Here is a 111,921-nt window from a genome sequence, read left to right on the forward strand (position 1 = left end):
CCCAAAATCTGAAGGACAAAAGATTGGGTAATGACGTAATCTTTTATACGATATGTTTCCAGCATATCCGTTCTTTTAAAGAATATACCCCGGCTGACCCTGACGACTTCCGGGGTGATGAGGTAAATGCTTTTCCGGATATACAGCAAGCGGTACCAGCCCGCAGCCAGTGTCCCGATGCTGAAAAAAACAAACAAGGGGGAAAGGTACCAGGCAAGCAGTAAAAAGATGAGGGCTAAAAAGATAATTGGCATAATCTTGAGAACGGCAAAGCTCATTGCCGGTTTTAGTAAAATTTCATTGTTTTCCATGGTGTTTTAATTGATCTAAAAAGGTGTCAAACTGGCGAGGCTTATGTGTGCGGACCCCGGAGCGGATACCGAAGGCTTTCTCAAAAACATGCAGCGAGATACTATCCGCTGCAAATTCATGATGGCTGTTTTCGGTTTCTATGCGAATATTGGGGGTATTCAGGAACAGCCGGATATGGCGTCCAGCCAATCCGGCAGCTACCTTAATGTCGGCTAATCTTCCTAAAAGGTCGTTACCGAATACAAGTGTAAATTTTTTTTTCAGCCAGGCGGAGCGCATCCATTGTAATTGGCTGTCGTGGGGGAGGTTGCCGACGGCAACAAATGTTAGGGTGTCAATCCGGGAATAGCGGTGGCGGTTCAATGTTAAATAGGCGATTGCCTCCATTGCGCTATAGGTAATGACTACCTCATGGGTGAGGTCATTACCTGCTATCCATAAATTTGAAGTAGCGGGAACCCGGTGAAATTCATTATAGAAGCATTCCATTTCGTTTCCATAATGGAACACGAGGTCGGTTACCTGAAAAAAAGCCTGGAGTTCTTCGGAAACTCCAAGCTCATTTAAAATTGGATTCATTACCGCGAAACACGGCTTTTACTATCAAATCGGATGTGATCGTTGGTCACCACAGGCCGCTCATCTTCCATATCAGCTACGGCGTTGTAATATCCCGGACTTAAAGAACCGGCTTCCTTCGCGTCATGGTTCTCACCGAAGAGTGCATTCAGCCCTTTATAAACCATATAAGAAAGCCCGCCGTCAATGACGATAGAAGCGATCAGGGCCAGCTTGTTGGACCGGATGCCATTCAGGTCCGTGCCGGAATAATTGAATTTAGACCTGTCGGCCAGTTCGACCTCCTTGCCTTTGCGGTACTTTTCTTTCTGGGCAAGGGTGAGGAATTCATTATTTACCATATCAGGTGCCATGATCTTTTCGGTGTCGGAAACGATAAACTCGCGGGTTTCCGAATCATATTCTACCAGGATCTCCTTTTTGTTGCCTTTATTATCCGTCGTTGTTTTCAAGAAGTTCTCGACCTCTCCTTTTTCCAGTTGCTGCGCTTCGTTATCATCCAAAAAATCAGGTGTGTCCGGTTTTCTATAGATAGGGTGGATCAACAGATCTATTTTACCCTGGTCGTTTTGCCGGAGGGATACTTTAGCATCAATGGCCTTGATCTGTATGCCTTCTGCTTCCAGGTTTTCCAAGTGCATCAAACCCGTCCTGCGTCCTGAAAGCAGGGCTTTCAGGTCATTCACGTTCAATAAAAGCTGGCCGCCTGCTGCCAGTCCGATGGTCTCCAATTCCCGGAAAGGGAGATCATTTTCTTTAAAGCTGATCAGGTTCATATTATCTTCCTATGCTATGTGAAACTTCGTCTTCCTGCACCATGAGCTGTTGCTCCGCAGGATTATTTTTTGCCTGTACCAACGATTTGAAAAGGCCGTCGGTGGGGCTGACCTTGGTTTTACCGCCTTCCATATCTTCTACCGTGAAGGTCTTGCCTTTTTTATCCAGCACTTTGTACACGTTATTATTATAAGCGATCTCGTCGCCCTTTTTTAGGGTTTGGTTCTGTGGCCGTTCCTCCTTCAGTGCTATTTTCTGCCCGATATCCAACACATAATCAAATATTTTCTGGGCATCCGCAGAAGCACGGAAAAGTTCAAAAGGCTCATCTTTCAGGATCTTTATCCAGTTATTTACATAAGCCGCGTGCTGTCCGAAATTGTGGCCGATCTTCAGTTCGCTTCCCAGCATCAGGGAAGCAATTTCCGCACGCAACTCCTCGCGAGCGTAGGCTTCAGAACCGAAACGGCCTTCCATCGGACGGTCCAGCCGTGTTTGATGGCCTGTCCAGTGGCCGATCTCGTGAAGGGCTACCGCGTAGTATTTGGTTTCATTTTCGAACTGCTCTTTCAGCGGTAAGCGGATCTGATCACTGGCTTTATTATAGTACGCTTCGTTTCCCCCATGAATAATATCCGCTTTGCTGTCGCTGATCAATTGTTCAGCCCGTTCAATCGGGTTCCAGGTCTGCTCACCCTGTTTTTCTTTCAGGTACTCTGCCAGTGGCGGGATTCCTTTGATCTGTTCCGCGTTAAATACCCAGGCATTGGTAATGACAGGCTTTTCATATTGTGTGGTACGGGTTTGTGTTTTACCCTGCTCATCCAGTATCTTGTTACCATCCACATCACGCATCGCCTCGATGTTTGTTCTTTTGACAAAATTGATGAGGGTAGCTTTAGCGCCTTTTTCCACTTCATAGCCTGCATAGCCGGCTTGTTTGAGTGTCATCCACCGGGGATCGGTATGGCCTTGCATGGAAAGCCATAAAGAATTCATGCCCCGGTAGTTTTTGTTGGTCGTTGGATTGACCGGAATGGTAAAGGCAGGGGCATCACTGTCTGTCCATGGTTTCTGGAATGGTGATGTTTCTGCCTGTAGTTCCGCGATCAGTTTGTTTGCAATCTGTTCGTGCAGTGGCTTGAAGTTTTTACTCATGATTTCTGTTAGTTAAATTTTGATAGAAAAAGTCCATCGGGTCGATGTACTGTTGTTTAATGCGGATGCTGAAATGCAGGTGTTCACCCGTGACCCTGCCCGTTCCACCCGTAATGCCGATAGGTTGTCCGGCTTGTATGGATTCACCGGGGGTGACGAACAGCCGACTCAGGTGGCCGTAAACCGCGGTCACCTCCTGGTGGTTTAAAGTAATGCTGACCCCAAGCAAGTTATCATAGCTTGCGTTGCTGACCACGCCGTCCATAATGGCATAAACCGTATCTGATCTTGCCCGGAAATCGATGCCGTTATGAAAAGTATAGTTTCCGGTCAGGGGGTGCCTGCGATAGCCAAATGAGGAGGTGATATACAGATTTTTAAGGGGCAGGCAGATCATGCAGAAGCTGATCAGCATTTTCATCTGGAATAGGATTTTTGAAGTGCTATGGCCTGGCCCGGCTTCACCGGTTCCAATGCCGTGTTGCTTATGCGTTGATTCTGCTGTACAATTTCCAGTGCTTGCCATTCCGCTTTGCCAGTCCCCCTATCCTGGAGCATCGTGATTTTATACAGGTCTTTATAGTCGTCACCGCGTATTTCCGAACCATTATCCAGGAGTTCAGCAAGGATGTCTTCTTTACCTTTCAGGCGAAGCAGTGCGTCGGGATGGTAAATGGCTTCCTGCCCATTGTCAAAGGCCACATAGATCTCTTTATCATGCAGGCTTTCATAATTTACCAGCGCGATCTTCCCCTGTCCTTGTGCAGGATCGTTCTTTAGATCAGGGCTGACCATAACCAGCGTGCCGTTTAAACTTTCATTTTTCATTTTATTTGGTTTTTGCTTTTGGTGAATTGGATGGCAGCGAACGGAATTGGAGCACCAAATCCTGTACTTCCTGGCTGATCTTATTGAAGTTCTGCCTTAGTCTTTCATCCCGCTGCCCGTTAAAATCGTAGAAAGCGGGTAGCGGCCGGTAATTCTTTTCCTCCCCCGAGATCGCTGCCATATCCAGGTTGATCCTGCAGTTGACAGCGGATGTTTCAAATTGCCCTGTAAATTTCTCCTGCGCATCTGCGGCGATAACGCCGACCATTTCGCCCGCGTTGAGAGAGGCTATTTTGCCCGCAGGAATGAGCACCTCCAGTTTTTCGTTAAGAGATGTAGAGGTTTTATTACGGTCGATGGAAAGTCCCTCGCCGATCTGCTTGGATTTACCCAGGATGCGTTCGAGCCACTCCAGGGTTTCTTTGTTGCGCACAGAGCCGGACAGCACGTTACCGATAACAGAAGTAATGGTTGCAGCGGTATCCTTTCCGTATTGCTGGTTGAACTGCGGCAATTCCTGTAACCCCATAGTACCGCTACCTTATTACTCCTGGCTGTAGCGATCAGGTTTTCCACTTTGTGTACAAACAAGGTGGGCACCTCGTCAATAATGAGCGCTGAAGGCAGGTTGCCTTTGGTGTTGATCAGTTTCGTCAGCCGGTTGATCACAATAGAATAGCAGGCCGAATTTATATTCTGCGTATTGGGGTCATTCGCCAAGACGAGTATGCCGGGTGTGTTTTTATCCGATATCTTCAGGTTAAAATCGTCACCGGAAAACACCCAAAAAGTTTCTTTGGTGGATAGGCGGCTGATAAAGATCTTCAGCGTTCCCACCTGTCCTTCGAGCTGGTCAAAAGCTTTGGCCTGGTAGGCGCTCATGAAGGGAGAGAGCAGGGAACGCAGTTCCTGCTCGGATACCAGCACATTAAATATTTCCTCGTAAGTACAGTTAAGCAAAGCGAGTACATGGGGCAGGCTGGAATATTTGCCGTTGGCATATTTGCTGAGAAAGTAAATGCAGGAAGCCAGGAAGTTGATAGCCGACTGAGTAAAAAATTGATCGCTTCCGCCGGAACGGTCACCTTTTTTCAGCGCTTCTACCAGTCCTTCCGCTGTTTCTGCCGCGTCTGCCAACGAGCGTATATAATCTGCCCGCCAGGGGTTGATGCGCCGGCTGTTTTCAGGGTCGTTCAGGTTGAGCACATGAAAAGCATAACCTTTCATTTTACCTTCCTGCTTCGCTTTCAGATAGTGGTAGTAAGCGATCTGTCCTAAGTCAGGGAACTTGAAATCATAGAGGCAAACAGCGAACTCCTTGGCGATCAGCTGCCTGATAAAAGGGTTAACGACGGAAAAGCTTTTACCAGATCCTGGGGTACCTATTACAATAGTACCACGAAACACATTACAGATATTGATCCATCCCTGCCGCACTTTGCGTTCATGATAAAAAAGCATAGGGATATTGACCGAATAAGGGGTTTCCACCTTTTTAACGGGTTGCATAAAGCTTTCCGCTTCGGTATTCCACTTATCCTTCCCGAGCCCGGACTTAATCATTTTAGAGATATTGTCCATAGACAGGCTGACCAGCATGGCTCCGATGAAAGAGCAAATCATGTAGATCAAATCATACCATCTCGTGTGTGCGCACGCGATGGGTGAAGCCCTGCCCTGGCAGGCGATGCTTCCAAAAAACAACAGCAAACCGAACACTAAGGGGTAAATGATGTGTTTTTGAGGATCGAGATCTGTTTCCTTTTTTGACAGGGTTCCTACACTTACCAGGCAGATCAATGTAAATGTGGCCAGCTTGCTGTAGATGAGCTTGCTGTAAATCACGATATGCGCGAGCTTGTCCAGCGGGGTAAAAAAAACGCCCCAGAACGGGGCGTTGTGATAGACAAAGATTGCGGCTTCTAAGAGGATAGAAATATAAATGCCGCATTGCAGGAAGCCATGCAGCTTCTGCTGTTCTCGTGTTTCTTCCATAAGTTGATTGATTTTTTTAATGGAATGGAAGGAGCGTTAACCAATCCATCCATCAATGTTAAATTACAAGAGATAAAAAGGCCGACCTCGTAAGTTCACCGTCCGAAACCGTTTGCCGGGTAATCCCGCTGCCCGAAAGCCGGTAAGCGTAGCGGTCGCAGGTTTTCCGAATGATCGAGTGTCTCTTCCGGTTCCGCTTCCTGCTGCTTTTCAGCGATCTTCCGGCTGATCTCCTGTTCCAGATTTGCCAGTTCAATTTTTAAGGCTACCAGCTTTGCTTCCTGCTCAAACGGCTTTTGGGTCAGTTCACGAATAACCGGTATTTCCTTTTCCAGCGCTGTCAATTTATCCCGGTATTTGATCATCAGGGAACTGACATTATCGATAGCGTTCAAAAAGTATCTGGCGGCAGTTTTAGGATTATCGGTATTCGGGATGCCATTATTACGCATATACTTAATACCAGTAGCATCGCTTTCCGCATACAGGCTGCTCACATACTCATATTTACTACCCTGTTCGGTTTGAACCCAAGCCAATTGCCGGTTTACATAAAGGCTAAACCCATACAATTCGCCGAATTTATAAGTTGAATCATCCGCGGTTCCAGGTTTCCAATTTTTGTAGAAGTCAATAACCTTTTTGCCTATGGCTACCGGGTCAGCTTCTGTTTTATCCGGCATTATTACGGGATTCAGCTTATTCCCTTTTGCATCCTGCCGCAGTACTTTAAGATAGGCTGCTTCATCGGATATAAGCTTTTCAAGCGTAGAAGCGGTTTGAGCTTTTTTTTGCTCCGTGTCTTCCAATAAGTAACGGCTCCGCGCCACATCTTTAAAATGGGAGGATTTATTACCCTCTAATTCAGCTACCTTCTTTTCCACTTTTGTTTTTTCCAGCAGGGAGGTATCACCGGAAAGGATAGCGATATATTCAGAGAAATTCATGCCGCTCTGTTCATCCATGGTGCCTTCATCCAAAGTGCGGACACTCAGCTCACTTTTCTTCATTTGACTGATAAACGTCTGTTTGTTCTTTAACAGATTGAACTTGTAGTTGTCCAGCGACTGCTCTACCGCATAGATATAGTTCCTGACTTTGTTGCCAAAAAACATTTTTGCCAACCAGTTACCCTGCCTTGCGCCGCGGCCATCCCGTTGTTCCAGTTCGGATGGTTTCCAGGGGATATCCAGGTGGTGCATAGCCACTACGCGCTGTTGCACATTCAGGCCCGTACCGGCTTTTTCGGTACTTCCAATAAGTACACGGATCGATCCGGCATTCATTTTACGGAACAGTTCAGGCTTTTGCCTGTCCGTCCAGTTATGGATAAAAGTGATCTCCGCGGCGGGGATGTCAAAGTCGTTTACCAGCTTATCCTTCAGCGCGTCATAGATGTTAAAGCTATCAGGTTTGGGTGTCCCGATATCACTGAATATGATCTGCGTACCCTTATGTTCGGTACTTTGGCGGTATTCCATGGCCACGTTACTGGCGCAGATACTAACCTTGTTACCGGGATGGTCGCCATAGCGGCTATCACTGATCAGCCGCATATCCACTGCCATTTTTTTTGCGTAGTTGGTGGCGATCAGCATCCGTCCAAGGTCTTCAGTCGCGGTCAGCGGCTGCCTGCCGATCAGCGTGGCATCCCCGGTTTTAGCAAACTTCATCAGCCGCCGGGTAAAGTCCTGTTGTTCCGGCGTTGGCGGGATATTGACCAGCACCTCATCAATGACCGGTTTATCCAGGCTGATATGAACTGCCGTTTTATAATCGGTTATCTCGTTATAAAACCGGGCCAGTTCAGGCACTTTAATAAAGTAGCGGAAGCGTTCTTTTGCCCGGATCTCATTGGTTACGCTGAACTCAAAATCAACCGTTTTACGCGCATACACTGCCGCCCAGGCATCAAAGTTGCTGATCTGCTGCCGTTCCATTTCATGAGGGCGCAGGTACTTAAAGATCAGGTACATCTCCGTGAGGCTATTGGAGATCGGCGTACCGGAAAGAAAGGTCACGCAGAGGTCGGCGTTGAACTTCTCCTGCAATGTCCTTATTGCAAAAAGCATGTTCAAGGCTTTCTGACTGCCCGCCATATTCCCCAGCCCGGCCACGCGGTTATGCCTTGTGGTAAAGGTGAGGTTCTTGAATTTGTGGGACTCATCAATAAACAGGTGATCCACTTCCATTTCCTGAAAATTAATCCCGGTATCCTTACGGTTATCTATCGCGTAGAGCACAGCGTTGAGTTGTACGTTCAGATTATTCTTACGGATCTCCAGGCCTTTGAGCATGGACTTGTTAATAGCTACCCCCAATGTGCCCAGCGTCTGGAGGTCACGGGTCACATTGTCCAGTTCCGTTTGAAATATCTCCCGCTGTATTTCGGGCGACTGCGGGATCATGCCAAACTGGTCATGCGTCAGGATAACACAATCCCAGTTATTATTTTTGATCTCATGAAACAGCCGCTGGCGGCGGGCTGGCAGGTAATCATTTTCACCCGGTGCCAAAATCCTCGCATTGGGATAGGCTAAACGGAATGTATCCCTGATGGCGCTGACGTTCGCTTTTAAAGCGAGGATCATCGGTTTATGAACGATCCCCAGCCGTTTCATTTCAACGGCTGCCACGATCATGGTCAACGTTTTACCCAAGCCTACTTCATGGTCAACCAATGCGCCCCGGTTCTGAATGATGCGCCAGGCGGCATCCTTTTGCGAGCTGTAAAGATCCGGTATATCCAGTCCTTTGAGGTCAAGCCCCGGGAATTTCAGGTGGCTCCCGTCGTATTCGCGAAGTACATAGCAGTTAAAAGTGTCATTGTATAACTTTTCTATCCGCTGCTTATCTTCCGGGGGAAGTTCGCGCAACCATTCCGTGTAACGGTCACGGATACTTTCGATCTTCCGGTGCGCCGACTGTATAGCTTCGGTATCAGGGTAACGTTTGACCTTGCCGTCGATCTCAACCGGGTAAGTAATATGCGGTGAGGTGTTTTCCAGCGCATGTTCCAATAAGGTACGGCCGGTCAGCTTATCACTTTGTTTCGGAACCACCGCGAATTCTTCATCTGTAGTGGTATTGCCTTTTCCGTAGGTGACTTTAAAAGTATCTATCGATGGGAAATAGTTGATCTCCGTATCCTGCTTAAACAGTTCAGTTGCGAAACGCTCATAATAACTGACCGGTAGCCAGCGCTCACCAAGATTGAAATCCAGCAGTTCAAACGGGATCTTATCCGGCTGTACCCTGCGGATAGCCGTCAAACTCCGTAACAGCTGAAAGTTCTCTGGCTCATCTTTTACCGCCTGCTCCGCGACCTGCAATTTGGCAACCACATTCCCCGATAAATAATTATCGGTTGTTTCCCAGGAGTTACGCTCAGGATTAAAAAGGATCTGCTTTTCCAACTGATAAATGACATCCGCTTCGGATAAGCCTGTTATTTCGGTGATCAGATCTAAATCGACCCTGCCCAGATCATTTAAGCAACGGGCCAGGGCATCCGCCGGATCGGTTGTTTTGAAAGCAGCTTCCTGTGGAAATACCGGGCCGTAAAAGATATCCGAGCGTAAGAATTTGTCGTTCTCCTTTAACTCCAGTGAAGCAATTATCTTAAAGCCAAAAGCAGCATCCGAAAGGATACGGGAACGGTTAAAGGCCCTGTTCAGCTCACCGTTCTTTTCGATAAAGGTGTCATAGTGCTGGTTAAGGGCTTTACGCAGTTCCGGGTACTGAACTTTATTTTCCGCTTCCAAAACTGAAAGTTGCAGATAGGTGTCCCGCAACAAAATATAATTTCGGTAAAAAGTCGGGTTATCCTGAACATCCAGCGGCTTAAATTCTGCTTCGCCATTATTGGGTTCCGCGATCAACCCGGCACGGCCTTCAAAAAGCACCAATGTGCCTTTTTCATAAAAGGGCTTCAGATCAGTGAAGGCCTTGGGACGGTCAGGTGAGATCTTAAATGAAGGTTCCAGGCTGGTATCGCCCTCATAGCGAAAATCGTACGCAAAATATTTAAGCTTGGCGGCCAGTACATCTAATTCATTACCTAAGGATTGCCCGGTGAGCCATTTTGCAGATACGGAGATCTCCGCTACGTTACTGTATAATTTATAAAGGTAGCGGTTACTGGCTTTTGCTCGGGCGGTAAGCATAATGATGCTGTCGTGCGCCGGTTTGGCTGTTGTTCTTATGGTGCTGATCAAACGGGCTGTACTGCCGTCTATGGTGAACCTGTCGTTATCGTCCAGATAAGACTGGGCCTTGTTGTTATTCGCTACAGGAGGCGCATCAAACAAACCCAACTGTCCTACCGCGTTACTTTCTGTTACTTCAGGCACAGGTAAAAAAGTAAACTTACGACCCGCTGATTGCTGCCGGCCGAAGCTAATGGCCTGCCATTTGGCATGATCGAAGTTCTCGTGAAAGGCCCGGTAAACCTGCAATTGCAGTTCCCTGGCAATATCAGCCATATCGCCGTTGTGCCAGATGGTCAGGTTAGCCTGCCCGTAAGCATTGGTATCTTCAATGACCTCATCGCCCAAGACGAGTTCGGGATGGTTCAGCAGGTAAGCGTTGATATGATACTTGCCTTTGCTGCCGCTCTGCTCGACGGTACCGATCAGCTGGCTTTCCGCTTCGGTCAATGTTTGCTTGGTATCATTTTTCTGTACGATGATGAGATGCGTACCGACTTCCACGTTGGCATTTTCTTTCATCAGGTTAGCGGGCAATACGGATACACTGACCAGGTCCGCCGAAGTGAACAGGTATTTACGGGCTGTATCATTGGAGGGGCTGTTTAAAAATCCATCGGTAACCAGGTAAGCCAGTATCCCGCCATCTGCCAGCTTATCCAGTCCCTTGGCAAAAAAGTAGTTATGAATCCGGGATGAGATCCCGCTGCTGTTAAATGCAGGGTCATGTACGGAAAAATTACCAAAGGGAATATTACTGATCACCAGGTCGGATTGCCCTTTTTCATTCGGGGCGGTTTCTTCCAGCCCTTTCACCTGAACTGTGATCTTATTGCTGATGGCCTGGCCCAGTACGGTCAATATCTTACCGGTGAGAATATCCTTTTCTACCGCGTTTACGGCTTCGAGGTTCGGAAACGCCTTGACGGCCCCGGTAACAAAAACACCCGCCCCTGCACTGGTTTCATAAAGCCTGCGCGGAAAAACACTGTTCTCGGTCAGCGCCTTATAAATCGCAGCCGGGATAAATTCCGGTGTGTAAAAGGCTGTATTAACACTATTGATCAGCGAATCGAAAGCGCGTTTATAATCCTTTTCCGAAAGCTTTTCCCTAAGCAGCTCATGGAGTTGCATCACCTGTGGCCAAAGTTTAAGATCAGCCTGTGATATATCAAATTGCTGCCAGTCGTCGTCGCGGCCTGCCGGAAACAATACGGCTTTAATACCGCCGAATCCGGTGTAATTCTTTAATGCGGCTATTTCATCTGCGGACAATTGTTGCCCGATATCATTCAGGGCGATGCTGATGGCGGAGATATTACCGGCCAGTTTTTTACTGCTGTTAAATGCCATTTCATACCTCCTCTAAATAATTCGCTATTGTCCCTATTACCTCATATTTGAGGAACCTGTCGTCCTCGTCCAACCCTTTCAGCAAGGGTGCGCATAACTCGATGATATTGGTGAGTTCGTAATGCAGTATGCCGTGATTGATAAAGCGCAGGTAGGCCGCGAGGAATTCTTCCTCCAGAATCAGCCTTACGTAGTCATAGGCTATCAGGTATGTCATAAGCAATCAGTTAGGTAGGGTATCCGCATCCAGGATATCCTGGTAAGAGATTTTCAGGGCCATTACGCGCCCCGATATTTGCTTTTCGCTCATTTCCGCCAGCAGTACCTTGTTCCCGGGAAAACTCATCTTTTTAAATACGAAGATGTTCCGGTAGGTTTTGGTAAAAGCAGGAATATCAAACAGGATATACTCCGGTTGAAGTTCGACTGTTTGTGCGTTGGCGGCTTTGGTGACTTTTTTATCATCAATTTTAAACCGCATATTTGAAATATCATATTTCAGGTTGGTCTTATTGCGGTAACTGATATCGAGAAAGAGGTAGTCGCCCATCGTATAGATATGGTTCAATTTACCTTCTATTCCGAATGCCTTAACATTTTCCATGCGCTTGTCCGGCTTGCGGGCAATCAGGTTTAAAGCCATCGCTTTGAGCTGATTCTGTGAAAAGCCGATCCCGGCAATATCCAGCGGGCGCGTGTCGGCAGGTGCAATGTTTATTTCTGTAGGGGTATTACCGTTACCCGGTACCAGGCGATATTGCGCAATAAATTTTTCACCGGCGATGGTCAGAACAGCGTCCTCAAATTTTGATGACGAATCTTTCAAACGAATGCGAAACACATTTTTAAGAGGCAGGTCGCCAGTCAGTTGCTTGCTGGAAATATCCACGTACTGGATGGGCTCCGGCGATACGAAATGAATGGTCAGGTTTGCAGGCAGGTACACCACCGGCAGATCTTGCTGCGCATAAACGGCGGGGGCGATCAGCATCCCCAGGTAGATTAATAACTTTTTCATGAAGAGAATTTTGATTTTAAGAAAATGAGTGATATGCAGCCTTAATAGGATTTCTGCGTGTTTTGCAAGGCATCGCTGTCAATCAGGTAGATGAAAGAATTGTATTTCATTTTTGCCTTGTTTTTGCGGATGAGCCCTGCAATGGCGGAAGAAGTAGATTGAAATATTTTATCTACGGAACTCATGATAAACTGGCTGCCGGTGGAGTTACCATCAATGGTGACGCCCTGAACCGCGTTACTGCCGAGGTCCCTGGTAAATTCACGGAACGCGGAAGAAGGGACATACAAGCCCGGCATCCCGTCCAGGTCATAGATATCCAGTTTAACAGGCAGTATTTTCCCCTCAGATAAAATGGTATTGATGGAGAGGGTCACCCGCTGCTCTGAAAAGCCGCTGATCTGCGCAAAAATATAAGTGCCTTTTTTGATGAGGTTATTACCCGCCATGATATCTTCCAGTAGTTTCAGCCGTAACCGGGAACCGGCGTATCCTGTCACATTCTCATCTATTACGGCCGTGATGAATTTATCCTCACCCGGTGGTTTGATCGTGTTGAAGTCAGCAGAAGAGGCATCCGCTTTAACCACTTTAAGCTTCAACTCGTTAGCTCTTTGCAAAGCGGCTTTATCAGTTGCCTGTTTTTTAAGCAGCTCTGCTTTATAGACTGGATCGTTCTGTTTGTTGATACTATCCATATAAGCCATCTGCTGTTTGAAAACTTCCATAGGGTCTTTTTCTTTCTGCCCGGATGGCACCGCTCTTTGTTTCTGTTGGCGTACCAATGCAGGTAGGGTACGCGCTATTGCCCGGTCATGGCTTTCAGGCTGGGGCAGATTATATTTTGCCTTCATCGCCCGGTCGATAGAATCAAGGGTTTGTTTTTCCTTACTGCTGTACCGATCCTGGAAAGAAGCATTGCTGGATACTTCCTTGGGAATGACGTTAACGGCAGAATAGCCGTTGGCCTCTTTGTAGGTGTTACGGTACGCATCCAATTTACCGGCCAGGTTTTTTTTACGCACATCTGCAGATACATTCCCTACGTTTCCGTTTAAGCCGGCTTCCTGCTTGATTTCGGGCTTAGGTTTGGAGAATCCGCTGTGCCAGGCATAAAAGAAAAGGCACAAAAAAGGCAAAGCGAGTGCCGGCAGCACATATTTGGGCTGTTTAAAATTGATTTTCATGATGATTTATTAAGGGTGTAATGAATCTGTTGCAGGCTGTCGAGCGCGCTGTCGAGCAGCAATGTATCCGCTTTTGACAACTGCTTTTTGGCGGTTAAGCTATCGACAAGGCGCTTCAGCCTAATGGTTTCCCGCAGTTTTCCGGTTGCCCGCATAATCTGTTCAAAACCGTCTGTTGCCGGGTTGCTGTGAGGTTTTACCGTAACGGTTACCACCTTATCGGATAGACGAAAAACGGTAAAGGAAAGCGCAATGGATATGAGCAACGCGACGATCATTCCTCCCAAAAACAAGCGGGGGTAGTTAGTGGTGGCTGACCGGAAACATCCGGCTCCTTTCGTAAAGTAAGGCTGAAATTCTTTTTTGATCTCACTGAACAGCGTATCCCTTGGATCGCGATTAGAATGTATTTTTCTCCACATCTTCGAGGTCTTTATTTTCTAATGTCTTCCATCCGGTGATCAGTACACCGTGCGGGTTATTGTCGCTCCGCGGAATATCTTTTAGATAACCTTCGGTAATCAGCGAGCGCACCACCGTCGAACTTCGGCGGTCGATCTTCAGTTTACCATAGTACCTGAAATATCGTTTGGGGATATCAAGTGCTATGGAATCTGTTTCGAGGGTCAGTACCGAGCTTGAAGAAAGAATGGAATTGAAAAAACCTTTTTCTTTCAGGTCATTATATTGCTGCATCCCCGTTTCATCAATCAGGTACATTGCCTTTTTCATTTGATATTCCATGTAATTATCATCCGGTGTAAGGGAAAAGAAAAGGGAGTGAAAAAGGTCAACATGGGCGCGGTATTCTGCGGGGCGGTTGAGTTGCATATCGGTTTGCCGGGCCAGGATGGGGACGTTATTATCCAACAGATAAATACTCTTCTGCGCATTGGATACCATGCGGTACGCACATACGCAATTGATAGTTACTATACCCAACGATGTCAGGAGGCTGCCAACAGCTACAATGGTCGCGAGCCGGATTTTGGCTTCTATGTTTTTTATAATCATTTTGATGTGAATAAAAAAGCCGCTATGAATGGTAGCGGCCTAAATGGAAATAAATAAAATCTAACTGCGTATTAAAAGAAACTGCCGGATGCTTTTCGGGCAATACTCATTACGGTACCGGCACTTCGTCCGAAAGTAGAAGCGGCAGAGCTGATTCCTGATGTGGAGATGATCCAGGTAGAGATACTGGGAACCGTAAACATGCAGATGGCTCCGATAATAAAAACGATGATCACCGTACCAAAGGAAAGAATCCCATTACCGGAAAATACGGCCATTTTACCAATATCCGCGCTTAAACCGTCTTTGCCTACTAATTCCTGGTATTTGCTGATCTCTGAGGTAAGGGCATATTCCTGCATGAGGCCGGTGAGGTACATGATCAGGTAGGCGATCCCGGAATACAGGTTCACTGAAACAAAGCGTGCGATCCAGGTGCTAAAGCTATCCCTGAAAGCAGGCAGGATACTTACTGCTACAGCAAAAGGGCCGAGAATGATCAGGATGCTGGAATAAATAATCTGCAGCATGAATATGATGTAGACGGCTAAGCGCAGAATCCATATCCCCATTAACTCCAGCAGCTGTGTAAGTAATAGCTGCAATCCTACAGTCAAGCGGTTTTTGAGTTCCAGTAAGGGAGATACGACCGTACTTATTCCCTGTTTAACTGTACTGCTGACCGCATCCCATGCCTGCCCGTACCAGGTGTCACTTTCTTTTTCGGCGACTTCTGTCTGCGCCTGAAAGGTATATAAGGAGTTTGCGACCGCGAGGATCAGGTCAGACCTTTTCAGCCGCAGATCATTGACGATATTCTGCTCACTGTTAAACATTTCTTCCGTCCGGACGGTAACGAGGTCTGTTGGAAAAGCAATGACCTTTACAAAAATACCCCACCATAAAATAACCATCGCCAGGCCGAAAGGCCGGAGCAGGGGCATGATCTCCATCTTTTTGTCGCCGACCATCATCTCGTAAGATTTGATCGCAAAAAAGATGATCATAAATATGGCCGATAGTGCTTTGGCATCTGTAATAAAAAGATCGAAATGTGACCAGATAGACAATTTCAAGCCTTTAAGAAAAGCCATGACACCTGTTTCGTAAACACCATCGCCCTGCAAAAACTGAAGTGTTTTGCCGTTATCAGGATTTGAGACCGTTTGCGCAAATACTGCCGTCACACCCAGTGACAGCAGTAGCATTAAAGAAATCTTCTTTTTCATTGTACGTGCTGTAAAACTTTGTTTGCTATTTCAACGTCGGCATGTGGTGTCCAAACCGGTACCAACGCCTGCCCGTTTTTCAAAGCCTGTTGTCTTTTAGTCATATCCAGGATAGTTTGCGCCGAAGATGTTCGGATAGCCCAAACACCGGCAAGCTTCCGGTACTCCATTAACAGGCGATGATAGGCCAGTATTCGTGATCCTCTGTCCATATCTGCTGAACGTGCCCCCTGCACCCGTTCCTTCAGCCGGTCAAGTGCATTTTTATACCAGGCGTACAATCCTTCATTAACCAGTTTTTCCGTCACCTGCGGCGATAGGCCTGCGAGGATAGAAACCATAGAGTTTTCAAGTGCCGGCTTTAGTTCGTTACCGTAGTAAAGCAGCCATAAGGGGTCGGTACCTGAAATTAATCCAGATTGTGCAGCAATTTGGGAGAGTGCCGTATTTCTTACGGTATCCGACTGGAGTTTATAATTATTATCGGTCGTGTTCATCGCACCTACCAATCCCAGCCGCTGCGTTTGCGGGCCGGTGGCACTCAGTGGACGGAGATCGGTTTTATGGTAATTGGGATAAAACCATCCCCATGTCAGCCAGTAATAAGGGTTTAGGCCAAGAAAGCCGGAAGTCGGCTTAAACTTATTTTGGTCCCATTGCTGAAATACCATGCGTTGCTGCTGGTAACGAAGTGCCTCATCGTTGATGACGCTTTGGGCGAAAGATTTAGCTGCTGTAAAGCAGCAAACCAGTAAAACCAGGTATTTTATTTTCATTGTTTAAGATATTTAGCGTTTTGAATAATTTGAGAGACAAACGTTTTGTCCCTGCTGATAAAGCCGGCAAATGGATTGAGCGAAGCGATGATCCCGCGTTCTTTTGCCCAGTACATGGCCTTCCACGCGCCGTAGGCCAATCCGTCAAGAATTTGCAGTTCCTGCATAACCTTGTGCAACAACTGGTCACGGGCATTATAATCAGCCAGTACATTATTGCCTTCTTTAAGCACATAGCCGGACACATCGGTAACCAGCGCAAGTGACCTGACGCGCATTTCAGCAGCTATATTATTCGCGAACAGTAAAAGATAAGGTTCGCTTTTGGCCATCGACAATGTCTGGCTGATATAGCCGGTCATATCGGCGACCACTACGGCCATGTATTTCACTTCCAGTCCATCTTTCAATGCGGAGTTTACATTCGACAGGCCCTGGTAGATCATCGTTTGCGCCAGGACTACCGAGCCCGCGTTAACATTCAGGTCGTTAAGATTGTTATTGATCTTCGTGAGGTACTGCTCATGCGCGGCTTCTGCACTGCTTCGGGCCGCGCCGTTCGCGATAGCAGAGGCCAGATGCTGCGGGTCAATTACATATTGCTGGGCGGTTGCGATCTGTACAACAAACAGCAGCGGGATAATCAGTTTTTTCATTTTAAATATTTAGCGTTTTGAGTAATATCCCTGGCAAGCGATTGGTCAGCATTTATAAAATTCTGAAAGGGGTTAGCGGCTTTCAGCAGCGCGGAAAGACTGGCGTATTGCATCATATTGAGCATATTACCCGACTGATCCTGCAGGTTACTCAATTCCGTAATGACATAATCGAAAAGCATTTTCCGGTCAGATGCCTTCATTTGGTTGATATCGCCTATGGTCAGTGTAAGTCCGGCAACATAGCTTAACAGGCTTTTCGCTTTTTCCGCAAAATGAAGTTCAGCCTGGTATCCAATGGCTAATAATGCCGGGTTTTGCTGTACCAGTCGGATGACCAGTGCCTGGTTGCTGATGATACGGGACACCATCGGCGAAGCGGTAAAGCCGATGTCTGCCAGGTTAATCGCTGTTCCTAAAGTATTGTACCTATGCTGTATTTGCCGGTAGGTAACTTTCAGTTTTGCCAGTAGGGTGAGATTAGCCTGCTCGTTCGCGGAGGCGAGTGCCTGCTGGTTCCTGGCTTTGACCTGTAGTTTATTTTCAGAAATGGATTCATCTACCAGTTGGTGGATGCCGACTATATCAATCGTTTTCTGTTGGGCAGAAACAGTTGCCGCAGCGAGGCAACAGCCTATTAAAATACTGATCTTTTTCATGGTTTGAGGTATTTGGCATTGGTTAATACATCGTTGGCAATTCGGACATCCTGGTTCTGCCATTCCGCCCAGGGATTCAGCGAACGAAACAGGCCGTTCATTTTCGCCCAATACATGGCCCTGCCCATACCGTAAGCAATACCGCGGAGAATGCGCATTTCATCAGCGATATGATTGAGTAACTTCCCCCTTTCCCCGCTGTCCATCAGGTTGCCGGTGCCGCCTTTGGTAACAAAGGCACCCACATCGGCGGCAAGTGCTATGGCCCTGGTTTGGAAGTCACGCGCCCCCTGTTCCGCGAAAAGCAGCAGCAAGGGATCGGACCTGGCAATAGTTACGGCAGATCCCACATCTTTGATAATATCTGAACCGCAATCCGTGATCTCTTTGATCGTTGTCAGATTATTGATCACAGAAGCGACCTGGCTCAGGCCCTGATAAATTTTATTCTGTAGATTATTAACTATCACCAGCTGCCCGCTGACCGCAAGCTGCCCTTTCTGAATGAGGTCGAGTTTGTTATTGGTGGTGTTCAACTGGCCATTGATCACCCCGGCATTTACAGCGATGGCGGCGGAAGTGGCACCGTCAAAAACGAGTTCCTGTGAAAACCCTGTGCTGGTCAGCAGGCAGAATAATAGAACAAATAGTGATTTCATAAGCATTAGTGTTGATTGACTTTAGTGATAAATTGAGAAAGAGAAAGCCCGCTGCTGATCAAATCGGCAACAAAGGCGTCCAGGCCGTCCAGGTAAGAACCATATTGACCGGTGTAGAATTCTATCGCCGACTTTTCAGGCTTTTCGGTGGTGTAGGCAAGGTATTGCTGTAAGGCCACCTCTACCCCATAAACTTCACCGGTACTGCCGCGCCGGATATAAACCTCTTTAAAGCGGCCCCTGCCTTCTGTATTATCCAGCTGGTTGATGGTAAATATTTTACGCCTTTCTGTTTCGCTGATCGAAAGCAGGGCGGCTATTTCATTATAGTTATCCTTGAACTTCGTCTGGTCAAGGAGGCAAATGGTATCGGAATTGTTGATAATACTGTCTTTTACGACCGCATTACCGATGATATCGCCCAACTCCTGAGTAACCACGATAGCCTCGCCCCAAAACTTACGGACCGTTTTATACAAATAGAGCAGGTAACCTGCCATGAGCGGGCTGGCGATAGCTTTCCAGGCTTCCTCAACAACCAGTGTTTTGCGGCGGTCGGAACGGTACCGCATCTTCTGAATGAAAACATCCATGATGATCAGGGTCACGATGGGAAAGAGAATTTTGTGCTGTAGGGCTAAGCACCGGGCGCCTTTTGATATTACTATCTTAGGTTTCCCAGCACTCGCCTCCGAACCGTACGTACACCTCTCAGCGTATACGGCTCTCCACTAATATCCGCAGTCTATTTGCCGTGATGTATCTTCATGTGACAAGTATGGCATACAGCCATCGTTTTCCTTTTCCGTGCAATCATGTGTACTTCCCAAGGGTCTTTGCCCTTGGCGATGTCTTTCAGTTTCCTGACATGGTGCATTTCCAATTCACTCGTTTCCCCGCATAATTCGCAATTACGAGCTTTCAGCCTGTCAATCAGGCTTGTTCTCATTTTTGCGTGGTAATAGTTGGGAAGCTTGTCAAAGAAGGCATCTTTGGCTTCGATTTTCCGTTTAAAGCCATCATTATAGAATGTGCGAAAACGTTGTTGCCGCTTCGTATTTGTGTAACTTACGGTGAACACGCCATCTTTTTTGTACTTTCTACAGATGTTGGGTATAGTAGTGCGGTACTTACCTGCAAAGGTTTTGTACATACTGTACTCCATGATGTAACTAAAGTTATTGACAGTTCCGGCGTTAAGTGCAATTGAATAGTAGTTATAGAACCCAATCAGTTCTGCATTGTACTTGCCAAGGATTTCCAAGTCATCGTTGAATATCAATCCTTTCCGATGTTTTGGTTTCCATTGCTCTTTCCCGTTGTGTAGTTTTATTTCTAACACTTCGTAGTCGAGCAATTTTTGTTTAATCGTATCAGGCGGTATTTTGAGAACTACTTTTTTGTGGTATGCTCTCCTAATTTTGCCTTCAATGTTCCTTTTTGTCAAGTTGGACTTGCGTACAGTAATATCAAATGAAAGGAATCTTGCAGGCTTTTCACTATGGGTAATCAACGTTTTTTCTTCCGATAAAGTAAGCTGTAACTTCTCATTCAGGAAGTTTGAAATATCCTGTTTGATTTGCTTACAATCGTCCAAACTGCCGATTACTCCAACTAAAAAGTCATCTGCGTACCTCACATATTTGAGTCTTCTGTAGTCGCTATCCATCTCGTCGCAACTTGGTATCAATGCTCTTTTTCTATCAATTTCCTTAATGCGCTTACCTATCAGTTTCCTGTCGGTAACATCATCTTCGGCTTTAAGCATTTGCGTAGCAATTCGCTTATCGTATTCCAATTGATTGCGTTCCCTGTTCGGGGTACGCCCTTCACCCAAATCGAAGCGTTTGATGTATTCTTTGACGTATTTGTCCAACCTGTCAAGGTAGATGTTAGCCAATAGTGGACTAACAATACCACCTTGTGGCGTTCCGCTATACGTTTTGTGATAAACCCAATCTTCGATATAACCAGCATTCAGAAACTTCCTGATGAGCCTGATAAAACGTTCATCGGAGATGCGTTCTTGCAGAATTCCTATTAGAACATCATGGTTGATGTTATCAAAGAAGCCTTTAATATCGCCCTCAATGAACCATTTGGCTCCGTTGAAAGATTTGGTGATTTGCATTAGCGCAGTGTGGCAACTTCTTTGAGGTCTGAAACCATGAGAAGAATGCTCAAAGCTTCCCTCATAAATAGCTTCAAGTATCATCTTGATTACCTCCTGCACCAACTTATCATCGAATGTTGGTATCCCTAAAGGGCGCTTTTTACCGTTTTTCTTCGGTATATAAGTCCTCCTTGAGGGACGGGGTTGATAGCTTTCATTTCTGATAGTATCAATTAGCTTCTCAATGCGGGCAAGGCTCATTTCGTCGATGGTTTGACTATCAGTGCCTTTAGTCATATTACCTGGCTTTGCATTAATATTTTGATACGCCACATAATACATTTCCTCATTGAAAAGGATACGATAGAGCCTTTCAAACTTATAATCTGAAAGTTTGCTATGCTCTGTTAGACTGATTAATACTTTTTCTGGATCTCTCATAATGTCTCTCACATTTTCCTAAATAGGTATTAATAAATATTAGCTGCTTCCCTTCGCCATGTACAAGGCTTTCCCTTGCTCGGACTACTACGGAAGCTCCGTTACCATATCAGATATTCAAGAGCCTACGCCCTATAGCCGCGCCAGCGGCATTCTGACTTAGGTAATCCACGTTTAGCTGCGTAATAACTATGGCGCAACAGATTGTCGGATATGATGTCCACCCTTTATTGCATATTGCAATTGCGCTGTGATTTGTTCTTGCTCTCCCTCCTCAAGGAATGGAAAGAGAGTATCACAGTATGACGAGTTCAGTTATCTTACGTCACAGATACAGCCGGGAGCCGCTTGGGTTATCATTCAATCAGTATGGATTTTATCCTTATATCTGTTTTCTCATCCGCTATTCAGTCGCAACCTGATAACTGGTTGACTTATAGATGTTGTCGGCATGCTACACTCCCCGATATTTGGTTTCCCTCACGGATAAGCCGACGGATGATAGGCCGTTTGAACACTGGCCTAATACCCTGCCATGGGTATATTTATTACGCAGCCATTACGTGCGCACCCTTGATCGAATCGATCTCAAATACAATGAACCGTTCGGTAAACAATGATTTATCAGCTTCCTTATTCAGGATCGGCGCAAATTCGCCCCCTTTGTAAAACTTCTTCAATACATAGCGGAACTCATCGAAATCAAACATGATCTTTTCCTCTCTTTTGATCTCAGGGATTTTAACCAGCGCGAATTCATAAAAAGTGTCAAATTTCAGTTCGCCATTATCCGCGAAAAACCTACTATAATAAGCAGAGATCACATTGGCAACCACATCCCGTTCAACCGGGCTGAAAGTGCCTTCCGCCCCTTTCCAGGCAACACCGATGAGTGTACACAGGAAATCCTTTTTTTCGATATTATATTCCTCTTCACTGATCCGGAACGGATTCATGGTGATGGGCGATTTATCGGAATAAGTAATGTACTTTCCTTTATAATAGGAACAAAGACCGGAGTAAGAGTGGCCCGTATCAACGATGACCATATCCATATTATACAGGTAGGCTAAGCATCCAGCGCCTTATTATATTGCTATAATAGGTTTCCATATGCTCGCCCCCGAACCGTACGTACTCGTCTCCGAGTATACGGCTCTCCATTAATTTATTCAGTCTAACTTGCCGGCGTGTATTTTATCATGACATTCGGAACATACTGCTAAGGTTTTTCTATTTCTTGCAATCATTCGTTTTTCCCATTCAGCTTTCCCTTTCAGGTCTTTAAGTTTGCGTACATGGTGCATTTCGAGTTTTTCGGTTGCACCACAGTACTCGCACGTTTCAGCTTTTAGTCTCATCATAAGACTATTTGGCCCACCGGTTGTGATTACTGTTCGGGGTATAATGTCTATTAATATTTCGCCTGCAATTTTCTTACGTTTAAAACCGTCTTTGTAGAAGACTCGGGTTTTTGCTACGCCCTTTCTATCTGTAAATGGTATAACGAACGTCCCGTTTTGCTTGAACTTCGTTAGCACCTTACTTACCGATAGCTGATATTTTCTACCATAAGTAGCATACATACTGTACGCCATAAGGTGGTAAAATGAGCTAATAACATTACTGTTGTTCGCAACAGAGTAATAATTGTAGAAGCCTCTTATTTCAGAGTTGTATTGATTGATAATTTCCAGTGGGTCACTGTCAACCATAAACATGCGTGGTTCCGCTTTCCAAACTTCTTTACCGTTTTTAGAAACGATTTTCATCGCTTTGTATTCGAGAAGTTTTTTCCGCATTACCTCGGTTGTTACATAGAGTACAACTTTGTTTGCAAAGCACCTTACAGGATTGCCATTTATGTTCTTCTTTGTTTTATTGGACTTGCGTACAAATACATCATATCCAAGAAACTTAGCCGGGTTCGCTGCATTGGTGATTAAAGTTTTCTCATCAGAAAGTTCCAGTTTAAGGGTTTCATTCAAGTAATTCTTGATATCTTCTTTAACCTTAATACTATCTTCCTTACTGCCTATAATACCTATCAGGAAATCATCAGCATATCTTACATACTTCAGTTTTCTAATACCTGTGTCCATGTTATCCATTGAAGGATGTTTCTGGCGCTCCCTTATTACTTCTTTGATTTGTTCAATCAATTGCTTTCTTACAGCTTCATCTTTTTCCAGTTTCAGCTTCTTAAGTAAACGGTCTTTTTTACCTCCTAATTGAAGGGCTATTGTACTGCGTCTCCTTAATTTTCCAATATCAAACCGACTGATATATTCTTTGATATACTTGTCAAATTTGTCAAGGTAAATATTAGCCAAAATTGGGCTAATAATGCCACCTTGAGGTGTTCCACTATAAGTTCTGTGAAACACCCAATCCTCAACGTAACCTGCATTTAGGAATTTTCTAATCAGGCGAATGAATCTTTCATCGGCGATACGCTCCTCTAAGATGTTTATCAATACATTGTGATTGATATTGTCAAAGAAGCCCTTAATATCACCTTCGATAAACCATTTTGTACCTGTGAATGATTTTTGGACGCTAATTAGTGCTGTATGGCAGCTTCTTTCGGGTCTGAACCCGTGCGAAGATTTTTCAAAACAGCCTTCATATATCGCTTCAAGTATCATCCTTACGACTTCCTGCAACAGTTTGTCATTGAATGATGGAATACCAAGAGGACGTTTTTTTCCATTTTTCTTTGGGATATATGTCCTCCTGGAAGGAGCTGGTTGATACGTTTCGTTTTTAAGCGCATCAATCAGTTGTTCAATTCGGGACATACTCATTCCATCAATGGTTTGTTCATTGACACCTGCCGTCATATTACCTACTTTACTGTAGATTTTCTGATAAGCAGTATAGTACATCTCTTCATTAAACAGAATCCTGTACAGCCTCTCAAACTTGTAGTTCAAGTTTCCGCTGTGTTCGGTTAGACTGTTTAATACTTTTTCGGGATTTCTCATGTCTCACACATTTTCCTTTAATCGTATTAAACTAAATTAACTGCTCCCCTTCGCCATGTACAAGGCTTTCCCTTATTCGGACTACTACGGGAGCTCCGTTACCATGTCGGATATTCAAGCCTTCGCTTTAAAGCCACGCCAGTGGCATTCCGATTTAGGTAATCCCCATTTAGGTACATAATAACTATGGCGCAACAGATTGTCGGATACGATTTTCACCCTTTTCTACTTATTGTAGCTGTGACTGTGATTTGTTTATGCTGCTTTGCTACATGCAATCAAAGCAGTATCACAGTATGACGTTTGTAACTGTCTTCCGTCATCGTTTAAGCATCTAACCACTCAGGTTGTCGTTCAATCAATCCAGATTTTATCCTCATATCTGTTATTTCAACTCGCCATTCAGTCGCAACCCGACAATTGGTTGACTTATGGCTTTTCCGACATGCTACACTCCCTGTCCGGTTTCCCTTTCAGATAAGTCGGCTGTTGATAGGCATTTAAAACACTTGCCTAATAGCTTGCCAAAGCTATATTTACTATATACCCTTATGGGCGCACCATATACTGCTCGATCAGCGCATTCATAAAAAAGCTTTTACCTGAACCGCTTGGCCCCAGCACAAACTTGTTGCGATTATTGATACGGCCGGTACGCATCGGCAGATCTGCGGGGTCCATTCCTATGGGAATGCCCTGCCGGTCGGTAAAGCGGATCAGAAAATCAGACGGCTCATCAACCGGGAGGGATTCTTTAAAAAAGAAACAGACGGCAGCATCGCAGGTGGTCAGGAACCAATCGTAAGGTTTAAGTTCTACCGCATTTCCCGGCAGGGCGCTCCTGAAAAGTTCGAGCTGGTTATAGGCATTTTTACTTGGGATGATCCCCAATTGAAAAAGAGAACTTTCAATAAAATTAGCCGCTTTTTCCAGGCTGTTTTCCGGCGCTGCCACGAGGATATTAAAATGGCAGTTGACAAGCAATTGATTTTCCCTGGCCACATCAACTAACAACCGGTCGATATCTTCCACACAGATCTGGTTAGCCGGGTCGGGAATACCGGAATGCCTTTTTCTCTTTTGCTCCAGCTTGCGCAATGTCATTGCCTGGTTGGGAATTTCAATGACCTGATTAAAGATGATTACATCGCAACCGGGAACCCTGAACATGAAGGAAAGAAAATCTATTGGAAATCCGCGGGTCGTTTCCTTTTCATTCATTTCAATATGTGTGCCTACTTCCGGCGGCAGATCAATACTGTCAATATTGACAAGGCTGATGCTGCGGACAGATCTATTACCTGTTTTAATTTCAATATCAGATGGGGAAAGATTGTTTAAGCTGATATGCCTGCTCTTAAAATCCATGCTGAGCATTTGCAATATCAGGCGGTTGACGCTGGTTTCCTTGAGCACTTCTGGTGCCGGAAGAATATCAAGCACTTTACTGATGAGCTGCCGGAAGTCACGTAATGCTTTGGCATCGTAGACATAGAAAGCCCCTTTTTTTACCTGACGGGTGATCGTGAGGTAGGTATCTGTTTTCAGGCATTCCCGGCCTTCGAAGTGCGCATTATATTTTTGCTGCAGGTATTCGCCGGAAGATTTTCCCAGCCATTTAGAACGGCTGATGATGTCCTGCTTTTGCAGGATGTGGCCATCTCCCAATACTTTTACAACGTTGATAAGCAAACTGTGGAACTCATCATACCCCGCGGGGTAGGCGGCGTAGCGGATAACAGGGTTGACTATCCTGATAATGACGGAACATTCGCCGTTCATGCCGATGAGCAGGTCATAGGCACCGCTTTTATCTACGCCAGCATACGGGATATTAAATAGTGTTTTTGCGGCCATAATGATTAAGGATAAAGATTTGAGAATCGCGGCTTTTCGTATGCAGCCCGCCCTTTTGTTTTGTTGCGGTAAAGAGTAGCCCGCCGACGATACAGCCAATGAGCACAGTAGCGCCCAGCCACATATTGACCAGCGACATGGTTAATGCGCCGAAAACAAGGCCGGAAAGCAGGAAGCCAAGGCCCCAGTAAATGAACTTTCCTTTAAAACCCTTGAAAATAAGGGGCTTCTGCAGCCCCTTATAAACAGCGAATTTCCTGGCCATATTACAAGCCAAAAAAGGCTTTGATCACCAGTGAGGATACCACGAGAAATACGCAGGAACCGCCCCAGCCCATCAATTCCTTGTTGATGTCCTGATCTCCGCTGTTCCATTTGGAATACACGCGGATCGCGCCTACAATGCCTACGATGCCACCGATCACCAGGGTGATGTTGGTTACCGGTGCGACATAGGTTTTTAATGTGGACGTTGCCGTGTTCAGGCCGTTAACACCGCTTTGCGCTAATGCCGGAACAGAAAGGGCCAGCAGGATCGCTGAAGCCCATAGTTTTTTTGTTTTGTTAAACATTAATTGAGGAAATAAGAATACTGACGGAGATCTTTTAAAGCCACCGGAGAAGCGGCCGTGTATCAAAAACAGGCGTTCAGATCACGAACAACGCCTTAAAAAATACGCTCAACGGATAACCGACCACATGATTTACGGCAGGTACGATTAATGAGGCTAATGGTTAGAAAGAGATCTTTTAGAACTACCAGGCGGCAATTTAAATAAAACAGGCGTTCAGATCCCGAACAACGCCCTGAGGAATGCACCTGCAAGTACCATAAATATCGCCGCGTAGAACCAGGCGGCCACTTCTGTTGTAAATTCCTTTTTTCCCATCTGCAGGTTATGATAAATTCTTCCGGCACCGATAATTCCAAGAATACCGGCAATAACCAATGAAAAATCAAACGCGGAAAAAAAGTCGGAAGAAAGCTGCTGCTGTGCCTGCTGCATTTCAGAAATGCCAGGCTGCGCGGCTGCGCCCAATGTCAGCAGGCAGCAGCAAACAGTAAGTAATTTTTTCATCATTCAGAAACTTACCGGACGTGTAAACTCTATGGCTTCTTCCCGCGCCAGGTTAAATAACTGCTTAAGGCTAACCCCGCCGGAGGAAATTACAGACGAGCCGAAAATTTCAGCCGTAGCTTCCGGCCCGGCCCGCACCGGTTCAATATGTTCAGCAAATGATAGCTCATGCGATCCTTCGGTGGCGGGAGATCTGCCGCTCTGAAAGAAATCCCAAAAAATAAGCGCGGCATAATACGTAAAGTATATGCCGATCAGCCATAAGGCAAATTTTATCCAGCTCATAGTTCTGTGTTTTGTATAAATTGTTTAATGGTTAATTTAAGTTCGGGGCAGGTGTCAAAAAGGTGCTGTACAGCAAATGATACGAGGCGGGTTACGTCAACATTCGTTGCCATTTTAAACTGGTTCATCGTGCGCACCGTTTTTTCATCAAAGCGGACATGAACCATGCTTTTATGACCCGTGTTATCGTAATTGAGAATGGCTGCTAAAATCGCAGATTCGATCTCTTTCTGCATGGCCTTTTTGACCGGCTTGTCCTTTTCAGATTTTTCTTTTTTACCTGTTGGTTTCACCAGTTGCTCCCGAATCTGATCGGCCAGTGATTTCATGTTTTCCATATAAATGATCAGCATAGATTTGTTCAAAAACGGGGATAATTATAGGGGATAAATTAAGCGGTGTCATAAAAGTATTCACCCGTTGGAAATCTACCCTGTCGGGCAGTACCGCGGTGATCTTTCCAAATTTGGAAAGCTGTTCATTAACTTCCAGCATAATTTCGTAGCGGGCATTTGCCTTGACCCTATTGGGCACAAATACCATCGCCATTTTTGGGTTGATCTTGCGCAGGACAACCGTAAATAAAACGGTAGATTCAAAGCTGAACTCATCATAAGCAAAGGGGCAGATGACGAGATCAGCTGAATTAAAGACAGGTATCAGGCCATCGTCATCCAGTTTTCCGGGCAGGTCTATGAGTATGATATCCCTTTCGTTCCTGCCCAGCAGGTTACGGAGGGCCGGGTAACTTTCCAGGTTGGCCGGGATCACTTCATAAGGTTCTTCATTTTCCAGGATTTTGGCCTTATCAAATTTTTGTATGATGGATTGCTGGTAATCCATATCGATTACGGTAACCGGGCAATTTTTTGCCTGGGTCAGGTAATTGGCCAGCAATAAAGTAAGCGTGCTTTTACCTGCACCCCCTTTCTGGTTTCCTATAATGATGATCATAAAATTTATTTGTTTTGCTTAACGTGTATTTGTCCGTGCCTTCTTTTGCCGCCTGCGCCTCATCCCATGGATTTGCTGGTCATCTACATCATCCGCTATGGCTATGGATCTGATCTGAACTGATGGGGTATATTCATCGGCTGATGTTTCAGTAGCCGTTTCCACTGGTTGAGTTTCAAATGGTCTGATCAGTTCCTTTAGTGCCATCACCTCGCTGCCTTTGAATACCTGTTTTCCGTAGTGGTCTATAATCGAATAACCATAGGGCAGCTTACCCGCTGCCTGATGAAAAATCAGGTCGATGCCGTATGCTTCTTTAATCAATTCACGAAAACCGGGCTGGTTTTTATGATGCCTGAACAACCGCGCCAACTCGGCTATTCGTTTTTTATCCGGGATATGGCGGCTGATCCTTTCCTGTACTTTGGCTTCATCAGGATCGGTGCCCAGGTAGCCTTTGCTTTCCAGTACCATCATCAACTGCGCCCTGGTGCTAAAGCGGTATTCCATCGCAAAATCGTAGCCGAGCACTTTACTGATATTGTTCTGTGCCCTCACGTACTCATAAGCGCTATTGATCTTATTGCCCGACCGGTCTACCCTTGCCGACACCATGTGTACGTGATTATTGGCGGTATCCTTGTGGAATACGACGAGGTATGGCTGTTTCCCATAGCCCATTTCTTTCAGCCAGGCTTCAGCGATGGCGGTTAAGGTGATCTTATCATATGATTTTCCTTTTGCAGATATGACCGCATGGAACTGCGGTAGTTTGACATTTTTATTGAGCGCGGCAAGTGCCCCGAGATAATTAATGTAGTCCTGGGGTTTAAGATGACCGAATGTTTGCAGCGGCCCGAAATTGGCAACTTTCATTAGTTCGCCTTTGTTACGGTCAATCTTGCCGGTATTATACTTTACCCCGCTGAACGCCGCCTGTGGCTTGAAGATCTTGACGAGCATAATATCTTAATGACTATGTATCCTTATCACTGTGCAGCACTGTAACCATGCAGCACGGTAACCATACAGCATCCTAACAGCATAGCGTTATATCGGGAGATCATTATAACCGTGTAACTTCGTATCGGGATTGCGTTATAACTGACTAACCATGTATCCGCATAACATCATATCCATATCGCCATATAGCAGTGCAGCTTTATACCGATGCAGCCTTATCACTATATAGCGGCATAACCTTATATCCATCTAACCGGGTAGCCGCAGATATTTATAGCGTTATATCATTTAGCCATCATCCTTATGATCTTACGCAGCGACATTTCCAGAACACCCTGCATCCCAACATAGCTTTCCAGCAGACTATTGAATTTTTCCGCAATAGCAGGCGGCAGGCCACCGGATAATTTAATCGCATTGGCGTGCCGGGCGAGCTGGTTAATATTGTTACCGGCCCGGCCCATTTCAGCACCGATGCTATCCAGGTGATGAATGAGTTCTTTTGAGTTGACTACGATCATCTCCGCGTTGTGCAGCACCCGGATACGTATGATCTGCGACCTGTTAATGCCCAGTTCCTTTTCCAGGGCAAGGATCTGATTGTATTCATCATCCGTAAAACGGCTGACTATCTTTATACTGCGTTTACCCGATGCTAAACGGGGTCTTCCGCCTTTATTTTTAAGGTTATTCATCAGAAAAAATGAGTTGCGAATTTTTGACAATCCCCGGAGGGCAAGATCTTTTTGTAAGACAAAAAGACATCTTGCCCTTCCAAAATCAAAGCGATTTTTGCATAGGTAAAATCGCTTTGACGGAAGCGGAAATGAATTAATAGGAGAACCCCTTTCGCTTTCTTTCAAAAGGGTCAAAGATCGGTTGGGTTCTAAGCATATCTACCAGTTTATCATTATAATCATTGTACCCTTTATAAATGGCTGACCTGTCGGTGGCATAAGGGAGAGCTTTGATAAAGTCTTTGGTCGCCTGGTGACCAGCAGGATCATGATCGAAATAAATATCAATAGAGGAGAATTGTTTAGCCCTTGCGATGCCTTCATTCAGCAAGGTAAGGGTGTTCAGGATAATCAGGCTTTCGCCTGCATTTTCGTTTTCCTTTAGCCAACTGAGGCCATCCAGAAACCCTTCAAAAACAGCTACCCGTTTCAGATCACCCGGTATAAAAGTGATGCCCTTATTTCCAAGACAACCCTTGAAATATTTATTTCGCACTTCCCAACCCGCGGTTTCATTTTGCCAACCCGCTGAGAAAAATGCTTTTCGTTGGCCTTTATCATCTTCAACAGCATAATAGATCTCACTAAGGTATGGCCTGGCAACTTCGAATACACCCCGGTTTTTAAGATAGTTGGTGATTGCCGGATGTGTCCCGAGGTCTTTGATTTCTTCGATCACGTAATTCCTGACCTTAACGGGCCGTCGCGGCCGAAGTGACCTTTGTTCCGGTTGAATTTCAACGGCACTTTGTATTTTTTCGACCACTTCATTAAAAGTTGAGCCGGGCCAATAGGCCAATCCAAAGTCGATGATATTGCCGCCTTTACCGCAGCCGTGATCGAACCAGACCCCTAACCGGTCATTGACACACATCGAAGGCTTGGTATCCGAATCCCGGAGCATACTTAAATAAAAGTGTTCTTTACCTGATTTTTTAACCGGCTGATATCCCAGGCGGCTAAGCAGGTCTACGATAGAAGCCTGCTCTTTCAGTTCCCTGGCATTTAAAAGTGTAGACATAATGGTGATGATTAGCTTTAGTAAAATAGGGTTGAGCTTGCCCGGCTGAAAAAAAACAGTGCCAGGCGAATGAACCGGCAGCGGGTAACGAACCCGTATAATCCACTTCTGCCGGTTATATGATTTCGGGACTACTCACGTCGGCATCTACATGCCGGGCTCTCGCCTGCCTATGCGTTTTCGCTTTATTGATATGATCTCAGCTTCGCAATATTTTCCGTTCTTGCGGAATAATGCTTTGTCCCCGTATGTCAAAGAGCAATGGATAGCCCGGAGGCAATCCGTTTTCCGGTAGTAGAAACCTGAAGTTTCATAGGCCCGGTTTTTTTATTGTTTTAATGAGGCTTTCCCGGAGTCGGCGGACTGTTATCAGTACCGCCAGTCGTGAGATGGTTGATAAGCAGAACCTGATTAGTAGGCTTATTGCCAAGGCATTTAATAGCGTCCTGAACAATGCTTGTTTAAAAAGATCATAGCTTATTGCAGCTTCATTGAGATCAAAGGTGAAGCTATCGGGGAAGGGGAATTGACAAGCTTTTCGGTACTACCGAAAAATAAATCGTGGAAATAGTAAAAACAGATTGTGTTTAGAAAATAAATCGAAGACAATACAAATCCTTACAGCTATTTTGCTTAGCCGTTAAATCTGATCCGGAAGGGTGTGGAATTTGCTGGTTACTCGGATAAGATCCGGTAGAGTTCGAGGTTCAGGTAGTAATGCCCGCCTTCAATTGACCGGCGTTCCAGGATACCCATATCACTTAACTTATTCAAATAATTACGCGCTGTTTTTTCAGCATACAGCCCGGCATCTTCCAGGTGCTTAACTTTAGTGAATGGCTGCGTAAAAATTAATTGGATTAGTTGCTCGGGCCGTCTGATTTCTTTATGCTTAATCACCTCGTCCAGTATGGCTTCTTTTACAGCCAATATTTGGTTTATTTTTGAGTAGGTGATATTTGAGGTACTTTCAACCGCTTTCAGCATGTACAAGATCCAACTTTGCCAGTCGCCCCTTTGTGATACTCCCGAAAGCAGGCTGTAATAGTCATCTTTGTGATCGATGATGTAACGGCTTAAAAACAAGATCGGGAAATCTAAAAGGCCGGACTTGGTTAAATAGTGAATATTAAATATCCTTCCCGTCCTGCCGTTCCCATCCCGGAAAGGGTGGATGGCTTCAAACTGGAAATGACCGATTGCCATTTTAATCAGCGGATCGATAAGATAGTCGACGTCATCATTAATAAAATCGATCAGGTTCTGTAACTTCTTTTCCAGTATCTGGTTTCCTCTTGGCGGCGTATAAACGACTTGTCCCGCATTGACGCCGCTGCCACCCTGCAGTATAACGGTTTGTAAGAAAGCTGGCCTGATACCGTCGCTCGCCTGGTTAACTTCACGGTACATATCGATGAAATACTTTTGGTCGAATCCCTGTGCTAATTTTAGATAGTCATAGCCGGCCCATAAGGCTTCCCGGTATCTTAACACTTCTTTCGATGCTCCTTGTGCCAGCTGATATTTCTGGTCACTGAAAGCTTTATAAAGTTCATCATCTGTTGTGAAGATATTTTCAATAGCGCTGGAGGCTTTTGCTTCCTGTAAGCTGATGGTATTGATGAGCAGGCCCTGGTTGGGTATCGCTATACTTCTTCCCTGCAACCTGGCCAGTGCTGCCCGTGCTGTAACCAGTTGTTCCAGCACCGCCGTATTTTTATAGATTGCTTCCGTTATAGGTAATTCAGGAATATCATTCCATGGTTTTGTTCTGTCAGGGTTTATTTTATAAGTCGACGGCATATTCAAAGATAGATTTTAAACGGTAAAAAAACAAATAATTACCGTTTACTCGAATTTGCACGGTAAAACTAAGTTACAAATAACACATAGACGGTAAGTCTTTAACTAAATACCGTTTGTCGAATTTACGACGGTAAATCAACGATTGAGCAAAAGCATTTTGTGCTATTAGGAGTTACCCCTGTCGATCTTCTGGCGGATAGTGTCCCGCATCTGGTCAATATATTTTGTAGGGCTCAGTCGTTTTCGTCTTTCAATTTCTATAAACCTGCGCTGCACAACGCCAATATTAACGTGCAGGTTAGCTTCCAGCCATTTAACGATCTGATTGAGGCTGGCATTTCCGTTATTAAGCTGACCGGTTAGCCAAATCCCGTAGGCAAGTTCAACAATATTTATCGAATCCCCTGTCCATTTCATATCCAGGAATTGACCTCCATTTTTGGGCAGCTTCATCAGTTCGGGGTATTTCAATGGCGTTATCTGCTCCAGAATAAAATACTGCATATGTTCATAAGCGATAAACCTGGCAAACAGGTTACTCATTGGAGTGGTGAATTCCCTATCGGTTTCGGAGAACTCGGCCAGCGGAACAGGTAAGGGCCCTGCACCCCGTAAAAAGCAGATGTGATCCAGATTAGTAAGTCCATTTTTATAGTACTGGTAGTGAAAAGAGTTCATCCTGAAAAAACTTTGCAGCGCTTTTAATTCCTCTTCAAAGTATTTAACCTGTATTTCGGAGGTGCCGATAGGTTTGTTTACAGCCAGATTGTATCGAAATACTTCCTCTATACGTAGAGCAAATATTTCTGGTCTTAGCTTTTTAAAAAACAATATCTCATCCTGCGGGCTGTCGAAGTTATTTTCTGCGATAAGTTCATTTAATTCCTGTATAGCCGATTCAACTATACCTGATGCTTTGGAAAGTTTTTCCAGCGGGCTTTGGTGTTCAATCATATTATCAAGATCATCAACTAATTTTGATTTCATTTTTTCAAATTTCTGATTCATGGTGTTATATTAAATTGTAAAAAAAAGAACATAAAAAACCCATCAGGTACCTATTGCAGCACTGGTCAGCAAATGGATATATTGTCAATAATTAAAGTTGTTCGGTAGATGAGGCCTGCTTAAAATGATGGGATACTTCGGCCCCTTCTGTAATTACCATAAACGCGTTACATATTTTCGGCATTAATGCAGTTATAAAATAGCTCAGGATCACCATAGCCATCACTGAATTATAAGAAATAGCCTGAAGCTGTTGTTGAACAATACAAAAAGCCAAAACGACTATCACGTTAACAGTTCCTATACATTCATTTAAGAGGTTAAATCCACTGATTTTGACAGCCAAAGACCTCGCGAATGATAAATAGCTTTTATGGTTTTTCTGATGTTGTTGAAAACGAATTTCCGCGTTCTGCGCTTCGACGGAAGATTGAACCTCGGCGGTTAAACTACTTTCTGTAACAAGGGATAATTCATGTAGATGCGCTGCCTGAAGCATTAATTCAGGCGACCTTTTGGCTGTTAAAATGCCGACCAAAACAAGATAAGCTGTATTGATCAATCCTATTCCCATTTGCGAATAATATATACCGGCTACAATAAAGACAACCAAAAAACCTTCTGACAGCAGAACGGATGCAAATGAAGATACCGCATTCTGGATTTTTTGAACATCTGCCAGGTTTGCTTTCATCGATTTTCCACTACCCGGGACAAATTTATTCTCGTCGTTATTGACAACGCTTTTAATAATGGAGTCAATGAGTTGTTCATTAATTCCTTTGTTTAACTTGATCAAGATGCGCTGTTTGATGTAAGTTAATAAACTTTTGAAAACAGTGATTATGAGCAACAACACAATTACGGAAATGATCAAAGCAGTTTTTTTCTCGGCCAGCGAGTTATCAATGCCTCTTTGCAGCATCCAGGAAAGTGCGATACCCAAAAAAGCAGAGCATAGATTTAGCAAAGGAATACTTATCCAAAACTCTATTGGCAAAGATTTAAGGGAAAGTAAGGTTACCCAGGGGTGTGCTTTTAACGATAAGGTAGATAAGCGAAGTTTCTCTAAGTACAGAGCGGCTTTACTCTTCCAGATATGCTCAACATAACTTTCTGGTACGAGTAGCGGTTGTTTTGCCGGGTCATTTATTAAATAATGCCAGCCATCCTGTTTTTTAATAGCACCAAAACAAACGACAAAATGATTTTCTTGTTTATGGTCAATTGTATGTAGGATAATAGGTAAACGGATTTTCCGGAGAAAACAGATATCCGCTGTGACACAACGGGCATTAAGCGCAAACTTATGTGCCAGATTTCGAAGATCGAGCAAAGACAACCCATTTTCTGGAACCGATATCGTTTCCCTCAACAAATCAGCATCACTGTTTCTACCCGTATAATTTAATAGCATTGCAAGACAAGCTATTCCACAGTCATTTAAGCCACATTGTCTCACAAAAGTGTTTCTCATGTAATTCAGGTTTTTCATTCAGATAAATGTTAAAGTGTAAATAATGACGATGAAAAATCAACTCATGCCTGGAAATAGCAATAGCGTAAGGAAAGTGATCACTGTTACCCAAATGAATAAGGCAGGGAGATAAGCTACCGTGACTATTTTCAATGACTGGTCATAGTTCAGCTTGGAAACCTTGAAAATCCCATAGGCCAGAATAAACCAATAAGCAACCTCGAATACATTTAAAGTTTGGAGTGCGTATGACCAATCTGCCGGTGCCTCTTCAAATATGGAGAGGGCTGAGAGAATGTAATATTTGCGCCAATCTAATAACGATCCGTTCGGAAATAACAGGGGAAAACTTAACGTTTTTATGGTAGCAGGCACCAAAAATATGTATTCAGCTAAAACAGTAATTGTGAATATTTTGCCAGCAGGGACGACCTGGTCATTTAAATACAGGGCAGTATAAATGATCAGGGTTATCAAACAAAGTTTAATTAGAAGATAAACTGCAGAAGAGAAGTATATCCAGTTTTGGAGGCTTTCATAAACTTTCACTCCTTGTTCGGGTATTCCCGATAACGGGTCTCCGCCATTTTCATAAAACCCAACCGTCAGTATATTACGGTTAGTAACGAAGATCAGCAGAAAGGTTAGTAAGATCAGAATTATCAGATTTACGTAACAATTTTTTAACATGGATTTCATACAGCAACTTTTTTGGTAAATTTCACCTTGAAAAGTGCCATTGCCAATAACGACAAATTGTAAATTATTGGTTAAAGTAATTGTGGGGGATAAATATATTTATATGAATACGCACCTTAACAGTTTAATGGGGTTGGGATTCCCGGTTACAGTTTCCCTGATGGTGATTATCTTTTGTGTAAGCGCCATCGCCATTTACAATAAAAAGCTATTTGCAGACCTGCTATTACATCCCAGTAGTGTCAAAAAAGACAAGCAATATTATCGGTTATTATCTGCTGATCTTGTACACAACGATTTCATTCATCTTTTGCTAAATGAGATTACCCTTTATGTATTCTGTTCTGATTTGGAGGAAATATTGAATAGGAAATCCGATTATGGGAGCTGGCAGTTTCTGGAGATTTTTATTATAAGTCAGCTATTCTGTAATGTGTGGTATACTTTGAAAAACGCAAGTAAGTTCACTTATTCAAGTGCCGGATGTTCAGGGAGTATTATGGGATGCCTGTTCGCGTTTATGATCATTGATCCTAACGGAACGGCCTTTACTTATTCATTTATCGGAGGGATAAAGAATATTTATACCGGACTGATCTATATTTTATTGCTGGTGTTTTATAAATGGAAGAGAGGAAACGATATGGTTAATCACGAACTGCATTTTTATGGTGCACTGGGAGGCGTTACGGCTGCATTAGTGGTATACCCTCCGATATTATTTTAAATACCGGGGATCAAAGCCCCCGGTATTTGGTTAAAAGATGCCGAGGCAGGCGGGCCCTGCAGCCGCGCCAATGAAACCAATAGCCGCACCGATACCCCCAAATAGTCCTCCTATTGATGTAGATAAAACGATACTGGTTGCACAAGCACCGGCACTCCCTCTTAATTCATTTGCTTCGATGTCAGATAGATCTTTCATGGCAATTTATTTATGTTTCTTTCCGGTATTGGAAATTGCTATAAAGGTCTTTAGGTAGATTTTGGAATGCTATAACCATTAGTTGTAAATTATTATATTTGCTTATAGGATAATTAAATAATATTTAGCTTAATGAATTCCATCGGTGAGAAAATAAGATTAAAGAGATTGGAAAAGAATTTCAGCCAGGAGAATATGGCATTTGAGCTTGACATTTCACAGGCGGCCTATTCCAAAATAGAACGGGCTGAAACAGAACTAACAATCCGAAGAGTTTTTGCCATAGCAGAGATCCTGCAAATTTCCCCTTATGAATTGATGCCTAAACCTAAATACGGTACAGGACTTGCGCAGGCATATATTTACAAAACTCTAAACAAGATTAGAAAGGTTTGGAACTCAAAAGGTGGTAGTAGCAAATAACCATGTAATCTATTCTTTTATATCCTATTACAGGGACATTTAAAAAAGCTGTATAAATTAATTTACAATCTTTAGTTGTAATTATTTTTAGCTATTAATCTGATTTTCACTCATTAATAATGAGTTTGAAAATTAAATGTCATGGATTATAGGTCATACGAAAAGCGGCTTGACTATATTTTAGAGTTAATCTCCAAAAACAGATTCCGGTCTATAGATGCAGCAGCCCAACGTTTCAGCTGTAGTACGCGCACCATTAAGCGTATGCTGAATCACTTGCGCGAAAAAGGTCATAACATAGCATATGACCGGCAACAAAAAAAATATTTCGTAAAAGATAAAGAGTGACATTTTCTGTCATTTGACCCGCGCTACCTTTAACTCATGATTAAGGGAATAGAAGTTTTAAGGAAGTATTTCATTCAGATAAGTGTTCTTCTACTAATCCTTTTATGGGTTTATGCTGCCGTTAGTAAGCTTAGCAATTTCACGCATTTCAAAGAGCAAATGCACCTGCAGGTATTATATCCGTTTTTACAGACGGTTAGTATTTATCTGTTACCGCCCGCTGAACTGCTGATTAGCTTGCTACTATGCTTTGAAAGAACCGTTAATAAAGGACTATTCTTTTCGTTGATCTTTCTTCTGCTTTTCACAGGGTACGTTGCGTTAGCCACTTTCCATTTTTTCACGAACGTTCCATGTTCTTGCGGAGGCATTTTGGAGCATATTTCCTGGAGGTCGCACCTTTTTCTTAATCTCTTTTTTCTTGCCCTAACCATATCATCCATCATATTTTTAAAGAAAGGAGCAGCGGTGACAAAACAGATCAAATGAAGGAAAAATTTGTTGCTGTGAAAGGGAATTTCTCGCAACAAGCAGGATAAGCTGAAAACCTGTTTGAAGAGTCGGCAATAATTATAATATTTAACCTTAAAGTTTTTCAAATGCTTTTTGATTTAAAAAGCATAAACAAATATGCGTCGTTTCAAATTAAATTTAGCTTTAGCAACATTTATTGCAGGTTCTGCTATCGCAATTACCCAAAGTTCATTTACACCTGCAAAGGCTGCGAAGTTCAGTAGTAATTATCACTTCAAGGGAACTACTACAGCACAGATGAAAACGGCCGCCAATTACGAGGTGGTAACGTCGCCGCCTACCTGTGATAATGGAGGAAGTTTACCGTGTGAGATCGACAACATCAGCGGAAGTTTACAAACCTGGTTAGATGCACGTACAAACGCCCAAATTTTGGCGGCAGCGGTTCAAACCAAAAATTAAACCGTAAAAGAAAGGCAATGCGTTAAGCATTGCCTTTCCTGATTACCTTGGATTCTGCTGCATCCCTGTCAGCTGGATAATATCATCGGGGATCGGAAGTGTATATTTTAAATCATTGGGCTTTAAAATATAGGCTTGCCCGTTCACATTACGGGTTAAGCTAATGTTTGCCCCATTTTGATTAAGCCGTTTAAGGTCGTTCCAGCGCAACCCCCTCATCAATAATTCCTTTCTTCGCTCTGTTAAGATGATCGATAAAGCAGCATCGCTGCTGGTTGCAATGAATGGCGAAAAGAAGCCTTTCTTAAACCTGGTTACAAGAAGTGTATTCAAATCCCGTAATGCTTCATTAGTTCTATTTAACCTGGCATAACATTCAGCTCTCATCAAATAGACTTCATCGATAGCGACACCATCAAAAGGGCTACTTCCGCCTTCGTAGCTACCTTTAAAAACGTGTGTTCCGTTTATACTTATCTTAAAGAAAAGCTCTTTTCTCAGATCGTTACTATCATAAGAATTGTAAAGCAGCGTATCAACTCTTGCCCTGGTGTTTTGAATGGGAGCCAAATTGGTCATCTGTCCATCATTGATCACTTCAGCGTTAAACTTCATAAATGGGTAAGCCGCTGCTGTATTCAGTGAATTGAAATCAATTAATGTATGGTTTAGCTGTAAGCAGGAATCGGCATATAAGCCGGCTTTATCATATTGCCCCATGTATAAATACGCCCTTGCCAATAACGCATAAGCAGCAGGTTTAGATGGCCGTAGAACCTGTAGGGGTGTAATGGGAAGTAACGCCGCAGCCGATGTTAAGTCTGAAATGATTTGATCGTATGATTCCTGCTGAGTGCTTCGCACAGTAGCCTGATTAAAATCAGAACTTAATCGTATAGGAATACCGAGTTGCGCGGTAGCATTTGTTTTATCGTAGGCCGCTGACCATAAACCAATAGCCTTTAAAAATGCTTTTCCGCGAATGTATAATGCCTCTCCTTTGACGTTATTATATTCACTGCCGTTCACTGCTGTAGGGGCTATTTTACCTAAACCTTCCAAAATGGTATTTGATGTAAATACAGGCCTGTAGGCATAAAACCAGTCATTATTTATCAAGGCAAACAAATTATCTTTCTGCCAGGTATAAAGGTTTTTTTGATAGTCTTGGGTCAACGCCTGGAAATCCGCATCCAACAAATAATAGTTATCAGCAGATACTTCTCCCGATGATGCTCCATTATTATTGATGACAGGATAATAATCAAGCAATGCCTGAAAATCGGCAAGCGTTGATGGGATGTTAAGTTTAGCATCCGGCTTTTCATCCAGAAATTTTTTACAGCCGCTTATGGCGATGATTAAACAGCAGTAAAATATAATTATATTAATTTTTTTCATGATTTGATATTTGAGCATTAAATAAAAGAATTATAGGGAAGCTTTTAGGCCAAGGGAAATAGTTAAAGGCGGCTTTAACGTGCTTGGCCCAAAATAATAGTCAGGATCAATATGATCTTTGTTTGCCCGCCAAATTACGCCAAGGTTGCTAACTGTAGTATATAGCTGTAGCACTTTGAATGGAAAGCCAGGAGTCCTGCTGCGGTTAAATTCATAGCTGGCTGAAATATACTGAATCCGGATATGATCTCCTTTTTCAACCAGATCCTCAGAGCCTGCATAGAAGCCATCGCGTTCAGGAATTGCCGGGTAGCTCATTGAAGGTACGGTTGTATGCAACTCATCACCTGGCTTTTGCCATCTTATAGCATAATCGCCATTACCGATTCCATTTTGAAATAGATCAGAGTAGCTTAAGGCTGTCTTTTTAAAATAGTAGCCCAGTTTATAGGTGGCTACTACGGTAAGTGTTACATTTTTGTAACTGAAGGTATTACTAACCGATCCGTATTTGGTAGGCAGCGCCGATCCGCTATACTTCAATTCTGATAGCTGCGTATCATTGTACAATGATGCGTAATCTTCACTTAGCTGACCATTGATATATCCTCTTGGATTTCCATTAGCAGGGTCAAGACCCGCAGAGCTATAAGATAAAATGGAATATACGGGCTTCCCAACAACGCCGGATATGGATGGATGTGCACTTACAAAATTATAACCGGCTGTATTTTCCGTGTAATAGGACGTTATTTTGTCCTTATAAAAACTAAAATTAATTTGGGTAGTCCACTGAAATGCACCAGTCGTATTAATCGTATTCAAGGTTATATCTGCGCCGCTTCCCTTCATCGATGCAACGTTTTTTGTAACGGTGCTGCCAATACCGGTCGTATAGTCCAGTGGCGCGTTTCCAAAAAGGTTTTCACCATTTTTTCTAAAGTATTCTATACTTCCCGATATCCGGTTGTTAACCGTACTGAAATCTACAGCCAGATTGAATATTTTTGATGTCTCCCATTTCAAATTAGGATTTGCGTAGGTATTATAGATAGCATAGGGTGTTTGTGTATAAGGAGAATTACCTGAATAGCTGATCGTGGTAACTGCCGTTCTCGACAAATCAACATTCCCGCTTAAACCATAAGTGGCTCTCAAGCGCAAGTAAGGTAAAAAACCAACCTGGTAAAAATGCTCTTTAGATATCTCCCATGCTGCTCCTGCTGAACCCAAAGGGTTCCATTTATTGTTCGTGTTTACACCGAATAAGTTTGAGGCATCCCTGCGCGCACTTAATGAAAAAGTATATTTACGGTCATAGGTGTAGGCCGCATTGCCGAATAGCGAAACAAAGCGATTTCTGATAGCCGTTAGATTTTTGTTGTCCTGAATAAAGTTATAAGAGCCGGTTACAAAATCAGGATAAGTGTTAGTCAAATCCACATTCCCGAAAGTAAGCGTATTGGGATCGTAGCCGTACAAACCATTTGAATAGCCTGTTGTGTTTATCTGCCTAACCTCGACACCGGCTATCGCGTTGATTTCACTTTTTGACCAATTTTTTTCGACATTAAATTGTCCGCGCAAGTTGTGCGACTCAATCAACTGATCGGACTGGTTTAGGATGCCACCTTTCGGTATAATATAAGTAACGTTTCCCGAAGGGTCAATCTGGGTAAACGAATTGATCCGATCCCTTGTATAGTAACTGTCAGCACCCTGTAGGTTATTGTTGTGTGTATCCTGCCTTTTATACTGATACTGCAAATTAAAATTCAGGAAACTGAATAGCTGATAATTTGCTGACAGGTTTGCAGTAACGTCCTGCAGGTTAGTTTTATTACTGACCTCTTTGTAATCGTTAAGCGGATAATACTTCCAGTCGAGTAATTTGCCGTCGCCTGCCGTGGATAAGTAGGAAAGGCTATAGTTTTTCACAATAGGCAACGCGTTTCCATCTCCGTCGGCAAACCGGGCGTAGGGATATAAACTGGTACCATCAGATAGTATATCACCGTATCCTGGCTTACCCGTGGCAGTATTACTCTGTGTGTAAAATAAAGACGTTGCTACCTGTAATTTGGGAATAGGGCGGAATGTATTCTGAAAATGTAGATTAATCCTGTTGTAACCGGCCGCGAGATTACTTACATTTTTATCATATCCACTGGAAAACAACCAGGACTCGGTAGCTGAACCACCTTTCAGACTTATGGCATATTGCTGATTTCTGCTTTGTTGGTAAAAGTATTTGTCAAAGTCATTTCTAACATCAATATTCCTGAAAGCATCAATCTGTGAATTAGCATTGGCAGCTGATATTGTACCGGCTTGTGCTGCGGCTAATAACTCCACGACCGGGGACAAGTTAGGATGAGCGGGGTCGCTAATTTTACTATCGTAAAAGCCATTACTAAAAAGCATCTTTTCGACATTGATATAATCATTAGAAGAGATGGGTTTAGTATATGATAAATCGGGCTTTGTGCCAATTGTCATGTTCGCATTAAAATCTATGCTCAGGGGCTGATTCAACCTGGCCTTTTTTGAGGTAATGACGATTACCCCGTTACCGGCCCTTGTACCCCAGATCGAAGCTGCTGCCGCGTCTTTTAAAACGGTGATACTTTCTACATCATTAGGGTTAATATTGGCGATATCCCCCTCATAAGGGAAATTATCAAGAATTATTAATGGAGAGGTAGGCCCGTTAATGGTGCTGAGGCCTCGGATCTGAATCTGAGGCGTGGAACCTGTTGTACGGTTAAACACCAAGCCACTTGTTATCGGCTCCAGTCGAGAAAGGATGTCGGTACTCACCTGCTCATTTAATTTATGATTACTTATCGCAGTAAATGAACCAGTAGTGCGTTCTTTTGGGAGTGTTTGATAACCGGTGGAAACGATAACCTCGTGCAGTTCTGTCGTAACGGGCTGAAGTGTTATCTTTAAATCTGAAATCTGTGTATAGTTACGAAGCAGTTGCTTCTTTGTATTGTAACCTATATGGCTTATAACAACAGAATCCGGAAAAATAATGTCTGAAAGATAAAAATAACCATCACTACCGCTTTTAGTAGCAATACCCGTTTTGATCAGTTTAATAGTAGCACCAGGTACAGGCTCGCCGGTTTGCATATTAATAACCTGGCCTGTTGTCTTTTGCTGTGCATGTAAACTGGCATTTATAGTGCATAGCAATGCCAGTATGAGTAAATTTAATTTCATGAAGTATTTGTTATTACTAAGTTTTATAAGTGCTGCCGTTATTTGTCCTTAATAACCAGCATTTCAATTTTCTCATAGGATGAATATAATTTAAGGCCATATGCCGCCAACTCTTTTTGAATGCCGGGCATGTCCTTAACCCCATCCTGAAAAGTTAAGTCTATGTGCTGTTTATAACCTGTTTGATCAAGAATCACCGCATTGCCGCTCAGGGTTTTTAAATAATCACAGAGATCGATCATTGTAGTATTGACCAGTTTGGGATTTGATAATTCGCCCAGTGTGTTCAATCGTTCACCACCACCCGTATGGATGTGATCTGCCTTATCCGTTTTCTTAAGCATCCAGCAGAATGTCTTTTGCTTTTCAAAGCTTCCTACATAAGGCGTGTACCTGTTTAAATCATCAAGCACATAATCATAAAGATGATCCATCTCACTGGCGGGTATTACCAGATCATAATTATAAAAGTTTTCTCTTTCCCAGTCCGCTTCTGACTGAGCCGAATGATGATAGGTGATTTTTGAGGGATTTCTGACCGCTAACTTGACGCGGCTGTCGCTGCCGTCAGGAAGCTTTCCTCCTGCAATAACCGAATACATCCAAAAAAGACTTTTTTTCCTTAATACAATTCCCCGTGCAGTATCATTGATAAGGCGTAGGCCTCCGCCACGTAAACCGTCAATCTTGCCTTTTATCAACATACTAAAATGCTGCAATTGATTTAACGGCAAATCCTCCGAAGTATATAAAAGCTGGTCGCGGCTAAAATCCTTTTTTATAAATTTCGGGGCTACCTGCTGTTGTAAAAAACGGATGACATTTTTACGGGTTAGTTCTTCTGAAGATGTAATAGCCCGTACAATGCCATCTTTATCAATCCATACGTAATGCGGTATTGACTGATGAGGGAACATCCTTTCCAGAATGGTGTCATTAATTACAGAAGGTAGGCTGAAATGGTGTACCGGTGTATCAAACCGTTTGAGTGTCGCTAAAATGTTATCTTTTTTCTCGTGCTCACTTTTATTGTCAACCAAGAGCACCTGCAAGTCATTATTAAACTCTGCTTGTAAGCTGTCTGCAAGCGGAAAATGATGCAAGCAACTTGTACAGTATGTGGCCCAAAAATCTATTAGCAGCGATTTTCCCTTGAAATCTGATATATTCAATGTAGGATGGGCATAGTTCACCAGATCGGAGATTTTCATGTCGGGGACTTTATCTCCAATATTCAGGGCAACAATAATTTGATTATCCTGTTTGGTTTGAGCATTCGCCCTAAACATCCCAACCAGCGAGAACAGTAAATAAATTAAAATAGACTTTTTCATTTATGAATAGTAAAAGGAGAATACTTAATGAGCAAAAAAACCAGCAACCAAAGGATTAATAATGCCACGACAAATAGATTTTGCCTGTGATTAACAACTGAATTAACTGATCTCATTTTCAGGTATAATCGCTTAAAAAAAGGCAATAGAAATCCCAGGAAGCCGGTTTTTTGCTTCATTTTATATTGTGTTAAATAATTTTGATGAATTAATTAGCCCGATTGGGCTAAGAGGTAAGTGAGTACTTATTCTGCGGGCGAAATAAGCAGTACCCAAGATTGTACGGGGAAATTAATCATGACTAATCCCTTCCTGCTGATTTGGTACATCTGCATTAGCCTGATGCAATTTGTAAGCCTCGGCAACGAGGTCATTCAACTGATCGAAGAGCAGGGCCACTTCTTCGTCCGACACTTCCGCTTTAACATTACAATCTTTGATTACCCAGCACTGAAACATTTTCCAAAACAAAGCATGGACTGTTTCAGGTGAATTGCCTTTAAAAAAGGTAGCTATTACCTCTTTTAAAGATAAACCAGATGTAAAATTGTTGTTTATATATAACGCTTCCATTTGCAAGAAATTGGCAAGCTGGACTACACCAAAAGAAAGGCGTGGAACTCAGCTTATTGCTCTGGAGGTACTGGTATACCGGGAACGAATAAGTGAGCCCACGCCTTAAGCGTGAGCATTTATCACTTACATCCCTCGTCCCAAATTTGAAATTACCAGTTTCCCAGAGCGAGTGTTAAGTGCGAATGCTTATATATTTTTAAGATTCGCTAAAATAATTAAACTATCAATAATGTCTTAGTTTTAATTCACTAATATACAAAAGTTTCGTTGTGGTACAAAATAATGTACCACTTTATTTTTTAACTTAACGGATATTTCCTAAATGTCTGAGAGCGCAAAAACCTTCAAGGAAATATTAGGTGAAAAAATTGCGAATTTGCGAGTTGATAAGAAATATAGCACGAGGCAATTCGCGCTATTGGCTGACATGGAGCATCACCAATTAATCAACATTGAAAAAGGGAGAGTAGATATACGATTGAGTACTTTAATGAAAATATCCAAAGTTCTTGAGGTACAGCCGAAAGAGTTACTTGATTTTTAGATAATGTCAGTGATTGCTAAAGCGGATAATTATAATTCACTCTTAACTTGTCATAATCATAGGCGTTTGGCTTATCTAATTCAGCTAACTCGGTGTAATACTTATTAGCTAATTCTTTGTAGCTATTAAATTGAGCTCGTCTATCAGCTATTTGTTTGGTATTGTATTTCCATGACTCATCACCGGAGTAACGGTAAGCCAACTCTTTGCAAATTTGGGCGCGAACTATCTTCAAATTTATATTTTTCATTTTTAAGCTGATAGCTCTATCTGCCAGCACTTTAGCTACTACTAAATTTGTAAAAGCCGTTTTGTCTCCAGGAAATGGAACTGATTTGAGGTCATTAAAATTTAAATATAATAACGCCCGGTAGTAGGCACTTGTGGTATCCTGGTCATTTAATTTAAGCTTTTTGTTAAGACTATCTGCAAGCGCGATATATTTTTTAGGATCTGGCCTGTATGAGCCATCATTTATGTATATCATCCCGCCAGCTATATTCACAGGAACCTGGGCCTGGACATTAAAGGCCCCGAAAAAGAAAATTAAACAAAGTGTATAAAGAAAATAGGCCTTATTCATATTTGAAAATTTGATAAATACTGTGTAAAGAAACAATTTCGTTAATTATTTTCAAAAAAGCCATAATCACAAATTGTAAATTATAACTCAGCGTTTTAATTTATTCATCGGCTGGTAAAAGCTATTAATAGTTATGGGCCACAAAACAAATGTGGTACTACAACCGGTAACGGGTAATTAAGAATACTATAGCCCACAGCATTAAAAGTCCTGCTATAAAGTATAATTGTCTTGATTTTTGGGGTCTATATGGTCCAGTTTTTAACTTGTTATTATTTCTCATAGTTAATAACTCTACTATGCTCACATTGCTGGAAGGTAAAATAGAGATAGGCAAATCTAATAAGTGGTGTGCCAAAACACAACACTTATTATTTCAAAAACAAGCAATTTCCCCGCAGTTCCAATACTGTGATGGCGAGCGATACCCAAAAAGAAAACTTAACTAAATTCGGCCGTCACCTACAAGCCCTGCGAAAAAGCAAAAAACTTTCCTTGAGAAAATTAGCAGCCAAATGCGACATTGAGCACAGCGATATTGTGCGCTATGAAAGGGGCGAAATTAATATGACCTTTCATACATTGATGGAACTTTCAACCGGTTTAGAAATACCGTTGAAGGAACTGATGGATTTCTAATCCTTTTTTGATTTTAGAATACTCTCTAATTACCTTAGAATATCACATTTTTAAAGTTATTTTTATCAATTGAAATAACTTAATTTAATAAAAGCTTAGAGTTTGATTTTTATTAATTTAAAGATTATTCTGGCCATTTAAAAAGTTTAATGTGAATATTGAAGAAGAGTTCCTAAAGTTAGATAAAGATTATTCTGTTTTTCCTCATGAAAAGGATTACGTTGGTATATATAAAACCTTCAAAAGTGCTTTTGATAAGGACGTACATCCAGAGATAAAAACTAAGATTTTAGAAATCGAAAAAGAAGGTTACTATAACGATCACGGTGTTGATCACATAAAAATGGTAATCGATAGAGTTTCAAAAATTATAACCTGCTTAAACCCTTCGCTAACTTCTGAACCAGAAAAATTTCACATATCTCCGTATGAGATATTTATCTTATTAATGGCAATCCAGCTCCATGATTCTGGTCATTTAATCGGTAGCCGGGTCGATCACGCTAAAAAGGGAAAAGAGTTGTTAGCGAAATTTGACCCCGGGAATATTTTAAACACATCGGAAAAACTCATAATTGGCAATATAGCTAAAGCTCATGGTGGACAGGAAGATCCTATAGGTAAGCTTCAGCCAATTGATATGTTATCTCATCAAAAAATAAGACCGCAATTTTTAGCAGCATTGCTGAGACTGGGAGATGAGTTAGCGGAAGATTTAACAAGAGCTTCAAAATTTCTTATTGACATAGATCAACTTGAAAAAACGAGTAAAATATTTCACCTATATTCTGCCAGTCTGGATAGTATCTCATTTAATGAAAGGGAAATTCAACTTAGTTTTTATGTAATGGATAAATTTCTCATCGATAAATATCCAAAGAAAACTAAAAGCGGGATTGTGCAGGAATATTTAATCACTGAAATCTACAAGCGGACACAAAAAACTTTTCTTGAAGCTTTATACTGTGGTCGGTTTCTTCCAGAAGAATGCCGATTTAATAAAGTTCGCGTGAAAATCAATTTGGTTAAATCATCAGATCATGACGAAATAACTGATCCGATAGGGTATGATCTGAAAGAAAATGGTTATCCAACTTTGGAAAAAAACGATATATTTCAAGCATGTGATTCTCTTACCTTACATGGCGGGCAACAAATTGACGGAGATTATCTTTCCAGCTTAATAAAATCAAAATTACAGTCAGTATGAAAAATCCGTTTGAAGTAAATACGCCCGAAGGGATTTCTGCAAAAGAGGTGCATGAACTATTTGTTGATGTTTTTACAGATTTTTATCAGGTTCCAGAGATTGGGCATACCTTTTTAAATGGCCCAAGAGGTTCAGGAAAAAGTATGATGTTCAGATATATGATGCCTGACTGTCAAAAAATAGATAGAAACTGTAGTCTAAATGAATTAAATTATTTTTCCCTTTACGCCCCAATAAAATTAACTGATATTAACTACCCTGAACTTGACAGATTGAGAGATAGTTCAAATACGTTTTTCAATGAGCATTTACTAACCACTTACGTAGCATCCAAGTGTTTCAAAAATATTCTCCAATATGGTGAAGATGTTGATTGTTGTCTTAATGAAATTAAAACATTTTATAATGACACATTTCTTTGGTATGTAGATATTTCTGGTCAGCCTATCGATAATTATAAAATTAAATATAATAGCAGTGCTGAATATTTAGATAGAATTATTAAAATTCTGGATGAGATTTTTCTCCGCTGCAAAACGTATTGTAAAAAAGTTGCATTGTCTCCGTCATTGCCATTAGAGTATAATGGACCATTATGCAATTACCTTGATTTTTTATATCCACTATTGTTGGAATTAAAAAAACTTTCTTTCTTCCCAGCAGATAAGCCAATATTTATTTTAGTTGATGATGCTGGCTATCTTAATGAAACTCAAACCAAAATTTTAAATACATGGGTTTCCTATCGCACATCTAAAGACATAAGTATAAAAATTTCTACTCAATTAGATTACAAAACTTTAAGAACTGTTACAAATAAAACAATTGATTCACCTCATGACTATTCACAGGTCAATATTGCAACAGTTTATACTACACCCAATAACAATTATTATAAACGTATTGAAAGAATAGTTAGTAAAAGGATCGAAAAGTATTTAGAAAAAACGATTGCCCCTGTGGATTTTTTTCCATTTGATCTTGGGCAAGAAAAAGAAATTGAAGAAATAAAGGCAAGCTTGAAAATTGAATACACTAATCCTGAAAAGTCATATGCGGGCGGCGACGCAGCAAGAAGATATGCAACATCAGAGTACGTCAAAAGGCTAAAAGGAAGCAGGGCTGGATCGCATTATAACTATGCAGGATTTGATAATTTAGTTGATATTTCATCTGGTATTATACGCCATTTTCTTGAGCCAGCAACCAGGATGTTCTCAAATCATATCTCTAGAAATGAGATTCAGATTCCAGACATTGATCATATTCCTGTGATTATTCAGGACACTATAATAAAGGAATATTCAAGCAGCTTTTTAGAAAATGAATTTCAAAAAGTAATTGAAGAGCATGGTCATAAAAACGAAAATGAAAGATTAAGCAAAGCAGACAAGCTTTATAATTTGATTATTGGATTAGGTCAGATGTTTCACCGGATATTTGTTTCTGACCGTGCAGAAAGAATTGTATTTTCTGTAGCACTTAATGATACCCCGGATAATGAACTAAAAGAAATAATTGATCTTGCAGAACATTACGGATATTTACATAAAAGTTCTATTGGGAACAAACAAGGTACAGGTAGGTGTCGGCTTTATATTCTAAGCCGCACCCTATCTCCTTATTTTAAATTAGATCCCGCCGGTTTTAAAGGTTATAAATTCATGAACAGTAGTCTACTTAAATTAAGCTTGACTGATCCTTTAAAATTTGAAAGAGAGGCAAACAAGACACTTTCAAATGGAGGGGAAGATCCTCAGCTTAGCTTACTTACAGAATTGGAATAAGATGAAAGTAGAAAAGGAAAATATTATAAGCTATTTAGGAAATATCGATCTTTACCTATGTTCATCAGGTTTTGAGGAACGTTCAACGTTCTTAAGCTTAAATTTAAATGACGGTTTAATAGGAAAAGCAGTAATTTTCCATATTGAAGAAACTTATAAAATATCTGAGGATAATCTTGAAACAATTAAAAAAAATCTTTCAGATTTAATTACGGTCATTTATCCGAAAAACTCTCCGCTAAATACCTATGACAAGTTTTATCAATTATTTTCTGAACTTTTGATTTCAAAAACAGAGGATAAAATATTCAACGTAGTTATTGATATTACCACATTCACAAGAGAAATTTTACTAATCATTTTAAAGTTACTTTCTTCCGAGATGTTTTTTAGTTCTTTTAACGTAAATTTTGTTTATACTCCGGCAGAAAGCTATTCGAATAATGATGATAATTCAATTTGGTTAACCAAGGGCATTAGAGATATTCGATCAGTGTTAGGGTATTCTGGCTTACATTCTCCTTCAAAAGAACTTTTACTTATACTATTAAGTGGGTTTGAAGAAGAAAGAGCAGATGAAATAATTCAATCCTTTGAACCTAACAAATTAATATTAGGCAAAGCGTCAAGCCAAGATTCTATAAATCAGGATTTAAGTAATATAGCCAATGCAAAATACGAACAATTAACCTCAACTCATTCATTTATACTTATGGATGAATTTGAGTTCTCTTGCACAAATATTAAGGAAACTCAAAAACAGATTGAAGGTTTGTATTTAAAATATGGTGAAAAATACAACATTGTGGTTTCGCCTTTAAACAATAAGATTTCGACTATGGGAGTAGCCGTTGCAGCATTAAAAAACGAAGATATTCAGATCTGTTACGCTTCTGCAAATCAATATAACATAAACGCTTATTCGAAAGGTTCAAATTATTTTTTGACTTACAATTTAGCTGAACTAATAGGTTAATATTTTTTTAAATATTGCCTCAGCTAAAAGTGGCGGAACGGCATTTCCTATTTGCTGCTGTACATGCATTAATGACCCTTCAAAAATAAAGTGATCAGGAAAGCTTTGAAGTCTTGCTGCTTCTCTCACGGATAATCCTCTATCTTGAAATGGATGAATAAGCATATTTTTCCGATAGTTCGAAATAACTACAGACGGAATATTTGCATCAAGTCTTTTATAAATTCCACTATGGCAGTTATCCACATTAGCATAATTTTCCATCATTGAGGACGGGATAGCACGCCAGTTCTGTCCTTGCTTAATATGCTTGTATCTTTCTAATACATAATCTTCGTTCTTTGAAACCAGATTTTGACGTGCAATATTTGATTTGGACCTCATTGATTTTGCGTAGCCACTAACGTCTTTTAAGTCTTTTTTATAAGGCAGTTCGGCAAATTTATCTCCGTTAATAAGATCGGGCAAATCTGAAATTGCCTCCTCTACGCTAACTTTAGTATTGAATTTATCAGGAAATTCAAAATTTTTACCCAACCGATTCCCAACCATTATAAACCTGTTTCTATGCTGAGGCACGCCATAGTCAGAGGCATACAAAACTTTTTCGGTAGTTTCGTAGCCAATTTCTTTAAAACATGCTTTAATAAGCTTTACAGTCTCACCTTTATTGAAGGTCGTGATGCCCTCGACATTTTCAAATAGAAACCACTCAGGCTGAAGCTCTTTAACAAACCTTACAAATTCGTTGAAAAGTTTATTATTATCATTTTCAGATGTTCGTGTTTTAGTATTTGACAATGAAAAACCCTGACACGGAGGGCCACCAAATATTATAAAGGGTATGTCTGTAATATGTGTTTGGGGATTTATATCTGAAATATCTTCGCACAAAATTTTAACGCCAGGATGGTTTGTGCTAAACGTTTTTGCAGCCGATGGATCTTTTTCTATAGCGAGGCCTATCTTTATACCGGCATTTTCAGCGCCTAAACTTAAACCACCGGCACCGCTAAATATATCAATGCCAATTTTTTTTGAGTTTTTCACTATTTAATTCTTTGACGGTCAGGCAATTACGAAAAATATTTTGCTATTCCAAGTAAAACTTACAATTTGTGAAAATAATAAATAAGCATCACTTTTAAAAGTAATTTTTATTTTCTTATCAGGCCTACAGAGCGACACCTTCAAGCCTCGCTCCGTCATAAATCTGGTATAAAATTTTAGACTGCTTTTCTGACGGAAACTCAATTTTTCCGTTTGCCATTTTTGCAAGCATGTCAAGTTGCATTGTGCTTAAATTCTTTATCCCTTTATAATTATTGTAAAACTTAAACAGAGTGTTCCAGTCTTTTGCAAGCACTTTAAGTACAAATACCTGTGCATCAATGCCTTTGTCTACCGCTTTGAGTTCCTTACTTTCTTTGATTTTATAATTCTTTTCGTCTCTCTCAATAAATAATTTAGGATCGAGTTCTGGAAAATCTATATCAATCTCCTGTACGCTGACCCAGCACAGCTGATTTTTTGTCCATTGGGTAATGTTAGCATAACCAGTTGCCGGATGAGTAATTTTCTGATAAACCTGTTCGGAAATCATCTGTAACATAGCTATAAGACTACCGGGAATCTGTTGCAGTTCCCATATCATATCAAAATTAAGGTGAAGGCCGGATTCCTGAGTGAGAGCGGATAGATAAGATATTGTGTAGGCTACAGTTTGAGCCCGAAACCCTCCGTCATACCAAGGTGCAGCAGATATCAACTTTTCAGTTTCTCTGAAAAGTAGCACTCTGCAGATTGCATCTTTAAAATAAGATTCTGTTATTGCAAGATTATCTTTTTCCAGGATCTCAGTAATGTCATCTGCGAATTTCTTAAAACTTTCTTGTGCTCCTTTGGAAACAATATCAGGTTTCCTTCGCCACATTATTTCGGTTTTGGACAGTAAAGTTTTATCGACAACTTGCGATTTTGGATTTTCAGATATAAATCTTGCTTTTTCGGTAGGTTTAAGATAGGCCTGGCTATTTAGATACTCACCTCTCACACGTTCGTAGAACCAGTGCGTCCTTTTCTGTGATCCCCCAATAGCTGGTGCATAAATTCTTGCCGAATAATTCTTCATATCCTTATGGAAAGGACTGTTTGAAAAAAAGTCAGAATTGTTAATTTTATTCTGAGTATTAGCATATTCGGCAACCTTAGAAATAAATTCGTCCTGATTGCCGCTTTTCTTGACAACGGACAGCTTCATCTGAACAGCAACCTGTGAAACATCAAGGTTCGATGTCATTTTTGCAGCATAGATAGCCGAGGTAGTCTGTCCGCCATTTACAATCTGGAAATTTTTTATTTTTTTCAAATTACCGTCTTTGCCCATTTCGACGGATTCGGCGGTAGCCGTAATACCATTGTTGTAGGCAAAGAACATTTCCGGCCGATATTCTATAGTAGTTTTTAAGCCTTTATTTACGCTTCCTTTAAATTGAAGAAAAGTTCGAACATTCTGCTCAAATAGTTTTTGCCCATGATCCTCATAAATACTTACCAGCAGATCGCCGTTAATTACTGTTAAATAGGACTGATAACTATTGGTTTCGTCATTTATTTTAAGGCAAGGAAGATCAACCTCGATATCAGAAACTGCAACCTTATTTTCCGACTGGTATATATTATTAAGGTATTCGATGTCCACTACCCTGAACTCAAACTGAATGTTTTTCTCAGTGACAGAAGGAAGTTCCATTAGATTTCGAGTTGCCCTTCCATCAGTTAAAACCATCAGCCTTACCTTGTGAATCTGATTTTTTTCAACGTATTTGTAAATGTTATAAGCCATTGAATAGGCTTCAGAAGTTTCCTCCATATCCCTATAAAGACCTTCAACACTTCGGGAGAAAAAAGTCTTAAGCCTGTTAAACTTCACCTCAATCTGTGTCTTAGTTAAAGTCTGAATACTGTCATCCTGAAAAAAATGATGATTTAAAATTGTAAGTATCTTCCTTTCCTCGTCGTAATCGTAGCCGTAAGTTTCCAGCCCTTTTTTGATATAGGTTGCCGGAGAGTAATTATTCGTAAGGTCACCAACGCTGACAAGATCTTCACATACAATTTCAAAGAAAGACTGTGCTTTCAGGAGACCCCTACTATCAGCATCACTTAAAATGGACTGTAAAAAATCCTGGTGAAATTCCTCTATTGCTGCCATAATTAATTAGTAATAGGTAAAAACGCTTCAAATGAAGTACATTTAGTCAAATCAATTGTGTATTGGACATTAACAATTCTGCTATCAAGATTCTGCGATGAAATTTTGGGGAAATTATCTGAAACCAGATAGGACGTGACAAGATCTATTGAAAATGTATAAAATGGTGGCTCAGTTATATTCTGAATAAAGCCGTAGGCCGCGAGCCGATTTTCAAAGACTTCCCTTGTTTCATAATCATCAGCGGAAATAATTTCATTTATAAAACCAACCATGTCCGTAACGGATACTCCTCTCTCAGTCTTTGTGAGACCATAAGCAGTTAAATAAAGAGGTTTAATTTCATGATCCAGTTGCTGAATAGAAGAAATTTTCACGGTTCTTCCTTTGCTCGAAATAAAAGATTTTACTTCAATAAAAAGCTCTTTAAGTGAAAAATCCTTTTTATCCTGATCAGGACCAACCCAACCTAATACAGCATCTTTGTACCCATAAACTGGCACCAAAGCATAAAACATACAATGAAGTTCCGTTAATAGACCCATTTGGAGAATTTCAGGCATTGAAGCAGTATTATTTTCACTTAGAAATTTCTGCCATCTTTTTATCCGCTGATTTATTAGCGGGATCATGCTGAACTCATCATTACATTTACTTATAACGTTAACCAAATCTGTACAAACCAAAAGAAATATTTCCCAGTCTCTGTTATCGTTTAAAATAAGATAATATTTGCCCGAGTTATCTTCAGAAAGAGTAACAACGGAAATTCCCTTAACTGTCCTGTTTATTTCAACATCTGTCAACAAAAAATTAAATTTGATCAATAGCCCATATCTGGTACGATTGTCAGTTATCCAGAAAAAGTCGTACTTTGTTTCAGCATTTACTCTTCGGGAAGTATCAGCCATCATTCTAAGCCATGGGTTTTCAGTTGGTTTAGTCATCACTCTCACTTTCGTTTTTAAGGCTCTCGGCTAAGCCGTCAAAATAAACAGAATTGATCCAAAGCTTAATTGGCGGCTGTCCGCTCAAAACACTCCCTGAGAAACTAACACCGAAAGCAGCGATTTCATCAATATAGTCCGAAGAGTCTGATTCTTCTGCCTGAAGTATATGCAACATTAATAGTGGCCGACTCCGTTCTTCACTTGCGCGCTGGGCTTTGCGGTCATTTTTTAAAAGTTTCCTTACAGCTTCATTGTCTATAGTAACTCCTTCAGCACTTCCGGATGACACTTGTCTGTTCTGCACCTCGTAAACTCCATTTTTTAGCTTTATTTTCCTATGTTGCTTTTTTATGATAATATCATTGTGTATGAATTGATCTTCTGACGATCCGCTATACAAGGCGATGTCCCAGTCAGTTTGGCGTTCATCAAGATATTTATGAATAAAGGCAATAGGCATTCTCGATGTTAGCCCTAGCTTGTCGCCGTCAAAAGTCTGAAAACTCTTTATAAATTTCCTGACGACGTCCTTGTCTATATGTTTCCAGACTTTGGTACCTTCAGTGTTAGCAGGTTCAGGAAGGTGATCAAGCAGATTTCTTATCGCCATTAAATTATTCTTAATAATCTCAGGCTCCTTTCTTAAATAGCTCGTTTCTTTTAACATACCATCTAATCGCATATCATACCAGAATTCTTCCATGTGATTCTGTTTATTCCTAGCTGTGATCTGCAATGCACTATCTGGATATTCTCTAATCGCTAACCCAAAATCGTTAGGCGTTTTCTTGTATTCAGACATCAATTTAAAATCCGCTATAAGATCTTCCGTTGACATAATTATTCTGGCAAAATCAGTTATTCGGTCAGATGGCATAAATATCCTGCACAGGTCTTCATATCCTGGGCGATAGCCAAACCATCTGCCCATCTGCATTAAGGTATCATAGTAAATAGTATTTCTTAAAAAGTAGCTTACACTTAAACCTTCAACTGTATATCCCCTGGCCAGACTTGCTCCTCCAATAACTATTGCATTTGTAGCGGACTCTTTTCTGTACTCAAGAGGAACAGAAGTTTTCTGATGTACTTCACGTACCATCAGTGATTCAATTAGAGATGGTAGTATCGCAAGTACTTTTTCCCAGGAAAATTCGACCTCGGAAAGATGGTTTTCGAATGTCCTTTTTATATGGAATATAATTTCACTTTGTTCCAATACATCTGGGAGTTTAGCATATGCGACAATATGCTTTTTAATATCCTTAACATAAACTTCAATAAGTGCAGCAAGTAGCTTGTGAACATCTGTAAACCGGGTAGCATGAATTAACATACTGTTGTGTTTACTCGCTTGCCCCCTGAGGTGTCTTATTCCTATGTTCAGGACAAAAACTCTTATGGCATCGAGGAGGCTATCGGGAAGTTCCGTTATCGTGAAATTCTTTTTATGGCTATATGGGATACTTGTTTCATAATCTTCAATTGGCACGAGGAATTGATCGGAGTTTTCAATGAAAATTTTACGAGCACCGAAATAATTGGACGGAGCATCAAGCGCGTAAATAAAATCCTTGGGGAATAAATCCTGTCCGACATCATAGTGAGTAGCTTTATGATCAATAAAAATATTTGCAAATGGAGTAGCAGTATAGGCTACATAAGCGTATTTATTAAAAAGACTTAAAAGTTTTCTTAACCTTAGATTGATTTTTGTTGGATCATCTTCTTCTTTTGTATTGATTGAAGCGTAATCAGATTCATCATCCACTACCAGCATTGCGTGATTAATTCCTTTTCCTTTATACTGCTGTTCCAGCCAGTCGATAACATTAGCCAGGGTTCTTGTGTTCTTTTTAATAACAAGTAACACCGGAACATTAATACTATCAAAATTAAGACCCTGAGCCAGCCTGTCAGCATCCTGTTTATTAAAATCACTTTCAACAGTTGTGAGGCTATACGGCATTGATTCGTTGCGGGTATTTCCCTTTCCCGCTCCGACCTGAACGCCTTTTGTCTGACCTATAAATGATTCGTTTAAACGCTCTTGAGTCTGATCTCTGAGATTATTTATTCCACCTGCAATCACAACAATAAATTTATAACCAGCATCTGCTGCTTTGCAGATTAGGGCTGAATAATTACCTGTTTTCCCAGACTGGACATGACCTACAACCATACCATAACGAGAAAAAGCGGCACTTGTAGGATTTTCGATGTTGTTCATTACGATATCGGTATCCGTATCTATTGTTTTAACCACCTCTGGAGGAAGTGATTTTGAAAGGTAAGTGCTGTATCTGTCCCAGTAATATGTATCGGTCGCTTGTTTAGAAATCTGAGTCCACCATTTATTGTCCCGCTCCTGTTGGTCATCACCCTGGATCAGAAACCCGTGTTTCATTTCAACATCGAAGTGTATTTCAAATTCCCAGGCCATTCTTTTCCAGTCATCTTCTGAAAGGTTTTCAAAATCAGGTACTGAAAGAATCGCTTTTAAAACTTGTTTATCTACGGAAGAAATAACCATTCTCAAGTTACTAATTTCTTCGCTAATTTTTGTTTTGGACAGCGGACTTGGAGCATCGTTCAGTTTATTAAAAACATACTGCTTAACGTCTTGATATGGATTATTCTGCATTTCTGATAAGGTCTTTTCGGTTTATATAGATTTCTGTTTTCAGTAATTCTTCAATATAAGACTTCGGAAGTCCTGAACTTAAAAGTCTTTCTGTCAATTCTTCGACATCACTATCAGAAAGTGCGGCCTGCTGTTTTAGAAGATGAGGGCTGTTTTGAAGTTTAAATTGAATGGCATCAAGAGGCAGGTACGCCTGTACGCCTTTAAGAAATATATGAAGCTTTTCAATAACTGCAGGGGCAAGCTCATTTTCAAGATCCTTTAAAAGTGGATGCTCCGAATTAATTGCAAAACGAAAATCATCGTTTAAGGGCATTATTTCCCAGAACTGGATTACAGTTTTATCTTCGATTTTCCGACCTCTGCCTGTAAAAGGCTTTGATCCAATTTCAGTAACTCTACCTATAATTCTTCTAAGGTCATTCTTTATAGCTTCGGCTGGTCTGGCTATTGACTTTTTAATATCAATACCCCACAGGGAATCCATATCATTTGGGATATCTATTTTGATACGGACAAGTTTATGGGCGTCAACCATCTTATGCAACCCCCACCATGTTCCATAAATCAGAATTCTGTTTCCCCTGTAAAGGTAAAACCCCTGTGATTTTATGTACCCTTCTTCCGTTGCATAAAAGTCATATTCCTTCTGTGAAAGCTTAGAATGATGAGGTAGTATAAAAGGCTGGACATTCACATCAGACGAGAATATCTTAATCTTTTCCAGCTGTAGTTGCTGGGTTGCTGCATGGTTAATGTTAAAAGGATTAAATGGGGGTATAGCGTTGTTATTAATTTTCATTTTAACCATCTTCTGGTCTGAACCTTCAAGAAATCGGTGAAAAACAAGCGCAAGATGTTTTCTTACTTGATCAATAATATTGGTAAGATTGTTTTTGTCACATCGGTCAATAAGTTGCCAGCAAACCAAGGTTCCAGATTTTAACGCGTTTAATTCACTAAACAAAGGGAGATGATCGTATTGATCCGGCGTTATTAGCAACCATTCGTTTTTCTGAGAAATATAGTCGAGGTCCCACTGCCTACAGGAAAAAGTATCGTCTTTTTTGGATATTACTGTGAGTTTCCTACACTGTGAAAAAGAGGCTGTCTTTAAACCAAGTCCAAACCTACCTAAATCATTTTTATTTCTAATTTCATTTGGGCTTCTTGATGCTAATCGCATTGCTTCTACAAGTTGATCTTCGGACATTCCGAATCCATTATCCAATATAGAAAATATGAGTTCAGGCTGATGAACCATTATAATTTGTAGATCACTACAACCAGCGGTCAGGCTATTGTCTATTAAATCTGCAACAGCAACTTCAAATGAATATCCGATATCTCTTATTGATTCAATGAAATTTCCAACATTAGGATTAACCAACTCAGTTTTTAACATGGTATAAGGCATCAGGTAAGATAGGTCTGAATTTATAAAAGTACCATATTTTATAGTTATACGAATTTAATTATATGTTCTTGGATTAATTAAATTCGGCCGTACAATTCAAGCCCTGCGAAAAAGCAAAAACCTTTCGTTAAGAAGATTAGCAGCCAAATGCGACATTGAGCATAGCGATATTGTGCGCTATGAAAGGGGCGAAATTAATATGACCTTTCATACATTGATGGAACTTTCAACTGGTTTAGAAATACCATTAAAGGAATTAATGGATTTTTAATCGAAATCACGGTTTTAATAACGGCATGATTTAATAAATATTGAAATTAAACCACTAAGTTTAATTTTCAAAAAAAGCTAAACCATGCCTCATCAAATCGTCAGCGGAATCACCGAACACTTTTATCATACGTTACCTGATGATCTTGATATGATCACCACTAATCCGCTGAAGGAGAACATCTATAAAATGCTCAGTCAGATCCCTTACAAGAAATTTCCGGAATTTGTCCTGGATGTTTTAATCAAGGTGGAACATCACACACCTTTTGATATTACTGATGGGCCGGGTGATGAAAAACAAGATATTCTGACCATTAACCCTAAAGGGCAAAGATGCTTAACCCAATGTAAACATACTATCAATATCAGTTCACATTACAGCGGGGACGAATTGGATTTAATGGTTGCGGCTTGCTTACGCAAAGATTGTAAAGAGGCAATATTTGTAACCAACGGTGATTTAACTCCTCAAGGCAAAAAATATGTTACTGACAAGGAGTATGAAAGAGGATGGCCGGATAAAGAAAACATGATAGCTATTGATTATTGGAACGATCTTCGACTATGGGAAAAGATTAAAAACAATAGCGATATATTAAATAAGTGGTTTAGCGGCCTCGGACAAACACATCTCCTGCGCTCATTTCAGTTTTATATAAGCATCAGGTTACTTCCTGTTGAACACGCTGAAAGCGATCATGAATATTTGCCGGAGATATTGGAAGATTTAGTAAACAAAACCACTATCACTAAAGATAGCGATCAGAATCTTTATAACGGTTCATTTAAAGATTTTTCAATAGTAATAAAAACTGGTGTGCAAATTGACTCCCAATTGGGGGTGCACTATATAAACCCTAAAGACGATATTGGTTTGCTTCACCAGGCGGTTCGTGTCCTATCTGTAAAGGTTACGATGGGTGATGCTATAGACAAGTATTCTCCGGCGTTAATTAAGGATCAAATCATCCAGTTATTATTTAAAAATAATTTACCGGGAATCGAAAATGAAAAATGGTGGCATTTAATTGGTAGCCATTCAACCGCGTTTATCTTCCTGCATGATATTGGTGAACCCCGGCAGATCACTTTTGATTCCGGCACGACTTATGTAAAAAATCAGAAATTAGAGCTCATTAACGAGTTGGATTACTGCCGGCTTGATCCAAATGAGTTTTCATTAGCAGGTACAGATGAAGATGACGATACCATTTGGATACATAAAGAATCGGACGTACAGGTTATTCAATTGTTCGACGAAAAGTTAAACCCGGCAGATGTTTATAACAACCAGGTCATTCAAATTGGAAATTTAAAAACCTATAAAGACTACAACTTTAAAGCGGTTGTAGGTGTAGATAATAAGTTATTAATGCGGGTTCGCAGGATCTTACCAACTGAATGGGTAGCTGTTCAACAAGACCAGGATACATTGATTTGGGGCATCCCGCCGGACACCGAACCTGATAAAATCACCAAAATTGAAATAAAGCTAAAATCTTTAGGTTTAGAGATACTATTGATTACAAGCGAAGACAGAGATAAGTTATTAGCAGAAGTACAAAATGATCTCCCACCAACCACTACCATGTATCGTTCCGATCTGAATAAGGTAGGATTTCCAATTGATTTACCTGGCCGTGTTTTCTGGCTTCAGAAGGAGTTAAAACTTGAAAAGAATACCGGGTACGAATTGGCGATAGAATTATTGAAATTTAAGTACCTTTTTGATAATCTTAATGGATTTGACAATTTGAGAGGGCAAACGACAATGAATAGCCATACAAACGAATTGCCCTCACTGCTATTTGACATTTTTACTTTTCGCGGGAAAAAGATGATGGATATTGGAATATTAAATAACCCAATTACTATATGTATCCGCTACAGGGAAGAAAAAACAGAACCGAGTAATGTCCTGGCATTAGAATATCTCAAGGAGTTCTTAGTCACCTTTAACGAAATAGAATATCTGGTGAACAATTTTGCCAAAAAAAATTTATAGCAATCCCCCGTACTTTAAAAGCACCGTCTGTTTAATCCCAAACCTAAGCTATAAACAGGCGGTGAAAGGGTACCGGCAGAGCCGGTGCCGCCGGCATTTTTAGGTGCGCCCTATACAACGGTTGTCTAAGCACTACTTAACCCACCTTCAACGGCTGTGTCCTGAACTCTTTAAGGTTCAGAAAGAAGCCCCGGTTGAATATCATACCCTCACGGAACAATGACCATAACAGCGATGCGCCGAGGTTGGCTAAAGTAGAATTGATAAATAAGTCCTGTTTGGTAAGTGCTTCCGCTACGGAACAACTTGGGGTATCATCATCCAATTCCGATGTTTCCAGTAAGCCTTTAAATTCATCCGTTACCATCGGTAGCTTGGTAACGGTTCGGTACTGTTCAGATTCCGGTTGCTTAACCGCTTCAATCGTGGATAGGATCACCTGCCCGGTATCTTTACTGTTCCCGCAGTCCATCCAGTAAAGCGGTTTATTACGCTCATAGCGGGAGTCAACGGAAATCCCTTTTAATATTTCCGCTATATTCATACGGGCGGCTACTTTATCCACACAAGAGATATACAGGTTAGCCTTACCATTATTAGGAAAGGTATTCAACGCCGTTTGATGAAACAATTCCGTTACCGCTTTCCAGTTCGTACCAAAAAAGCGGTTGATACGGTTAATGAGCGCAACGGATTTAAACATACCGAGCTCACTATCCGCAAATAGCTGCCTGCCTTGATTCGCTTCGCTTACCCGGTCATTATCATAGAGATAAACCTGTAAGCCAGGATGTCCTAAAGCGGTGAGGGCATGGTTCATTTTGGCTAAAGCCATCACCATGTTACTCCCTGTACCACCTGCACCAATAAGGTTAATGGTAATGGGGTTGGTTGGGTTGATAAGGTAGTTATCAGTGATATGAATGGCGGTTTGTGTGTTCATCTGATGAGGCGTTTAAGTGTTTTTTGATGAGGTATTAAGGATTTCAGGGGGAATTGCTTTTTAGTACCGATAAGGCTTTGCCATAGCTGCACCATGTTCCCTTTTATTGGGTTATGGTTTTGCATCATGTGGCTGAAATAGCTGTTAAAAAAGGCTTGTTCCCATTGCGCTATAAAATCTTCTAAACCACAATTCTTGCTGATGGAAATGGCGACATTGCCCATGCACACCCTGCCGTCATGGTAGGTATTAAAGAAAGGGGCATGATAGAGTTCGGTATCTAAATTAATATCCTTATCATCCGTCAGCGCATAAATAGCAAGCCCTTCCTTTGTCGCTTTCCATATTAAGGCAGGTAGGTTGGCATACCCATTAGCAACACCTAATTCCGCTTTAAAAAGCAGCTTCCTATTTTGTTTGGGCGTATGCCAGATTGCGTACCCGTTTCTTTCGGTATGGAGATACAGCAGGTTATTCGGCAATAAACCTACAGGTTTTAAAAAGGCGGTATGCTTACTTTCATTCGTATGCAAGGCTTTCGCCAAAGCAGCCCCTTCGGTTACCGAAAGCGGATGAGCGTTGATGGGTTGACCTTGCGGGTCTATATCATAGCTTTCAATATACACTTTCTTCTCACCACTATCCTGTTGATAAATGAGTAAGGCTTTTTGGGGATGGTAAAGCGAACCAAAGGCTTTGGTCAGGTTCTTCATGGTAGATCATCTAAAAGGATACATAAATTATCAATGAGGCCAAAAAGACGGCGTTCAAAATCAAGGGTGTCCGTGTTGCCAGCCAGTTGCCCGTCATAAACCTTTACCAATACAGGCTCCTGGGTGCTGCTCTTTTCGTTGAATTCGCTATTGACCATTTCGGCAAGGCTATCGTATAAACTGCCCTCATTTTCAGCAATGAAGTGGACTATTTCGGATAGCAATATGGGACTATTCTCTTCTTCCTCATTATATTCATCCTCTTCTTCCTCTCGTTCGTCCTTTTCGGGAAAACCATCATTAACGTGACGGAATAAATTGCCATTCGGAAAGGAAGCCCAAAGGTCTAAAGTGCTTTTTGCCAGTTTTAGGCTTTCCTCTGCAAAAGGGCTATGCGCATGGAATTGTTGCACCCTTTCCGCAAAATGGTCGAGGTGGTATTTGTTGAACAGTTTACGTTGCATGATGTCGCCATAATGGTTTGCGGAACGCAGGGCTGACCGTTCTGAATTAACATCCCGTTCATCCATTTGGTCTACGTCATTCTCAATCCAGTCCTCCAGTATTTCGTAGTGGTAAAACAGAAAACTGTCCTCATCCCGGTAATAAGGTATACCCGTAATATGATAGAGGTAAGCGCAAACGGATAGCAATAATTCTGCGCTCCGCTTATCTGTACCACTTTTCAACAAGCGGTACAGAGGCAGTATGGGGATATAGTAAAGTGTATGCCCTGTTGACACATATTCTTTGGTCGCCATTTTCACATTGTCGTTATCATCGCAAATGATGTATAGTTCTGTTTGGCTTTTACCTTTACAAACCTGTTGCTCCGCATTCCAGTAAGCCAGTAAGATATTGTAGGGATAGGGCTTATCGCTGACATCCATTACTTTTATATCGTATTGTTTTTCAAGGATGGAAAGGGAGTTAAACACCCCCGTTTCCAAATCCTTGATCACAGGCAGTTCGGCAGCGGGTTCATATAGCGGTAAAAAGCAATGGTTTAAAAAACCATTGGCAGTAAACCCGCAGGGGCTGAACGGGGTTTGTTCCGGCTGACTTCTCTCGCATCGGGTAAGCGGTCTAAGTCTTTGCTGAATGCCTGTAGTTGCTGATAGAGTTTGCATTGTTTTGAAGTTTTAGGCGGTTGTACCCTGCCGTTGCTGTTTATCATTTTCATCTGTTTATCCTTTCGTACCGATGGTGGAAACGAAGCAGTATTGTATCTCATCCTTTTTGATTTCAGGGCCGTTTATTTTGGCGGTGGTGAGAATGGGATAAGTTCCCGAGTAAAAGTTCAGCACCGCTTCGGGGCTAAAGTTTTTGTTGGGGTCGGTTAAACGGACTTCCTGCCCGTTCTCTTTGTGTAAAAACACCCGTGGTAATATGCTGGTTAATAACATGGTGATATGGTTTATTCTGCGTTAAAATTGATAAGGGCTTTTTCGTAAAGTGCTATTTGCGTTTTCAGGTAGTCGGTCTTTTTCTTCAGCTCGCCTTCCTTATGCGGGTAATCGGTTACGGATGGAAGGATGTTCAAGGCATCGCTGAACTTTAGTTTTTTAATCAGTTCCGCCACTTCCTGCATGGCATCATCGTAAGCTTTTCTTTTTTCCTCTTTTAGCACTTTGGCATCGGGAACGATGATGTCGCCGTTATCCTTACTGGCAGCAGCAGCTTGTTTTTTTGCCCGTTCCCTGTTGTCTTGTTCCTGTTTGGATGCCAGTTTAGCAGCCTCTAATCCTTTGAGGTAGCTTTCCATGTTGGAATACAAACCTGCGGTTTGCTGTACGGGGACGGTTATTGTTTCAAAAAAGCCATCGTTCAGTTCGGGGGCAGTTCCTTTGAGCAACATAGGCGGGATAGCTTTAGCAGCGTTATCCCCACATTGCAGTGACGTAAACAAAGCAGATACAGTAAATTCAAGGTTGTCTTCTGTTTGGATGGTGATTTTCCAGTTGCCGGGGATGTTCAGCCCGGCTATGATTTCAAAAAAGTTAGTGGTCATGTTATTGATTTTAATGATTTGTAATTATTTAAATGCCTGTTCTCAGGGTTTAATCAGGTAGAGGTAGTCGTTGTAGCGTTGCGTTATATCCTCGCCCCGTTCAAACTTGTCCTTACCGAAGTCATACTTTTCTTCATAGAAGGAAACCCGCTTTTTCAGCAAGTTGATCTCATATCGGTAGGTGGCGTTTACCCGCTGTTCGTCCATTGTACAATGTTCCGTTAACAGCTTTAATTCGGCTGTGCCATCGTCTAATGCCAATAGGGGGAGTATTAAATCTTCCACGATATAACCCTGTTCAGGTGCGCTGCTGCTGTCGGCAACACATTTGATTTTCCTGCCGTTGCTTAGGGTGATGTGTATGTTAGAACGTGTCATGTTATTTGATTTTAAAGTAATGGGATATTATTATTAGTCGTTTTTCAAATTCTGCAATGCCTGAACTGCCTTCTTCCTTTCCAAAAGGATTTCCAGTATCTCCTCATTGCTTTCGTAAGTGCTGCCTTCAAAAGAATAGGTGTCCGTATCTTCATTAAACCCGCACAGTTCGTAGTCTTCAGCTTCTAAGAAAACATCCGTAAATACACCATCTTTGTAAGATGCTTCGCCATAGACCATATTTCCCGGTTCGGCGTATCGGTGAATAAAGCCTATGCTGAAATGTTCGGCTATGCGCTTCATTACTCCGAATTTGGGTGACCATTTCGTTTCGTAATACAGGATGCCCTCTTCCCATCGGGTGTCAAAAAGGTATCCTGTCTCTTTTTCGTTTACAAAGGCGGGTAACTGCCCTTTGCCTTCTTTTTTTTCTTTTGCAGCCATCGCTGTAAAAAGCACTTCCAAATACTCAAATTGGCTGTGTTCGCCAATAAATTCTACCGTGTTACTGCACCAGTTTGCCATGTCCTTTTTGTTGAGTGAATAAATCTGTTTCGCCTCTTTCTTCGCCTTGCCTGTCCTGATTAATATTTTTAAAAGAAAAAGGGAAAAAAGAAAGCCGCACATGGTGACCGCAGCAAGACAAAAGGAAACGGAATAAGTGCCGGAGGCTGAATAGGTGAGGAACGAGCTTATTCATTATGCCGTAAGCTTTTGGCATCCTCCAAAAAAGAAAACGGTCAACAATTTAGCTGCGCTTTTTACCCGTTCGCGTAAAAATTAAATCAACAAATGCCCCGCATCACCTCCCTGGTTTATCAAGGCAAATAAATCCATGTCAAAATAAAACCGGAGCAATTTATTCCAGGGGAAGTAAGTGCCTGCCTGCCGGATGAGCGCGAGGAATAAGCCTGGTTAAGCGGAGCGTACGGTCTTATTCGGGAAAGCGGGCGGGGCATCCGGCAGGCAGGCTCTTGCTGCGGGACCGGGAATCTGGCGAAGAAATGCAGCATAGCGAATGAATGAGCCTGATTGGAGGGCATGGGTGAATGCAGCAGGGATGGCAGCGGCATCCTTCGATAGAAGATACAGCGGATCAGCCCGGCCCCTTAAATACTCAAAACAAGACATAGGGGGCTGCCTCATACAGGCTAAGTTAACGGACGGATTAAAGGGGAACCAATAGATAATCATTTACACTAAAACAGCTATATAAATAAAAAATTTAAGCGTTAATTGCTTTCCTTAGTTTGCCGCCTCCATTATTTAATTTGTAACGTATCTTTGCTTTGAATGACCAAGTCGATTTTAGTTAACGATTTCCTGCTTCTTCATAACATCGTCCCTTTGGTTGATGTACGCACACCGGCTGAATTTGAACACGGGCATGTGCCGGGCGCATTCAACCTTCCGCTGTTCAGTAATGAAGAAAGGGTCAGCGTAGGTACGACCTACAAGCAAGTCGGCCGTGAAGAAGCTATCCTTTTAGGCTTTGATCTCACGGGTTCTAAATGGTCGGGCTTTATTAAAGAGGCTTTGATTATTGCACCGGACAAAAAGATAGGAGTGCATTGCTGGCGCGGCGGTATGCGCAGCGGGGCAATGGCCTGGGCGCTTGATCTCTACGGTTTCGATGTCTATCTGATACAAGGTGGCTACAAAAAATATCGCGGCTGGGTGCATCAGCAATTTGAGAAAACCTATCAGCTTCAAATTCTGGGTGGGATGACCGGTTCAGGTAAAACAAAGCTATTGCAACAGCTCAAAGCAATGGGCGAACAAGTGATAGACCTGGAAGATCTGGCACAGCATCAGGGTTCATCCTATGGCAGCATGAATAAAATGGTGCAGCCAACACAGGAACAATTTGAAAACAACCTGGCCGATAAGCTAAAAGGATTGGATAATCATCAAAGAATTTGGGTAGAAGATGAAAGCCTGACCATAGGCAAACGTTCTATACCCAATTCATTCTGGCACCAAATGCGGGGTGCTCCGATGATTGATATAAAGGTTAATTTGCAGCTGCGTGTTAACAGTTTGGCTGCTGAATACGGGTCTTTAGATAAAAACTTCCTGATGGAATCTACCGAACGTATCCGAAAACGGCTTGGCCCCGAACAAACCAAATACGCTATTGAAGCCATTATGGAAGGCCGCATGAGAGATTTTGTGAAGATAGTGCTGGTTTATTATGATAAAACCTATCGTACCGGTTTAAATAAGCGAAACCCGGAGAAGGTCTTTTCATTAGAATTAAACGATTCCGCTATCGCTAACCAGGCCTATCACCTATTAAATTTTACAGTCAATACGCATATTACTAATGGATAATCAAACCATAAAACTTACTCAATATTCACACGGTGCAGGTTGCGGCTGTAAGATCAGCCCCGCAATTCTCGACAAGATACTGCACAGCCCTATCGCTGCAATTCCGGATACGAGGTTGTTGGTTGGTAATGATAAAAGAGACGACGCAGCGGTTTTAGATCTGGGTAACGGTACGGCCTTAATCTCTACGACAGACTTTTTTATGCCGATAGTGGATGATGCCTATGACTTCGGGCGTATCGCTTCTGCTAACGCGATCAGCGATGTTTATGCTATGGGCGGTAAACCGGTATTAGCCATTGCTATTTTGGGCTGGCCGATTGATAAACTGCTGCCGGAAGTCGCTCAAAAAGTATTGGAGGGCTCCCGCGCTATTTGCGCCGAAGCAGGTATAACATTAGCAGGGGGCCATAGTATTGATTGCCCCGAGCCGGTATTTGGTTTAGCGGTTAATGGTATAGTGAATATTTCACAGCTTAAACAGAATTCAACAGCCACTGCGGGTTGCCGGTTATACCTCACAAAAGCTTTGGGTGTAGGCATCTTATCAACTGCTCAAAAGCGGGGTGTGCTGTTACCGGAAGATGCAGCGATTGCATTAAGTAGCATGACCACTTTAAACAAGTTGGGCGAAGTATTTGGCCGAATGGATCATGTAAAAGCCATGACTGACGTTACCGGCTTTGGTTTATTAGGCCATCTTTCAGAAATGTGCGAGGGCAGTGGTTTAGCGGCGATCATTGAGTTTGATAAAGTCCCGGTGATCCCATCGTTAGCGGGCTACTTAGAACAAAAATGCTTTCCGGGCGGTACTGAGCGTAACTGGAAAAGCTATGGAAGCAAAATTGGGCAGTTGACCGAAGAACAGAAATATATCCTGGCTGATCCGCAAACAAGCGGCGGCCTGCTGGTAGCCGTTGCGGAGGAGGGTGCTGCGGCGTTTGAGGCGGAACTAAAAAGCATAGGGCATAATTTGGCCCCTATCGGTTGGTTCGAGCCTCTAAACAACCGGCCATTAATAACGGTGGTCTAATTTATTAATTGACACTTTGCTTTTTAAAGCTGCAGAACAGGAAGTTTTGTTTGGTTTGAAAAGGCGTGATATGATCTTCATTAATACATCTGATTTTTTCAAAGTCTTTTTGTAGCCGTGATCTTAACTGATCTTCTGTATATTGTTTTATGGGCAGGCCACTGCATTTTTCCGGCCCGTTTTCTGAAAATGTACCTACAACCATATAGCTACTGATTGAATTGCCTGCTATTTTCAGGTAAGCTGCTACCTGGCTTTCCCGGGTCAGGAAATGGAAAGTGGCACGGTCGTGCCACAGGTCAAAATGTTCGTCTGTTTTGAATTCGGTAATATCAGAAACTACCCACTTAACCAATTTGCTTTGTTCGCCAAGCCTGGCTTTTGCTTTGTTGATCGCGGCTTCGGAGATATCCAAAACAGTAATATTCTGAAAGCCCTCCTGTAAAAGGAAATCTACCAGTTTACTATCGCCCCCACCAATATCAATGATACTTGAACTTTTAGATAGCTTAAACCCGTGAATAAAATCCAAAGATGTTTGGGGCACCGCCTGTGTCCAGCTTACCTCTTCAGAAGTTTTATTGGAATAAACATTATCCCAGTGTGCTTTTTGATTATCTTTCATAAATAAAATCCGATCTCGGTAATAAAGGTCATCATAATTTCACCTAAATGAAAAATAAAATACGCCTAACAACTTTTTGCCTTATCATAGTCGGACTATGGGTGTCAACAGCTAAAGCGCAGACATCCCCGGGAGCTTTACCTACCGTTCTGAATAATTATCCCTGGACAGACAGTGAACTAATAGAGCCTGCTGCACTTGCTGCCAGTATCAAAGCAAACACGGTTACCCTTCCGCTAATAATAAATATAGGTGCGGTTGAAGACATTAAAGGAGCTAAACATATTGGTGCGGCTGGTAAATCAGAAAACCTGAAAGCGTTAAAAAGTATGGTGGCTACGCTGCCTAAAAATACAGGGATCGTTATTTATTGCGGTTGCTGCCCTTTTTCTAAATGCCCTAATATCAGGCCGGCTTTCCTGGAGTTAAAGAAAATGGGGTTTACCAGTGTTAAGTTGTTAAACCTTCCCGTTAACCTGCAAACCAATTGGATCGGTAAAGGTTATCCGTTAGCAGGAAGCTGATATAAATCCGGCTGCCTTTATCCAAAAGATCCCAGGTAAAATAATGAATAAAGCAGTTAGGTCCAGGTCATTGCTAAACGCGCTAAAAGAATCCTTTCAGGTCTTAAAAAATCGGATATTCTCTCTATTATACTTTGCTGAGTCCATTAGTTTACTGGGCGACGCTTTTACCTGGGTTGGATTGGCTTTATTATCCTATCAGTTTGGTAAAGAAAAATCAGCTGTTATTTTAGCGACAGCACTAACCCTGCGGGTTACTGCCTTTATTATCTTTTCGCCCTTCGCGGGCGTTTTGGCTGACCGAATGAGTCGAAAAATTATTCTATACGTGACTCACTTTATCCGAATGGCGATTGTTGCGTGTTTGCCTTTTGTCGATCAGGAGTGGCAGATCTATGTGCTCGTTTTTTTACTTAACATATTTAATGCCTTTTTTACGCCTACCTATCGCGCAGTTATACCGCAAGTGGTAGATCATGCTAATTACAGGCAGGCAGTAGGTTTGTCTACAGCAACGTTTCAGATCTTAGGCGTATTGGGGCCCGGTTTAGCGGGAATACTTGCGGTGTGGTTTGGCGCAAGAGATATCTTTTTTATTGATGCCGCTTCGTTCGTTATCGCCGCCATCCTGATATTGATGCTTCCGGCAGCCAAATTACAGCACGCGGTACAGAAAAATGAAAAGACATTTACCGCCTGGCATGACGCTATTAAAGGGGTAAGGCTATTATTTAAAAATCCACTGATCCGCTTTGCATTGTTCATAGAATTTGTTTCAGCGATTGCGGGAGCTCAAATATTGGTGAACACCATAGGCCATATTAAAAGCGGCTTACATTTAGACGATAAGCATTACGGCTGGGTGATGTCGGCATTTGGGATCGGTGCCAGTATAGCAGCATTTGTGGCCGGCAGTTTAGATAAAACCAAATCACGCAGGTTATCATTGATCATTGGCGCGACGGTGTTGGCGATCACCATTTCCATCACCAATTTTGTCGGTTACCCGGGTATGCTGATATTATGGCTTTTTGCGGGCTTAGGTCAAAGCCTTGCGGAAATGCCTTCGGAAACCCTGATCGGTGAAAATATTGCTGAAAATGAACAGGGCAAGGTTTATGGATCGCACTTTGCCTTTTCGCACCTTTGGTGGGCCGTCGCTTATCCTATAGCGGGCTTTATGGGCAGCCATTATCCGGGCGAGGATTTTTTATATGGAGGGGTCGTCGCATTCTTCCTTTTGGGAATTGCTTTGTTATTTACTAAAAGAGCAAAAAAAATCATAAGTCTTTAAATGCTTCTGTTTGTTACGCAATAGGAACACTACTTTTTCCACAACCCGTTTACGCGTGTAGTCCTAATTAGCTGGCCGCGGCCTTGTGTAGCTTCAATATCCTTTTATTATAAACACTGATAATTGATCTATTTATCTTTTATTTAATGCGAGCTAATAAATCCCTGTTTCAATTAAGGTAAACTCCTGATTATCTTTGCCTGGCGTACTTCTATCTGCATATAATCGTTTAAGGTTAATATTGTAACTTTCCAAAACTTATATTTTCATACAATGAGAAAACCGTACCTATTACTATTATCATTCATGATGATACTGACCTTAAGTTCTTTATCGGATAACAAGAATTCAATCGGTCAGGGACAGCAACCACAGGTTAGTGTTGATAATAAAGGAACTATAAGAGTTGTATTTGGATCAGGTGATCAGATCTTTTGCGCCACGTCCACCGACCATGGTGTTTCTTTCGGAAAGCCGGTATTGGTTGCTAATGTTCCCGATATGCACCTGGGCATGTCCCGGGGGCCGCAATTAGCCAGTTCTAAAAACTATTCGGTGATCTCGGCAATAGATAAAAGCGGAGCAATACACTGGTTTCGACTGAACCGTGGGGCAGGTCAATGGAAAAAAATGGGTGTGATCAATGATCGTTCAGGTTCAGCCCCCGAAGGGTTAATGAGCATCGCCGCAGACTGACAGGATCACTTTTATGCAGTTTGGCTCGATATTCGGACCGGCAAGCAGAACCAGATCTATTTTGCGTCCTTGTCCGGTAAAGCCCTCAGCTGGTCTAAAAACAGAATGATCTATCAGTCGCCTGATCAGCATGTATGTGAATGCTGCAAACCCAGTATTGCCGTAAATGGTTCTTCGGTCGCTATCATGTTCCGGAACTGGTTAAACGGTTCGCGTGATTTATATGTAACCCGTTCGTCAGACAATGGACTGACCTTTGCAGCAGCACAAAAGACGGGTATAGATACCTGGAAAGTGAATGGCTGCCCGATGGATGGCGGTGGCCTGCGGATCAGCCCGGCAAACGCGGTGCAGACGGTATGGCAGCGAAAGGGAAATATCTATTATGCTACTTCGAATAAACCGGAAACCTATCTGGCCAAAGGAAGAACCTGCAGTATTTCAGGCAGTGGAACTAATCCGTTGATCACTTACCAGAATAGGGACACCCTTAATATGATCGCGTTCCCTCAAAAAACACCAAGGATGGTCGGAACAGGCGGATATCTAAAAGCTGTGCCTGTTAACTCAGCCGCCAACCTTTTCGTTTGGGAACAAAACAACCAAATCAAATACCGCCGGATGTGATGGTTTGATTAAACTTTACGGAAGTAAGCATGATTATATTGATTGCCCCAAAGGCAAACGATCTTTTCTGGCTTATCCGCGAAAAATTCATCGTAAGCTAATTTTACGCCAGGATTAATATCAAGGCCTTCCACGCCGGTTGCCGAATCAAAATAGTCCATCATGATACAAATCGAATTTTTTGACATCCGGGGATAGATACTTTCAAAGCAATGCAACATTACCGCCTTGTGTTCGAGTTTATCGCCGCCAAAACCGCAGTCAATGTGCACAAATGCAATTTCTTTGGGCAGTTCATTTGGCAGGGTCGTTGCAAAGTCCCCCTTATGTACAATAGGCTGTTTTAATTTGGCCTTACTAAAATTGGCTTTCAGTTCTTCTTCAACGCTTCCTTTAACCTTAAACGATGCGAAAAAGCTGTCGTAAAGATGCAGTTGCTTATCAGAGGCATTCAGCTCGATCACCTTTTCAAAAATAAGTGCGCATTGGCCGGTGAAACACCCTAATTCAACAACATCGCCAGGTACACCGTTGAAAATGACCGAATCCAGTAAATGATAATAATTGATCCTTTGCTCAGCGGTGTTCATATCAATATTGGTATCCAGCTGCTTTACCTGATAACCGGTTTGCATGAACCGTAACCCTTTATTTACAAACTCAATTAATGCGGAGCGCTTTTTTTCGTTTACGGCGTAAGGTTTTTTAACAAGGAAATAATTGTCCATCTGCTTGAATTAAATAGTGTGTTTAGACATTAGTTGATACTATAAACCAATATTCAATAATAAGGAAATTTGCCTTAAATCTTCTTGAAATAACGGTATTCTATAAATCTCAAACAGAATCCTGTAAAGCAGGGCTGTATTCATGGCGTAAATTTGTATTGTAAAAATAAATCATGCAACCAGATACACAAACGCTTACTTTCCCGGTTACCGGCATGACCTGTGCCGCCTGTTCAGCAAGCGTTGAATCGATGATCAGCGCACAACAAGGCGTTGAAAAGGCCGAAGTGAACTATGCCAGCCAGTCAGTTAAAGTAGCTTTTCATCCCCAGATCATAAAGCCTTCCGACTTTCAAAAAGCGGTTCAGTCTATAGGCTACGACCTTATTTTAGATATCGACAACGGTAAAGCTTTGCAGGAAGAAGTGCAGCAAAACCATTATCAGCAATTAAAAACTAAATTGACCTGGTCAGCTATGCTGACCATTCCGGTAGTCATGATCGGTATGTTCTTCATGGACCTGCCGTATGCCAACTATATCATGCTCGCATTAACTGCCCCGGTATTATTTCTTTTTGGCCGGAACTTTTTTGTTGGTGCCTGGAAGCAGGCGCGTCACGGCAGGGCAAATATGGATACCCTTGTGGCACTCTCTACGGGGATCGCTTTTTTATTTAGTGTTTTCAACACCCTGTACCCTCAATTCTGGCATAGCCGAGGACTGCACCCGCATGTCTACTATGAAGCCGCAGCCGTCGTGATTGTCTTTATTCTGCTCGGCAAATTATTAGAAGAACGGGCAAAATCCAATACTTCCTCTGCTATCAGGAAGCTGATCGGGCTACAGCCTAAAACCGTCCTTTTGATTACACCTAACGGTGAGATAGAAACTCCAATTGCTGATGTTCAGATCGGCGATCAGATCTTAGTGCGTTCAGGTGAAAAGATACCTGTCGATGGGTTGCTTTACGATGGCCATTCGTTTGTGGACGAAAGCATGATCTCGGGCGAACCCGTTGCGGTTGAAAAGAAAGCCGGGGACCAGGTATATGCGGGTACGATCAATCAAAAAGGGAGTTTCCGTTTCACAGCGCAAAAAGTTGGGGGAGCAACGATGTTGGCGCAGATCATTCAATTGGTGCAGGATGCGCAAGGCTCTAAAGCACCGGTACAAAAATTGGTGGACAAAATTGCAGGCATATTTGTGCCCATTGTGATCGGAATTGCGCTGGTAACTTTAGTGATCTGGCTCTTTTTTGGCGGTCAATATGCTTGTACACAAGGGTTACTGGCGATGGTTACGGTGCTGGTGATTGCTTGCCCATGCGCGTTAGGACTGGCTACGCCGACGGCGCTGATGGTAGGTATCGGCAAGGGTGCTGAAAACGGTATCCTGATTAAAGATGCAGAAGCACTGGAACAAGGGCATAAAGTAAATGCGATTATCCTGGACAAAACGGGCACACTCACCGAAGGAAATCCGGTAGTGACAGACCTGATCTGGACGAGCGATCTAACAGAAATAGAAAACAACAAGTCCATATTCAGGGAAATAGAAAAGCAATCTGAACATCCTTTAGCGGGTGCCATCGTCGAATATCTGCAAAAAGAAAAAAGCAGCTTTGTACAGATCACCGGCTTTGAAAGCCTAACCGGCCGGGGCGTTAAAGCACAATATCAGGGCGGAAACTACCAGGCAGGCAGTCATAAGCTGGTTGAAGAAAGCGGAATGATTATCCCGGCTGATCTGCAATCACGCATCGAAGGCTTGTTGTCACAGGCCAAGACGGTGATATACTTTGGCGATGACAGGCAAGTACGGGCTATTGCAGCTATTGCAGACCGAATAAAAAATGGGTCTACTAAGGCCGTTGCAGCATTGAAAAATCAGGGTATTGCGGTTTATATGCTAACCGGAGATAACCAGGTTACGGCTGCGGCTGTTGCTAAAGAAGCGGGCATTGACCATTACCAGGCAGATGTTTTACCATCCGGGAAAGCCGACTTTGTCAAAGCTTTGCAGGCACAGGGAAAAATCGTTGCCATGATCGGCGATGGCATCAATGATAGTCAGGCGCTGGCACAAGCAGATGTTTCTATTGCGATGGGAAAAGGTTCTGATATCGCCATGGATGTGGCCGGAATAACTTTAGTTTCTTCAGACCTCATGCAGGTGCCAAAAGCGTTGCGGCTGTCCAGGCTAACGGTACAAACCATCCGGCAAAACTTGTTCTGGGCCTTTATCTATAACCTCATAGGCATTCCGCTTGCAGCGGGTATCTTATATCCGGTGAACGGTTTTCTATTAAACCCGATGATCGCAGGCGCGGCAATGGCGTTAAGTTCTGTTTCGGTGGTGAGCAACAGCTTGCGGCTAAAATGGGCAAAACTCAATTAATTTATAAACAAACAATAAATCATAAACATGGAAACTTTAAAATTCAAAACCAATATCAAATGTGGCGGATGTATCGCAGCGGTTACACCAACCCTAAATACACTTGATGGCGTAGCTAAATGGAACGTAGATACTGCTAACCCGGACAAGATACTAACTGTAGAGTCCGGTGACGGACTAACATCAGATGAGGTGATCGGTGCTTTAAAGATCAAAGGATATCATGCTGAAAAAATTTAATCGTAATATTGTTTAAATAAACAGATGATACTGCACATCAAAAATATGGTTTGTGACCGCTGCATTATGGTGGTCAGGCAACAGCTACAAAATATTGGGCTGGACGTTGGCGAGGTTAACTTAGGTGCCGCTACTGTTCAGCCCGAACCGGACGCTGACCAATTGAGCCTGATCGCATCGCAGCTTAAATTGTTAGGCTTTGAATTACTGGACAACGAGAAGGATCAAATGGTCGAACGTATTAAAAGCTTGGTCATTGAAAAAGTACACCATAGTGACCTGGCCGATTCCCATTTGAATTTTTCGCAGTATATATCGGACGGCCTTAATAAGGACTATGCTTACCTCAGCCGTATGTTCTCTGATGCGGAAGACACAACGATTGAAAAATTCATTATCCAGCAAAAGATAGAAAAAGTAAAGGAACTGCTGGAATATGGACAGTTAAACTTAAACGAGATTACCTGGAAAATGGGGTACAGCAGCAGTGCACATCTATCTGCCCAGTTCAAGGCGGTGACCGGTTTAACACCCAGCCAGTTTAAGGCTTCTGAAAAAATGAACAGAAAAGCGATTGACAAAATTTAAGCTACACGGAAACAAACGCATTGGGCTTCCGGTTTAATAATAAAGCTTTAACCATGGAAAAGGGAAATTACAGAACATTTGTATTGATGCTGGCCTTGTCGTTTATCATCATGTATGGCGTGATGTTTTTAAATGTTGACCAAGCTGATCATATTTATTTAAGCATGACACGACTTTACATGACGTTAATGATGGTAGCGTCAATGGCATTGTTAATGTTAGCGATGATGCGCATGATGTATAAAAATCGAAAACTAAATTTGGTCATTATTTTATCAAGTATGGCAGTTTTCATTCTTTCACTTGTCGGCGTCAGAACGCAAACGCTGGTGGGCGATGTGCAGTACATGAAGGGAATGATCCCGCACCATTCTATCGCTATAATGACCAGCAAAAATGCTAATATCAAAGATCCGGAAGTCAGAAAGCTCGCAGATGGTATTATTAAAACCCAGGAGAAAGAGATCGCCGAGATGAAAGCAATTTTAGTCAGGATGAAGTAACAATGTTCGACAGCACCGTTGAACATTGTTTTTATACCATCAATTGTTTTTTTATTATCCCGATCATCCGCAATATTTTTTGATAAATATATATTATCTTTAGATCTTTAGTCAGCGTGCTTACATGAAGAGAATTTGTGCCTTAATCATGACATCCTTTTACTTGTTGCTTTCAACAGGTGGATACGCTTGTCTGCTTCATTGCACCACCGATTATCTTGCTACCCAACTGGAAAATAAGCAGGAAGCTCATGTTATAAGTAAGGACCATCCGCACGACGAAAGTGAAAGTGATGAAGACTGCGCGACAGGTGATTGTAACTGCTGCTATCATCATGGCACCTATGTAGTGAAGGAAAACGCAAAAATTACCACCCATTTTATTTTTTCATCAACAGATTTAGCCATTGTTCTTTTTCATACGGAGGGCTTTTCCTATATACCCTTAAAGATCACCACCAACGTTAGTTGGCCAAGATCCACCGGGCCACCTTTCCCACGCAGCCGCCCTCTTTATATTTCCAACAGGACTCTTCTTATCTGATTTAATTTGCTGCAAATCTGCGGCTCTGGAATGCTATTCCCATATCGCTCATGCGATGAGCATTTCTAATATCACCATTTCCCGTATTATCTTATTAGCCAATTTTGAATATAAATGTTCAATCGGATTAGCGATGCTATATAGCTCCGCCATCTGATCTGGACATAGTTATATCAAATTATTTAAATGTCTGTAAGATAATACTTTGCATATAAATCAAGTATAAAGTTTATCCTAATCTCACATTACATGAGCAACTATTTTATTACTCGTCCACCTTTTGGAAAATTAAAAGGAAAGTCATCACTTATAGCTTTCGCCAATAAAGTACTTAGATATATGAAAACCGGTTACACGGTAAGTCCTGTTGACACCATCGTTGATATGAACACCATTGAACAGCGAATTAACTATTATCATCTATTAGACAACGTGTTGAGCGCTGAAATAACAGGGGATGTCATAGAACTCGGCACTTTTACAGGGCAATGCGCCATGTTGTTCCAAAAGGTACTTGAACAAAATCAATCCGGTAAAGCGCTTCACCTTTATGACACTTTCGAATCGAAATACACCATAAAAGGAAGCGTAGAAGAACAACTTATTCAGAACTTTAAAAGTGCAGGACTGTCACTGCCGATTTTACACAAAGGGTTATTCGAGGATACGATACCCGGCCAGTTACCATCACAGATTTCATTTGTACATATTGACTGTGGTTTTGGTGGCGATCCGCAGCAACATAAAAGCGTTATAACCTATTGCCTTGAAGCAGTATATCCCAGAATGCAAAAAGGTGCAGTTTGCATTTTAATGGATTATTATGATGAAGCCGTTAATGAAGCCGGTTTTGATGCCCATCCCGGAGTTAAAATGGCTTGCGATGAATTTTTAAAAGATAAACCCGAAGTAATAAGTTGTTTATACGGCAATCAATATTATCATGGATTTTTCAGAAAAAAGTGATGGTAACCGCCCGCAATTTTAACGCGCCAAATTTCTTAATTCAAGAAACGGGTGTCGCTTACTTTTTTATTATAACAGCCCTTATATAATTTTAATGTAGGGGTCACTTCTTCAGACAATAAAAATCTTACAGCAATGAAAGAGGATATTATTTATAGCATCCAAAATGAGTTTGGTGCAAAAAGAACAATTAAGATTGTTCCGGAGACAGAACCAAAAAAGAGTTCGGGTATCTGTATAACCGGTGTTTTTCACTTATTCCATATAATTTTGAAAGGCGCAATTTCCCCACCTGCTAATATGGATATGGACGCGTATATGTGTTTTGCAGGTAGTGTCTACTTTCTCAATGAAAGTTTTCACGAATGGCATTACGACGGTAAGACTTTCGAAGAAGCAGAAGTCAAGCAAGTAGTTAAAATCATTGAAAAAGATATAAAAGAGTGGTTTAACCAAGGCGATATTCCTCCTAACTTTCTCGAATAACAATGGAATCTGATAATTGAACTATAACTGAGCTACAAATGACAGATAATTCTATTACTACGCTATCTGTAATATCTTGCTACAGTTATTACCGGTGCCAGTAACCGTTAATTCTGATGTAAAAAAGAGCAATATGGTATAGGGCTTTATACGAACTGGTTTATTTTGATCAAATTGATAAAGCTTGTTTGAACTTGGCTAATTTAGGAGTCTGTTTGATGCAGATATACATATTTTTTATTCATGAGTGAACATTTACAATCCATCATCACACAATACAAAAACGATCAGGAATCAGTTTATAACACCTGGTTCATCAATAACGAAGAACGGTTAAAAGCATTTCGCTCTATCCGTAGGGGAGTGTTACAAGTTATCGATGATATTAAGACCAAACGATTTGGGAACGATTTTAAAGGAACATCACTTGAATTTGTTTTAAGTTGTATTACAGAGCAAAAACAGGTTTTTGAAGGGGCATCGCATCCTTTTTATTGGAAACCCAAATTACGGATACCTGATATTTATGAGAACCAGACTAACAAGATAGCCTTCGGCCAATTTTTAGAGAACTGTATCAACGCAAAAAATGAAGAACAGCTCATTAGGGAAATTGAAAAACTGGATGCTTTAAAGATTAAAGGTTTGGGGCCTGCTGTGGCCAGTATCCTTTATTTTTTACATCCAACTTTGATGCCTCCATTTAATACGGCGATCATCAATGGGTTTAATTATCTTTTCAAAGACAAAAAGAAATTGGGGAGTTGGAGCGAATACCTCAAGATTAGGGAAGTTATCATGGATATGAACCGCAAGCATTGCAATGAATTGTCTTTAGACACGGGTGCATTCGCAGGCTTGTTATTCGAGGTCGGCACACAAAAGTTGTTGTTAGGTAAAGATGAATACCTTTCGGAAACGGAACGGACAAGGCTTGAAAAGTTGATTGCAAAGCGGCATAAAGACAAACGGGTCGAAACGGAGGACGAACATTTGCATAATGAAATGCAGTACCATTTATTGAAGATTGGCCATTCCCTTGGATATGATGTGATCGCGGCTTCCAATGACCGTTCTAAATCATGGAGTGGCAATAAGTTTACTTTTATTTCTCTGGCAGACTTTCCGGACCTGGCATTGGAAAAAGAAGTATTGAATACCGTTAAATTAATAGATGTGCTATGGTTTGAAAAGGGAACGGCTAAAGTCATCGCTGCTTTTGAGGTGGAAAAGAGTACCAGCATCTATTCCGGTATTTTAAGGCTGACAGATCTAAGTTGCAGCGTGAACAACAAAGAAGAGGTTTTATACCTCGTGGTTCCGGACCAGCGGGAGAAAGATGTGATCATGCAGCTGTCGCGTCCGTCAATCAGGCAAGGAAATATGCAAATGAAGTATATATGCTTTAGCGATCTGCGGCAACACTGTGATGCCTTATGTAAATTTGGTGATGATCATACCATCATGCAAAAGATAGCCCGTACAGTCGTTTAATAACTTGTCGCAATAGGATATAAATATAAAACGTAATTATATAAAACAATTTAAAAGCCTGTTGTTTAACTTTGTATTGAAGATGAAAAGTAAAGCGCTTTTATTATTATTCATATTCCTGCTAAACACCGTTACCGGGTTTGCTTGCGCTATACGTATGTCTATTCATGAAGAGGAGGAAACTACAGAACACCATGATACAAGTGCTGAAGTTACCGATCATCACCACAATGGCGATGAAGCTACCGAACATCATCATGAACATCGCAAATTATTCCAGCCTTTGGTTCATGGAGAACCATTATTGAATCAAACCGCTATCTCTAATAACGATCCATGTTGTCAGGGAGCAGTTAATACGTTTAATACCTTAGCAAAAGTCACTCCCCAGTCAAGTCAAATTATTTTACTGGCACCCTTTACTTATATTCTTGCTTATTATCAATTCTCTTTAAAGCCGGTTTCGGTTACCCTGATCAATCGACTCATGCCGGTTGACGGACGACGACGGCCTCCCACATACCCTATCCGCATCGCGCTGCAAAGCTTTCAGATTTGATTAATTAATAGATCACCAGAACTGTATGGCTCTGCCATATTCCAATTTTTCTATTACATTATTAATTAATTCAGATCATGAAAAAGATATTTTTATTAGTTGTCCTGATGGCAACTGTTTCTACCCAACTACTTTTTGCGCAGGATACCAAGTCAACTTCGCTTACACCTTTATTGGCATCTTATTACGATATCAAAGATGCTTTGATCAAATCAAACACTGCCGACGCGGCCATTCATGCCGGAGCGTTTTTAAAAGCGGTTAACAGCGTGGATATGAAATCGCTGCCCGCAGCGGATATGTCCACTTTTATGGCCGCACAAGAAAAGTTGGCGTTCGATGCCAGGCATATTTCCGAGAGTAAGGATATCGCCCATCAGCGAGAGCATTTCGCTAATTTTTCAGCTAACTTTTTTAAACTGGCTAAAGCTGTAAAATTAACCGATAAGCCTGTTTATTATGCTTATTGCCCAATGAAAAAGAGCTATTGGTTATCTTCTGAGGACGCGATCAAAAACCCTTACTATGGTAGCCAAATGCTTACTTGCGGTAAGGTTACCGAAACCCTGAACAAATAAATTAACTAAGTATTTCTTAATAACTTGATCACCCTGTGCTTTCATTTGCACATGGTGGTCAATAATTTATAATCATACCATGAAAAATCTAATCATTGTTTCATTGATCAGCCTGGCTTCATTTTCAATGATCGCCTGTAATAACACGAATAAATCAGCTGCTAACAGCACAAAGGATACGACCGCTTCAACAAATGCTGCCCCGGCCGACACCAAATCAACTACTGCAAAAGGAGGCGTTGATCCCAAAACTACTGCTTTTGTAAAGGAAATGGTCGGAAACTATTTACAACTAAAAAACGCACTGACCAAAGATAATAGCAGCGATGCGGCTACTGCTGGAAAAGCGCTGTCAACCGGTTTTGCAAAACTTGATCAATCGGTATTAACACCAACGCAAAAGAAATCCTTTACTGACATCGCCGATGATGCGAAAGAAATGGCCGAGCATATCGGGATGAGTGGCGGTAAGCTACCCCATCAGCGGGAGCATTTTGATATGTTAAGCAAGGATATGGTTGACCTGGTTAAACTATTTGGGGCAGACCAACCTTTGTTTGTAGATCATTGCCCGATGTATAATGATAAAAAGGGAGCCATCTGGCTGAGTGAAACTAAGGAAATCAAAAACCCTTATATGGGTTCAGGTATGTCATCGTGTGGTACCATCCAGGAAGAATTAAAATAGCGGTTATGAAACGTGTGATCAAGATTTCGCTGATTGTAATAGTTGCGCTATTTATCATTATCCAATTCATCCCCCGAGATCACAATGAAAGCGAAGCTATGGCAGCAAATGATATAAGCAAAGTATATGCGGTTCCGGTAAACGTTGGTGCCATTCTTAAAAGGTCATGTTATGACTGCCATAGCAATCATACCGAATATCCGCTTTATTCCTGGCTCCAGCCAATCAGGTTAATGATGGATAGGCATGTCAGCAAGGGAAAGGAAGAACTGAATTTTAATGCGTTTGGCACCTATTCATCCAGGAAAAAAAGTAGTAAATTAAGGGCTATCGGTGAAAGTTTAGAAGAAGGCTCGATGCCATTATCTTCCTATACGCTCATTCACAGGAATGCCATTCTTTCAACAAAAGATAAAGCGACACTCATGAATTGGGTTAAACAGAACAGCGATAGCCCTATACTAAAAAATTAAAGATGAAAAAAATACTATTTGTGGCGATGATGCTTTGCTTAAAGCAGGTCGTGTTTGCTCAAAGCGATATGCAAAATATGGCTGGTATGCAAAAACAACAGCCGGTTACCTATACCTGTCCCATGCACCCGGAGATCCATGCGGCCAAGCCGGGTAATTGCCCTAAATGCGGCATGAAACTGGTGAAAGAAAAACCTAAAGCAACGGCGAAAAAGGCGGCAGGGATTCCGGCGAAAGTACCCGTAAAGAAAGCGAATGATATGGGTGGTATGAAGATGGGTGGTATGCAAATGGCCAAAGATACCGGTAAAAAAGCAGGTGATATGGCCGGAATGAAGATGGACGGCATGAATATGAACGATGCCGGTGAAATGGCCACTGATATGAAAACCGCAAAAGCAAAGTTAGGGCCGATCAAAACACTGGTCAATAATGTGCCGCCACGTACTGTTCGTTATGACCTGTATATTGCAGATACTATCGTCAACTATGCAGGTAAGCCCAAAAGGGCAATTGCGGTGAATGGTAGCATTCCCATGCCGACCCTAACCTTTACGGAAGGCGATACTGCCGAAATATATGTACATAATAAACTAAAAGAAGAAACATCCCTGCACTGGCATGGGCTTTATTTACCCAACCGTTATGACGGCGTTCCTAATCTCACACAGATGCCGATCATGCCGGGCGAAACGCATCTATATAAATTCCCGATCAAGCAGCATGGCACCCACTGGTACCATAGCCATACCGGACTGCAGGAACAAATCGGCATGTACGGTGCCTTTATCATGAATAAGCGGAAAGAGTGGAATATTCCAACCTTACCGGTGGTTTTAAGCGAATGGACAAACATGAACCCCAAAGAGGTTGACCGCAGTTTACATGCAGCATCCGATTGGTTCGCGATACAAAAAGGCACTACGCAAAGTTATTGGGAGGCGATCAGATCCGGTCATTTTAAAACCAAAGTAGCAAATGAGTGGAAGCGCATGAACGCGATGGATGTGAGCGATGTCTACTACGATAAATTTCTGATCAACGGAAAAGATCAAAATGAGCAGCCCCAATACAAAGCCGGTGATAAAGTAAGGCTGCGTATAGCCAATGGCGGTGCTACTTCCTACTTCTGGCTGAAATATGCCGGTGGTAAAGTTATTGTGGTAGCTTCTGATGGTAATGACGTCGAGCCGGTTGAAGTGGACAGACTGATCATCGCACCATCTGAAACCTATGATGTAGTAGTTACTATTCCGGAAAGTAAAAGCTATGAATTTTTGATTACACCTGAAGACCGCACCAAATCAGCTTCGCTTTGGTTGGGCAAAGGGCAAAAGGTCTACGCAGAAAAAATGCCGAAACTGAAATACTTTGCCGGGATGAAGATGATGAACGACATGATGGACATGAACGGTAACATGGTACAAATGGAGGGCATGAAAATGCAAAATCAAACCATGGACATGAATACCGTAATGTATCCTGAAATAACCGGCACGGATAAACCACAGGCGGAAGATAAAAAAGACGCTATGCCGGGTATGCAGATGCCGAATGATAAAAGCATGGCAGGTATGAATATGGCAGCGGACAATTCAGACATTGTAACGCTCAATTATGGGATGCTTCGTGACCCGCATAACACAACCTTACCAAAAGGCCCGATGACGGAACTTAAATTCGACCTTACCGGAAACATGAACCGTTACGTTTGGACAATGGATAATAAAACCGTGTCTGAATCGGATAGGATATTGATCAAAAAAGGTGAAAATCTAAGGATCATCCTATACAATAACAGTATGATGCGCCACCCGATGCACCTGCATGGGCACGATTTCAGGATAATTAATGGTCAGGGTGAAAATGCGCCGATGAAAAATGTGGTGGATATTATGCCCATGGAACGGGATACGATAGAGTTTAACGCGTCTGAACCTGGCGGCGATTGGTTCTTTCATTGCCATATTTTATACCACATGATGAGTGGTATGGGCAGAATATTCAGTTATGAAAACTCACCGCCTAACCCGGAAATACCTGATGCTAAGCTTGCGCGAAAGATGTTAAACATGGACGACCAGATGCCGCATTTCATGGGCAAACTTGGATTGGAAAGTAACGGAAGCGATGCCCAATTTATGCTCTCCAACACCCGCTGGAAAGCCAGTACGATGTGGCATTTAGGTACCGATGCTACGATGGGTTATGAAAGTGAAACAATGGTCGGCCGTTATATCGGTCGTAACCAGTGGTTATATCCTTATATCGGCTTTGACTATCATTACAAAAAGTTCAATCCGAACGAAAAAAACATCTTTGGCAGCGACTATAAAAATCTGTTCGGTCAGGTGAGCAATAAGGATAACCGGCATACGGTGGTAGCCGGTGTGGCCTATACGTTGCCCATGCTTTTTGTTGCGGATGCACGAATTGACGGTGATGGCAAACTGCGCTTCCAGTTAGGACGGGACGACATACCGCTTTCGAGCCGTTTACGCTTCAATATCATGGTGAATACTGATAAAGAGTATGCAGCTGGATTAAGATATATCGTTACTAAGTATTTCTCCTTGTCAACGCATTACGATAGTGATATGGGCTTGGGTGGCGGATTAACTTTAACTTATTAAACCTTAAAAGCTATGAAAAAGCAACACGATCATGATGCTATGGGAATGGATAAAAAAACCGGTGGTAAGCAGGCTGAAAATAAAGCGGAAGCTATGCCCATGGATCACAGTAAAATGCACAACGGTCATGATCCGCACATGGGAATGTCGGAGCATGACCACCATGCGATGATGGTCGCTGATTTTAAAAAGCGGTTTTATGTGGTGCTGATATTGACCATTCCTATTATGTTGCTATCGACCATGATACAGCACTTTATGGGTGTTAACTGGCAGTTTACCGGGTCTTCCTATATTTTGTTTGTTTTATCCTCTATCGTATTTATTTATGGTGGCTGGCCTTTTCTTACGGGTTTGGTAGCTGAAGTAAAGGCGAAGAATCCCGGCATGATGTTTCTTATCGGCTTTGCTATTACCGTTGCTTACAGTTATAGCGTGGCTATTGTATTCGGTTTGAAAGGGATGGATTTCTTTTGGGAACTGGCTACCCTTATTTTGATCATGCTGTTAGGTCACTGGATAGAAATGAAGTCTGTAATGGGCGCATCAAACGAACTGGAATTATTGGTTCAGCTCATGCCAGCCGAAGCGCACATGGTCATGCCGGATATGGTGCATGATGTAAAAACAGATACGCTAAAAGAAAAGGATATCATCCTTATCAAGCCCGGAGAAAAAGTTGCAGCAGACGGGATCATACTGGAGGGTGAAAGTTACCTGAATGAATCCATGCTGACCGGTGAATCCAAGCCGGTATTAAAAGCAAAGGGCGATAAAGTGATCGCCGGTTCTATCAACGGAAACGGCTCTTTTAAGGTAACCGTATCCCACGCGGCCAAAGATTCCTATTTGTCGCAGGTGGTTAAATTGGTGGACGATGCACAAAAATCAAAATCTCAAACACAGTTGTTAGCAGATACCGCCGCAAAATGGCTAACCGTTATCGCGTTGGTTACGGGAATCGGCACATTCTTGTATTGGTATTTAACAGGCCAGACCTTAGCATTCGCGATGGAAAGAATGGTAACGGTGATCGTTATTTGCTGCCCCCATGCTTTAGGTTTAGCAGTACCACTTGTCGTAGCAAAATCAACTGCCTTATCTGCTAAACATGGCTTGCTCATTAAGAACCGAACCGCTTTTGAGAATGCCAGGAAAATTACCACCATTGTATTCGATAAAACGGGTACGCTTACGGTAGGAAAGTTTGAAGTGTCAAAGGTGGTTTCCCTTAATAAGGACTTTAAGGAAGATGAGTTGATCCGTTTGTCGTCAGCGCTGGAGCAAAAGTCTGAACATCCCATTGCTACCGGCATCCTGCAAAAAGTAAAAGAACTGAAACTAACGATCCCCCAAGCCGAAAATTTTAAGGCGATTACCGGACAGGGCGTTGAAGCGACCGTAGAGGGCAAAAAGCTATTGGTGGTTAGCCCTGGTTATTTGAAGGAGAATAACTTAGCCATACCGGATGGTTTTACCGCAAATGATACTGAAACGGTGGTCTTCGTATTGATCGATCAAAAACTGGCAGGATACATCGCCTTATCAGATGAGATACGCCCGGAATCGGCGGAAGCTATTAAAATATTAAGGGAAGAAAATATTAAATCCATTTTGCTAACAGGCGATAATAGCAAAGTAGCGGCCAGCGTAAGTAAAACTTTAGGTATGGATAGCTTCATAGCAGAGGTATTGCCGCATCAAAAGCTGGAAAAGATCAAGGAACTACAAAGTAAAGGCGAGTTTGTAGCGATGACAGGGGATGGTGTAAATGATGCTCCTGCACTGGCCCAGGCAGATATTGGGATAGCGGTGGGTTCCGGAAGTGATATTGCGGCAGAAACCGCCGGAATAGTTTTAGTCAATAGTAACCCTAAAGATATTGTTAGCCTGGTTTTATTTGGCAAAGCGACTTACCGTAAGATGATACAAAACCTGATCTGGGCAACAGGTTACAATGTAATTGCTTTACCATTGGCCGCCGGTGTGCTTTATAATCAGGGTATTGTACTAAGCCCGGCCGCAGGTGCCGTGCTAATGACCGTTAGCACCGTTGTTGTTGCGATCAATGCCAGCTTGTTAAAAGTAAAAGCTTAGTACAATTGGATATAAATTTTAATCGGAATTATATAAAATGATCAGCAAGAGTAGCTTCTATATTTACGGCAGAGTATTTAAGCGATCTATGTCGCAATATTTCCAACGATAAACGTTTTAATAAGTTCATGAGATCCATAGCTATTTTTCTTATCCTGAATATTTTGCTGTTATCCTCCATGACGGGTATGGCGAATATTCATCATGTAAAAGCGGATTACTGTGTAGCAAAAATGCACAAGGATTGCTGTAGACACCAAAAGCAAGAAACAAAGGATGATTGTGCCAAAGGCAATTGCAATGCCATGTTGTCTTGCGGACCATGTGGTTTTATCGTAACTACCCCGATTCCCTATTTACCTGCGGTTATGGATCTTTATCAGCAAGCTGCCTACCCTTTTAAAACAGGTGCATTATCAGATTATCACGATAACGGCTGGAACCCTCCGAAAGCTTAATAATTCAATTTGTATCGCGGGCAGTCTATGACCGTATTATTCAATTAATTATTAATCTTTAAATTCAAGATCATGAAAAAGTTTCTTTTCATCACTATGGTGATGTTATTATCCGCTATATCAATCACTTTTGCCAACACTCCATGTTGCAATAGTAAAATGAACCACTGTACAACCTGTGCAAAAAGCTGCGGGCCAAACTGTAAGGATTATTGCAGTAAGACCTGTAAGGCTTCAGGAGAATGTACGACTAAATGTAAGTTGTAATATAACAAGCCGCCTCTTTTAGGGGCGGCTTTACAACAACATTGCCCTGTAGCACGTATAATTTTATTATCTTCGATTTGTGAAACGTACCACGCTCATCTTATTAATTGCTGTTTATCTTATATCCTGTGTGGGTATTGGGGTTAACCGTTTTTATTGCTGTGGTAAACTGGCATCTGTTACCTTTACGTATGCTATGCAAGATAATAGCCCAAAGGAACCCGGTACAAAGGATAATTGCTGCAAACATGAAAAACTAAGTTTCAAAGTAAAGGACAGCCATTTTACCGTAGTTGCTGCTGCTTTGGATCACCCGGCACCCGCGCTGATCCCGTCATTAGTAATGCCGTACCCTTCACCGGCTTTAACTTATTTGCAAACGAAGATAATGTATAACGGTAATGCTCCCCCCGGACATTCCGATACACCTGCTTACACCTTAAACTGTACTTACAGGATCTGATCCTGAGCTTTGCTATAGCCCTGCATTTCTGCATCCGGCTATACCTCCCTTGTAATCCATCTTAATTTATAATTCACGCACAGGCGCTGCCTGTGTTATTATCCATTCTCAATTTCAAAATCATGAAAAAAGTAACCCTGATGGCTATCGCCATACTGTTGTCTGCCGCGACCCTGTTCGCTGCCGACACCCACAATGGTAAAATGTCCGCCGACTCCAGTAAAAAAGCAAAACCTGCAAAAGTAAAATACACCTGTACCATGCATCCGGAAGTATTAAGCGACAAGCCGGGCAAATGCTCGAAATGTGGTATGACACTGGTTAAAAAGACCGATGGCAAAAAGAAACCCGCAGAAAAAATGAAGATGTAATTTCATTCAGCCCCTGTCTGTCAGTTGGCGGACAGGGGCTGATTAAAGCAATTAAGATGATTAATCAACTTATTTCCCTGTCCTTAAAAAACAGGTATATCGTTCTGCTGATCGCAGTTGCCCTTTTCGGATGGGGAGCCTACGCGGTAAAGGAGAACCCGATCGATGCCATACCCGACCTTTCGGATAACCAAGTGATTGTTTTTACCGAATGGCAAGGGCGCAGTCCGCAGATCATGGAAGACCAGGTCACTTACCCGTTGGTGAGTAATTTGCAGGGCATCCCCAAAGTAAAAGCCATCCGGGCTACTTCCATGTTCGGAATGAGCTTTGTTTACATTGTTTTTGAAGATAAAGCCGATGTGTATTGGGCACGTAGCCGGGTATTGGAACGCCTGAACTACGCACAGCGTTTATTACCACAAGGCATCACGCCAACATTAGGCCCTGATGGTACGGGTGTCGGGCATATCTTATGGTACACGCTGGATGCGAAAGGGATAGACCTCGGTGAACAACGTGCCTTACAGGACTGGTATGTGAAACTGGGCTTACAGACCGTTCCTGGGGTAAGTGAAGTTGCTTCTTTCGGCGGTTTTGAAAAACAATACCAGGTCAGCATTGATCCCCATAAACTTAACTATTATAACATCCCCTTATCGCAGGTACTCAAAGCGGTAAAAAGTAATAACAACGATGTTGGCGGCCGCAAGTTTGAAATGAACGGGACCGGTTATATCGTTCGCGGATTGGGTTATATTAAAACGCAATCCGACGTTGAAAACATCAGTGTGGGCGTTATCAAAACTGTCCCCGTCAGGATAAAAGATATTGCCACTGTTCAAATGGGTGGTGATGAACGCCTGGGCATATTTGATCAGAATGGCGAAGCCGTGGGTGGCATTGTAGTGATGCGCTACGGCGAAAATGCCGATAAGGTGATCCATGCGGTCAAGAATAAAATGGCTGATATTCAAAAAGGCTTGCCACCCGGTGTTAAATTTAAGATCGCTTATGACCGCAGCGAATTGATAGAAAGCGCGGTTAACTCGGTTAAGCATACGCTGATCGAAGAAATGATCACGGTATCTATCATCGTTATACTGTTCCTGTTTAGCTGGCGTAGCGCGTTAAGCATCATTATACAGATACCCATTACCATAGCCGCCAGTTTTATTTTACTTAATGCTTTTGGCATCAGTTCCAATATCATGTCCTTAACCGGTATTGCTTTAGCAATCGGGGTGATCGTGGATAACGGCATTGTCATGGTAGAAAACTCACACCGCAATTTAGCCATTGCACAAGAAAAAGAAAAATCATGACCACAGCAGAAAGAATCAAGATCATCGAAGCATCCTGTAAACAGGTGGGCCGTGGCGTGTTCTTTTCCACGCTGATCATCGTTGCATCATTCCTGCCTGTATTTTTATTGGAAGGACAGGAAGGTAAGTTGTTCGGCCCTTTAGCCTGGACAAAAACATTTATACTGGCCATAGACGCTATTTTAGCGGTAACGCTGGCCCCCGTACTGATCTCTTTTTTCCTGAAAGGGAAATTAAGGACGGACGACCATAACCCGTTGAACCGGGGACTGGAAAAGATATACCGCCCCATACTCAACTGGTGCGTAACCTGGCGCAAAACCACTATCGGGATTAATATTATAGCATTGCTCATTAGTATCCCGCTTTTATTAAGCCTCGGCAGCGAATTTATGCCACCATTGGATGAAGGCACGATCTTGTTCATGCCGGTTACGTAGCCGGATGTATCCAATGCAGAAGCTAAGCAATTGCTGCAGGTACAGGACAGGATCATTAAAAGCGTCCCCGAGGTCGCGAACGTGTTGGGCAAAGCAGGTCGGGCGAATACCGCTACTGATAATTCGCCGATCAGCATGACAGAAACCATTATTTTGTTGAAGCCAAAAGACCAATGGCGCAAGGGTATCAAAAAGGAAGATATTATCAACGAACTGAATGCCAAGCTTCAAATTCCAGGCGTAGTAAACGGCTGGACACAGCCCATCATTAACCGCATCAATATGCTATCCACAGGTATCCGTACCGATGTGGGGCTTAAAGTTTATGGCCAAAATTTAGATACCATCAGCGCCCTTTCCAATCAAATGAAACGTGCCTTACAGGGGGTTGGCGGAATAAAAGATATGTACGTAGATCCGATAACCGGTGGCAAATACGTGGATATACAGGTGAACAAAGATGCCATCGGTAGGTATGGTTAAAGTGTAGATGATGTAAACGAAGTTGTGGAAAGCGCCTTAGGTGGCATGAATTTAACAACTACCATAGAGGGCAGGCAGCGTTTCAGCGTAAATGTGCGGCTGGCGCAGGATTACCGAAGCAACCTTGAAGCGATCAAACGAACGCTGGTACAAACACCATCTTACGGGCCTGTGCCATTGTCAGCCGTTGCGGATATAAAGATCAGTGATGGCCCGGCCATGATACAATCTGAAAATGCCTTGTTACGCGGCACCGTTTTATTTAATGTCCGTGACCGTGACCTAGGCAGTACGGTACAGGAAGCACAGGAAAGGTTGAACACGATGGTCAAAACCTTGCCGAAAGGCTACTTCATTGAATGGAGCGGCCAATACGAAAATCTGATTCGGGCAGAACATACGTTGAAGCTGATCTTACCCGTGGTACTCCTCATCATCTTTGCCTGTCTGTACTTTGCTTTTCATTCGATAAGGGAGGCATTTTTCAGCCTGATCTCTATTCCTTTTGCTTTGATCGGCGGGGCTTATATGGTGTATTTCTTCGGGGTGCATTTATCGGTAGCCGTAGCAGTTGGCTTTATCGCGCTTTTTGGGATCGCGGTGGAAACGGGTATTGTAATGGTTATTTACCTGAATGATGCCATGCAGCAACTGGTCGCTCTAAAAGGAAATTCAAAGGAAACCATAACCCGTGAAGACCTTCGCTTCTATGTAATGAACGGGGCTGTAAAACGATTGCGCCCCAAATTGATGACGGTTTGCGTAGCCCTGTTTGGTTTAGTGCCGGTGCTTTGGGCAACCGGTACGGGCAGCGATGTAATGCTGCCGATTGTACTGCCGATGATTGGCGGCGTATTAACGTCTTCCACCCATATTTTACTGGTTACCCCGCTCATCTTTTTGATGGTGAAAGAATATGAACTCAAAAAACATGGCAAGCTGGAAGTATTGGACGTAAAGGAATAATGAACATGAAAAAGAAACATCAAATCATCTATATGCTGCTGGCGAGCTTATTAAGCTTATCGGCAAATGCACAGGTTCAGCGTTTGTCGCTGGATAGTGTCCTCTCACGAATTACACTTAACCCCTCTTTGCTTTCACTTGATCAAAAGATCAATGCGGAAGATGCTTATGTAGCTGGTGCCAAAAGTCTCGATGCGCCAAAGATCAGTGCCGGGCAGTACCAGACAAATTACCAGCCAAAGCCATATGCCGGCTGGTTTATGATTTACGGCGAGCAAACATTTACGAATCCGGCTAAACTGAGAGCAAAAGAAGCTTACCTTAAAGGGGTGTCCAAAGTGACTGTAGAAGATAAGAACTATTTGAAAAACCAATTGATCGCGCAAGCAAGGCTATCTTATTATGATCGGGTCGTACTGGAAAAAAAGTTAACGTTACTGCATAGTACACAAGGACTATTGGAATATATGCTGAAAGATGCTAATATCAAGCTTACCTATGGAAAAGAAAAGCTAAATAACATTTATAAAGCCAAAGCCGACCTGTATCAACTGGATAATATCCGGGAACAATTGAATAATGAGATCCGGCAAAAAAACATCATGCTGAATACGTTAATGAACCGGGATAAGCAAACCGAGTTTATGATAGATACGACTGTGACCATCATGGAATATGAGCTTACCATCACCGATACCGCCCGATTGGTAAGTTCAAGAAGTGATATTAAAGGGATAAGTCGAAGTATTGAACTACAGCAACTCAACGCTGATGCGGAATACAGCAAGCGAAAGCCGGATTTTGGCATCCAGGCCGCGCACATGATCGGGCTGGGCAATACGCCAAGCCAGTACACCTTAATGGGGGTTATCACCATCCCCATTGTTCCCTGGGCCTCCAAAGAGTATAAGGCAAATCTGAAAGGCATCCGTTTTGAGCAGGAGGCGCTTGTTCAAAAAAAGGCAGATCTGCTCAACCAGGCCGAAGGACAACTGGCCGGTTTAAAAGCGGAGATCAGCAGCAAAAAAAGGCAATTGGCTAACTACCGGCAAAATATCATCCCCGCACAACAAAATAGTTATAAAACCGCCTTGCAGGCCTATGAACAAAACACAGGCGATCTGCCTTCGGTACTGAACGGGATCAAAGATCTGCAAGCAGCAAAGATGGAGCAACTGGACCGCTTACAGGAGCTTTTACAATTACAGATAGCTTATCAAAGAGAAAATGAGCAATATTAGAGCAATACTGGCTGTAAGTTTGGTAGTCCTGCTAACAGTTGCCGCATGTGATCAAAAACAACCGGCTGCGAAATCAACAATGGCTAAAAAAATGAGCGATGTAAAATATACCTGTCCGATGCACCCGCAGATCATGGAAGACCATCCGGGGAATTGCCCGATTTGCGGGATGGATCTGGTTAAGAGATCGGGTCAGGCCAGCGAAGGGTCAGGGATAAGCCTGAACACGGTTTTACAACCTGTTAACAGTAGCGTAATTTCTTCTGTGGGTTATATAATGCCGGTACAAAGAACTGTAAATACAGTCATTTCGGGCGATGGATACCTGGACTTTGACACCCGGACATTTAACAATATCGCATCCCGTTTTTCTGGCCGAATAGAAAAACTGTATATCAAATATGCTTTTCAAGAAATCAGTGCGGGCCAACGCATCTTTGACATATACAGTCCTGAGCTGGTAACTGCGCAGCAGGATTTAATTTTCATCACTAAAAACTCTCCGCAGGAAACCGGCCTTATTAATGCGGCACGTCAAAAACTGCTACTGTTGGGCATGACAACCGCACAAGTGGGGCAACTTATAAAAACAGGTAAAGCGTATTACAGCCTGCCTGTTTATAGCCCTTATGAAGGGCACGTGCATGATATGCCGCATAGTCAAATGACTGGTGGTACGGTAAGCAATACCGCTACGGATTTTGCAAACAACCTCCCGTTGTCGATAAAAGAGGGTATGTACGTTGAAAAGGGCCAAACCTTATTCAACGTAGTTAACCCGCACATGCTTTGGGCCATCATCAAAATAGACCGCTCCCAGGTGTCGGGTTTAAAACTCAACCAACAGGTGCAGATCAGCTTGCCGGATATGCCGGGCAAATCAATCAGCGGGAAGGTCAATTTCATTGAGCCCACATTGCAGGATGGTGATAAGGCTACGAGCATCAGGGTGTTTTTAGACAATATGGATCACGAACTCAAAGTGAACAGCCTGATTAAAGCGGTAATACAAACCGGGGAAGCGAACGGACTATGGGTGCCGCGATCCGCAGTACTGGACTTGGGACGTACGCAATTGGTTTGGCTAAAACGGGGTAGTTTGTATAAAGCCCGGCAGGTTTACACCGGGGTGAAAAATAACAAGGAAATACAGATCACAAAAGGGCTATCATTGACCGATAGCCTGGCATCCAATGCGCAATATTTGTCCGACAGCGAAAGCTTCATTAAAATACAAAACCATGATCAAGTTCAATAATCACACAACAGCGTTTAAAATGGTATCGCTCTTTTGCCTTGCATTTTTATTCCTGATCAGCCTCAATTCCTGCCATCATAAAGCGGCGCAACAGGCAGTAGTAAAAGCACAAAGCAGGGCTTATTATACCTGCTCCATGCACCCGCAGGTTCACGAAGACCATGATGGCAATTGCCCGATTTGCAGCATGAAACTGATCAAGGTTGAAATGACCGGCACGATGAATAATATGGCCGGTGATAAAATCATACTTACCGCGACGCAAATCCAACTGGCGGCTATACAAACGGACACCGTTAAAGAACAAAATACTGGTAACGAAAAAACGCTTACCGGAACCGTGACAACGGATGAAACCGGCGCACAGGAACTGAGTGCCAGGTTGGCGGGCCGGATACAAAGACTTTTTTTAAGAGCAGTTGGTGAAAAAATAAACATTGGCCAACCTATTTACTCCATTTACAGCGAAGACCTCCAGGAAGCGGAAAAAGAATATCTGCTGGCTAAACAACAACAAAAATTACTGCATAACCCAGATGTAGATTATCAGCAGCTGATCGTTGCCGCAGAAAGTAAACTGCAATTATGGGGCTTGTCATTATCGCAGATCAATAGTTTAGCAGCATCGGGTAAAGTATCTGCTTCAATGGTTGTATTAAGTAAGATAAACGGAACCGTAAGCGATATCGCGGTTCATGAGGGTGATTATGTAACGGAAGGGATGACTATTTTGAAAGCGCAGTCTTTAAACAGGTTATGGGTAGAGGCTCAGCTTTACGCCAACGAAGCTGGAATTTACAAGGTTAATGACCCGGTAAATGTATCCCTTCCCGATCTGGGTGGACAGCTCATCAGCGGTAAAGTTGAATTTATTAATCCGGAATTATCGGAAACCTCCAAAGTTGACCTCATCCGGATCTCTATCCCTAATCCGCAAGGATTGATCAGGCCTGGTATGCTGGCTTATTTAAGTATCGGTAGTGCTACTAATAAAGCGTTAGCGGTTCCGGCATCGGCTATTTTAACCGATAGCAATAGAAGCAAGGTTTGGGTAAAAAATACTGATGGTAGCTTTTCACCGAAAACGATTAAAGTTGGTTTAGGAAATCAGAATTATGTTTCTATTATTTCTGGGCTAAGTCCAGGAAGCATAGTAGTTACTCATGGCGCATATTTATTGAATAGTGAAGCTATCTTTAAAAATGGGGGCGATCAAATGGCAGGAATGAAAATGTAACGGGGGTCAAAAAATCATCTCGCTCTTGGCATGTAAATAATCATACAAGCACCAATTAAAGCGATAGCAGCACCAATTATATCCCAGCGGTCAGGCTTAAACCCATCGACTTTCCAAGCCCAGATCAACGCCAAAACGATGAAGATACCGCCGTAAGTGGCATATACGCGGCCAAATCCAGCAGTCTGCCAGGTCGCAACTACGCCGTACAAGGCCAAAATGAAGCCCCCGGCAAGCCCCATCCACCATGACTTATCTTCTTTTAGCCAAAGCCAAACCAGATAACCACCACCAATTTCCAACAGTCCGGCAAGAATAAAAATAAATAGTGATTTGAAAATAGCCATAGTCTTTAAAATTAAGAACTTTTTAATGCTTTCAATTCATTTCAATATGCCTTATGTAATTTATCTGCTAAATCATCCGGCAAAGGGCTGTTTATAATGGCTTGAATCGCCTTATCCAGGTCATAATCGAAGCGTTTGAATTCAACGTTAGGTGATCCGCATTCGTTAATGGTTAGCAGTGCATAGCTGCCTTGGAGATTGCCATCCTTTGGTTTACCAACAGAGCCGGCATTAATGACGTGTTTATTATCTCCGATGATACGGTGGTAAAGCTTATGTGAATTACCGATACATAAAATATCAGCTTTGGCTTCGTGCATCATCTCTAACACATAGTTTCCATCGAGTTCTTCTAACACATATTCATTAATGCTACGGGTAATACCATCTGCCAGTACCAAATTCAAGTGATCATTATTAAGCTGAAATTCCAGCCTGATATGTGCAGGCAGCGTATTCAAATAAACCCTGTTATCGTCCGTAACCAATTCATAAGCATAACCTTTGGTCTTCAAGTCATGATTACCAGCGAGCATGGCAATGCCACGTTTGCGTACTTTAGCAATTACTTCATTGGGCCAAATATTGTAGCCGATCAGGTCGCCCGGGCAATAGATGGCATCTGGTTTATTTTTGTCAACGTCGGCCAGGAACGCTTCAAACGCCGGGAGGTTGGCATGGACATCCGAAAAGAGTGCAATTTTCATATTAGGCGTTTCTTAACATATCAGCATATTCATTAGGCAACGGGCTGTCTTCAACCGCTTTTGCCGCTTTTTCAATATCATAATCAAAGCGGATAAACTCAACTTTTACACTGTCTTTGTCTTTTATCGAACTGTTTTCATTGATAAGCAGTAACACATACCCGCCGCGCGGGTCTTTGTCTTTTGTCTTGCCTACCGAGCCGATATTAATGGCATGGCGGTAATGCGTATCCTCTGTAATTTGTGGGGGTAGGATACGGTGATAGGGCTGGTGCGTATGGCCAAAGCACATTGCGTCGGCATCAGCCTGTTCCATAATTCGCAGCATACTTTTTTCGTCCCTGTCTTCAAAAAGATATTCATTTACCTTGCGGGGGCTGCCGTGTACAAATAAAACATTCAGCTTATCATTGTTCAACTGAAATTCTAACCGTATGTGGGCAGGCAGGGTACGCAAATAAGCTCTTTGTTCATCTTTACCGCTTCATTGGTATAAGCACTAGACATTTTGCCTAAAGCCTTCTCTTCGTCAGTTTTGTAAGCGCAACCGCAATCATCACTATGACGCCCAATACCAAAATCATAATTACCGGCGATGGTCGGTATTCCGCGCTTGCGAATCTCGTCAATCACTTCATTTGGCCAAATATTATATCCTACCAGGTCACCGAGGCAGTAAACGGCATCCGGCTTGGGTTTATCAATATCGGCAAAGAATGCTTCCAGTGCCGGTAGGTTAGCGTGTATGTCGGAAAAAAGAGCGATCTTCATTATTCTGCAGTAGTTAAAGTTTTGGTGGTGTAGTATTTTTTACGGAGGTAAAAAGCAAGGTTGACTAACGCGATGAGCGCAGGCATTTCAACCAACGAGCCGATCACACCGGCGAAGGCTTCACCCGAATTGATCTCAAATACACCGATGGCCACGGCAATTGCCAGTTCAAAACTATTTCCAGTAGCCGTAAATGCAATAGAGGTGCTTTTAGAATAATCCGCGCCCTATGATTTGCCAATGAAGAAACTGAGCACAACATAATGGTAAAGTAAATTACCAATGGTATTAAGGAATTAAAACATTACCGTGCTATACATAGTACTAAATTTATCTACATTTGTACTAAATGAAAAGATCAATCACGACCGCTTTATTAGCCTGTTATTTTTTGGCCGGAAGCGTAATCTTTCCTTTGAGTGATTTTTCTTTGATGCGCGACCTTCCTGCGATGTACCGCTCCTATTGTGAGGTCAAGGCTGGTACACCGGATATTTGTGATTTTGTCGGCGATTACCTACTGCACGGTAAAGAGCTATTTGGGAACAACGCCCATGACGCCCAACCAAAAAACGGTGGGGCGCTACAGTTCCAACATCAACCCACGCTTTCGATCTTCTTCGTTGAGCATGTATTCCGGCTTTTTACCATTACCAGCCACCCCATAATTAATAAGCCTATCTACAACATTCTATTCTATACTTCTGAATATCACCATGAACATTTCAGGCCACCGATAGCCTAAATATCTCACTCCATTTTTATTCATACAGTTTTTAACGCAAGCCAGAGCATAGCTATGGCTAAATATTCATATTATACATGAAAAGATTTTTCATGCTGATATCCTTTGTGCTGCTGGCACATTTGGTATCAGCGCAGAATACATTCCGAGCGAAAGTATTCAACGACCAGACCAAAGCGGCTCTGAAAGGCGCGACCGCGACCATTCCTGACCTAAAGATCAGCATTAGCGCTGATACCAGCGGCTTATTGACTATTCCTAATATACCTAACGGTAAATTCGAGATAGAGATCACTTATGTGGGTTTTGGCAAAAGCGAAAAGGTTTACAGTTTTCCAATGCAAACTCCAGATCAGGTATTGACCATTAACCTGGAACCATCAACCGGTGAACTGGCAGAAGTAACCGTACAAACCACCCGAACCAACCAGAACCTGCGGGATATCCCAACGCGTGTAGAGGCGTTGCCCTTAGAAGAACTGGACGAAAAAAGCACCATGCGTCCAGGCGATATTAAAATGCTGCTGGGCGAAACGACCGGCATTCATGTACAACAGACCTCGGCAGTGAGTGGCAGCGCCAGCTTCCGTATCCAGGGTTTGGGCAGCCGTTACACGCAACTCCTGCAAGATGGGATGCCCTTGTATGCAGGCTTTTCGGGTAATCTCAGTTTATTGCAGATCAGCCCGTTGGACTTGCGACAAGTGGAATTTATCAAAGGTTCGGCATCCACGTTATATGGCGGCGGTGCTATTGCAGGTTTAGTCAACCTCATCAGCAAAGTGCCGGAAAAAGAACCTGAATTGACTTTTTTATTAAACGGCACAAGCGCCAAAGGTGCAGATGCCAGCGGCTACTACAGTCAAAAGTGGAAACATATCGGCACAACCATCTTTGGTTCTTATAATTACAATGGCGCTTATGACCCCTCGAATACAGGCCTAAGTGCGATACCGCAAACGAAGCGCTTTACCATCAACCCGAAAGTGTTCCTATATATGGATGAACATAATTCGGGCTGGTTCGGTGTAAATACTACTTATGAGAACCGTTTGGGTGGCGATATGCAGGTCATTTCGGGTCAGCCCGATAATGTGCACCAATATTTTGAGCAAAACAAAACATTCCGCTTTTCAACACAGCTCTCATTTACCCATAAGATAGATGAAGAAAGCAAGATCAATTTCAAAAACACGATCGGCTATTTTGACCGGGATCTGGCCGGACCCGCGTTTGATTTTAAAGGTAGGCAGGTGTCCTCGTACAGTGAAGTCAACTATGTGCGTAATGGCGAAAAAGCTTCCTGGGTTGCCGGTGCCAACCTGATCACCGATCATTTTACGGCAGAACCCCCGCAAAACAGCCTAAGCTATAACCAGGTTACCATCGGGACTTTTGTACAAAACACTTACAAGGCAAATAATTGGTTCTCAGTAGAAAGCGGTTTACGCCTTGATATCAACAACCCAGCACCGGCCACCCCATCATCGGGTCTATTTATTTTACCGAGAATAAATGCCCTGTTTAAGATCACCGATCATCTGAGTAGCCGAATTGGCGGCGGACTGGGTTATAAAATGCCTTCCTTATTCAATGACGAGGTAGAACAGGATGACTATGTGCATATTCAGCCCTTAAACATCGGCAATACACAAGCTGAACAATCCTATGGTTTAAACGGCGACCTGAATTACCGCAGTGCATTAGGCGACGAGGCATTTATTAATATCAACCAATTGTACTTTTCAACAAGGGTCGACAGGCCACTCATCCTACAAAGCAATAGTTTTATTAACGCCCCCGGTTATTTAAACACTCAGGGCGCGGAAACCAATATCAAATTGGTGATGGATGAACTGGTATTTTATGTCGGCTATACTTACACTGATACCAAAACACATTTCAACGGGGTAAGCGCACTGCAAACACTTACGCCCAAAAATCAATTAAGTTTTGATGCGACTTATGAAATTGAGGGCAGTTTCCGTTTTGGGGCAGAAAGCTTTTATACCGGGCCGCAGTTATTATCAGACGGTACCACCGGAAAAGATTACGTAACCTTTGGTTTATTGGTACAGAAGATGTGGAAGCACCTGGATATTTTTGTAAACGCTGAGAATTTGACCGATCAGCGCCAAACCAAATGGGGCAGTATTTACACGGGCAGTTTGACTACTCCTAAATTCAAGAACATTTACGCGCCTTTGGATGGTGTGGTGGTTAATGCTGGAATCAGGATCAAGTTGCTCAATAAATAAAAGCGAACTGAAGTTCTGGTTTTTTATCGCTCGCTATCTTTAAATAATAGGCAGCTATCTTAAACAATGAAGACTTTTCTATTTTTTAAAAGCAGTTTAAAAAATAGATGCTAACCAAGTACACGTGCTTCTTTAAAGACGGGATCCACATCTTTGGATTCCGTCTTTATTTTTTAGCAGATGTATAAAACGACAACAGGCTGAATTTCATTTTACGATTTCAAACTTGTATACCTGCATTTACGTACCTTGTGGTATGCGTAAGTTAATATTGTTTTTTTTGTTAACGGGTTTTGCATCATCCAATGTATGCGCTACAAATCGGCATGTAACTTCCGCAAAGTCCATTGATTATATTAAAATCTCACAGGACTTTTTATATGCTGCCAAAACAGGTGATACCACGAGTGGATATATTGATACACTGAGCAAGGCCAATGAAGGTGTACTGGCAAATGAATTAAATACCGATCATAAACGCCTGGCATTTTGGCTGAATATTTATAATGGTTTCACGCAGGTTATCCTTAAAAAAGACCCGGATCAATACAAAACCCGCAATTCTTTCTTTTCCAGCAGGCAAATTGATATTGCCGGGCAGCAATTAAGTTTGGATGATATTGAACATGGCATTTTGCGCCACTCCAAAATTAAATGGAGCGAGGGCTATTTAGAGAAACTGTTTCCATCTGCTTTTGAAAAGAAGTTCAGGGTGGAGAAACTGGATTACCGCATACATTTCGCTTTGAACTGCGGGGCCAAAAGCTGCCCGCCCATCGCGTTTTATGAACCGGCCAGTATTGATAAACAGTTAACCGTTGCTGTAAAAACCTATTTAAAGGGAGAATGTGAATATGATGTTGCAAAGAATGTGGTTGATGTCCCTGCGCTGATGGGCTGGTTCCGGCATGATTTCGGTGGAAAAGAGAACATGCTAAAAATCTTAAAGCAAAATAAGATCATCCCGCAGGATAGCAAACCCACCATCCACTTTAAAAAGTACGACTGGAGTTTATATTTGAGTAACTATAAATCTGAAAACAATGGCTGATCATTATTATAATGCCGAAGACCTCGGTAAATTCGGAACCATCGCAGAGTTCCAGAAACCAATGGCCGATAAATTTTTCGACTATTATGGCGAAGTCTTTAAAGATGGTGCATTGACTGCTAAAGAAAAATCACTGATCGCTTTAGCAGTTGCCCATGCTGTGCAATGCCCTTACTGTATCGATGCTTACAGCAGTGATGCCTATGAAAAAGGGTTTAGCGAAGCACAAATGATGGAAGCGGTTCATGTAGCCTCGGCCATTAAGGGCGGTGCGGTGTTGGTTCATGGGGTACAGATGATGAACAAGGTCAAAGAAATTAGCATGTAATGATCAAGTCGCTTAAAGTATTACAGCATCATTTAGCCAGTTCAGACAATCAGCTGGCCATCCTTGAAGACCAGCGGGAGCATAAACACGCTTCATTTAAAGATAAGGTATCCGGCCTGGGGATGTTTCCATTGCAGGCGACGGGTGTCGAGATCTTCCAGGTGAACGTTGGCAAAATGTGTAATCAGGTTTGCAAGCATTGCCATGTGGATGCCGGGCCAGACCGCAAGGAGATCATGCCCCGCGAAACTATGCAGCTTTGTTTGAACGTACTGCAAAATGACGGTATCAAAATAGTTGACCTCACCGGCGGCGCGCCTGAACTAAATCCTGATTTTCGTTGGTTTGTTGAAGAGATTAAAAAGCTGGGCAAACACATCATCGTTCGTTGCAATCTGACGATTATTTTAGCAAATAAACGCTTTCACGACCTGCCGGAGTTTTTCAAGCTGCATCAGATAGAAGTAATATCATCGTTACCCAGCTTTACACAGGACAGAACAGACCGGCAGCGGGGCGACGGTGTTTTTGAAGATTCCATCAAAGCCTTGCAAATGCTGAATGGGGTAGGTTACGGACAACCCGGTACAGGGTTAACACTCAATTTGGTCTACAATCCGGCAGGCGCTTTTTTACCACCGTCACAGGATGCTTTGGAAAAGGAGTATAAATTTGAATTAATGAAGAAATTCGGCATTGTATTCAATAACCTGTTCGCCATCACTAACATGCCCATCAGCCGTTATCTGGACTACCTGCTTTCTACAGGCAACTATGATAAGTACATGGAAAAACTGATCGCCGCTTTTAATCCGGCGGCTGTTAAAAATGTGATGTGCCGCAATACCATTTCCGTTAGCTGGGATGGCTATTTATACGATTGTGATTTTAATCAGATGCTTGACCTGTTGGTTACCACTGAAAGTTCACAGCATTTGAGCACTTTTGATATATTCCTGTTGAATAACCGCAATATCATTTTAAAGCAGCATTGTTATGGCTGCACCGCAGGTGCAGGTTCAAGTTGTGGCGGTGTAGTTGCCGAATAACCCTATCCAATGTCAACAGTTACACCCTTAAACACCGCCCTGATCATATTTGTCCGTCATCCCGAATTAGGCAAGGTTAAAACCCGGCTGGCTAAAGTGATCGGTGATGAAAAAGCACTCGAAGTTTATAAGCTTTTGTTGCAGCACACCCGGCAGATTACTTTGCCTTTAAATTGCAGGAAGTTTATTTATTATGCGGATGGCGTACCCGAACATGATAGCTGGACCGATCCTGGTTATACCAAAAGGCAACAGTTCGGCAATGATCTGGGCCAGCGTATGGCTAATGCTTTCGGCGAGTTGTTTGAGCAGGGATTTAAAAGGGTGCTGATCATCGGGAGCGACTGTTACCAATTACGAACCGCTATCTTAGACGATGCAATAGCCTTATTAAACGGGCACCACGCGGTTGTCGGCCCTACGTTTGACGGAGGATATTACCTTTTAGGTATGAACCATTTTATACCGGAATTATTTAAGGATAAAGCCTGGAGTACTGACCAGGTTTACCAACAAACTATCAAAGATCTGAATGATCTCTCCCAATCATTTATCATGCTGGACAAGTTGCATGATGTGGATGAGGCCGCTGATCTGGAGGTCAATGGTATTACAATTTAACGATAGTTGAGCATCTTTTTATAGGTAGCCGCCAAGTCCTGTTGAGATGCTCCTTTTTGGTACATCCTAACAACGGTATAATTAGCGCGTTGAACCTTTAACCAGCCGTTGCTATCATATTTTCGAGCGGAAATTAAAACAGGCTTGTGAATGATCTTGTATTTCCCTTGGTTTCTTGCCCTTGCACAAAATTCAAATTCTTCCATGATCTTCATGCCGCCATCAAACCCACCTGTTTGCTTAAATAACTTTTTAGTGATGAATAAAGTTTGATCGCCCCCCATGCCGGCAAAAGTATCCAGCCTGCTCAAAAAAGCATTCAATTTCAGCAACCAACTTTTACTATCATAACTGGAAAGGTACCTGCCCATGGCATAACCTTTACTTACGGCTTGGGTAATGTCCGCAAGATAGCTTTGGGGCGGTATCGTATCCGCATGTACAAAATAAAGCAGGTCACCTTTGGCAACTGATGCGCCATAGTTCATTTGGGCTGCACGGCCCTTTTCCGGTGAATTTAACGCGATGGCTCCTTCTTGCTCCGCTAAGGCCAACGTATTATCACCGCTACCACCATCCGATACGATAATTTCCAGCAATAAATCGTTACTGTTATTTTTTAAATAGCCGATCAGTTGAGCGATGTTTTCAGCTTCATTATAAGTGGGTATAATAATACTGACGAGCATGGTTAATCTGTTTGAATGAAATCTACGTATATTTATTTGTACCGGATAATAAAAAACGACCATGAAAAGTAAATTGTTCTCATTAATCCTGTTCAGTTTCCTGTTGATGCTTAAGGCTGAGGCACAGGATGTTAAATTAATCACGGTCAATCAATTGGAAAGCCGTTTTAAACAAGGCAAGGATACGATCTATGTCGTCAACTTTTGGGCGACCTGGTGCAAACCCTGTGTCAACGAATTGCCGGATTTTGAAAGGTTCAAAAGCGCAAACCAGGGAAAGCCCATTAAGGTAATATTGGTAAGTACTGACCTTAAATCAAAATTAGAAAGTGGAGTGAAACCTTTTGTGAAGGCGCACCACCTGACCGGAGAAGTCTACCTGCTCAATGAAGCACCATCAAGCTACACAGAAAAGATCAGTCCTGGCTGGTCGGGCGCTCTACCGGGTACTTTGATCTACAATAGTAAAACCGCCCAAAAGAAATTTCATGAATCAGCTTATACCTATGCTGAGTTAAGCACTGCCGTTAAATAGGGGCAGTTTTAGTTAACCAATGCAGCGTTTTAGCCACGCCGTCTTTCAACGGGGTGATGTGGTAACCCAGTTCGCACTCTGCTTTGGCGGATGTAACTATCCAATGTTTATTATATTTACGAACAAAAGGCGGTGTTATGAGTGGTTGTTTGCCAAATACTTCAGCCATCAATAATTGTATCCTGGACATCAAAAGCATCACCGGCAATGGCACGTTGTACATTTTGCGTTTGACTCCTGTTAGCTGGTCTACTAATTCAAAGAACTCGTTATAAGTGGCATTAATACCACCTAATAAATAGCGTTCACCGGGGTTCGCTTTTTCCATCGCACTGATCAATCCATCGACCGTATCATCGATGTAAACATAGTTACCAATGCTTTTACCATTACAAGGTTTGATTTTCCAATGTCCTTCTATATACATTTTCATCAACCTGGTAAAACCGTTGCTTTCCGTAAGCAGTCCAGGCCCATAAACCCGGCTTGGATTTACTATTATGCCACGGATACCTTTTTTATTGTACTCCTTTAATAGCAACTCTGCTTCTACCTTACTTTTTTCATACAATGTTTCCAGCTTCGGATCAGGGTTAGTGAGTTCGCAAACGGCCTGCATATTTTCAGCATGGCCAACTACCCCCGCGGTTGAGGTAAATAATACATCTTTAATGTTCACCTCTATACAGCAGTCTAATACGTTTTTTAAGCCATCGACATTCAGTATATGAAAAGCGTTAGGATTTTTGTTCCAGACAGATGCAAGCGCGGCCAAATGATAAACCTGCTCACAGCCTGTCATGGCTTTAAGAAGGGATAATCTGTTCAATATATCACCGTTAAATAAAATAATATTTGGATGAGCCAGTAAAACACCTTTCTGTTCATCACGTATTAAGGCATGAATGATATGCCCATCTTCAGCGAGCTTTAATGCCAGTTGTTGACCGATATACCCCGTTGCACCTGTGATAAAAATATGCATCGCCTTTGTTTAATTAGCAACAACCGCCACCATCATAAAACCATGTTGAGCCAGATATGAAGATATCGTTCCGAGATAGTGCCGCTAAATTTCCCGCAGTTTTATCGCAAACCGCCAGCGGTTGATTAGGCAATAAGACATGCCCTTTTTCATCATCAAAATATTCCTGATCGCCATAAAATATGGCTGCCTTTCCTGTAAATACGCAAGGCCCATCAGCAGGCATCGGGTCCTTGATCGCACAAACTTCCACGCTTTCAATATAGAGCAGTTCTTCCGTAGGATATTGGCCGGGAGCCAAAATGCGGTATGGGCGTTTCGCCCGGATCTCGATGGTGCCAAACCCAATATCAGTAATGCTTTTAATATATTCCGCCAAAGGCAGTGAGCCGGTAAGGCAAAGCGCACGCAATCGTTCATCGTTGCGCAGTTCGGCATTCATAGGCTGATCGCAAACCGGATCGGACATAACCAACCGGCCTCCAGGTTTAAGCACCCGGTAAATTTCTCTAAGCGCCTGTTTCAGGTCGTTCTCTTTAAATATATTGAACAAACAATTTTGCCCCGCAACATCGATGGTATTATCTTCTACGGGAAGTTGCAGAGCCGAGCCTTTACGCAGATCAATAAATTCTTTTTTGAACCATGGGTTGAGTTGCTCGGCCTCCGCTAAATTATTAGCGCAGCTTTGCAGCATCTCATCCACAATATCAACACCAATGACACCACCATTACTCCTGTTAAAATAAGAGAATTGCAATAACTCCATACCGCCGCCTACACCTACATATAGGATCTTCGGGTCGTTTATCAGGTCACCTGCACTGACGATGGCACCGCAACCATAGTTCATTTCCTTCATGATCGCCGGTATCTCCAATCCCGGAAATGCGTTCATAGGCGATGTTGTGCAGCAAAGCCCGACATCCGGTTTCAGTGCAGCATCGCGGTAAACATCAATGGCGGTATCGAGATAATTGTCCATAACGGTGAATATATAGTTAATATACGCAGCTTATATTGGTATGGCTTTTATTTGATGAGATTAAAACTTATCCTGCGTTATTCATCGTATTTTTATCATGGAAGATCATTATAAAGCAGTTAAGGTGTTATGAATCCTATCCTACAGCCAATGGCTATTGGTTTCGTTTTTTTGATGGCTTACATCGCCGAACATATTTTCCCGCAGCGTAAAGAACTGTTAGGCAAAGGGCACGACCTGAAAAATATCGGCATTGGGCTGATCAACTTGCTATTCACCTTTATAAGCGGTTATTATTTGCAAAAGCTGATGACCTATACACTTGCGCACCATATTGGCTTTTCCGGGTTTTCCAAATTGCCTGTCCTGGTATCGTTAATACTCCAGATAATCATCATTGATCTTTTTGTCTACTGGTGGCACCGGATCAATCATGCCATACCGCTACTGTGGATGTTTCATAAATTTCACCATGAGGATGAAAGCATGAACAGTACCACGGCAGTTCGTTTTCACACGGTAGAGTTATTTTTTGCAGTGATCGTGAAGGCATTAGTGTTTCCTTTTATTGGCATCACAGTATCAGGGCTCATTCTTTATGGCATTCTGTTTTTTCCGGTAGTGCTTTTGGTACATTCTAATATCAGGATTTCTTACAAAATAGACTCTGCCTTCCGTAAGGTATTTGTTAGCCCCAATATGCATCGTATACACCATTCCAATGTAATTGTTGAAACGGACTCCAATTACGGTTCGGTGTTTTCATTCTGGGACTTGCTATTTAAAAGCTACCGGAAAAAGCCAATTGAAAGGATCAAGTTTGGCATATAAGATTTTGCTTTTCCTTTACGTGGCAGCAGCTATTTTTCATAATATAAAAGTTGCTTTGCTGTACAAGCTAATAGCTTCAAATCCTTAAACAAAAAGTTTGATATGTTCCCATACGGACTGGCAAAAGGAATATAATCGCATTGATATTCCTTATAAAATATTTGATAATTTTGGTAAATCCCCCTTAAAACGGCTTGAGAATTGGCCAATATGGTCTGGGTATTTGTTTATTCGATTAGCCTGCTAACCGCTTCAAATCCTTGATAAAATGGTTCGAGATTCTTCCCCTAAGGGCTACTGGTAAATAACTTGCTGATTTTCAGCAAGTTATTTACATTTTAAGCAGCCTGTAAAAGAATCGAACCTGAATTTTTAGCTATAAAAACAGTCCTTTTAAGCATAAAATTGCCTCATTTTCAGTATCATTAATCAAATCTTTCAAAAACGCCCAAAATTTACTTGCGTCTTTTCTGACGTTCTTTTATTTAAAAAAGACGTCTTGATATCCTTGTAAACAACTGTAAAAAAGGCACTTACAAGGCTTAGAATATAAATCACATCTTTCAGCATTAATTAACCCTAATTATTAGAAAATGCTGGAAAAAAGCTTCGGATTGTTTTACTTCTTAAAGCAACCAAAAACTACGAAAAGACCTAACCACTATGTTTATTTAAGAATCACAGTGAATGGCGTATGTCGTGATATTTCAATAAAGAGGCACTGGCCAACCAGTAGATGGGATCAACCTACCGGGCGTGCAGTTGGTACAAAGCTAGATGCTAAAAATCTAAATGCCTATATAGAAACTCTCTCTGCCAAAGTTTATCAAGCCAAATTATCATTAATAGAAAATGATAAAAGCATTACTGCAAACTCCTTAAAGAATAAGATCACTGGTCAAGGAGATGAAACAAAGATGCTGCTTCAGGTTATTGTAAAGCATAATAAAAAGATTGAGGCATTAATAGGTAAGGGATATTCTCCGGCCACTCTTAAACGATATCAGACCATTTTTCGGCATACGAAAGATTTCATTTTGTGGAAATACGGTACAAAAGATTTCAGTATCACCGACCTTAATTACGAGTTTGGGGCCGAATATGTGTTCTGGTTAAGGGCTTTCAAAAATTGCGCAAATAATTCAGTAATAAAGTATGTTAGCACCCTGAAGAAAATTGTGATGGAATGTGTTAGAAAAGGCTGGTTAAAGAATGATCCATTTATAGAGCTTAGATTCATTAAGGATGATGTAATAAGGGTTGCATTAACCAAACACGAACTGAACACAATTGCCAACAAAACCTTTATAACAGACCGGCTAAATAATGTTAAGGATATTTTCTTATTTAGTTGTTACACGGGGCTTGCTTACGTTGACATCCGTAATCTACGAAGAGTGCAAATTGTGAATGGTATTGATGGTATCCCTTGGATTAATATTCAGCGACAAAAGACTGGCACTCCTTCGCGATTGCCTCTTTTACCAATTGCTTTAGATATCATGAATAAATACAAAGAGCATCCAAAATGCAGCAATGGAAGCTATGTTTTACCTGTGCTAACTAATCAAAAGATGAATGCTTATCTAAAAGAAATCGCAGACATCTGTGGGATTATAACGAACTTAACATTTCACATAGCACGTCATACTTTTGCCACTACAATAACTTTAAACAACGGGGTGCCAATTGAAACGGTGTCTAAAATGCTTGGTCATAAATCGTTACATCAAACTCAGCATTATGCAAAAATATTGGATGGAAAAATTAGTAGTGACATGCAGATTTTAACTAGCAAGCTGGAATTATAATAATCTTTTGCAGTAAGGGATTCGCTTAATCCCTTACTGCATTATAACTTGGGACAGCATTTCAATTTTACAAAACATGATATACTGCTAACCACTCAGATTTAGTCAATAGTTCTCTTAAAAATGAGGCTTTTAAAAATTTTCTGTCATCGTACTTGTCAATAATATATTCTTCGATAACATCAGATACAATTTCATGATAGGTTAGATTATGATTCCTCGTTTTATTCCTTTCAAATTTAAATTTCAGCAATCGTAATTCCGTTTTGCTAAACTGTCTTACCTCCTCATTATATCTTGTAGTAATCCCAAACAACCAGTTCCAAGTGCCAACTTTATCAACATCATTATTAAAACCCATTACTACTTCCTGTTCACTTAATGACAGATAATCTGTAGAATCTGAATCATTTATCCTAACAATAATTTCAAACTCATTTTCCAAAGGTTTAAAAGGATAAAACGATTTCCTTCCATTTTCAAATGGATTTTTTATTGTCTTCCATTTTTTATTACACTTGCTACATAAAGGCGGCAAATTTGTAAAATTGACTGATGCAAAGGGATATTCCGCTTTGGGTAAATAGTGATCATTATCCTCACGAAAAGGGGATTCATTGCTTTCAATCCTGATCAATCCACAGCAAGGGCAAAAGTCATAATTATTATTATTCTCTACTAGATTGTTATAGTAATCTAATTTTTCTCTTGAATTAATCAATTCATTATAAAACCTGACTAGCAAAGATTTCATTCTTTGTTCAACTACAAGGTGTAATGTGTTCAGTTCAATTGGACTTGATGCTCCTTCGCACAAAGATTCAATGTCATTATTAATAAAGAAAGCTTCACGGATTGCAGCCCTTTCATCATCCGTTAATCCTTTGCATATCTCGTAAATTTCATCTACTGCTATCTTTACCCAATCTCTTGCTGAATATATAAGCTCAAATTCTTCCGATAATAAATCTTGAGCATTTTGTCCATCAGTCGCGTTACACCAAACTTCACATACTAAATGCTGGACGTGAGTTTGATAAATGAAAATTCCATGATTATCTAATGGTTTATAAGTTCTTAGCATTGGGATTATCTTTAAGTTTTCTATTCAGCTGAGATAATACCATATCTTTTTCTATGGATTCTCCAAATTTTCTCAATGCTGCCTTTGCTTTAGCAATTTCTTCAGGTGTAGTTATTTCATTAATATTAATGTTTTCAATTTCGGAAAAGGATAAGTCGCCAATTGATTGATTATAATCAAAAAGTTTATCCAGAATTAGTTCAACAGATGTCCCATATGTATTGAATGAATTATCAAGTTCCGAAACTTTTTTAGCAGATGTTTTACCATTCTCTTCCTTTTCAAAAAAGATAACATTATCAGGCAAACAATCTGATATAATGAAAGGAGAATGTGAAGTTAATAATACGTCTTTCAGTAAATGTACATTGAAACCTTTTCCTTTACTTCCGGCTTCAATACTATCATTCAACACCTTTACAAACTTTGCTCTCCAACTAGGATTGAAATGGGTTTCTGGTTCATCCAAAAGCAATAAAGTTCGTCTGTCTTTAAGCAAAAGACAAATACCCATAGTATGAATGAATTGATGTTCGCCATCGGAAAAACTTCTTAGCAACAAGTCCTTTTTCTCACCTGTTTTTTTTAATTCCTTAATGATATAAAAATCTAAAAAATGAAATACATCTTGAGATGGACTTGGAGTTGGTAGTTTGCCATCTGTGTACACGCCTTTTGATCGATATACCTCGGCTTTGGTTCTTTCGTCAATGAAATAGTTATTTAGCTCATATAATAAACGGAATAAGTGGAAGCATTCTAAAGCACTACTAAAATGGCTTCTAAAAGCTTCTGTTGTTGCTTCATCAACATAGAAATCCAACCATAAAGTATTTGTTTTATTATCTACAAACCATGATGTAGCACATTTTTTGAGATTATCTAGTTCTCTATGCTCAAGAAAATCTATTATTGGTAGTTTCTGTGTGTTTCCTTTCGAATCTTTAAATTCAAATTCGTGGAGATGAATGCTCATCCTAAAGCTCCTTAAACCTAAAATACCTGTATTATCTACAGACCTGAGCGGTGCTAAAGTTTCTTCATCCTCAAATAATAAACAAGTTAATAATACAGCTTGACTCATATTGTTATCAATATAGATCAAACTATTCTCGGCTTTGGATATACCGCTGATATTGACCACCTGATTCCGGCGGAATGTGACCAGTGATTCCGCGTCAAATTGACCACCCCATTCCGGGGCAAACTGACC

The 111,921-nt window shown here is 41.9% G+C and carries 113 protein-coding genes and 3 pseudogenes (1 of these 116 running past the window's edge); 49 read left to right on the forward strand and 67 right to left on the reverse strand.

The features are described 5' to 3' along the window. The 37 genes and pseudogenes from ABIB50_RS06595 to ABIB50_RS06775 all read right to left on the reverse strand — a co-directional run. Window positions 1-311, reverse strand: the 5' portion of a protein-coding gene (locus ABIB50_RS06595; protein ID WP_429378284.1) for a PH domain-containing protein. Its footprint begins 145 nt before the window's first position; the window shows 311 of its 456 coding nt (coding positions 1-311); the start codon lies at window positions 309-311; its stop codon lies off the left edge, out of view. Continuing rightward, a complete protein-coding gene (locus ABIB50_RS06600; protein WP_429378285.1) occupies window positions 298-891 on the reverse strand; it encodes a hypothetical protein in 594 nt (197 codons plus the stop codon). Before ABIB50_RS06600 ends, ABIB50_RS06595 begins: the two co-directional genes overlap by 14 nt. Further along, complete coding sequence (locus ABIB50_RS06605) at window positions 891-1,667, reverse strand: DUF4099 domain-containing protein (RefSeq protein ID WP_429378287.1); 777 nt, start codon at window positions 1,665-1,667, stop codon at window positions 891-893. Before ABIB50_RS06605 ends, ABIB50_RS06600 begins: the two co-directional genes overlap by 1 nt. Before the next feature lies 1 nt (window position 1,668). Continuing rightward, complete coding sequence (locus ABIB50_RS06610; protein ID WP_429378288.1) at window positions 1,669-2,826, reverse strand: ArdC family protein; 1,158 nt, start codon at window positions 2,824-2,826, stop codon at window positions 1,669-1,671. Beyond that, complete coding sequence (locus tag ABIB50_RS06615; RefSeq protein WP_429378289.1) at window positions 2,819-3,247, reverse strand: M23 family metallopeptidase; 429 nt, start codon at window positions 3,245-3,247, stop codon at window positions 2,819-2,821. Before ABIB50_RS06615 ends, ABIB50_RS06610 begins: the two co-directional genes overlap by 8 nt. Then, entirely contained in the window at window positions 3,244-3,654 is a 411-nt protein-coding gene (locus ABIB50_RS06620) for a hypothetical protein (RefSeq protein WP_429378290.1), read from the reverse strand. The genes ABIB50_RS06615 and ABIB50_RS06620 overlap by 4 nt, the downstream gene beginning before the upstream one ends. A gap of 1 nt (window position 3,655) precedes the next feature. Then, window positions 3,656-3,922 (reverse strand): hypothetical protein, encoded by a 267-nt coding sequence (locus ABIB50_RS06625; RefSeq protein WP_429378473.1) that lies wholly within the window; start codon window positions 3,920-3,922, stop codon window positions 3,656-3,658. Between the two features lie 23 nt (window positions 3,923-3,945). Then, a pseudogene (locus ABIB50_RS06630) lies at window positions 3,946-5,649 on the reverse strand (type IV secretion system DNA-binding domain-containing protein); the annotation flags it as partial. A gap of 95 nt (window positions 5,650-5,744) precedes the next feature. Beyond that, the gene (locus ABIB50_RS06635) at window positions 5,745-11,210 is read right to left on the reverse strand and encodes a helicase-related protein (RefSeq protein WP_429378291.1); all 5,466 of its coding nucleotides are present in this window, start codon (window positions 11,208-11,210) and stop codon (window positions 5,745-5,747) included. 1 nt (window position 11,211) lies between these two features. Then, the gene (locus tag ABIB50_RS06640) at window positions 11,212-11,427 is read right to left on the reverse strand and encodes a hypothetical protein (RefSeq protein ID WP_429378293.1); all 216 of its coding nucleotides are present in this window, start codon (window positions 11,425-11,427) and stop codon (window positions 11,212-11,214) included. Window positions 11,428-11,433: 6 nt separating this feature from the next. After that, on the reverse strand, window positions 11,434-12,228 hold the full coding sequence (locus ABIB50_RS06645; protein ID WP_429378295.1) for a DUF4138 domain-containing protein: 795 nt from the start codon (window positions 12,226-12,228) through the stop codon (window positions 11,434-11,436). Between the two features lie 41 nt (window positions 12,229-12,269). Continuing rightward, window positions 12,270-13,415 carry a conjugative transposon protein TraM gene (locus ABIB50_RS06650; protein WP_429378296.1) on the reverse strand — a complete coding sequence of 382 codons (1,146 nt, stop codon included), beginning with the start codon at window positions 13,413-13,415 and terminating at the stop codon, window positions 12,270-12,272. Beyond that, window positions 13,412-13,837, reverse strand: a complete 426-nt coding sequence (locus ABIB50_RS06655; RefSeq protein WP_429378297.1) for a hypothetical protein — start codon at window positions 13,835-13,837, stop codon at window positions 13,412-13,414. The genes ABIB50_RS06650 and ABIB50_RS06655 overlap by 4 nt, the downstream gene beginning before the upstream one ends. Then, a complete protein-coding gene (gene traK, locus ABIB50_RS06660) occupies window positions 13,815-14,429 on the reverse strand; it encodes a conjugative transposon protein TraK (protein ID WP_429378299.1) in 615 nt (204 codons plus the stop codon). Before traK ends, ABIB50_RS06655 begins: the two co-directional genes overlap by 23 nt. Window positions 14,430-14,500: 71 nt before the next feature. Continuing rightward, a complete protein-coding gene (locus tag ABIB50_RS06665; protein ID WP_429378300.1) occupies window positions 14,501-15,658 on the reverse strand; it encodes a plasmid transfer protein in 1,158 nt (385 codons plus the stop codon). Beyond that, a complete protein-coding gene (locus ABIB50_RS06670) occupies window positions 15,655-16,434 on the reverse strand; it encodes a hypothetical protein (protein WP_429378301.1) in 780 nt (259 codons plus the stop codon). Before ABIB50_RS06670 ends, ABIB50_RS06665 begins: the two co-directional genes overlap by 4 nt. After that, a complete protein-coding gene (locus tag ABIB50_RS06675; RefSeq protein ID WP_429378303.1) occupies window positions 16,431-17,090 on the reverse strand; it encodes a hypothetical protein in 660 nt (219 codons plus the stop codon). Before ABIB50_RS06675 ends, ABIB50_RS06670 begins: the two co-directional genes overlap by 4 nt. After that, entirely contained in the window at window positions 17,087-17,749 is a 663-nt protein-coding gene (locus tag ABIB50_RS06680; protein ID WP_429378304.1) for a hypothetical protein, read from the reverse strand. The genes ABIB50_RS06675 and ABIB50_RS06680 overlap by 4 nt, the downstream gene beginning before the upstream one ends. Beyond that, the gene (locus ABIB50_RS06685) at window positions 17,746-18,408 is read right to left on the reverse strand and encodes a hypothetical protein (protein WP_429378305.1); all 663 of its coding nucleotides are present in this window, start codon (window positions 18,406-18,408) and stop codon (window positions 17,746-17,748) included. Before ABIB50_RS06685 ends, ABIB50_RS06680 begins: the two co-directional genes overlap by 4 nt. A gap of 5 nt (window positions 18,409-18,413) precedes the next feature. Next, the gene (locus ABIB50_RS06690; protein WP_429378470.1) at window positions 18,414-19,076 is read right to left on the reverse strand and encodes a hypothetical protein; all 663 of its coding nucleotides are present in this window, start codon (window positions 19,074-19,076) and stop codon (window positions 18,414-18,416) included. 77 nt (window positions 19,077-19,153) lie between these two features. After that, window positions 19,154-20,962 (reverse strand): reverse transcriptase domain-containing protein, encoded by a 1,809-nt coding sequence (locus tag ABIB50_RS06695; protein ID WP_429378306.1) that lies wholly within the window; start codon window positions 20,960-20,962, stop codon window positions 19,154-19,156. A 548-nt stretch (window positions 20,963-21,510) separates the two neighbouring features. Then, window positions 21,511-22,017, reverse strand: a complete 507-nt coding sequence (locus ABIB50_RS06700; RefSeq protein WP_429378308.1) for a hypothetical protein — start codon at window positions 22,015-22,017, stop codon at window positions 21,511-21,513. A 117-nt stretch (window positions 22,018-22,134) separates the two neighbouring features. Further along, the gene (locus ABIB50_RS06705) at window positions 22,135-23,949 is read right to left on the reverse strand and encodes a reverse transcriptase domain-containing protein (RefSeq protein ID WP_429378310.1); all 1,815 of its coding nucleotides are present in this window, start codon (window positions 23,947-23,949) and stop codon (window positions 22,135-22,137) included. A gap of 549 nt (window positions 23,950-24,498) precedes the next feature. Beyond that, a complete protein-coding gene (locus ABIB50_RS06710; RefSeq protein WP_429378311.1) occupies window positions 24,499-25,806 on the reverse strand; it encodes a hypothetical protein in 1,308 nt (435 codons plus the stop codon). Beyond that, window positions 25,784-26,071 carry a plasmid transfer protein gene (locus ABIB50_RS06715; RefSeq protein ID WP_429378313.1) on the reverse strand — a complete coding sequence of 96 codons (288 nt, stop codon included), beginning with the start codon at window positions 26,069-26,071 and terminating at the stop codon, window positions 25,784-25,786. The genes ABIB50_RS06710 and ABIB50_RS06715 overlap by 23 nt, the downstream gene beginning before the upstream one ends. Before the next feature lies 1 nt (window position 26,072). Continuing rightward, the gene (locus ABIB50_RS06720; protein ID WP_429378314.1) at window positions 26,073-26,378 is read right to left on the reverse strand and encodes a DUF4134 domain-containing protein; all 306 of its coding nucleotides are present in this window, start codon (window positions 26,376-26,378) and stop codon (window positions 26,073-26,075) included. A 216-nt stretch (window positions 26,379-26,594) separates the two neighbouring features. Next, on the reverse strand, window positions 26,595-26,888 hold the full coding sequence (locus tag ABIB50_RS06725) for a DUF4134 family protein (RefSeq protein WP_429378316.1): 294 nt from the start codon (window positions 26,886-26,888) through the stop codon (window positions 26,595-26,597). Next, entirely contained in the window at window positions 26,889-27,170 is a 282-nt protein-coding gene (locus tag ABIB50_RS06730; RefSeq protein ID WP_429378318.1) for a hypothetical protein, read from the reverse strand. Next, complete coding sequence (locus ABIB50_RS06735; protein ID WP_429378319.1) at window positions 27,167-27,499, reverse strand: hypothetical protein; 333 nt, start codon at window positions 27,497-27,499, stop codon at window positions 27,167-27,169. The genes ABIB50_RS06730 and ABIB50_RS06735 overlap by 4 nt, the downstream gene beginning before the upstream one ends. Continuing rightward, window positions 27,447-28,124: a ParA family protein gene (locus ABIB50_RS06740; protein ID WP_429378320.1), complete on the reverse strand. Its 678-nt coding sequence runs from the start codon at window positions 28,122-28,124 to the stop codon at window positions 27,447-27,449. The genes ABIB50_RS06735 and ABIB50_RS06740 overlap by 53 nt, the downstream gene beginning before the upstream one ends. 18 nt (window positions 28,125-28,142) lie before the next feature. Then, window positions 28,143-29,087, reverse strand: coding sequence for a relaxase/mobilization nuclease domain-containing protein (locus tag ABIB50_RS06745; protein ID WP_429378321.1), 945 nt, complete (start codon window positions 29,085-29,087; stop codon window positions 28,143-28,145). Window positions 29,088-29,371: 284 nt separating this feature from the next. After that, a complete protein-coding gene (locus ABIB50_RS06750; RefSeq protein WP_429378323.1) occupies window positions 29,372-29,782 on the reverse strand; it encodes a plasmid mobilization protein in 411 nt (136 codons plus the stop codon). Window positions 29,783-29,918: 136 nt separating this feature from the next. Continuing rightward, on the reverse strand, window positions 29,919-30,845 hold the full coding sequence (locus ABIB50_RS06755) for a CHC2 zinc finger domain-containing protein (RefSeq protein ID WP_429378325.1): 927 nt from the start codon (window positions 30,843-30,845) through the stop codon (window positions 29,919-29,921). Window positions 30,846-31,520: 675 nt separating this feature from the next. After that, window positions 31,521-32,648, reverse strand: coding sequence for a Fic family protein (locus ABIB50_RS06760; RefSeq protein ID WP_429378326.1), 1,128 nt, complete (start codon window positions 32,646-32,648; stop codon window positions 31,521-31,523). A gap of 168 nt (window positions 32,649-32,816) precedes the next feature. Continuing rightward, window positions 32,817-33,659, reverse strand: coding sequence for an RteC domain-containing protein (locus tag ABIB50_RS06765; RefSeq protein ID WP_429378328.1), 843 nt, complete (start codon window positions 33,657-33,659; stop codon window positions 32,817-32,819). A 91-nt stretch (window positions 33,660-33,750) separates the two neighbouring features. Then, window positions 33,751-35,154: a cysteine peptidase family C39 domain-containing protein gene (locus ABIB50_RS06770; protein ID WP_429378330.1), complete on the reverse strand. Its 1,404-nt coding sequence runs from the start codon at window positions 35,152-35,154 to the stop codon at window positions 33,751-33,753. Window positions 35,155-35,193: 39 nt separating this feature from the next. Further along, window positions 35,194-35,835 (reverse strand): hypothetical protein, encoded by a 642-nt coding sequence (locus ABIB50_RS06775; protein WP_429378332.1) that lies wholly within the window; start codon window positions 35,833-35,835, stop codon window positions 35,194-35,196. 103 nt (window positions 35,836-35,938) lie between these two features. Here ABIB50_RS06775 and ABIB50_RS06780 point away from each other — a divergent pair, with 103 nt between their 5' ends. Then, window positions 35,939-36,562, forward strand: coding sequence for a rhomboid family intramembrane serine protease (locus tag ABIB50_RS06780; protein WP_429378334.1), 624 nt, complete (start codon window positions 35,939-35,941; stop codon window positions 36,560-36,562). Window positions 36,563-36,592: 30 nt separating this feature from the next. On the opposite strand, the gene ABIB50_RS06785 is transcribed toward ABIB50_RS06780, so the two are convergent. Continuing rightward, window positions 36,593-36,760, reverse strand: coding sequence for a hypothetical protein (locus ABIB50_RS06785; RefSeq protein ID WP_429378336.1), 168 nt, complete (start codon window positions 36,758-36,760; stop codon window positions 36,593-36,595). A gap of 132 nt (window positions 36,761-36,892) precedes the next feature. Here ABIB50_RS06785 and ABIB50_RS06790 point away from each other — a divergent pair, with 132 nt between their 5' ends. The 4 genes from ABIB50_RS06790 (at window position 36,893) to ABIB50_RS06805 (ending at window position 38,467) form a co-directional block, all read left to right on the forward strand. Next, window positions 36,893-37,183 (forward strand): helix-turn-helix domain-containing protein, encoded by a 291-nt coding sequence (locus tag ABIB50_RS06790; RefSeq protein ID WP_429378338.1) that lies wholly within the window; start codon window positions 36,893-36,895, stop codon window positions 37,181-37,183. Between the two features lie 141 nt (window positions 37,184-37,324). Next, a complete protein-coding gene (locus ABIB50_RS06795) occupies window positions 37,325-37,531 on the forward strand; it encodes a DeoR family transcriptional regulator (RefSeq protein WP_429378339.1) in 207 nt (68 codons plus the stop codon). 36 nt (window positions 37,532-37,567) lie between these two features. Beyond that, window positions 37,568-38,020: a MauE/DoxX family redox-associated membrane protein gene (locus tag ABIB50_RS06800; protein WP_429378341.1), complete on the forward strand. Its 453-nt coding sequence runs from the start codon at window positions 37,568-37,570 to the stop codon at window positions 38,018-38,020. A 141-nt stretch (window positions 38,021-38,161) separates the two neighbouring features. Continuing rightward, window positions 38,162-38,467 (forward strand): hypothetical protein, encoded by a 306-nt coding sequence (locus tag ABIB50_RS06805; RefSeq protein ID WP_429378343.1) that lies wholly within the window; start codon window positions 38,162-38,164, stop codon window positions 38,465-38,467. Window positions 38,468-38,509: 42 nt separating this feature from the next. Here the strand turns inward: ABIB50_RS06805 and ABIB50_RS06810 are convergent, their stop codons facing one another. From ABIB50_RS06810 to ABIB50_RS06825, 4 genes are all read right to left on the reverse strand, one after another. Further along, window positions 38,510-39,868 carry a RagB/SusD family nutrient uptake outer membrane protein gene (locus tag ABIB50_RS06810; RefSeq protein ID WP_429378345.1) on the reverse strand — a complete coding sequence of 453 codons (1,359 nt, stop codon included), beginning with the start codon at window positions 39,866-39,868 and terminating at the stop codon, window positions 38,510-38,512. 30 nt (window positions 39,869-39,898) lie between these two features. Beyond that, window positions 39,899-43,096, reverse strand: a complete 3,198-nt coding sequence (locus tag ABIB50_RS06815) for a SusC/RagA family TonB-linked outer membrane protein (RefSeq protein ID WP_429378347.1) — start codon at window positions 43,094-43,096, stop codon at window positions 39,899-39,901. 38 nt (window positions 43,097-43,134) lie between these two features. Then, window positions 43,135-44,430 (reverse strand): thioredoxin-like domain-containing protein, encoded by a 1,296-nt coding sequence (locus tag ABIB50_RS06820; protein ID WP_429378349.1) that lies wholly within the window; start codon window positions 44,428-44,430, stop codon window positions 43,135-43,137. A gap of 291 nt (window positions 44,431-44,721) precedes the next feature. Continuing rightward, window positions 44,722-45,003, reverse strand: coding sequence for a hypothetical protein (locus ABIB50_RS06825; protein WP_429378351.1), 282 nt, complete (start codon window positions 45,001-45,003; stop codon window positions 44,722-44,724). A gap of 325 nt (window positions 45,004-45,328) precedes the next feature. On the opposite strand from ABIB50_RS06825, the gene ABIB50_RS06830 reads away from it, so the two are divergent. Further along, complete coding sequence (locus tag ABIB50_RS06830) at window positions 45,329-45,550, forward strand: helix-turn-helix domain-containing protein (RefSeq protein ID WP_429378352.1); 222 nt, start codon at window positions 45,329-45,331, stop codon at window positions 45,548-45,550. A 16-nt stretch (window positions 45,551-45,566) separates the two neighbouring features. Here the strand turns inward: ABIB50_RS06830 and ABIB50_RS06835 are convergent, their stop codons facing one another. After that, window positions 45,567-46,037: a hypothetical protein gene (locus ABIB50_RS06835; RefSeq protein WP_429378353.1), complete on the reverse strand. Its 471-nt coding sequence runs from the start codon at window positions 46,035-46,037 to the stop codon at window positions 45,567-45,569. A gap of 510 nt (window positions 46,038-46,547) precedes the next feature. Between ABIB50_RS06835 and ABIB50_RS06840 the strand changes: the two genes are divergently transcribed. The 4 genes from ABIB50_RS06840 (at window position 46,548) to ABIB50_RS06855 (ending at window position 50,745) form a co-directional block, all read left to right on the forward strand. Further along, a complete protein-coding gene (locus ABIB50_RS06840; RefSeq protein WP_429378355.1) occupies window positions 46,548-46,772 on the forward strand; it encodes a helix-turn-helix domain-containing protein in 225 nt (74 codons plus the stop codon). A gap of 151 nt (window positions 46,773-46,923) precedes the next feature. Then, window positions 46,924-47,982: an HD domain-containing protein gene (locus ABIB50_RS06845; RefSeq protein ID WP_429378357.1), complete on the forward strand. Its 1,059-nt coding sequence runs from the start codon at window positions 46,924-46,926 to the stop codon at window positions 47,980-47,982. Further along, on the forward strand, window positions 47,979-49,769 hold the full coding sequence (locus ABIB50_RS06850; protein ID WP_429378359.1) for a hypothetical protein: 1,791 nt from the start codon (window positions 47,979-47,981) through the stop codon (window positions 49,767-49,769). The genes ABIB50_RS06845 and ABIB50_RS06850 overlap by 4 nt, the downstream gene beginning before the upstream one ends. Window position 49,770: 1 nt before the next feature. Then, on the forward strand, window positions 49,771-50,745 hold the full coding sequence (locus tag ABIB50_RS06855) for a hypothetical protein (RefSeq protein WP_429378360.1): 975 nt from the start codon (window positions 49,771-49,773) through the stop codon (window positions 50,743-50,745). Here the strand turns inward: ABIB50_RS06855 and ABIB50_RS06860 are convergent. The 5 genes from ABIB50_RS06860 to ABIB50_RS06880 form a co-directional block, all read right to left on the reverse strand. Next, window positions 50,734-51,795, reverse strand: coding sequence for a DNA cytosine methyltransferase (locus tag ABIB50_RS06860; protein WP_429378361.1), 1,062 nt, complete (start codon window positions 51,793-51,795; stop codon window positions 50,734-50,736). The two genes, ABIB50_RS06855 and ABIB50_RS06860, sit on opposite strands and share 12 nt — an antisense overlap. 124 nt (window positions 51,796-51,919) lie before the next feature. Next, entirely contained in the window at window positions 51,920-53,959 is a 2,040-nt protein-coding gene (locus ABIB50_RS06865) for an AIPR family protein (protein ID WP_429378363.1), read from the reverse strand. A 2-nt stretch (window positions 53,960-53,961) separates the two neighbouring features. Then, on the reverse strand, window positions 53,962-54,906 hold the full coding sequence (locus tag ABIB50_RS06870) for a PD-(D/E)XK motif protein (protein WP_429378365.1): 945 nt from the start codon (window positions 54,904-54,906) through the stop codon (window positions 53,962-53,964). Beyond that, a complete protein-coding gene (locus ABIB50_RS06875; protein ID WP_429378367.1) occupies window positions 54,899-57,553 on the reverse strand; it encodes a Z1 domain-containing protein in 2,655 nt (884 codons plus the stop codon). Before ABIB50_RS06875 ends, ABIB50_RS06870 begins: the two co-directional genes overlap by 8 nt. Beyond that, complete coding sequence (locus ABIB50_RS06880) at window positions 57,543-58,958, reverse strand: ATP-binding protein (RefSeq protein WP_429378368.1); 1,416 nt, start codon at window positions 58,956-58,958, stop codon at window positions 57,543-57,545. Before ABIB50_RS06880 ends, ABIB50_RS06875 begins: the two co-directional genes overlap by 11 nt. Before the next feature lie 106 nt (window positions 58,959-59,064). On the opposite strand from ABIB50_RS06880, the gene ABIB50_RS06885 reads away from it, so the two are divergent. Together ABIB50_RS06885 and ABIB50_RS06890 are read left to right on the forward strand one after the other, a co-directional pair. Further along, window positions 59,065-59,241, forward strand: a complete 177-nt coding sequence (locus ABIB50_RS06885) for a helix-turn-helix domain-containing protein (RefSeq protein ID WP_429378472.1) — start codon at window positions 59,065-59,067, stop codon at window positions 59,239-59,241. 84 nt (window positions 59,242-59,325) lie between these two features. Beyond that, window positions 59,326-61,248, forward strand: coding sequence for a restriction endonuclease (locus tag ABIB50_RS06890; RefSeq protein WP_429378370.1), 1,923 nt, complete (start codon window positions 59,326-59,328; stop codon window positions 61,246-61,248). 136 nt (window positions 61,249-61,384) lie between these two features. Here the strand turns inward: ABIB50_RS06890 and ABIB50_RS06895 are convergent, their stop codons facing one another. The 7 genes from ABIB50_RS06895 to ABIB50_RS06925 are packed head-to-tail and all read right to left on the reverse strand — an operon-like array spanning window position 61,385 to window position 65,818. Further along, on the reverse strand, window positions 61,385-62,191 hold the full coding sequence (locus ABIB50_RS06895) for a PRTRC system ThiF family protein (protein WP_429378372.1): 807 nt from the start codon (window positions 62,189-62,191) through the stop codon (window positions 61,385-61,387). Then, entirely contained in the window at window positions 62,188-62,904 is a 717-nt protein-coding gene (locus ABIB50_RS06900) for a PRTRC system protein B (protein ID WP_429378374.1), read from the reverse strand. Before ABIB50_RS06900 ends, ABIB50_RS06895 begins: the two co-directional genes overlap by 4 nt. Next, complete coding sequence (locus tag ABIB50_RS06905; RefSeq protein ID WP_429378376.1) at window positions 62,901-64,034, reverse strand: hypothetical protein; 1,134 nt, start codon at window positions 64,032-64,034, stop codon at window positions 62,901-62,903. The genes ABIB50_RS06900 and ABIB50_RS06905 overlap by 4 nt, the downstream gene beginning before the upstream one ends. 57 nt (window positions 64,035-64,091) lie before the next feature. Then, entirely contained in the window at window positions 64,092-64,310 is a 219-nt protein-coding gene (locus tag ABIB50_RS06910) for a PRTRC system protein C (protein WP_429378378.1), read from the reverse strand. 11 nt (window positions 64,311-64,321) lie between these two features. After that, window positions 64,322-64,915 (reverse strand): hypothetical protein, encoded by a 594-nt coding sequence (locus ABIB50_RS06915; RefSeq protein WP_429378380.1) that lies wholly within the window; start codon window positions 64,913-64,915, stop codon window positions 64,322-64,324. Between the two features lie 42 nt (window positions 64,916-64,957). Beyond that, window positions 64,958-65,293: a hypothetical protein gene (locus ABIB50_RS06920; RefSeq protein ID WP_429378382.1), complete on the reverse strand. Its 336-nt coding sequence runs from the start codon at window positions 65,291-65,293 to the stop codon at window positions 64,958-64,960. Window positions 65,294-65,326: 33 nt separating this feature from the next. After that, window positions 65,327-65,818 carry a hypothetical protein gene (locus ABIB50_RS06925; RefSeq protein ID WP_429378384.1) on the reverse strand — a complete coding sequence of 164 codons (492 nt, stop codon included), beginning with the start codon at window positions 65,816-65,818 and terminating at the stop codon, window positions 65,327-65,329. 768 nt (window positions 65,819-66,586) lie between these two features. On the opposite strand from ABIB50_RS06925, the gene mnmH reads away from it, so the two are divergent. Together mnmH and selD are read left to right on the forward strand one after the other, a co-directional pair. Continuing rightward, window positions 66,587-67,627 carry a tRNA 2-selenouridine(34) synthase MnmH gene (gene mnmH / locus ABIB50_RS06930; RefSeq protein ID WP_429378385.1) on the forward strand — a complete coding sequence of 347 codons (1,041 nt, stop codon included), beginning with the start codon at window positions 66,587-66,589 and terminating at the stop codon, window positions 67,625-67,627. After that, window positions 67,620-68,660 carry a selenide, water dikinase SelD gene (gene selD / locus ABIB50_RS06935; protein ID WP_429378386.1) on the forward strand — a complete coding sequence of 347 codons (1,041 nt, stop codon included), beginning with the start codon at window positions 67,620-67,622 and terminating at the stop codon, window positions 68,658-68,660. The genes mnmH and selD overlap by 8 nt, the downstream gene beginning before the upstream one ends. Before the next feature lie 4 nt (window positions 68,661-68,664). Here selD and ABIB50_RS06940 read toward each other — a convergent pair whose 3' ends face one another. Then, the gene (locus ABIB50_RS06940) at window positions 68,665-69,285 is read right to left on the reverse strand and encodes a class I SAM-dependent methyltransferase (protein WP_429378387.1); all 621 of its coding nucleotides are present in this window, start codon (window positions 69,283-69,285) and stop codon (window positions 68,665-68,667) included. 47 nt (window positions 69,286-69,332) lie between these two features. Here ABIB50_RS06940 and ABIB50_RS06945 point away from each other — a divergent pair, with 47 nt between their 5' ends. The 4 genes from ABIB50_RS06945 (at window position 69,333) to ABIB50_RS06960 (ending at window position 72,426) form a co-directional block, all read left to right on the forward strand. Further along, window positions 69,333-69,809, forward strand: a complete 477-nt coding sequence (locus tag ABIB50_RS06945; protein WP_429378389.1) for a rhodanese-like domain-containing protein — start codon at window positions 69,333-69,335, stop codon at window positions 69,807-69,809. 43 nt (window positions 69,810-69,852) lie between these two features. Beyond that, complete coding sequence (locus tag ABIB50_RS06950; protein WP_429378391.1) at window positions 69,853-71,103, forward strand: MFS transporter; 1,251 nt, start codon at window positions 69,853-69,855, stop codon at window positions 71,101-71,103. A 273-nt stretch (window positions 71,104-71,376) separates the two neighbouring features. Continuing rightward, a complete protein-coding gene (locus tag ABIB50_RS06955; protein WP_429378392.1) occupies window positions 71,377-71,799 on the forward strand; it encodes a hypothetical protein in 423 nt (140 codons plus the stop codon). A 105-nt stretch (window positions 71,800-71,904) separates the two neighbouring features. After that, the gene (locus tag ABIB50_RS06960) at window positions 71,905-72,426 is read left to right on the forward strand and encodes a hypothetical protein (RefSeq protein WP_429378394.1); all 522 of its coding nucleotides are present in this window, start codon (window positions 71,905-71,907) and stop codon (window positions 72,424-72,426) included. Window positions 72,427-72,434: 8 nt separating this feature from the next. Here the strand turns inward: ABIB50_RS06960 and ABIB50_RS06965 are convergent, their stop codons facing one another. Then, entirely contained in the window at window positions 72,435-73,154 is a 720-nt protein-coding gene (locus ABIB50_RS06965) for a TylF/MycF/NovP-related O-methyltransferase (protein WP_429378395.1), read from the reverse strand. A gap of 173 nt (window positions 73,155-73,327) precedes the next feature. Between ABIB50_RS06965 and ABIB50_RS06970 the strand changes: the two genes are divergently transcribed. From ABIB50_RS06970 to ABIB50_RS07075, 22 genes and pseudogenes are all read left to right on the forward strand, one after another. Then, window positions 73,328-75,553: a heavy metal translocating P-type ATPase gene (locus ABIB50_RS06970; protein ID WP_429378397.1), complete on the forward strand. Its 2,226-nt coding sequence runs from the start codon at window positions 73,328-73,330 to the stop codon at window positions 75,551-75,553. Window positions 75,554-75,580: 27 nt separating this feature from the next. After that, entirely contained in the window at window positions 75,581-75,793 is a 213-nt protein-coding gene (locus tag ABIB50_RS06975; protein WP_429378399.1) for a heavy-metal-associated domain-containing protein, read from the forward strand. Window positions 75,794-75,817: 24 nt separating this feature from the next. Beyond that, window positions 75,818-76,381 (forward strand): helix-turn-helix domain-containing protein, encoded by a 564-nt coding sequence (locus tag ABIB50_RS06980; protein ID WP_429378401.1) that lies wholly within the window; start codon window positions 75,818-75,820, stop codon window positions 76,379-76,381. Window positions 76,382-76,434: 53 nt separating this feature from the next. Beyond that, window positions 76,435-76,884 carry a DUF305 domain-containing protein gene (locus ABIB50_RS06985; RefSeq protein ID WP_429378403.1) on the forward strand — a complete coding sequence of 150 codons (450 nt, stop codon included), beginning with the start codon at window positions 76,435-76,437 and terminating at the stop codon, window positions 76,882-76,884. A 124-nt stretch (window positions 76,885-77,008) separates the two neighbouring features. Continuing rightward, window positions 77,009-77,428 carry a hypothetical protein gene (locus tag ABIB50_RS06990; protein ID WP_429378404.1) on the forward strand — a complete coding sequence of 140 codons (420 nt, stop codon included), beginning with the start codon at window positions 77,009-77,011 and terminating at the stop codon, window positions 77,426-77,428. Window positions 77,429-77,677: 249 nt separating this feature from the next. Beyond that, on the forward strand, window positions 77,678-78,394 hold the full coding sequence (locus ABIB50_RS06995) for a TylF/MycF/NovP-related O-methyltransferase (protein WP_128535700.1): 717 nt from the start codon (window positions 77,678-77,680) through the stop codon (window positions 78,392-78,394). Window positions 78,395-78,529: 135 nt separating this feature from the next. Next, window positions 78,530-78,880 (forward strand): hypothetical protein, encoded by a 351-nt coding sequence (locus tag ABIB50_RS07000; protein WP_128535701.1) that lies wholly within the window; start codon window positions 78,530-78,532, stop codon window positions 78,878-78,880. 243 nt (window positions 78,881-79,123) lie between these two features. Further along, entirely contained in the window at window positions 79,124-80,374 is a 1,251-nt protein-coding gene (locus ABIB50_RS07005; RefSeq protein ID WP_429378406.1) for a hypothetical protein, read from the forward strand. An 82-nt stretch (window positions 80,375-80,456) separates the two neighbouring features. Continuing rightward, on the forward strand, window positions 80,457-80,933 hold the full coding sequence (locus ABIB50_RS07010; protein WP_429378408.1) for a hypothetical protein: 477 nt from the start codon (window positions 80,457-80,459) through the stop codon (window positions 80,931-80,933). A 77-nt stretch (window positions 80,934-81,010) separates the two neighbouring features. Further along, window positions 81,011-81,511 (forward strand): DUF3347 domain-containing protein, encoded by a 501-nt coding sequence (locus ABIB50_RS07015; RefSeq protein ID WP_429378410.1) that lies wholly within the window; start codon window positions 81,011-81,013, stop codon window positions 81,509-81,511. 79 nt (window positions 81,512-81,590) lie between these two features. Continuing rightward, window positions 81,591-82,199 (forward strand): DUF3347 domain-containing protein, encoded by a 609-nt coding sequence (locus ABIB50_RS07020; RefSeq protein WP_429378412.1) that lies wholly within the window; start codon window positions 81,591-81,593, stop codon window positions 82,197-82,199. A 5-nt stretch (window positions 82,200-82,204) separates the two neighbouring features. Beyond that, window positions 82,205-82,672 (forward strand): heme-binding domain-containing protein, encoded by a 468-nt coding sequence (locus ABIB50_RS07025; RefSeq protein ID WP_429378414.1) that lies wholly within the window; start codon window positions 82,205-82,207, stop codon window positions 82,670-82,672. Window positions 82,673-82,674: 2 nt separating this feature from the next. Next, window positions 82,675-85,305, forward strand: coding sequence for a multicopper oxidase domain-containing protein (locus ABIB50_RS07030; protein WP_429378416.1), 2,631 nt, complete (start codon window positions 82,675-82,677; stop codon window positions 85,303-85,305). Between the two features lie 12 nt (window positions 85,306-85,317). Further along, entirely contained in the window at window positions 85,318-87,402 is a 2,085-nt protein-coding gene (locus ABIB50_RS07035) for a copper-translocating P-type ATPase (protein WP_429378418.1), read from the forward strand. A 128-nt stretch (window positions 87,403-87,530) separates the two neighbouring features. Beyond that, window positions 87,531-87,860: a hypothetical protein gene (locus ABIB50_RS07040; RefSeq protein ID WP_429378420.1), complete on the forward strand. Its 330-nt coding sequence runs from the start codon at window positions 87,531-87,533 to the stop codon at window positions 87,858-87,860. A gap of 346 nt (window positions 87,861-88,206) precedes the next feature. Then, a complete protein-coding gene (locus ABIB50_RS07045; RefSeq protein WP_429378422.1) occupies window positions 88,207-88,590 on the forward strand; it encodes an HYC_CC_PP family protein in 384 nt (127 codons plus the stop codon). A gap of 122 nt (window positions 88,591-88,712) precedes the next feature. Then, entirely contained in the window at window positions 88,713-88,961 is a 249-nt protein-coding gene (locus ABIB50_RS07050) for a heavy metal-binding domain-containing protein (protein WP_429378424.1), read from the forward strand. A gap of 56 nt (window positions 88,962-89,017) precedes the next feature. Next, the gene (locus ABIB50_RS07055; protein ID WP_429378426.1) at window positions 89,018-90,286 is read left to right on the forward strand and encodes an efflux RND transporter permease subunit; all 1,269 of its coding nucleotides are present in this window, start codon (window positions 89,018-89,020) and stop codon (window positions 90,284-90,286) included. Beyond that, window positions 90,283-92,175 (forward strand): annotated as a pseudogene (locus tag ABIB50_RS07060) (efflux RND transporter permease subunit). The gene ABIB50_RS07055 and the pseudogene ABIB50_RS07060 overlap by 4 nt, the downstream one beginning before the upstream one ends. A 5-nt stretch (window positions 92,176-92,180) precedes the next feature. Next, a complete protein-coding gene (locus ABIB50_RS07065; protein WP_429378428.1) occupies window positions 92,181-93,416 on the forward strand; it encodes a TolC family protein in 1,236 nt (411 codons plus the stop codon). Then, on the forward strand, window positions 93,403-94,674 hold the full coding sequence (locus tag ABIB50_RS07070; protein ID WP_429378430.1) for an efflux RND transporter periplasmic adaptor subunit: 1,272 nt from the start codon (window positions 93,403-93,405) through the stop codon (window positions 94,672-94,674). Before ABIB50_RS07065 ends, ABIB50_RS07070 begins: the two co-directional genes overlap by 14 nt. Beyond that, window positions 94,658-95,911, forward strand: a complete 1,254-nt coding sequence (locus tag ABIB50_RS07075; RefSeq protein WP_429378432.1) for an efflux RND transporter periplasmic adaptor subunit — start codon at window positions 94,658-94,660, stop codon at window positions 95,909-95,911. Before ABIB50_RS07070 ends, ABIB50_RS07075 begins: the two co-directional genes overlap by 17 nt. 14 nt (window positions 95,912-95,925) lie before the next feature. Here ABIB50_RS07075 and ABIB50_RS07080 read toward each other — a convergent pair whose 3' ends face one another. The 5 genes and pseudogenes from ABIB50_RS07080 to ABIB50_RS07100 form a co-directional block, all read right to left on the reverse strand. Beyond that, complete coding sequence (locus tag ABIB50_RS07080; protein WP_429378433.1) at window positions 95,926-96,258, reverse strand: YnfA family protein; 333 nt, start codon at window positions 96,256-96,258, stop codon at window positions 95,926-95,928. A 41-nt stretch (window positions 96,259-96,299) separates the two neighbouring features. Then, window positions 96,300-96,965: a metallophosphoesterase family protein gene (locus ABIB50_RS07085; RefSeq protein ID WP_429378435.1), complete on the reverse strand. Its 666-nt coding sequence runs from the start codon at window positions 96,963-96,965 to the stop codon at window positions 96,300-96,302. A gap of 1 nt (window position 96,966) precedes the next feature. After that, window positions 96,967-97,383 carry a metallophosphoesterase family protein gene (locus tag ABIB50_RS07090; protein WP_429378437.1) on the reverse strand — a complete coding sequence of 139 codons (417 nt, stop codon included), beginning with the start codon at window positions 97,381-97,383 and terminating at the stop codon, window positions 96,967-96,969. A gap of 8 nt (window positions 97,384-97,391) precedes the next feature. After that, entirely contained in the window at window positions 97,392-97,736 is a 345-nt protein-coding gene (locus ABIB50_RS07095) for a metallophosphoesterase family protein (RefSeq protein WP_429378439.1), read from the reverse strand. After that, window positions 97,736-98,025 (reverse strand): annotated as a pseudogene (locus ABIB50_RS07100) (arsenic resistance protein); the annotation flags it as partial. The pseudogene ABIB50_RS07100 and the gene ABIB50_RS07095, both read right to left, overlap by 1 nt. Before the next feature lie 60 nt (window positions 98,026-98,085). On the opposite strand from ABIB50_RS07100, the gene ABIB50_RS07105 reads away from it, so the two are divergent. The 6 genes from ABIB50_RS07105 to ABIB50_RS07130 all read left to right on the forward strand — a co-directional run bounded on the left by ABIB50_RS07105 (window position 98,086) and on the right by ABIB50_RS07130 (window position 103,788). Next, the gene (locus ABIB50_RS07105; RefSeq protein WP_128535721.1) at window positions 98,086-98,481 is read left to right on the forward strand and encodes a hypothetical protein; all 396 of its coding nucleotides are present in this window, start codon (window positions 98,086-98,088) and stop codon (window positions 98,479-98,481) included. A 77-nt stretch (window positions 98,482-98,558) separates the two neighbouring features. Beyond that, on the forward strand, window positions 98,559-100,739 hold the full coding sequence (locus tag ABIB50_RS07110) for a TonB-dependent receptor (RefSeq protein WP_429378441.1): 2,181 nt from the start codon (window positions 98,559-98,561) through the stop codon (window positions 100,737-100,739). A 256-nt stretch (window positions 100,740-100,995) separates the two neighbouring features. Further along, window positions 100,996-101,790: a DUF547 domain-containing protein gene (locus ABIB50_RS07115; RefSeq protein WP_429378442.1), complete on the forward strand. Its 795-nt coding sequence runs from the start codon at window positions 100,996-100,998 to the stop codon at window positions 101,788-101,790. Continuing rightward, window positions 101,783-102,118, forward strand: a complete 336-nt coding sequence (locus ABIB50_RS07120) for an arsenosugar biosynthesis-associated peroxidase-like protein (RefSeq protein WP_429378444.1) — start codon at window positions 101,783-101,785, stop codon at window positions 102,116-102,118. Before ABIB50_RS07115 ends, ABIB50_RS07120 begins: the two co-directional genes overlap by 8 nt. Next, on the forward strand, window positions 102,118-103,167 hold the full coding sequence (gene arsS, locus ABIB50_RS07125; RefSeq protein ID WP_429378445.1) for an arsenosugar biosynthesis radical SAM (seleno)protein ArsS: 1,050 nt from the start codon (window positions 102,118-102,120) through the stop codon (window positions 103,165-103,167). The genes ABIB50_RS07120 and arsS overlap by 1 nt, the downstream gene beginning before the upstream one ends. A gap of 9 nt (window positions 103,168-103,176) precedes the next feature. Further along, complete coding sequence (locus ABIB50_RS07130) at window positions 103,177-103,788, forward strand: TIGR04282 family arsenosugar biosynthesis glycosyltransferase (protein WP_429378447.1); 612 nt, start codon at window positions 103,177-103,179, stop codon at window positions 103,786-103,788. Here the strand turns inward: ABIB50_RS07130 and ABIB50_RS07135 are convergent. Next, the gene (locus tag ABIB50_RS07135) at window positions 103,785-104,477 is read right to left on the reverse strand and encodes a TIGR04283 family arsenosugar biosynthesis glycosyltransferase (RefSeq protein ID WP_429378449.1); all 693 of its coding nucleotides are present in this window, start codon (window positions 104,475-104,477) and stop codon (window positions 103,785-103,787) included. The two genes, ABIB50_RS07130 and ABIB50_RS07135, sit on opposite strands and share 4 nt — an antisense overlap. 61 nt (window positions 104,478-104,538) lie before the next feature. Between ABIB50_RS07135 and ABIB50_RS07140 the strand changes: the two genes are divergently transcribed. Next, window positions 104,539-105,012 carry a TlpA family protein disulfide reductase gene (locus ABIB50_RS07140; RefSeq protein ID WP_429378451.1) on the forward strand — a complete coding sequence of 158 codons (474 nt, stop codon included), beginning with the start codon at window positions 104,539-104,541 and terminating at the stop codon, window positions 105,010-105,012. On the opposite strand, the gene ABIB50_RS07145 is transcribed toward ABIB50_RS07140, so the two are convergent. Beyond that, window positions 105,005-105,997, reverse strand: coding sequence for an NAD-dependent epimerase/dehydratase family protein (locus tag ABIB50_RS07145; RefSeq protein WP_429378452.1), 993 nt, complete (start codon window positions 105,995-105,997; stop codon window positions 105,005-105,007). The two genes, ABIB50_RS07140 and ABIB50_RS07145, sit on opposite strands and share 8 nt — an antisense overlap. Window positions 105,998-106,010: 13 nt before the next feature. Beyond that, complete coding sequence (gene arsM / locus ABIB50_RS07150) at window positions 106,011-106,982, reverse strand: arsenosugar biosynthesis arsenite methyltransferase ArsM (protein WP_429378454.1); 972 nt, start codon at window positions 106,980-106,982, stop codon at window positions 106,011-106,013. Between the two features lie 129 nt (window positions 106,983-107,111). On the opposite strand from arsM, the gene ABIB50_RS07155 reads away from it, so the two are divergent. Continuing rightward, window positions 107,112-107,813, forward strand: coding sequence for a sterol desaturase family protein (locus ABIB50_RS07155; RefSeq protein ID WP_429378456.1), 702 nt, complete (start codon window positions 107,112-107,114; stop codon window positions 107,811-107,813). A 593-nt stretch (window positions 107,814-108,406) separates the two neighbouring features. After that, on the forward strand, window positions 108,407-109,624 hold the full coding sequence (locus tag ABIB50_RS07160; RefSeq protein WP_429378457.1) for a site-specific integrase: 1,218 nt from the start codon (window positions 108,407-108,409) through the stop codon (window positions 109,622-109,624). 67 nt (window positions 109,625-109,691) lie between these two features. Here the strand turns inward: ABIB50_RS07160 and ABIB50_RS07165 are convergent, their stop codons facing one another. After that, window positions 109,692-110,708, reverse strand: coding sequence for a hypothetical protein (locus ABIB50_RS07165; protein ID WP_429378459.1), 1,017 nt, complete (start codon window positions 110,706-110,708; stop codon window positions 109,692-109,694). Beyond that, window positions 110,692-111,921: restriction system-associated AAA family ATPase (locus ABIB50_RS07170; protein ID WP_429378460.1), on the reverse strand; the 1,230-nt coding region annotated here is incomplete at its 5' end. The genes ABIB50_RS07170 and ABIB50_RS07165, both read right to left, overlap by 17 nt.

The organism is Mucilaginibacter sp. UYCu711, assembly GCF_050433825.1.
Taxonomy (GTDB): domain Bacteria; phylum Bacteroidota; class Bacteroidia; order Sphingobacteriales; family Sphingobacteriaceae; genus Mucilaginibacter.

Bases quoted from the DNA above. Each gene is read 5' to 3' on its own strand.
- ABIB50_RS06600 (WP_429378285.1), bottom strand. From the start codon at position 891: ATGAATCCAATTTTAAATGAGCTTGGAGTTTCCGAAGAACTCCAGGCT.
- ABIB50_RS06605 (WP_429378287.1), bottom strand. From the start codon at position 1,667: ATGAACCTGATCAGCTTTAAAGAAAATGATCTCCCTTTCCGGGAATTG.
- ABIB50_RS06610 (WP_429378288.1), bottom strand. From the start codon at position 2,826: ATGAGTAAAAACTTCAAGCCACTGCACGAACAGATTGCAAACAAACTG.
- ABIB50_RS06615 (WP_429378289.1), bottom strand. From the start codon at position 3,247: ATGAAAATGCTGATCAGCTTCTGCATGATCTGCCTGCCCCTTAAAAAT.
- ABIB50_RS06620 (WP_429378290.1), bottom strand. From the start codon at position 3,654: ATGAAAAATGAAAGTTTAAACGGCACGCTGGTTATGGTCAGCCCTGAT.
- ABIB50_RS06625 (WP_429378473.1), bottom strand. From the start codon at position 3,922: ATGGTCGGCGTTATCGCCGCAGATGCGCAGGAGAAATTTACAGGGCAA.
- ABIB50_RS06635 (WP_429378291.1), bottom strand. From the start codon at position 11,210: ATGGCATTTAACAGCAGTAAAAAACTGGCCGGTAATATCTCCGCCATC.
- ABIB50_RS06640 (WP_429378293.1), bottom strand. From the start codon at position 11,427: ATGACATACCTGATAGCCTATGACTACGTAAGGCTGATTCTGGAGGAA.
- ABIB50_RS06645 (WP_429378295.1), bottom strand. From the start codon at position 12,228: ATGAAAAAGTTATTAATCTACCTGGGGATGCTGATCGCCCCCGCCGTT.
- ABIB50_RS06650 (WP_429378296.1), bottom strand. From the start codon at position 13,415: ATGAAAATCAATTTTAAACAGCCCAAATATGTGCTGCCGGCACTCGCT.
- ABIB50_RS06655 (WP_429378297.1), bottom strand. From the start codon at position 13,837: ATGTGGAGAAAAATACATTCTAATCGCGATCCAAGGGATACGCTGTTC.
- traK (WP_429378299.1), bottom strand. From the start codon at position 14,429: ATGATTATAAAAAACATAGAAGCCAAAATCCGGCTCGCGACCATTGTA.
- ABIB50_RS06665 (WP_429378300.1), bottom strand. From the start codon at position 15,658: ATGAAAAAGAAGATTTCTTTAATGCTACTGCTGTCACTGGGTGTGACG.
- ABIB50_RS06670 (WP_429378301.1), bottom strand. From the start codon at position 16,434: ATGAAAATAAAATACCTGGTTTTACTGGTTTGCTGCTTTACAGCAGCT.
- ABIB50_RS06675 (WP_429378303.1), bottom strand. From the start codon at position 17,090: ATGAAAAAACTGATTATCCCGCTGCTGTTTGTTGTACAGATCGCAACC.
- ABIB50_RS06680 (WP_429378304.1), bottom strand. From the start codon at position 17,749: ATGAAAAAGATCAGTATTTTAATAGGCTGTTGCCTCGCTGCGGCAACT.
- ABIB50_RS06685 (WP_429378305.1), bottom strand. From the start codon at position 18,408: ATGAAATCACTATTTGTTCTATTATTCTGCCTGCTGACCAGCACAGGG.
- ABIB50_RS06695 (WP_429378306.1), bottom strand. From the start codon at position 20,962: ATGAGAGATCCAGAAAAAGTATTAATCAGTCTAACAGAGCATAGCAAA.
- ABIB50_RS06700 (WP_429378308.1), bottom strand. From the start codon at position 22,017: ATGGATATGGTCATCGTTGATACGGGCCACTCTTACTCCGGTCTTTGT.
- ABIB50_RS06705 (WP_429378310.1), bottom strand. From the start codon at position 23,949: ATGAGAAATCCCGAAAAAGTATTAAACAGTCTAACCGAACACAGCGGA.
- ABIB50_RS06710 (WP_429378311.1), bottom strand. From the start codon at position 25,806: ATGGCCGCAAAAACACTATTTAATATCCCGTATGCTGGCGTAGATAAA.
- ABIB50_RS06715 (WP_429378313.1), bottom strand. From the start codon at position 26,071: ATGGCCAGGAAATTCGCTGTTTATAAGGGGCTGCAGAAGCCCCTTATT.
- ABIB50_RS06720 (WP_429378314.1), bottom strand. From the start codon at position 26,378: ATGTTTAACAAAACAAAAAAACTATGGGCTTCAGCGATCCTGCTGGCC.
- ABIB50_RS06725 (WP_429378316.1), bottom strand. From the start codon at position 26,888: ATGATGAAAAAATTACTTACTGTTTGCTGCTGCCTGCTGACATTGGGC.
- ABIB50_RS06730 (WP_429378318.1), bottom strand. From the start codon at position 27,170: ATGAGCTGGATAAAATTTGCCTTATGGCTGATCGGCATATACTTTACG.
- ABIB50_RS06735 (WP_429378319.1), bottom strand. From the start codon at position 27,499: ATGAAATCACTGGCCGATCAGATTCGGGAGCAACTGGTGAAACCAACA.
- ABIB50_RS06740 (WP_429378320.1), bottom strand. From the start codon at position 28,124: ATGATCATCATTATAGGAAACCAGAAAGGGGGTGCAGGTAAAAGCACG.
- ABIB50_RS06745 (WP_429378321.1), bottom strand. From the start codon at position 29,087: ATGCTCGTCAAGATCTTCAAGCCACAGGCGGCGTTCAGCGGGGTAAAG.
- ABIB50_RS06750 (WP_429378323.1), bottom strand. From the start codon at position 29,782: ATGAATAACCTTAAAAATAAAGGCGGAAGACCCCGTTTAGCATCGGGT.
- ABIB50_RS06755 (WP_429378325.1), bottom strand. From the start codon at position 30,845: ATGTCTACACTTTTAAATGCCAGGGAACTGAAAGAGCAGGCTTCTATC.
- ABIB50_RS06760 (WP_429378326.1), bottom strand. From the start codon at position 32,648: ATGCCGTCGACTTATAAAATAAACCCTGACAGAACAAAACCATGGAAT.
- ABIB50_RS06765 (WP_429378328.1), bottom strand. From the start codon at position 33,659: ATGAATCAGAAATTTGAAAAAATGAAATCAAAATTAGTTGATGATCTT.
- ABIB50_RS06770 (WP_429378330.1), bottom strand. From the start codon at position 35,154: ATGAAAAACCTGAATTACATGAGAAACACTTTTGTGAGACAATGTGGC.
- ABIB50_RS06775 (WP_429378332.1), bottom strand. From the start codon at position 35,835: ATGAAATCCATGTTAAAAAATTGTTACGTAAATCTGATAATTCTGATC.
- ABIB50_RS06780 (WP_429378334.1), top strand. From the start codon at position 35,939: ATGAATACGCACCTTAACAGTTTAATGGGGTTGGGATTCCCGGTTACA.
- ABIB50_RS06785 (WP_429378336.1), bottom strand. From the start codon at position 36,760: ATGAAAGATCTATCTGACATCGAAGCAAATGAATTAAGAGGGAGTGCC.
- ABIB50_RS06790 (WP_429378338.1), top strand. From the start codon at position 36,893: ATGAATTCCATCGGTGAGAAAATAAGATTAAAGAGATTGGAAAAGAAT.
- ABIB50_RS06795 (WP_429378339.1), top strand. From the start codon at position 37,325: ATGGATTATAGGTCATACGAAAAGCGGCTTGACTATATTTTAGAGTTA.
- ABIB50_RS06800 (WP_429378341.1), top strand. From the start codon at position 37,568: ATGATTAAGGGAATAGAAGTTTTAAGGAAGTATTTCATTCAGATAAGT.
- ABIB50_RS06805 (WP_429378343.1), top strand. From the start codon at position 38,162: ATGCGTCGTTTCAAATTAAATTTAGCTTTAGCAACATTTATTGCAGGT.
- ABIB50_RS06810 (WP_429378345.1), bottom strand. From the start codon at position 39,868: ATGAAAAAAATTAATATAATTATATTTTACTGCTGTTTAATCATCGCC.
- ABIB50_RS06815 (WP_429378347.1), bottom strand. From the start codon at position 43,096: ATGAAATTAAATTTACTCATACTGGCATTGCTATGCACTATAAATGCC.
- ABIB50_RS06820 (WP_429378349.1), bottom strand. From the start codon at position 44,430: ATGAAAAAGTCTATTTTAATTTATTTACTGTTCTCGCTGGTTGGGATG.
- ABIB50_RS06825 (WP_429378351.1), bottom strand. From the start codon at position 45,003: ATGGAAGCGTTATATATAAACAACAATTTTACATCTGGTTTATCTTTA.
- ABIB50_RS06830 (WP_429378352.1), top strand. From the start codon at position 45,329: ATGTCTGAGAGCGCAAAAACCTTCAAGGAAATATTAGGTGAAAAAATT.
- ABIB50_RS06835 (WP_429378353.1), bottom strand. From the start codon at position 46,037: ATGATATACATAAATGATGGCTCATACAGGCCAGATCCTAAAAAATAT.
- ABIB50_RS06840 (WP_429378355.1), top strand. From the start codon at position 46,548: ATGGCGAGCGATACCCAAAAAGAAAACTTAACTAAATTCGGCCGTCAC.
- ABIB50_RS06850 (WP_429378359.1), top strand. From the start codon at position 47,979: ATGAAAAATCCGTTTGAAGTAAATACGCCCGAAGGGATTTCTGCAAAA.
- ABIB50_RS06855 (WP_429378360.1), top strand. From the start codon at position 49,771: ATGAAAGTAGAAAAGGAAAATATTATAAGCTATTTAGGAAATATCGAT.
- ABIB50_RS06865 (WP_429378363.1), bottom strand. From the start codon at position 53,959: ATGGCAGCAATAGAGGAATTTCACCAGGATTTTTTACAGTCCATTTTA.
- ABIB50_RS06870 (WP_429378365.1), bottom strand. From the start codon at position 54,906: ATGACTAAACCAACTGAAAACCCATGGCTTAGAATGATGGCTGATACT.
- ABIB50_RS06875 (WP_429378367.1), bottom strand. From the start codon at position 57,553: ATGCAGAATAATCCATATCAAGACGTTAAGCAGTATGTTTTTAATAAA.
- ABIB50_RS06880 (WP_429378368.1), bottom strand. From the start codon at position 58,958: ATGTTAAAAACTGAGTTGGTTAATCCTAATGTTGGAAATTTCATTGAA.
- ABIB50_RS06890 (WP_429378370.1), top strand. From the start codon at position 59,326: ATGCCTCATCAAATCGTCAGCGGAATCACCGAACACTTTTATCATACG.
- ABIB50_RS06895 (WP_429378372.1), bottom strand. From the start codon at position 62,191: ATGAACACACAAACCGCCATTCATATCACTGATAACTACCTTATCAAC.
- ABIB50_RS06900 (WP_429378374.1), bottom strand. From the start codon at position 62,904: ATGAAGAACCTGACCAAAGCCTTTGGTTCGCTTTACCATCCCCAAAAA.
- ABIB50_RS06905 (WP_429378376.1), bottom strand. From the start codon at position 64,034: ATGCAAACTCTATCAGCAACTACAGGCATTCAGCAAAGACTTAGACCG.
- ABIB50_RS06910 (WP_429378378.1), bottom strand. From the start codon at position 64,310: ATGTTATTAACCAGCATATTACCACGGGTGTTTTTACACAAAGAGAAC.
- ABIB50_RS06915 (WP_429378380.1), bottom strand. From the start codon at position 64,915: ATGACCACTAACTTTTTTGAAATCATAGCCGGGCTGAACATCCCCGGC.
- ABIB50_RS06920 (WP_429378382.1), bottom strand. From the start codon at position 65,293: ATGACACGTTCTAACATACACATCACCCTAAGCAACGGCAGGAAAATC.
- ABIB50_RS06925 (WP_429378384.1), bottom strand. From the start codon at position 65,818: ATGGCAAACTGGTGCAGTAACACGGTAGAATTTATTGGCGAACACAGC.
- mnmH (WP_429378385.1), top strand. From the start codon at position 66,587: ATGACCAAGTCGATTTTAGTTAACGATTTCCTGCTTCTTCATAACATC.
- selD (WP_429378386.1), top strand. From the start codon at position 67,620: ATGGATAATCAAACCATAAAACTTACTCAATATTCACACGGTGCAGGT.
- ABIB50_RS06940 (WP_429378387.1), bottom strand. From the start codon at position 69,285: ATGAAAGATAATCAAAAAGCACACTGGGATAATGTTTATTCCAATAAA.
- ABIB50_RS06945 (WP_429378389.1), top strand. From the start codon at position 69,333: ATGAAAAATAAAATACGCCTAACAACTTTTTGCCTTATCATAGTCGGA.
- ABIB50_RS06950 (WP_429378391.1), top strand. From the start codon at position 69,853: ATGAATAAAGCAGTTAGGTCCAGGTCATTGCTAAACGCGCTAAAAGAA.
- ABIB50_RS06955 (WP_429378392.1), top strand. From the start codon at position 71,377: ATGAGAAAACCGTACCTATTACTATTATCATTCATGATGATACTGACC.
- ABIB50_RS06960 (WP_429378394.1), top strand. From the start codon at position 71,905: ATGATCTATCAGTCGCCTGATCAGCATGTATGTGAATGCTGCAAACCC.
- ABIB50_RS06965 (WP_429378395.1), bottom strand. From the start codon at position 73,154: ATGGACAATTATTTCCTTGTTAAAAAACCTTACGCCGTAAACGAAAAA.
- ABIB50_RS06970 (WP_429378397.1), top strand. From the start codon at position 73,328: ATGCAACCAGATACACAAACGCTTACTTTCCCGGTTACCGGCATGACC.
- ABIB50_RS06975 (WP_429378399.1), top strand. From the start codon at position 75,581: ATGGAAACTTTAAAATTCAAAACCAATATCAAATGTGGCGGATGTATC.
- ABIB50_RS06980 (WP_429378401.1), top strand. From the start codon at position 75,818: ATGATACTGCACATCAAAAATATGGTTTGTGACCGCTGCATTATGGTG.
- ABIB50_RS06985 (WP_429378403.1), top strand. From the start codon at position 76,435: ATGGAAAAGGGAAATTACAGAACATTTGTATTGATGCTGGCCTTGTCG.
- ABIB50_RS06990 (WP_429378404.1), top strand. From the start codon at position 77,009: ATGAAGAGAATTTGTGCCTTAATCATGACATCCTTTTACTTGTTGCTT.
- ABIB50_RS06995 (WP_128535700.1), top strand. From the start codon at position 77,678: ATGAGCAACTATTTTATTACTCGTCCACCTTTTGGAAAATTAAAAGGA.
- ABIB50_RS07000 (WP_128535701.1), top strand. From the start codon at position 78,530: ATGAAAGAGGATATTATTTATAGCATCCAAAATGAGTTTGGTGCAAAA.
- ABIB50_RS07005 (WP_429378406.1), top strand. From the start codon at position 79,124: ATGAGTGAACATTTACAATCCATCATCACACAATACAAAAACGATCAG.
- ABIB50_RS07010 (WP_429378408.1), top strand. From the start codon at position 80,457: ATGAAAAGTAAAGCGCTTTTATTATTATTCATATTCCTGCTAAACACC.
- ABIB50_RS07015 (WP_429378410.1), top strand. From the start codon at position 81,011: ATGAAAAAGATATTTTTATTAGTTGTCCTGATGGCAACTGTTTCTACC.
- ABIB50_RS07020 (WP_429378412.1), top strand. From the start codon at position 81,591: ATGAAAAATCTAATCATTGTTTCATTGATCAGCCTGGCTTCATTTTCA.
- ABIB50_RS07025 (WP_429378414.1), top strand. From the start codon at position 82,205: ATGAAACGTGTGATCAAGATTTCGCTGATTGTAATAGTTGCGCTATTT.
- ABIB50_RS07030 (WP_429378416.1), top strand. From the start codon at position 82,675: ATGAAAAAAATACTATTTGTGGCGATGATGCTTTGCTTAAAGCAGGTC.
- ABIB50_RS07035 (WP_429378418.1), top strand. From the start codon at position 85,318: ATGAAAAAGCAACACGATCATGATGCTATGGGAATGGATAAAAAAACC.
- ABIB50_RS07040 (WP_429378420.1), top strand. From the start codon at position 87,531: ATGAGATCCATAGCTATTTTTCTTATCCTGAATATTTTGCTGTTATCC.
- ABIB50_RS07050 (WP_429378424.1), top strand. From the start codon at position 88,713: ATGAAAAAAGTAACCCTGATGGCTATCGCCATACTGTTGTCTGCCGCG.
- ABIB50_RS07055 (WP_429378426.1), top strand. From the start codon at position 89,018: ATGATTAATCAACTTATTTCCCTGTCCTTAAAAAACAGGTATATCGTT.
- ABIB50_RS07065 (WP_429378428.1), top strand. From the start codon at position 92,181: ATGAAAAAGAAACATCAAATCATCTATATGCTGCTGGCGAGCTTATTA.
- ABIB50_RS07070 (WP_429378430.1), top strand. From the start codon at position 93,403: ATGAGCAATATTAGAGCAATACTGGCTGTAAGTTTGGTAGTCCTGCTA.
- ABIB50_RS07075 (WP_429378432.1), top strand. From the start codon at position 94,658: ATGATCAAGTTCAATAATCACACAACAGCGTTTAAAATGGTATCGCTC.
- ABIB50_RS07080 (WP_429378433.1), bottom strand. From the start codon at position 96,258: ATGGCTATTTTCAAATCACTATTTATTTTTATTCTTGCCGGACTGTTG.
- ABIB50_RS07085 (WP_429378435.1), bottom strand. From the start codon at position 96,965: ATGAAAATTGCACTCTTTTCGGATGTCCATGCCAACCTCCCGGCGTTT.
- ABIB50_RS07095 (WP_429378439.1), bottom strand. From the start codon at position 97,736: ATGAAGATCGCTCTTTTTTCCGACATACACGCTAACCTACCGGCACTG.
- ABIB50_RS07105 (WP_128535721.1), top strand. From the start codon at position 98,086: ATGAAAAGATCAATCACGACCGCTTTATTAGCCTGTTATTTTTTGGCC.
- ABIB50_RS07110 (WP_429378441.1), top strand. From the start codon at position 98,559: ATGAAAAGATTTTTCATGCTGATATCCTTTGTGCTGCTGGCACATTTG.
- ABIB50_RS07115 (WP_429378442.1), top strand. From the start codon at position 100,996: ATGCGTAAGTTAATATTGTTTTTTTTGTTAACGGGTTTTGCATCATCC.
- ABIB50_RS07120 (WP_429378444.1), top strand. From the start codon at position 101,783: ATGGCTGATCATTATTATAATGCCGAAGACCTCGGTAAATTCGGAACC.
- arsS (WP_429378445.1), top strand. From the start codon at position 102,118: ATGATCAAGTCGCTTAAAGTATTACAGCATCATTTAGCCAGTTCAGAC.
- ABIB50_RS07130 (WP_429378447.1), top strand. From the start codon at position 103,177: ATGTCAACAGTTACACCCTTAAACACCGCCCTGATCATATTTGTCCGT.
- ABIB50_RS07135 (WP_429378449.1), bottom strand. From the start codon at position 104,477: ATGCTCGTCAGTATTATTATACCCACTTATAATGAAGCTGAAAACATC.
- ABIB50_RS07140 (WP_429378451.1), top strand. From the start codon at position 104,539: ATGAAAAGTAAATTGTTCTCATTAATCCTGTTCAGTTTCCTGTTGATG.
- ABIB50_RS07145 (WP_429378452.1), bottom strand. From the start codon at position 105,997: ATGCATATTTTTATCACAGGTGCAACGGGGTATATCGGTCAACAACTG.
- arsM (WP_429378454.1), bottom strand. From the start codon at position 106,982: ATGGACAATTATCTCGATACCGCCATTGATGTTTACCGCGATGCTGCA.
- ABIB50_RS07155 (WP_429378456.1), top strand. From the start codon at position 107,112: ATGAATCCTATCCTACAGCCAATGGCTATTGGTTTCGTTTTTTTGATG.
- ABIB50_RS07160 (WP_429378457.1), top strand. From the start codon at position 108,407: ATGCTGGAAAAAAGCTTCGGATTGTTTTACTTCTTAAAGCAACCAAAA.
- ABIB50_RS07165 (WP_429378459.1), bottom strand. From the start codon at position 110,708: ATGCTAAGAACTTATAAACCATTAGATAATCATGGAATTTTCATTTAT.